General features: G+C 57.0%; 111 protein-coding genes, 1 tRNA gene and 6 pseudogenes (1 of these 118 only partly in view). 54 read left to right on the plus strand and 64 right to left on the minus strand.

The genetic code is table 11. The features are described from left to right. Window positions 1-218: 218 nt before the first annotated feature. The 4 genes from C8N45_RS17500 to C8N45_RS17515 all read right to left on the minus strand — a co-directional run bounded on the left by C8N45_RS17500 (window position 219) and on the right by C8N45_RS17515 (window position 3,870). Window positions 219-294 (minus strand) — tRNA-Thr (locus tag C8N45_RS17500). Window positions 295-336: 42 nt separating this feature from the next. Then, entirely contained in the window at window positions 337-1,782 is a 1,446-nt protein-coding gene (locus C8N45_RS17505; protein WP_108387562.1) for a heme biosynthesis protein HemY, read from the minus strand. Between the two features lie 11 nt (window positions 1,783-1,793). Then, window positions 1,794-2,981 carry a COG4223 family protein gene (locus tag C8N45_RS17510; RefSeq protein WP_245882726.1) on the minus strand — a complete coding sequence of 396 codons (1,188 nt, stop codon included), beginning with the start codon at window positions 2,979-2,981 and terminating at the stop codon, window positions 1,794-1,796. 154 nt (window positions 2,982-3,135) lie between these two features. Continuing rightward, on the minus strand, window positions 3,136-3,870 hold the full coding sequence (locus tag C8N45_RS17515; RefSeq protein ID WP_108387563.1) for a uroporphyrinogen-III synthase: 735 nt from the start codon (window positions 3,868-3,870) through the stop codon (window positions 3,136-3,138). Window positions 3,871-3,973: 103 nt separating this feature from the next. Between C8N45_RS17515 and C8N45_RS17520 the strand changes: the two genes are divergently transcribed. The 3 genes from C8N45_RS17520 to C8N45_RS17530 are packed head-to-tail and all read left to right on the plus strand — an operon-like array spanning window position 3,974 to window position 5,628. Beyond that, entirely contained in the window at window positions 3,974-4,936 is a 963-nt protein-coding gene (locus tag C8N45_RS17520; RefSeq protein ID WP_108387564.1) for an NAD(P)H-dependent glycerol-3-phosphate dehydrogenase, read from the plus strand. After that, a complete protein-coding gene (locus tag C8N45_RS17525) occupies window positions 4,937-5,209 on the plus strand; it encodes a YciI family protein (protein ID WP_108387565.1) in 273 nt (90 codons plus the stop codon). Then, a complete protein-coding gene (locus tag C8N45_RS17530; protein ID WP_108387566.1) occupies window positions 5,209-5,628 on the plus strand; it encodes an EVE domain-containing protein in 420 nt (139 codons plus the stop codon). The genes C8N45_RS17525 and C8N45_RS17530 overlap by 1 nt, the downstream gene beginning before the upstream one ends. A gap of 328 nt (window positions 5,629-5,956) precedes the next feature. On the opposite strand, the gene C8N45_RS17535 is transcribed toward C8N45_RS17530, so the two are convergent. From C8N45_RS17535 to ahcY, 3 genes are all read right to left on the minus strand, one after another. Further along, window positions 5,957-6,298 carry a DUF2853 family protein gene (locus C8N45_RS17535; protein ID WP_108387567.1) on the minus strand — a complete coding sequence of 114 codons (342 nt, stop codon included), beginning with the start codon at window positions 6,296-6,298 and terminating at the stop codon, window positions 5,957-5,959. Between the two features lie 130 nt (window positions 6,299-6,428). Then, window positions 6,429-7,205: an extensin-like domain-containing protein gene (locus tag C8N45_RS17540; protein WP_108387568.1), complete on the minus strand. Its 777-nt coding sequence runs from the start codon at window positions 7,203-7,205 to the stop codon at window positions 6,429-6,431. Between the two features lie 6 nt (window positions 7,206-7,211). Further along, on the minus strand, window positions 7,212-8,600 hold the full coding sequence (ahcY, locus tag C8N45_RS17545) for an adenosylhomocysteinase (protein WP_108387569.1): 1,389 nt from the start codon (window positions 8,598-8,600) through the stop codon (window positions 7,212-7,214). 110 nt (window positions 8,601-8,710) lie between these two features. Between ahcY and C8N45_RS17550 the strand changes: the two genes are divergently transcribed. Further along, complete coding sequence (locus C8N45_RS17550) at window positions 8,711-9,301, plus strand: HD domain-containing protein (protein ID WP_108387674.1); 591 nt, start codon at window positions 8,711-8,713, stop codon at window positions 9,299-9,301. After that, window positions 9,298-9,789 (plus strand): GNAT family N-acetyltransferase, encoded by a 492-nt coding sequence (locus tag C8N45_RS17555; protein WP_108387570.1) that lies wholly within the window; start codon window positions 9,298-9,300, stop codon window positions 9,787-9,789. The genes C8N45_RS17550 and C8N45_RS17555 overlap by 4 nt, the downstream gene beginning before the upstream one ends. A 12-nt stretch (window positions 9,790-9,801) precedes the next feature. Here the strand turns inward: C8N45_RS17555 and C8N45_RS17560 are convergent, their stop codons facing one another. Further along, the gene (locus C8N45_RS17560; protein ID WP_108387571.1) at window positions 9,802-10,500 is read right to left on the minus strand and encodes an anti-sigma factor; all 699 of its coding nucleotides are present in this window, start codon (window positions 10,498-10,500) and stop codon (window positions 9,802-9,804) included. After that, complete coding sequence (locus tag C8N45_RS17565) at window positions 10,497-11,036, minus strand: sigma-70 family RNA polymerase sigma factor (protein ID WP_108387572.1); 540 nt, start codon at window positions 11,034-11,036, stop codon at window positions 10,497-10,499. The genes C8N45_RS17560 and C8N45_RS17565 overlap by 4 nt, the downstream gene beginning before the upstream one ends. A 204-nt stretch (window positions 11,037-11,240) precedes the next feature. Between C8N45_RS17565 and C8N45_RS17570 the strand changes: the two genes are divergently transcribed. Further along, the gene (locus C8N45_RS17570) at window positions 11,241-11,654 is read left to right on the plus strand and encodes a DUF7282 domain-containing protein (RefSeq protein WP_108387573.1); all 414 of its coding nucleotides are present in this window, start codon (window positions 11,241-11,243) and stop codon (window positions 11,652-11,654) included. 358 nt (window positions 11,655-12,012) lie between these two features. After that, complete coding sequence (locus C8N45_RS17575) at window positions 12,013-12,933, plus strand: N-acetylmuramoyl-L-alanine amidase (protein WP_108387574.1); 921 nt, start codon at window positions 12,013-12,015, stop codon at window positions 12,931-12,933. Between the two features lie 910 nt (window positions 12,934-13,843). Here C8N45_RS17575 and C8N45_RS17585 read toward each other — a convergent pair. The 10 genes and pseudogenes from C8N45_RS17585 to C8N45_RS17630 form a co-directional block, all read right to left on the minus strand. After that, window positions 13,844-14,020, minus strand: a pseudogene (locus C8N45_RS17585) (IS110 family transposase); the annotation flags it as partial. Window positions 14,021-14,275: 255 nt separating this feature from the next. Then, the gene (locus C8N45_RS17590) at window positions 14,276-14,710 is read right to left on the minus strand and encodes a flagellar basal body-associated FliL family protein (protein ID WP_309499154.1); all 435 of its coding nucleotides are present in this window, start codon (window positions 14,708-14,710) and stop codon (window positions 14,276-14,278) included. Window positions 14,711-14,800: 90 nt separating this feature from the next. Then, window positions 14,801-15,523, minus strand: coding sequence for a flagellar basal body L-ring protein FlgH (gene flgH, locus C8N45_RS17595; RefSeq protein ID WP_108387576.1), 723 nt, complete (start codon window positions 15,521-15,523; stop codon window positions 14,801-14,803). 8 nt (window positions 15,524-15,531) lie between these two features. Beyond that, window positions 15,532-15,948 carry a flagellar basal body P-ring formation chaperone FlgA gene (gene flgA / locus C8N45_RS17600; RefSeq protein ID WP_108387577.1) on the minus strand — a complete coding sequence of 139 codons (417 nt, stop codon included), beginning with the start codon at window positions 15,946-15,948 and terminating at the stop codon, window positions 15,532-15,534. Further along, the gene (flgG, locus tag C8N45_RS17605) at window positions 15,945-16,730 is read right to left on the minus strand and encodes a flagellar basal-body rod protein FlgG (protein WP_108387578.1); all 786 of its coding nucleotides are present in this window, start codon (window positions 16,728-16,730) and stop codon (window positions 15,945-15,947) included. Before flgG ends, flgA begins: the two co-directional genes overlap by 4 nt. 12 nt (window positions 16,731-16,742) lie before the next feature. After that, window positions 16,743-17,459: a flagellar hook-basal body complex protein gene (locus tag C8N45_RS17610; RefSeq protein ID WP_108387579.1), complete on the minus strand. Its 717-nt coding sequence runs from the start codon at window positions 17,457-17,459 to the stop codon at window positions 16,743-16,745. Window position 17,460: 1 nt separating this feature from the next. After that, on the minus strand, window positions 17,461-17,727 hold the full coding sequence (locus C8N45_RS17615) for a flagellar biosynthetic protein FliQ (protein ID WP_108387580.1): 267 nt from the start codon (window positions 17,725-17,727) through the stop codon (window positions 17,461-17,463). Then, window positions 17,727-18,008 carry a flagellar hook-basal body complex protein FliE gene (gene fliE, locus C8N45_RS17620; RefSeq protein WP_108387581.1) on the minus strand — a complete coding sequence of 94 codons (282 nt, stop codon included), beginning with the start codon at window positions 18,006-18,008 and terminating at the stop codon, window positions 17,727-17,729. Before fliE ends, C8N45_RS17615 begins: the two co-directional genes overlap by 1 nt. 12 nt (window positions 18,009-18,020) lie before the next feature. After that, window positions 18,021-18,413, minus strand: coding sequence for a flagellar basal body rod protein FlgC (gene flgC / locus C8N45_RS17625; RefSeq protein ID WP_108387582.1), 393 nt, complete (start codon window positions 18,411-18,413; stop codon window positions 18,021-18,023). Window positions 18,414-18,422: 9 nt separating this feature from the next. Further along, a complete protein-coding gene (locus C8N45_RS17630; RefSeq protein ID WP_108387583.1) occupies window positions 18,423-18,809 on the minus strand; it encodes a FlgB family protein in 387 nt (128 codons plus the stop codon). An 85-nt stretch (window positions 18,810-18,894) separates the two neighbouring features. On the opposite strand from C8N45_RS17630, the gene C8N45_RS17635 reads away from it, so the two are divergent. After that, entirely contained in the window at window positions 18,895-20,241 is a 1,347-nt protein-coding gene (locus C8N45_RS17635) for a FliI/YscN family ATPase (RefSeq protein ID WP_108387584.1), read from the plus strand. 22 nt (window positions 20,242-20,263) lie between these two features. Here the strand turns inward: C8N45_RS17635 and C8N45_RS17640 are convergent, their stop codons facing one another. From C8N45_RS17640 to C8N45_RS17665, 6 genes are all read right to left on the minus strand, one after another. Next, on the minus strand, window positions 20,264-21,064 hold the full coding sequence (locus C8N45_RS17640) for a DUF1217 domain-containing protein (protein WP_108387585.1): 801 nt from the start codon (window positions 21,062-21,064) through the stop codon (window positions 20,264-20,266). Further along, on the minus strand, window positions 21,061-21,465 hold the full coding sequence (flbT, locus tag C8N45_RS17645; protein WP_108387586.1) for a flagellar biosynthesis repressor FlbT: 405 nt from the start codon (window positions 21,463-21,465) through the stop codon (window positions 21,061-21,063). The genes C8N45_RS17640 and flbT overlap by 4 nt, the downstream gene beginning before the upstream one ends. After that, window positions 21,465-21,839 carry a flagellar biosynthesis regulator FlaF gene (gene flaF, locus C8N45_RS17650; protein WP_245882727.1) on the minus strand — a complete coding sequence of 125 codons (375 nt, stop codon included), beginning with the start codon at window positions 21,837-21,839 and terminating at the stop codon, window positions 21,465-21,467. Before flaF ends, flbT begins: the two co-directional genes overlap by 1 nt. Before the next feature lie 91 nt (window positions 21,840-21,930). Beyond that, entirely contained in the window at window positions 21,931-22,773 is an 843-nt protein-coding gene (locus tag C8N45_RS17655) for a flagellin N-terminal helical domain-containing protein (protein WP_108387588.1), read from the minus strand. Between the two features lie 202 nt (window positions 22,774-22,975). Then, complete coding sequence (locus C8N45_RS17660; RefSeq protein WP_108387589.1) at window positions 22,976-23,317, minus strand: hypothetical protein; 342 nt, start codon at window positions 23,315-23,317, stop codon at window positions 22,976-22,978. Then, complete coding sequence (locus C8N45_RS17665; protein ID WP_108387590.1) at window positions 23,310-23,603, minus strand: rod-binding protein; 294 nt, start codon at window positions 23,601-23,603, stop codon at window positions 23,310-23,312. Before C8N45_RS17665 ends, C8N45_RS17660 begins: the two co-directional genes overlap by 8 nt. Before the next feature lie 323 nt (window positions 23,604-23,926). On the opposite strand from C8N45_RS17665, the gene fliK reads away from it, so the two are divergent. Further along, entirely contained in the window at window positions 23,927-25,114 is a 1,188-nt protein-coding gene (fliK, locus tag C8N45_RS17670; protein ID WP_168769514.1) for a flagellar hook-length control protein FliK, read from the plus strand. 9 nt (window positions 25,115-25,123) lie between these two features. Continuing rightward, on the plus strand, window positions 25,124-25,795 hold the full coding sequence (locus tag C8N45_RS17675; protein ID WP_108387592.1) for a flagellar hook capping FlgD N-terminal domain-containing protein: 672 nt from the start codon (window positions 25,124-25,126) through the stop codon (window positions 25,793-25,795). A 15-nt stretch (window positions 25,796-25,810) separates the two neighbouring features. Here the strand turns inward: C8N45_RS17675 and ubiB are convergent, their stop codons facing one another. After that, window positions 25,811-27,340 (minus strand): 2-polyprenylphenol 6-hydroxylase, encoded by a 1,530-nt coding sequence (ubiB, locus tag C8N45_RS17680; protein WP_108387593.1) that lies wholly within the window; start codon window positions 27,338-27,340, stop codon window positions 25,811-25,813. 1 nt (window position 27,341) lies between these two features. After that, entirely contained in the window at window positions 27,342-28,094 is a 753-nt protein-coding gene (ubiE, locus tag C8N45_RS17685; protein ID WP_108387594.1) for a bifunctional demethylmenaquinone methyltransferase/2-methoxy-6-polyprenyl-1,4-benzoquinol methylase UbiE, read from the minus strand. Window positions 28,095-28,241: 147 nt separating this feature from the next. Between ubiE and mutM the strand changes: the two genes are divergently transcribed. The 9 genes from mutM (at window position 28,242) to gyrB (ending at window position 38,579) form a co-directional block, all read left to right on the plus strand. After that, window positions 28,242-29,093, plus strand: coding sequence for a bifunctional DNA-formamidopyrimidine glycosylase/DNA-(apurinic or apyrimidinic site) lyase (mutM, locus tag C8N45_RS17690; RefSeq protein ID WP_108387675.1), 852 nt, complete (start codon window positions 28,242-28,244; stop codon window positions 29,091-29,093). A gap of 62 nt (window positions 29,094-29,155) precedes the next feature. Beyond that, entirely contained in the window at window positions 29,156-29,932 is a 777-nt protein-coding gene (locus tag C8N45_RS17695; protein WP_108387595.1) for an enoyl-CoA hydratase-related protein, read from the plus strand. A 252-nt stretch (window positions 29,933-30,184) separates the two neighbouring features. Next, window positions 30,185-30,448 carry a 30S ribosomal protein S20 gene (gene rpsT / locus C8N45_RS17700; RefSeq protein ID WP_108387596.1) on the plus strand — a complete coding sequence of 88 codons (264 nt, stop codon included), beginning with the start codon at window positions 30,185-30,187 and terminating at the stop codon, window positions 30,446-30,448. 644 nt (window positions 30,449-31,092) lie between these two features. Then, the gene (gene dnaA / locus C8N45_RS17705; RefSeq protein ID WP_108387597.1) at window positions 31,093-32,421 is read left to right on the plus strand and encodes a chromosomal replication initiator protein DnaA; all 1,329 of its coding nucleotides are present in this window, start codon (window positions 31,093-31,095) and stop codon (window positions 32,419-32,421) included. A gap of 123 nt (window positions 32,422-32,544) precedes the next feature. After that, window positions 32,545-33,663: a DNA polymerase III subunit beta gene (gene dnaN, locus C8N45_RS17710; RefSeq protein ID WP_108387598.1), complete on the plus strand. Its 1,119-nt coding sequence runs from the start codon at window positions 32,545-32,547 to the stop codon at window positions 33,661-33,663. Window positions 33,664-33,730: 67 nt separating this feature from the next. Continuing rightward, window positions 33,731-34,831 (plus strand): DNA replication/repair protein RecF, encoded by a 1,101-nt coding sequence (gene recF / locus C8N45_RS17715; protein ID WP_108387599.1) that lies wholly within the window; start codon window positions 33,731-33,733, stop codon window positions 34,829-34,831. Beyond that, window positions 34,828-35,268: a VOC family protein gene (locus C8N45_RS17720; protein ID WP_108387600.1), complete on the plus strand. Its 441-nt coding sequence runs from the start codon at window positions 34,828-34,830 to the stop codon at window positions 35,266-35,268. The genes recF and C8N45_RS17720 overlap by 4 nt, the downstream gene beginning before the upstream one ends. Before the next feature lie 23 nt (window positions 35,269-35,291). Beyond that, complete coding sequence (locus C8N45_RS17725) at window positions 35,292-35,912, plus strand: LysE family translocator (RefSeq protein ID WP_108387601.1); 621 nt, start codon at window positions 35,292-35,294, stop codon at window positions 35,910-35,912. Window positions 35,913-36,164: 252 nt separating this feature from the next. After that, window positions 36,165-38,579 (plus strand): DNA topoisomerase (ATP-hydrolyzing) subunit B, encoded by a 2,415-nt coding sequence (gene gyrB, locus C8N45_RS17735; protein ID WP_108387603.1) that lies wholly within the window; start codon window positions 36,165-36,167, stop codon window positions 38,577-38,579. A 6-nt stretch (window positions 38,580-38,585) separates the two neighbouring features. On the opposite strand, the gene C8N45_RS17740 is transcribed toward gyrB, so the two are convergent. The 5 genes from C8N45_RS17740 to cuyA form a co-directional block, all read right to left on the minus strand. Further along, a complete protein-coding gene (locus C8N45_RS17740; RefSeq protein ID WP_108387604.1) occupies window positions 38,586-39,308 on the minus strand; it encodes an alpha/beta fold hydrolase in 723 nt (240 codons plus the stop codon). Then, on the minus strand, window positions 39,305-40,846 hold the full coding sequence (locus C8N45_RS17745) for an ABC transporter permease (protein ID WP_108387605.1): 1,542 nt from the start codon (window positions 40,844-40,846) through the stop codon (window positions 39,305-39,307). The genes C8N45_RS17740 and C8N45_RS17745 overlap by 4 nt, the downstream gene beginning before the upstream one ends. Further along, entirely contained in the window at window positions 40,843-41,889 is a 1,047-nt protein-coding gene (locus C8N45_RS17750; protein ID WP_108387606.1) for a quaternary amine ABC transporter ATP-binding protein, read from the minus strand. Before C8N45_RS17750 ends, C8N45_RS17745 begins: the two co-directional genes overlap by 4 nt. A 95-nt stretch (window positions 41,890-41,984) precedes the next feature. Further along, a complete protein-coding gene (locus C8N45_RS17755) occupies window positions 41,985-42,950 on the minus strand; it encodes an ABC transporter substrate-binding protein (RefSeq protein WP_108387607.1) in 966 nt (321 codons plus the stop codon). A 34-nt stretch (window positions 42,951-42,984) separates the two neighbouring features. Beyond that, window positions 42,985-43,998, minus strand: a complete 1,014-nt coding sequence (gene cuyA / locus C8N45_RS17760) for a D-cysteate sulfo-lyase (RefSeq protein WP_511260237.1) — start codon at window positions 43,996-43,998, stop codon at window positions 42,985-42,987. Window positions 43,999-44,195: 197 nt separating this feature from the next. Here cuyA and C8N45_RS17765 point away from each other — a divergent pair, with 197 nt between their 5' ends. Next, a complete protein-coding gene (locus tag C8N45_RS17765; protein ID WP_108387677.1) occupies window positions 44,196-45,140 on the plus strand; it encodes a LysR family transcriptional regulator in 945 nt (314 codons plus the stop codon). 43 nt (window positions 45,141-45,183) lie between these two features. Here C8N45_RS17765 and C8N45_RS17770 read toward each other — a convergent pair whose 3' ends face one another. The 5 genes from C8N45_RS17770 to C8N45_RS17790 all read right to left on the minus strand — a co-directional run bounded on the left by C8N45_RS17770 (window position 45,184) and on the right by C8N45_RS17790 (window position 49,761). Continuing rightward, entirely contained in the window at window positions 45,184-45,783 is a 600-nt protein-coding gene (locus C8N45_RS17770) for a hypothetical protein (protein WP_245882728.1), read from the minus strand. A 96-nt stretch (window positions 45,784-45,879) separates the two neighbouring features. Then, window positions 45,880-47,181 carry a (Fe-S)-binding protein gene (locus C8N45_RS17775; protein ID WP_108387608.1) on the minus strand — a complete coding sequence of 434 codons (1,302 nt, stop codon included), beginning with the start codon at window positions 47,179-47,181 and terminating at the stop codon, window positions 45,880-45,882. 10 nt (window positions 47,182-47,191) lie between these two features. Beyond that, window positions 47,192-47,842 carry a hypothetical protein gene (locus C8N45_RS17780; protein WP_108387609.1) on the minus strand — a complete coding sequence of 217 codons (651 nt, stop codon included), beginning with the start codon at window positions 47,840-47,842 and terminating at the stop codon, window positions 47,192-47,194. After that, complete coding sequence (locus tag C8N45_RS17785) at window positions 47,839-48,882, minus strand: formate dehydrogenase subunit gamma (RefSeq protein ID WP_168769515.1); 1,044 nt, start codon at window positions 48,880-48,882, stop codon at window positions 47,839-47,841. The genes C8N45_RS17780 and C8N45_RS17785 overlap by 4 nt, the downstream gene beginning before the upstream one ends. A gap of 117 nt (window positions 48,883-48,999) precedes the next feature. Next, window positions 49,000-49,761 carry a fumarylacetoacetate hydrolase family protein gene (locus C8N45_RS17790; protein WP_108387611.1) on the minus strand — a complete coding sequence of 254 codons (762 nt, stop codon included), beginning with the start codon at window positions 49,759-49,761 and terminating at the stop codon, window positions 49,000-49,002. A 154-nt stretch (window positions 49,762-49,915) separates the two neighbouring features. On the opposite strand from C8N45_RS17790, the gene C8N45_RS17795 reads away from it, so the two are divergent. Continuing rightward, the gene (locus C8N45_RS17795) at window positions 49,916-51,313 is read left to right on the plus strand and encodes a pyridoxal phosphate-dependent decarboxylase family protein (protein WP_108387612.1); all 1,398 of its coding nucleotides are present in this window, start codon (window positions 49,916-49,918) and stop codon (window positions 51,311-51,313) included. A 117-nt stretch (window positions 51,314-51,430) separates the two neighbouring features. Here the strand turns inward: C8N45_RS17795 and C8N45_RS17800 are convergent, their stop codons facing one another. Both C8N45_RS17800 and C8N45_RS17805 read right to left on the minus strand, forming a co-directional pair. Beyond that, window positions 51,431-53,731, minus strand: coding sequence for a TRAP transporter permease (locus C8N45_RS17800; RefSeq protein ID WP_108387613.1), 2,301 nt, complete (start codon window positions 53,729-53,731; stop codon window positions 51,431-51,433). Between the two features lie 59 nt (window positions 53,732-53,790). Then, complete coding sequence (locus tag C8N45_RS17805) at window positions 53,791-54,843, minus strand: TAXI family TRAP transporter solute-binding subunit (RefSeq protein ID WP_108387614.1); 1,053 nt, start codon at window positions 54,841-54,843, stop codon at window positions 53,791-53,793. Between the two features lie 181 nt (window positions 54,844-55,024). Here C8N45_RS17805 and C8N45_RS17810 point away from each other — a divergent pair, with 181 nt between their 5' ends. The 7 genes from C8N45_RS17810 to C8N45_RS17840 all read left to right on the plus strand — a co-directional run bounded on the left by C8N45_RS17810 (window position 55,025) and on the right by C8N45_RS17840 (window position 63,437). Beyond that, a complete protein-coding gene (locus C8N45_RS17810) occupies window positions 55,025-55,534 on the plus strand; it encodes a MarR family winged helix-turn-helix transcriptional regulator (protein ID WP_133176006.1) in 510 nt (169 codons plus the stop codon). Then, a complete protein-coding gene (locus C8N45_RS17815; protein ID WP_108387616.1) occupies window positions 55,531-57,177 on the plus strand; it encodes a sulfatase-like hydrolase/transferase in 1,647 nt (548 codons plus the stop codon). The genes C8N45_RS17810 and C8N45_RS17815 overlap by 4 nt, the downstream gene beginning before the upstream one ends. A 295-nt stretch (window positions 57,178-57,472) precedes the next feature. Further along, entirely contained in the window at window positions 57,473-58,771 is a 1,299-nt protein-coding gene (locus C8N45_RS17820; protein ID WP_108387679.1) for a multicopper oxidase family protein, read from the plus strand. Between the two features lie 92 nt (window positions 58,772-58,863). Further along, window positions 58,864-59,931, plus strand: a complete 1,068-nt coding sequence (locus C8N45_RS17825) for a LacI family DNA-binding transcriptional regulator (RefSeq protein WP_108387617.1) — start codon at window positions 58,864-58,866, stop codon at window positions 59,929-59,931. Next, entirely contained in the window at window positions 59,924-61,219 is a 1,296-nt protein-coding gene (gene xylA, locus C8N45_RS17830) for a xylose isomerase (protein WP_108387618.1), read from the plus strand. Before C8N45_RS17825 ends, xylA begins: the two co-directional genes overlap by 8 nt. A gap of 18 nt (window positions 61,220-61,237) precedes the next feature. Further along, window positions 61,238-62,290: a sugar phosphate isomerase/epimerase family protein gene (locus C8N45_RS17835; protein WP_108387619.1), complete on the plus strand. Its 1,053-nt coding sequence runs from the start codon at window positions 61,238-61,240 to the stop codon at window positions 62,288-62,290. A gap of 4 nt (window positions 62,291-62,294) precedes the next feature. Then, on the plus strand, window positions 62,295-63,437 hold the full coding sequence (locus tag C8N45_RS17840; RefSeq protein ID WP_108387620.1) for a Gfo/Idh/MocA family protein: 1,143 nt from the start codon (window positions 62,295-62,297) through the stop codon (window positions 63,435-63,437). A gap of 60 nt (window positions 63,438-63,497) precedes the next feature. Here C8N45_RS17840 and C8N45_RS17845 read toward each other — a convergent pair whose 3' ends face one another. Beyond that, the gene (locus C8N45_RS17845; RefSeq protein WP_133176007.1) at window positions 63,498-64,172 is read right to left on the minus strand and encodes a hypothetical protein; all 675 of its coding nucleotides are present in this window, start codon (window positions 64,170-64,172) and stop codon (window positions 63,498-63,500) included. A gap of 262 nt (window positions 64,173-64,434) precedes the next feature. Between C8N45_RS17845 and C8N45_RS17850 the strand changes: the two genes are divergently transcribed. From C8N45_RS17850 to C8N45_RS17880, 7 genes and pseudogenes are all read left to right on the plus strand, one after another. Further along, window positions 64,435-65,523, plus strand: a complete 1,089-nt coding sequence (locus C8N45_RS17850) for an OmpA family protein (RefSeq protein WP_245882729.1) — start codon at window positions 64,435-64,437, stop codon at window positions 65,521-65,523. Between the two features lie 312 nt (window positions 65,524-65,835). Continuing rightward, window positions 65,836-66,336 carry a tRNA (adenosine(37)-N6)-threonylcarbamoyltransferase complex ATPase subunit type 1 TsaE gene (tsaE, locus tag C8N45_RS17855; RefSeq protein WP_168769516.1) on the plus strand — a complete coding sequence of 167 codons (501 nt, stop codon included), beginning with the start codon at window positions 65,836-65,838 and terminating at the stop codon, window positions 66,334-66,336. After that, entirely contained in the window at window positions 66,336-66,980 is a 645-nt protein-coding gene (locus C8N45_RS17860; RefSeq protein WP_108387624.1) for a hypothetical protein, read from the plus strand. The genes tsaE and C8N45_RS17860 overlap by 1 nt, the downstream gene beginning before the upstream one ends. Before the next feature lie 25 nt (window positions 66,981-67,005). Next, the gene (locus C8N45_RS17865) at window positions 67,006-67,620 is read left to right on the plus strand and encodes an L-threonylcarbamoyladenylate synthase (RefSeq protein WP_211095483.1); all 615 of its coding nucleotides are present in this window, start codon (window positions 67,006-67,008) and stop codon (window positions 67,618-67,620) included. Continuing rightward, the gene (gene tsaD / locus C8N45_RS17870; protein WP_108387625.1) at window positions 67,613-68,605 is read left to right on the plus strand and encodes a tRNA (adenosine(37)-N6)-threonylcarbamoyltransferase complex transferase subunit TsaD; all 993 of its coding nucleotides are present in this window, start codon (window positions 67,613-67,615) and stop codon (window positions 68,603-68,605) included. Before C8N45_RS17865 ends, tsaD begins: the two co-directional genes overlap by 8 nt. Before the next feature lie 92 nt (window positions 68,606-68,697). Then, complete coding sequence (locus C8N45_RS17875; protein WP_108387626.1) at window positions 68,698-71,013, plus strand: Tex family protein; 2,316 nt, start codon at window positions 68,698-68,700, stop codon at window positions 71,011-71,013. 137 nt (window positions 71,014-71,150) lie between these two features. Beyond that, window positions 71,151-71,926, plus strand: a pseudogene (locus C8N45_RS17880) (IS5 family transposase). A 103-nt stretch (window positions 71,927-72,029) separates the two neighbouring features. On the opposite strand, the gene C8N45_RS17885 reads toward C8N45_RS17880, so the two are convergent. The 7 genes from C8N45_RS17885 to C8N45_RS17915 form a co-directional block, all read right to left on the minus strand. Beyond that, complete coding sequence (locus C8N45_RS17885; RefSeq protein WP_108387627.1) at window positions 72,030-72,992, minus strand: ABC transporter ATP-binding protein; 963 nt, start codon at window positions 72,990-72,992, stop codon at window positions 72,030-72,032. Further along, window positions 72,992-73,966 (minus strand): ABC transporter ATP-binding protein, encoded by a 975-nt coding sequence (locus C8N45_RS17890; protein ID WP_108387628.1) that lies wholly within the window; start codon window positions 73,964-73,966, stop codon window positions 72,992-72,994. The genes C8N45_RS17885 and C8N45_RS17890 overlap by 1 nt, the downstream gene beginning before the upstream one ends. Next, on the minus strand, window positions 73,966-74,910 hold the full coding sequence (locus C8N45_RS17895) for an ABC transporter permease (RefSeq protein ID WP_108387629.1): 945 nt from the start codon (window positions 74,908-74,910) through the stop codon (window positions 73,966-73,968). Before C8N45_RS17895 ends, C8N45_RS17890 begins: the two co-directional genes overlap by 1 nt. Beyond that, entirely contained in the window at window positions 74,910-75,890 is a 981-nt protein-coding gene (locus C8N45_RS17900) for an ABC transporter permease (protein WP_108387630.1), read from the minus strand. Before C8N45_RS17900 ends, C8N45_RS17895 begins: the two co-directional genes overlap by 1 nt. Window positions 75,891-75,941: 51 nt before the next feature. Then, complete coding sequence (locus C8N45_RS17905) at window positions 75,942-77,507, minus strand: ABC transporter substrate-binding protein (protein WP_108387631.1); 1,566 nt, start codon at window positions 77,505-77,507, stop codon at window positions 75,942-75,944. Window positions 77,508-77,586: 79 nt separating this feature from the next. Continuing rightward, window positions 77,587-79,167 (minus strand): ABC transporter substrate-binding protein, encoded by a 1,581-nt coding sequence (locus tag C8N45_RS17910; RefSeq protein ID WP_108387632.1) that lies wholly within the window; start codon window positions 79,165-79,167, stop codon window positions 77,587-77,589. 128 nt (window positions 79,168-79,295) lie between these two features. Continuing rightward, complete coding sequence (locus C8N45_RS17915) at window positions 79,296-79,676, minus strand: carboxymuconolactone decarboxylase family protein (RefSeq protein ID WP_108387633.1); 381 nt, start codon at window positions 79,674-79,676, stop codon at window positions 79,296-79,298. Between the two features lie 145 nt (window positions 79,677-79,821). On the opposite strand from C8N45_RS17915, the gene C8N45_RS17920 reads away from it, so the two are divergent. From C8N45_RS17920 to C8N45_RS17930, 3 genes are read left to right on the plus strand one after another with little or no spacing between them, the layout of a single operon-like run. Beyond that, window positions 79,822-80,856: a pyridoxal-phosphate dependent enzyme gene (locus C8N45_RS17920; protein WP_108387634.1), complete on the plus strand. Its 1,035-nt coding sequence runs from the start codon at window positions 79,822-79,824 to the stop codon at window positions 80,854-80,856. Continuing rightward, window positions 80,853-82,019: a M24 family metallopeptidase gene (locus C8N45_RS17925; RefSeq protein WP_258793320.1), complete on the plus strand. Its 1,167-nt coding sequence runs from the start codon at window positions 80,853-80,855 to the stop codon at window positions 82,017-82,019. The genes C8N45_RS17920 and C8N45_RS17925 overlap by 4 nt, the downstream gene beginning before the upstream one ends. After that, the gene (locus C8N45_RS17930) at window positions 82,016-82,747 is read left to right on the plus strand and encodes a maleate cis-trans isomerase family protein (protein WP_108387636.1); all 732 of its coding nucleotides are present in this window, start codon (window positions 82,016-82,018) and stop codon (window positions 82,745-82,747) included. Before C8N45_RS17925 ends, C8N45_RS17930 begins: the two co-directional genes overlap by 4 nt. Before the next feature lie 141 nt (window positions 82,748-82,888). Here C8N45_RS17930 and dapA read toward each other — a convergent pair whose 3' ends face one another. Further along, complete coding sequence (dapA, locus tag C8N45_RS17935; RefSeq protein ID WP_108387637.1) at window positions 82,889-83,761, minus strand: 4-hydroxy-tetrahydrodipicolinate synthase; 873 nt, start codon at window positions 83,759-83,761, stop codon at window positions 82,889-82,891. Window positions 83,762-83,902: 141 nt separating this feature from the next. Here dapA and C8N45_RS17940 point away from each other — a divergent pair, with 141 nt between their 5' ends. Both C8N45_RS17940 and C8N45_RS23745 read left to right on the plus strand, forming a co-directional pair. After that, on the plus strand, window positions 83,903-85,921 hold the full coding sequence (locus C8N45_RS17940) for a lytic transglycosylase domain-containing protein (RefSeq protein WP_245882730.1): 2,019 nt from the start codon (window positions 83,903-83,905) through the stop codon (window positions 85,919-85,921). A 104-nt stretch (window positions 85,922-86,025) separates the two neighbouring features. Next, window positions 86,026-86,172, plus strand: coding sequence for a hypothetical protein (locus C8N45_RS23745; RefSeq protein ID WP_220270426.1), 147 nt, complete (start codon window positions 86,026-86,028; stop codon window positions 86,170-86,172). Here C8N45_RS23745 and C8N45_RS17945 read toward each other — a convergent pair. From C8N45_RS17945 to C8N45_RS17970, 7 genes and pseudogenes are all read right to left on the minus strand, one after another. Further along, window positions 86,164-86,406 (minus strand): hypothetical protein, encoded by a 243-nt coding sequence (locus tag C8N45_RS17945; RefSeq protein ID WP_245882731.1) that lies wholly within the window; start codon window positions 86,404-86,406, stop codon window positions 86,164-86,166. The two genes, C8N45_RS23745 and C8N45_RS17945, sit on opposite strands and share 9 nt — an antisense overlap. A 59-nt stretch (window positions 86,407-86,465) precedes the next feature. After that, a pseudogene (locus C8N45_RS23750) lies at window positions 86,466-86,741 on the minus strand (hemerythrin domain-containing protein); the annotation flags it as partial. A gap of 12 nt (window positions 86,742-86,753) precedes the next feature. Further along, window positions 86,754-87,032 carry a hypothetical protein gene (locus C8N45_RS23755; RefSeq protein WP_245882732.1) on the minus strand — a complete coding sequence of 93 codons (279 nt, stop codon included), beginning with the start codon at window positions 87,030-87,032 and terminating at the stop codon, window positions 86,754-86,756. Window positions 87,033-87,109: 77 nt separating this feature from the next. Continuing rightward, complete coding sequence (locus C8N45_RS17955; protein ID WP_108387638.1) at window positions 87,110-88,639, minus strand: glutamate synthase-related protein; 1,530 nt, start codon at window positions 88,637-88,639, stop codon at window positions 87,110-87,112. 1 nt (window position 88,640) lies between these two features. After that, a complete protein-coding gene (locus tag C8N45_RS17960; protein ID WP_108387639.1) occupies window positions 88,641-89,291 on the minus strand; it encodes a glutathione S-transferase family protein in 651 nt (216 codons plus the stop codon). A gap of 22 nt (window positions 89,292-89,313) precedes the next feature. After that, entirely contained in the window at window positions 89,314-90,357 is a 1,044-nt protein-coding gene (locus tag C8N45_RS17965) for a hypothetical protein (protein WP_108387640.1), read from the minus strand. Continuing rightward, a complete protein-coding gene (locus C8N45_RS17970) occupies window positions 90,357-91,580 on the minus strand; it encodes a hypothetical protein (RefSeq protein WP_133176008.1) in 1,224 nt (407 codons plus the stop codon). The genes C8N45_RS17965 and C8N45_RS17970 overlap by 1 nt, the downstream gene beginning before the upstream one ends. Before the next feature lie 106 nt (window positions 91,581-91,686). On the opposite strand from C8N45_RS17970, the gene C8N45_RS17975 reads away from it, so the two are divergent. The 3 genes from C8N45_RS17975 to C8N45_RS17985 all read left to right on the plus strand — a co-directional run bounded on the left by C8N45_RS17975 (window position 91,687) and on the right by C8N45_RS17985 (window position 94,758). Then, window positions 91,687-92,577 (plus strand): LysR family transcriptional regulator, encoded by an 891-nt coding sequence (locus C8N45_RS17975; RefSeq protein WP_108387642.1) that lies wholly within the window; start codon window positions 91,687-91,689, stop codon window positions 92,575-92,577. Window positions 92,578-92,717: 140 nt separating this feature from the next. Next, window positions 92,718-93,389 carry a tyrosine-type recombinase/integrase gene (locus C8N45_RS17980; RefSeq protein WP_108387681.1) on the plus strand — a complete coding sequence of 224 codons (672 nt, stop codon included), beginning with the start codon at window positions 92,718-92,720 and terminating at the stop codon, window positions 93,387-93,389. A 223-nt stretch (window positions 93,390-93,612) separates the two neighbouring features. Further along, window positions 93,613-94,758, plus strand: a complete 1,146-nt coding sequence (locus C8N45_RS17985) for a transferrin-binding protein-like solute binding protein (RefSeq protein ID WP_133176009.1) — start codon at window positions 93,613-93,615, stop codon at window positions 94,756-94,758. A 236-nt stretch (window positions 94,759-94,994) separates the two neighbouring features. On the opposite strand, the pseudogene C8N45_RS17990 reads toward C8N45_RS17985, so the two are convergent. Continuing rightward, window positions 94,995-95,737 (minus strand): annotated as a pseudogene (locus C8N45_RS17990) (IS6 family transposase). Window positions 95,738-95,958: 221 nt separating this feature from the next. Between C8N45_RS17990 and C8N45_RS17995 the strand changes: the two are divergent. Both C8N45_RS17995 and C8N45_RS18000 read left to right on the plus strand, forming a co-directional pair. Next, window positions 95,959-97,029: a fatty acid desaturase family protein gene (locus C8N45_RS17995; RefSeq protein WP_108387644.1), complete on the plus strand. Its 1,071-nt coding sequence runs from the start codon at window positions 95,959-95,961 to the stop codon at window positions 97,027-97,029. A 285-nt stretch (window positions 97,030-97,314) separates the two neighbouring features. After that, window positions 97,315-98,232 (plus strand): ketopantoate reductase family protein, encoded by a 918-nt coding sequence (locus C8N45_RS18000; protein WP_108387645.1) that lies wholly within the window; start codon window positions 97,315-97,317, stop codon window positions 98,230-98,232. A 267-nt stretch (window positions 98,233-98,499) separates the two neighbouring features. Here C8N45_RS18000 and C8N45_RS18005 read toward each other — a convergent pair whose 3' ends face one another. The 4 genes from C8N45_RS18005 to C8N45_RS18020 all read right to left on the minus strand — a co-directional run bounded on the left by C8N45_RS18005 (window position 98,500) and on the right by C8N45_RS18020 (window position 101,075). Beyond that, a complete protein-coding gene (locus C8N45_RS18005) occupies window positions 98,500-99,105 on the minus strand; it encodes a protein-methionine-sulfoxide reductase heme-binding subunit MsrQ (protein ID WP_108387646.1) in 606 nt (201 codons plus the stop codon). A 77-nt stretch (window positions 99,106-99,182) separates the two neighbouring features. Next, on the minus strand, window positions 99,183-99,683 hold the full coding sequence (locus tag C8N45_RS18010; RefSeq protein WP_108387647.1) for a cytochrome b: 501 nt from the start codon (window positions 99,681-99,683) through the stop codon (window positions 99,183-99,185). A 9-nt stretch (window positions 99,684-99,692) separates the two neighbouring features. Next, on the minus strand, window positions 99,693-100,580 hold the full coding sequence (locus C8N45_RS18015) for a VOC family protein (protein WP_108387648.1): 888 nt from the start codon (window positions 100,578-100,580) through the stop codon (window positions 99,693-99,695). Between the two features lie 66 nt (window positions 100,581-100,646). After that, window positions 100,647-101,075, minus strand: a complete 429-nt coding sequence (locus C8N45_RS18020) for a DoxX family protein (protein ID WP_108387649.1) — start codon at window positions 101,073-101,075, stop codon at window positions 100,647-100,649. A 114-nt stretch (window positions 101,076-101,189) separates the two neighbouring features. Between C8N45_RS18020 and C8N45_RS18025 the strand changes: the two genes are divergently transcribed. Beyond that, complete coding sequence (locus C8N45_RS18025) at window positions 101,190-102,089, plus strand: LysR family transcriptional regulator (protein WP_220270425.1); 900 nt, start codon at window positions 101,190-101,192, stop codon at window positions 102,087-102,089. Between the two features lie 554 nt (window positions 102,090-102,643). Here C8N45_RS18025 and C8N45_RS18030 read toward each other — a convergent pair. Further along, a complete protein-coding gene (locus tag C8N45_RS18030) occupies window positions 102,644-103,321 on the minus strand; it encodes an IclR family transcriptional regulator (protein WP_108387650.1) in 678 nt (225 codons plus the stop codon). A 93-nt stretch (window positions 103,322-103,414) separates the two neighbouring features. On the opposite strand from C8N45_RS18030, the gene C8N45_RS18035 reads away from it, so the two are divergent. The 5 genes from C8N45_RS18035 (at window position 103,415) to C8N45_RS18055 (ending at window position 108,541) form a co-directional block, all read left to right on the plus strand. Then, the gene (locus tag C8N45_RS18035) at window positions 103,415-104,605 is read left to right on the plus strand and encodes a CaiB/BaiF CoA transferase family protein (RefSeq protein WP_108387651.1); all 1,191 of its coding nucleotides are present in this window, start codon (window positions 103,415-103,417) and stop codon (window positions 104,603-104,605) included. Further along, window positions 104,602-105,435, plus strand: a complete 834-nt coding sequence (locus C8N45_RS18040; protein ID WP_108387652.1) for a citryl-CoA lyase — start codon at window positions 104,602-104,604, stop codon at window positions 105,433-105,435. Before C8N45_RS18035 ends, C8N45_RS18040 begins: the two co-directional genes overlap by 4 nt. Before the next feature lie 100 nt (window positions 105,436-105,535). Then, the gene (locus C8N45_RS18045) at window positions 105,536-106,474 is read left to right on the plus strand and encodes a Bug family tripartite tricarboxylate transporter substrate binding protein (RefSeq protein ID WP_181868958.1); all 939 of its coding nucleotides are present in this window, start codon (window positions 105,536-105,538) and stop codon (window positions 106,472-106,474) included. Window positions 106,475-106,554: 80 nt separating this feature from the next. After that, window positions 106,555-107,049, plus strand: a complete 495-nt coding sequence (locus C8N45_RS18050; protein ID WP_108387654.1) for a tripartite tricarboxylate transporter TctB family protein — start codon at window positions 106,555-106,557, stop codon at window positions 107,047-107,049. Between the two features lies 1 nt (window position 107,050). Further along, window positions 107,051-108,541 carry a tripartite tricarboxylate transporter permease gene (locus tag C8N45_RS18055; RefSeq protein ID WP_108387655.1) on the plus strand — a complete coding sequence of 497 codons (1,491 nt, stop codon included), beginning with the start codon at window positions 107,051-107,053 and terminating at the stop codon, window positions 108,539-108,541. Window positions 108,542-109,307: 766 nt separating this feature from the next. On the opposite strand, the gene C8N45_RS18060 is transcribed toward C8N45_RS18055, so the two are convergent. Both C8N45_RS18060 and C8N45_RS18065 read right to left on the minus strand, forming a co-directional pair. Continuing rightward, window positions 109,308-110,525 carry a methionine adenosyltransferase gene (locus C8N45_RS18060; protein ID WP_108387656.1) on the minus strand — a complete coding sequence of 406 codons (1,218 nt, stop codon included), beginning with the start codon at window positions 110,523-110,525 and terminating at the stop codon, window positions 109,308-109,310. Window positions 110,526-110,805: 280 nt separating this feature from the next. Then, window positions 110,806-111,513: pseudogene (locus tag C8N45_RS18065) on the minus strand (IS6 family transposase). A gap of 106 nt (window positions 111,514-111,619) precedes the next feature. On the opposite strand from C8N45_RS18065, the gene C8N45_RS23760 reads away from it, so the two are divergent. Genes C8N45_RS23760 through C8N45_RS24045 form a run of 3 tightly spaced genes read left to right on the plus strand, consistent with a single transcriptional unit; the run spans window position 111,620 to window position 113,063 of the window. Then, window positions 111,620-112,066: a GFA family protein gene (locus tag C8N45_RS23760; RefSeq protein ID WP_258793323.1), complete on the plus strand. Its 447-nt coding sequence runs from the start codon at window positions 111,620-111,622 to the stop codon at window positions 112,064-112,066. 6 nt (window positions 112,067-112,072) lie between these two features. Beyond that, window positions 112,073-112,591: a GNAT family N-acetyltransferase gene (locus C8N45_RS18075; RefSeq protein WP_108387658.1), complete on the plus strand. Its 519-nt coding sequence runs from the start codon at window positions 112,073-112,075 to the stop codon at window positions 112,589-112,591. A gap of 16 nt (window positions 112,592-112,607) precedes the next feature. Beyond that, the gene (locus C8N45_RS24045) at window positions 112,608-113,063 is read left to right on the plus strand and encodes an alpha/beta family hydrolase (protein WP_309499168.1); all 456 of its coding nucleotides are present in this window, start codon (window positions 112,608-112,610) and stop codon (window positions 113,061-113,063) included. On the opposite strand, the pseudogene C8N45_RS18085 reads toward C8N45_RS24045, so the two are convergent. Beyond that, a pseudogene (locus C8N45_RS18085) lies at window positions 112,995-113,088 on the minus strand (IS6 family transposase) (it continues 613 nt past the right edge of the window). The gene C8N45_RS24045 and the pseudogene C8N45_RS18085 overlap by 69 nt on opposite strands.

Below are 113,088 nucleotides of genomic sequence, written 5' to 3' on the forward strand. Positions count from 1 at the left end.
CACCGCCAGCACGCCGCATAATCAAACCAAACAGATGAGCCAAACTCTCTCTTAGGTTCGGACGCTCTTGGTCCCAAAAACCCTGACGACGGACACTTGATTGCATCAGGCAGTGGTTTTACTGCGATGGGCAGAGCACAGAGAGGGGATAATTGGGGGGATACGATAACTCATTATTATGATTTATCGTTACAAATCAATACATTATATGAATTTGATGGTGCCGCTGATAGGACTCGAACCTACGACCCCATCATTACGAATGACGTGCTCTACCAGCTGAGCTACAGCGGCAACCTTCGGTGTGTTAACACCGCAAACGAGTGGCGAAAAGGCCTATTTTGTGGCCTCTTCAACAATCTCGGCGTCGACCGGTTCCGTGGTTGCCGGCAGGTCCTCTGATGGCTTTTCACCCACAATCAACGGCAGCATTTCAGTTCCGGCGGGCATGGATACTTCGGTTGCGGGGGGTGTTTTCCATGACAGCGTGTCGAAGGACTTGCAGTTGGTGCAGGTCGGGACCCAGTTCGCATGGATATGCTGGCAGTTTTCGCAAATCCATTGCGGACCGCGCGGCGCTGTCAATGCGCGCGTCAGCCAGCCGCGCACCACGGAATCCTCTGCTCCCTGACCGCGTTCAATCGCGGCCATCAGCGTCAGCAGCCGTGCTGTTGGCTCTTTTTCCACCAGATCGCCCAATGCGCGCTTGGCCGCCGGGAAATCCTCGGCCGAAATATTCAGTTCGGCCAGAAGCATTTTGGTTTCCGGATGGTCTGGGTTGGTGCGGGTCAGGGTCAGGAACCGCTTGATCCGGGCCTCCGGGCTTTCGTCGGGGACAATATCGGCAAAGGCTGCGGCCAGATCAGGATGCGGCTGCACGCCCCAAGCTTTGGTCAAGACCCGTGCCGCGTAGCGCCCGTTGCCCTGCGCGATATAGCCCCGCGCAGCCATGACCGCTGCCGGGATCAGGTCGGGTGACAGGCGGTTTGCTTCAATGGCGGCTTCGCGGGCCTCGATCGAGCTGTCGTCGCTGGTGATTTCGCGCGCTTCGGACAAGGCCAGCACTGCGTCGCGCCGTTTGTAGACATCGCGGGGCAGGCTGCCGCTCTTGAGTTTGGCGCCAAGGGTTTCGCGGGCCCCCTTCCAGTCAGACTTTTCGGCCTGTAATTGCAGCAACACGTCTTGTGTTTCCGAATGTTTTGGCTTGAGCGCAAATGCCTTTTTGGCCAGTACCAGCGCCACGTCGGTTTCACCATCTGCCAGTTTTTGCTTCATGATGCCGCGCACCCCGACAAAGCGGGTCTTTTCATCGGTCAGAAGCTGCTTGTAGGTGGCTTCGGCCTTGCGCCGGTCACCCGTGAGTTCAGCCGCCTGCGCCGTCAGCAGGTTGGTTAACTGCGGCTGGGCCAGATATTTTTCGGCCCGTGCGGCCTTGGTCATGGCCAGATGCCCTTCACCGGAGGCGAGCGCCATCATGCCTTCGGACAGGGCTTCGTACCCTTTGCGTTCCCGGTGCCGGTCGAAATAGCGCGAAATCGCGGTTTCATCGCCATTGAGGAACTTGAAGGTCGCGACCAACAGCGACAGCAGTTTGAGCCCAAGCCAAATGGCAACGACCAGCGCAACAAATGCAAACACGATTTCGATCGGCTCAAGCGTAAAGGATATTCCGGCAACAGCGATTGTCGCCCCGCCTTCCACCTCCATCAGCCACGTACCGCCGTAGGTCAGGGCGATGATTGCTGCAACGAAAGCCAGAATTTTTGTCAATGACCAGAGCATGAGATACGCCTTTAGCTATCGTTAAGTGAGGAAATGAGAACATCTACCGCAGCAACTGCCGCTGCCCGCGTTTCAGCGCGGTCAAGCCAGTCTGTCATTGCGGCGCGCGCATCTTCGGGGAGTGCAGAGATTTCAGCCAGTGCATCTGCCAGACGCCCGGCTTTCACGGACGCTTCTGCGCGCGACAAAATTGCGTCAACGCTGGACCCTTCTTGCGGCGTGGTCGAGCGTACATCAAGCTGGTTGCGCAAGAACGCACCCAAGCCGGATGTTTCTTCACCCGCAACATTTGCCGAGCGGGCCGCGGCAAGCGCTTCATTGGCGACGTCGTCAAACCCATCTTGCAGGGATACAAGTGTTGGCACCCCGTCTTGGGCTGCCAAGAGCGCGTCAGGTGCCGTTTCGCCAATGGCGGCTTCCAGATCGTTCAGGGCGGCCCCGAGCGGTTCACCATTGTCCAACGCCAGCCGCACCCGTGCGAGCGCGGCACGCCCGGCAGCTGCGCGGGCTGCAGCGGCTGCGTTCTCTTCGATTGACGCGGCTTCCTGTCGTGCCGCATCCAGCTGCGTTTGGGCTGCGCCAGTCAGCTCTTCCATTTCTGCGCGCAGGTTTTCCAGCTCTGCTTCAAAAGCCGCGGCGGCGCGGTCTGCAACCGAGCCCTCGCCCGCGGGCAGGGTTTCCAGCTCTGCGATGCGCGCATCAAGCGCGGCAAGGCCACTGTCAAGTTCGTCCCTTATGTCTGCCAATTCGTCCCTTATGTTTGCCAAATTGTCAGACAGTGTTTCCTGCGTCGATGCAATTTTGGCTTCGACTTCTGAGAGATCGACTGTTGGTAGTTCGGCAATTTGCTCACGGATCGCGCTGATGCTTGCGCCCTGTTCGGCGATGCTGTCAGCGAGCGTCGTGTCAGGTTGCATCGGCACATAGGTGGCCACCGCATACCCAATGCCGCCAGCGACCAAGCCTCCCAGAAGGAGTGGAAAGAACCCACCTTTGCGTTCCGGTGCCGGAGCAGGTGCGGGAGTTGCCGGTGCCGCTTTCGGCTTGGGAGCAGGTTTCGCCGAAGCTGTTGATTTTGGTGTATCCTGTGCCTCTTTTTCGGGCACTGACTTGGCGGCAGAGGGCTGCGCAGGTGCTTCCGCGGCCCCTTTTGCTGCCTCAGGGACGTGATGAACCTCGGGTGGGATTGGATCGACCACAGAGTGCGTCTTGACCGATTCGGTTTCTGAAGAGGCTTTTGTAGCCTTATTCACTGGTTTTGACGGGGTCTTTCGACCTTTCGCTGGCTGTTTTGCCACGTTTTTCACCCTTTCAGCGCCCCCACCCACAAAATGTGCAGGTGATCACCGTAACTTAGCCCGCTTGCGCCGGACCCTCAAGGTTTGCGGTACATTGGCCTGATTGATTGGAAATCGAGGTCAGACAACTAAGGGTTGCGCGCAGCATGGCGGGCCCAGACGGTGCGGCCGCAACATGTTGCGATAAGCAGGCCAGATTGGGCATCGCAGAGGGGCTGATGGCAACCAGATGAACTGGTGCTGTGAACGGTGCCTCTTTCGCAAACAGGGCGGCGGTTCGGGGCGAAAACAGGGTGACAACGACTGGATGAGTACCAGATAAAGCCCTGTGCGCCTGCTGGTTCAGCGGCAAAGGCTTCTGGTCATAGGCGACAACGTCCGTGCAGGCGATCCCTTTGTCTGAAAGGGTTTTGGCTACGTCACCGCGTGCGTGAGCGCCTCTGATATGGGCCAGGGGCCCTTTGGCGGTAACTTGCAGTATGGTATCGATCAACCCTGCGGCAGTGCCGGGCCCGACGTTTGGCGTAAACCCTGCCTCCTTTGCTGCGTCAGCGGTGCTTTGCCCCACACAATAGGCGGGCCGCGCGACATCAAGGCCAAGACGTCCTGCTTGGGCCACGCCATTGGTTGAAGTAAAGATATACCCGGCAACTTTGGGTACAACTGCGTCAATTGGCGTAATCCCGATGAGGGGGGACAGGATGATTTCACCGTCCCATACAGCATTGACCTGTTGGCAAAACAGGATGGCTTGGGGTTCAGGTCGGGTGATCAGGAGAATGGGTTTCATAACCGCGCCATTGAACTGGATTGATCCACAGTGTTACCTGCGCCGACGAAACAGGCAACCGGAACGGCATTGATTTCATGCCCGAACAGGAAGGCGCTGAAGGATGAAAATAGGAGTCGCAGGCGGCGGTGCCTTTGGAACAGCGCTTGGCGTGGCGCTGGCGCTGGATGGCAATGACATCACGCTTTGGGCGCGCAACCCTGCGTCTGTGCAAGTGATGCGCGATGACCGGATCAACCCCAAACTGCCCGGTGTTACGCTGCCGCAGAATATGGTTTGTACCGCCGACACTGACGTCTTGTTCGCTGCTGATATCATCCTGCTGGCCATCCCTGCCCAAACCCTGCATGCATTCCTGCAAGGGCATATCGCCCAACTTGCGGGCAAGCACCTTGTCGCCTGCTGCAAGGGCATTGATCTGACGCGCATGACTGGTCCTGCGACGACCATCGCGGCACTCGCCCCCGACGCGACGGCGGCTGTGCTGACCGGACCCAGCTTTGCCGCAGACATCTCGCGGGGCCTGCCCACCGCCCTCACGCTGGCCTGCGCCGATGATGCAATGGGCGAGATGCTTCAGGTCGCGTTGTCGACCTCTGCTTTGCGGCTTTATCGATCAACCGATACAGTCGGCGCGGAACTGGGCGGAGCGCTCAAGAATGTGATGGCAATTGCTGCGGGCGTCACCATCGGGGCGGGGCTGGGCGACAGCGCGCGGGCGGCCCTGATGACGCGGGGCTTTCCCGAAATGCAGCGTTTGGCCATGGCTCTGGGGGCCGTGCCGGAAACATTGCTGGGTCTGTCGGGGTTTGGCGATCTGGTCCTGACCTGCACCTCTGACCAGTCGCGCAATTACCGCTATGGGCTTGCCTTGGGGCGCGGCCAGTCGTTTGATGGCGCGACGACGGTCGAAGGGGCCGCCACAGCGCAAGCCGTCAGGAAATTGGCGCGCGATATGGACATTGACCTGCCGATCTGCACAGTCGTTGCTGATCTTGTCGACGGAAAAACAGACGTGGCGGCGGCGTTGAACGCGTTGCTGTCGCGCCCACTCAAGGAAGAATAAATGCAGTTTGTATTGATGGCGAAAGACAAACCCGGTGCCTTGCAGACCCGGCTGGACAACCGTGAGGCGCATCTGGCCTATGTGGCCGAGACAGGTATCGTCGCCTTTGGCGGGCCGATGCTTGACGAAGACGGGCAGATGTGTGGGTCAATGCTGGTGCTTGACCTGCCCGACCTTGCCGCCGCGCAGGACTGGGCCGATGCCGACCCCTATGCCAAGGCGGGCCTTTTTGCCGATGTGACGATCCACCAGTGGAAGCGGGTCATCAACTGATGGCTTTCTGGCTGTTCAAATCCGAACCTGACGTCTGGGGCTGGGATGATCAGGTCGCCAAGGGGGACGCAGGCGAAGAATGGGACGGCGTGCGCAACTATCAGGCCCGCAACAATATGCGCGCAATGAAAAAAGGCGATCTGGGCTTCTTTTACCATTCACGCACCGGGCTTGAGATTGTCGGCATCGTCGAGGTCTGCGCCGAAGCGCACCCCGACAGCACAACTGATGATGATCGCTGGGATTGTGTAGACATCCGTGCGGTACGGCCCTTTGTCAAACCCGTGACAATGGCAGACATCAAAGCGAACCCGGAACTGGCAGAGATGGCACTGGTCAAGAACTCGCGCCTGTCGGTGCAGCCAGTGACAGAAACCGAATGGCAAATTGTGTGTGCCATGGGTGACACAAAACCTTAAAGCATGTCGGGAAACGCCGTGCCCTATGCCCCGGGTCAAAGCCGAAACGGGATAGCTGGCTGCGCCGTCATTGGTACCGTGATGACACTTTTTGCAAAAAGAGGGTTTGAACCATAGTCCAAACCCTCTTTCACCCCGCGTGCTCCTGTGTCCACCACACGCTATAGAAATATCAGGTCTGGACCGTACTGGTCCTGATCATGCTTAACTGGTGAATGGGGAGTTGCGCAAACATATTACATCGAGAATTGTAATCAAAATTTCGACGTCTGTTGGCGACGCAGACGGACAAAGGACCGCGTCACCGATAGCTTCAAGTCGACAGGGGCTAGCCGTAGATGGACTCTTTTTTGAAATGCTTGGTCAACATATAGTAAACAACCGCGCGATATTTGTTGCGCTCTGACTTGCCGTAGGTTTCCAGAGCAGATTCGATTGCTGTGTCCAGTTCGGGGCTATCCTTGAGGGCCAACTTCTTGATCAGAAAGTTGTTCTTGACGGTTTCAAGTTCTGCGGGCTGGCTAGAGGCCACAGTTGACGCATCCGCGTTGTAGATCGCTGGACCGCAACCAATTGTCACTTTTGTCAGCAGGTCCATGTCAGGTTCCATGCCACATTTGTTCTTTAGGTCGTCAGCATACTTTGCGATCAAATCGTCTCTTTTACCCATTGGATATGTCCCCGGTCGGTGTTTACTTTTGCTTTGTTTTTGCAGCTGATTTTACACAGCATCGCGTGAACGATAGTTGGTCGGTCAACAACTCGTAAAGCGAAAATAGGCAGGCCAGCGGTCTTTTGCCTTATCGGCACGATCCCCAGCCCGTTGATTGCAGATGGAAATGGTCTGCGTGCAGCTGATTGTAGTCCGGTGAAAGTGTCAGTTTGAACCAGTCGCATGCGCCATCGCGGGCGGCGCGCAAGAAGGCGGCTTTGCCGCCTTGACCGCCCCAATCGCGGATCAGTTGAATTGACTGCCCATCAGCAAAGCGGAACCCGGCAATGTCGATGGCATCCGCCGTTGCGTGGGTGCTCATCCGTGATGACGCGCCCGATAACGTGCGCATTGCCCGGCAACTGTAGCTGCCAAAATGGTTGATCCCCGTCAATTCGGTGCCCAGAAATTCCCGTGCGGCGGGCTGCAGGCTGTGATGTTCCCACATTGCCAGCCGCAAGGCGATCGCGCAGCGGGTTTCGATGTTGTCCAACCCGGCGACGCCAATTGCAGCCAGTGCGACCCTGTCGCGGATATGGCATTGATCGGAGGTTTCCAAATCGTTCAGGTTATCAAGCGTCGCCACCCCATCCAGCGCAGCAAGGCACGCGGGGCCGTCATTGGCCGTGCGATCCAGCTTCCATTGGGTCAGCAGTGTGACGGGATCACTGATTGCCAGTGGTTTGATTGGATTCCATTGCGGCGGTAGGGGGGTGTCGGGATGATGCACCAAGTGGAAACCGCCAAGGCCCAACAGCCCCAAAAAAGCGAAAACGGCCAGCCCACGCAAAATGGGGTGGCCGTTTTTCTTGCTTTTTTTCTGTGCGGCCTCCTGCGCCATCGCTTGGCGTCTGGCATGCCGCATCGTCGCTTAGTACCGGTAATGCTCGGGCTTGAAGGGCCCTTCGACAGTGACCCCGATATAATCGGCTTGTTCTTTCTTGAGTTGGGTCAGCTTCACACCGATCCGCGCAAGGTGCAGACGGGCGACTTTCTCGTCCAGATGCTTGGGCAGGATAAAGACGCCCGGGCCGTATTCCTCGGCCTTGTTCCAGATTTCCATTTGGGCCAGCACCTGATTGGTGAAGGATGCGGACATCACGAATGACGGGTGGCCAGTGGCGTTACCGAGATTCAGCAAGCGCCCTTCGGACAGCAGGATCAACCGGTTGCCCGACGGCATTTCGATCATGTCGACCTGTTCTTTGATGTTGGTCCACTTGTGGTTTTTCAGGGCGGCGACCTGAATTTCATTGTCGAAGTGGCCGATGTTGCCAACGATGGCCATGTCCTTCATCTCGCGCATATGCTCGATCCGGATCACGTCCTTGTTGCCGGTGGTTGTGATGAACACATCAGCGCTGTCCAGCACGTCTTCGAGCACCACAACCTCGAACCCGTCCATGGCAGCCTGTAGCGCGCAGATCGGGTCAACTTCGGTGACCTTTACCCGTGCACCGGCGCCTGCCAGTGAAGCGGCTGAGCCTTTGCCGACGTCGCCATAGCCACAGACAACGGCAACCTTGCCGGCCATCATCGTGTCAGTGGCGCGGCGGATGCCGTCAACCAGCGATTCCTTGCAGCCGTATTTATTGTCGAACTTCGACTTGGTCACACTGTCGTTCACGTTGATTGCAGGGAATGGCAGGTGGCCTTTCTTGTGCAGGTCATAAAGGCGGTGAACACCGGTTGTCGTCTCTTCGGACACACCCTTGATCTGGTCGCGGACTTTGGTGAACCAACCGGGGCTTTGCGCCATGCGCTTCTTGATCTGCGCCTTGATGACCTCTTCTTCCTCTGACGTGGGCACGGCAATCACATCTTCACCGGCTTCGGCGCGGGCACCCAGCAGGATGTAAAGGGTCGCATCGCCGCCATCGTCCAAAATCATGTTGGGGCCGTCGGCAAACTGGAAGGATTTGTCGAGGTAGTCCCAATGTTCTTCCAGCGTCTGGCCCTTGATCGCAAACACAGGCGTGCCGCCAGCTGCAATAGCAGCCGCTGCGTGGTCCTGGGTGGAAAAGATGTTGCAGGACGCCCAGCGTACGTCAGCGCCAAGTTCATTCAGCGTCTCGATCAGAACAGCGGTCTGGATTGTCATATGAAGCGAACCAACAATGCGCGCGCCTTTCAACGGTTTGCTGTCGCCATATTCTTCGCGCAGGGCCATCAGACCGGGCATTTCGGTTTCTGCGATGTCCAGTTCCTTGCGGCCAAATGCGGCCAGATTGATATCCTTGACGATGTAATCTTCTGACATTGTGGATTCTCCTGAATGCGTTGGCGAGCCCATAACACTGCGCTTGGCTTGCCACAATCCGACGCCTCGTATTAATTGGAATGCTCTAGATAAAATTAATGTGGGGCAAAATGAAACAGACACGCGCTTGGCAGCGGATGTTATCGGGGCGCAGGCTTGACCTGCTGGACCCGACCCCCGTCGATATCGAGATTGCCGACATCGCCCACGGTCTTGCGTTCGTCGCGCGGTGGAACGGGCAAACGCGCGGCGATTTCGCCTATTCGGTGGCAGAACATTCGCTGCTGGTGACCGAGATTTTCACGCAGCAAAACCCGTCTGCACCGGTGAAATGGCAGCTGGCGGCCCTGCTGCATGACGCACCTGAATATGTGATCGGCGATATGATCAGCCCGGTCAAAGCTGCCGTTGGCCCTGACTATGGCGCGCTGGACGACAGGCTCATGGCCGCGATCCATCTGCGTTTTGGCCTGCCTGCGCAAATCCCTGTTTCGGTCAAAAAGCAGATCAAACGCGCCGACAAGCTGTCTGCGTGGCTGGAGGCGGTGCAGATCGCGGGCTTTACGGTGGCCGAGGCGGATAAGTTCTTTGGCAAGCAGGACCCGGAATTGGCGAAGAAGCTGACAATCCGCCTGCGTCCCCCGATGCAGGTGCGCGACGAATTCACCGCGCGCCACGCCGAATTGATGGCAGCACTATGATTGTGCGCCCCGCAACCGCCGCCGATGCGCAAGCCATGGTCGATGTGATCAACCCAATCATCGCGCAAGGCGGGACGACCGCCTATCAAACGCCTTATGACGCGGCGGGGATGTTGGCCAAACATATCGCACCGGCAGCAGGCGTCAGTTGCATGGTGGCCGAGCATGCAGGCAAGGTCATCGGTTTCCAGTCTTTGTTCTGGCCCACGGACCCAAGCGATACTTTCCCCGATGGCTGGGCCATCATCGCCAGCTTTGTCGCGGTTGAGGCCGCAGGCAAAGGGGCCGGACAGCATCTGTTTGCGGCCACCAAGGTAGCGGCCCAAAAAGCAGGGGTCAAAGTGATCGACGCGACAATCCGCGCCGACAACACTCCCGGCTTGCGCTACTACAGCGGCGTGGGGTTTGAGGACTATGACCGGCTGATCGGCGTGCCGTTGCAGGATGGCACGCGCGTTGACCGGGTACGAAAGCGGTTGAACGTCTGAACCTGTATGGGTCTATAGCGTACTCGAAACGCCCGGAATATCGACCGTTCCAAAGACCCGGCCAGAGGGGGACCCTGTCGGCGAGCCACCGACCGGTTCTTCGCTGACACCCAATGTCAGGATACCTTCGACAGCGGCGATTGTCGGCGGCATGGACAGGCGGACGCTGTCACCCTCGGGCCACAAGCCGACCGAGATCGCAGGCGCACCCTCACCATGTGCCCAGACCTGAAGGATACGGCCCGCAGATGCGGCACCGCGTGTCTTGGTCAAGATCACCTCGTTCGTCGACTTATCCACGACGGCCACGACGCGGAAATCGCCTTCCGGGGCGGTAATTTCGGCTGTGTAAAGCGGGCCACGCGCCTCTTTTGGACCGTTGAGGCCAATGAAACCGACCACAGCAAGCAACAACAAACTCAGGACACTTAGCATCTGCCAGATACGCGCACCTTGCCAGAACGGCGCGCGCGCTGGTTCAGGAAACAGGCGTGCCATCAATGCGGACTTGGCCCGAGGGCTGGGCTGTTCGGGCGCGATGTCGTCTGTGAGCGCGGCCAGCCGGCCATCCCACATCATCACGGAACGGGCAAAATCGGGATCGTTGGCAAGACGAGATTGCGCTTCTTGTAGTTCGACACCCTCCAGCAGCCGCAGGGCATATTCTGCGGCCAGCATATCGTCATCGTCGCGGATCGTGTCATCACTCATCGGGACATGCACTCCCTCAATGCAGCCAATCCGCGCCGCAGCCATGTGCGCATCGAATTCAGAGGAACATCGAACCGCGCCGCAAGATCCTTGTAGCTTTCGCCATCAAGATAAGCACCCTTGATCGCGCTTCGGCGATCTGTTTCCAACTCGTCAAGGCAAATCAGAATGCGCTGGGCCTCTGAGGCCGCGACCGCAGATTGTTCCGGTGTCGGTCCGGCGGCCTGCAATTGATTGCCGTAGTCATCAATATTATCTGAGTATTTCTGTGCGCGCAGACGATCAATCGCCGTATTTCGGGCAATGGTAATGAGCCATGTCATCGGCGATTGCCCTGTCACCTGATAGCGACCGGCATGCTTCCAGATTTTCACATATGCTTCCTGCATGGCGTCCTCTGCGGTCGCGCGTTGTTTAAGGACACGCAGGCAGACCGCAAAAAGTTTCCCCGATGTTTTGTCATAAAGACGCGAAAACGCCGCGTGATCTCCCAATGAGATTTGCGCGATCAATTTTTCGATCTCCGACAATTCCATCGTGTGATGTCTTTCCTTGATTGGATACCGGCACTTTCGGCCGGGTATTCCGCAGTCAGTAAGAACAACTTCGCAAATACTTTGCAACTGAAACAGTTCGGACAAGAATAATTTGCAGCGTCTGAAACTTCTTTCGCCCCTGCCACGTAGCTTCTGCAATCCGGCGATCATGGTGGTCGTCGGTGTGAAAAACTGGAGAGTTCTATGAAAACGTTTTTTTCTGCACTTGCACTCACGCTGGCCGGATCCGCAGCCTTTGCCGCCGGACACGCGGCGGCACCCTCGGTGACCGCTGCTGATCAGCCCGTGGATAGCGGTGTCGTCAGTGCCGAGATGGTCGTTGCGTCAGAAAACGGCTGGATAGTTGTGCACCGGACCGATGCGACGATGAAACCGGGGCCCGTCGTGGGTTATGCACCGTTGCGCATGGGCAAAAACGTCGATGTGGCTGCTCTCCTGACCGAGGAAGTGCAGCCCGGCGATATGCTGATGCTGATGGTCCACGCAGAAGTTGGTGGAACCAAGACAGGCGGTTTTGAATACACGCTTGGCGCGGTCGAAGATGGCCCCATTTCTGTTGATGGCCAACTGGTCATGGCGACGATCACGGCGCAATAACAGCCCCGGGTTTACCCCGTCTTGCAGTGAGACAGGGTAGAAATAAAGAAGAGTTGTCTGTAACCGACTAATCAGCCCGCCAGCCCAATGGGTCAGGCAGGTTGTTTCAGGCAACGCACGCGACCGCGACGAAGGCCGGTGTCAAAGGGATAGTCGCGAAAATAAGTGCCCGCAAAACGCCAAGTGTGCTGCACGACAGTGGGCTGCGGTTCAAGTAGCGGTCAATCCGGCCTTTGGTCCTGATCCTGGCCGATTGCCTTAGTTGCACGCAGATCGGATCAGAATTCTTTTTCTGGGCCACCCCAAATGATATGAAAGACTCATTCGAGAACTGATTTTCATATGAAGGGGGTACACGATGTCATTCGCAAATGGAAAATATGACCAGGCTACAGAAGAAAACTTAGTGCATTCCGGGAGCCAATTTGTTCCAAAGGGCATTGCGATGCACTATACGGTTACCGACACGCTAAGGAATGCCATTAACGCGCTGAATGGCCGCAGGCTTAGTTACACTTTCCTCATAGATCGAGACGGTACGGTGGTTCAAACCCGAAAGCCTGATATCCACGCCGCACATGCAGGGCGCAGCCACTGGAAAGCGCAAAGTGGCCTTCAAAACACTTCGAGCTTAAACCGCCAGTCTATAGCAATCTCTTTTGTTTCACGTGGCTACTTTGGACATCTGGTCAACGGCTTCGCTTATGACACGGATGCCCACGGCAACATTGTCAACGACGAATACCCAGCCAGTGAAGTGAAACGCGCGCCTTCACTCTATGATCCCGGATGGCAACCAATCTGGCACAGGTATACCGACGCGCAAATCACTGCCGCTGAGCGGCTCGTCAATTCCTTGGCGCGGGAATATCCGTCCATTGAGGAAATCTACGGGCATGACGACATCTCCATCTCCGGAAAATCCGATACCGGCCCGCTATTCCCGATGCAGCGTTTCCGTGAGCAGTTCAACCTTGAGGGTGGGCTCGGCTTCAGGACGACAATCCAGTCTCCAGACGGTATAGCGGAACTACGTCGAGGACCATCTTCCCGGCACACCTCTTTGGGTCAGCTTCACAACGGCGACACCGTGTTTGTACGGGCGTTTGCTTATACCTACAGGAACAGTAGCGCGCTTGCGGTGGATCGTCCGAAGCGGCGCTACTTGACCGGTTGGGCGTCAGTGGACACTGACGGTGGTAACACCCATGCTGGGTTTGTCTATGCCGGACTGTTTGCCAATACGCCTCTAATTAACCAACTTGCTAACCGGCTCTAAGGTCAGGCCCCATTCATCCTGTTCCGTCAGCAGTGATTTCACGAAATATCAGTGGGTAAAGGGCGTCTTCGAAACGATCCAGAGGATCGTTTCAGCCGTGAACGTGCGGAGCCCCGGCTTGCGCTGCGACGGGCATAGTTGTTCTACGCACAAGCGGCGCACGCCGCTGAGATGATGTAAAATCAACGCCCTGCGGGTTTGCCTGCAGCGTTTCGGGAAACGCTTTAGGGCTCCGCCCGTTCGCGCGTGAAATTGTCCCCCGGACATTTTGTTGTTCGGGAGCAGTCACCCGCTGATCCGCTGCCCGGCAGGGTTTTGCGCAGCAATGCCCGAGAGGGGGTTACATCTGCTTGAAGTAGAACGACCATTTCTGCGCAGATGTGCCTTGTCAGAGAAGGAATCTGACAAACTGACGATGCAGGATGAATGGGTCCCGACCCTAAACTGCTTCTGCCGACCGCGCTTCCTGTTCGGTGGAGGTAACCAGATCATCTCTGGATCAAATCAAACCGAAAGCGATCCAGGTCGCTTCAGCGCGTCATTGCAGGTCGACCAGTTCGTGGACTTGTACGTCGTAGGGGCCCATTTGCTCGTGGCCTCCGGCTATCACCCTCGACTCAAACAGTGAATCGTTCACACGATTTGTGCGCCATGTACGACGCCCCTTGCGCAAGAGTAATCTTCAGAGCTGATTTTGGCGCGTCACCGAGTGCTGACATGTATCCGGCCTCTTTTGCGGCCACGATCATGCCGCGGGCCCGTATGGTGTTCGAAGATCGGGTCCAGATCAAAGCTACGTGCTCGATGGCACTTTGTTGCACACTGGCTCTCCCGATCCCGTCTCACGACTATTGCGCCAGACTTCTCCTTGCTCTCTTGTGCTCCGACGTCCTCGCGACTGGTGGTGGGCTTATGCCGCCACGGTCGGAGACTGGTGGACACTGCCGCGGGCCATCAAGGCCCAGACGATCCGCGCCATTTTGTTTGCAAGCGCCACGCGCACCAGCATCAGTGGCTAACGCGTCAGCAGGTTCCCCAGCCAAGTGCCGGGTTGTGCCTCGTGATGAGTATGGCGTTTGATGATGACGAAGCCATAGTTGCTGGCCATGTAAAAGGGCGCATCGATGAATTGGTTTCGATGTGATCTGACACCGTCCCCAATTTCTTGAATTGGATTGCGGGCGGTGGTTCGCTAGAAGGAACGTGATTGTCTGTTTTAATGGTGGTGCCAACCAAACCATTGAAACGAGGAAAGCCGCGATATTGAACTCAACTGACAAGATCATCAAACATACGACCGGCCCGCTGAACCTTGTCGAGGAACTGGGAAACTGATTTTCCGCTAAGTATCCTGGCGCACGATATCGGTAATCAATACGTCAATGACTGCGCCCGATACGACATCGCGGGCCACACGCAGCAACTCTGAACGCAATGATCGCATTTTTGTGCCACTCGTAAAGTTCCCCGAGAAGCCACCGATATTTGCATGGTTGAACATGGCCTGTAGAAATGCGTCTCTTAACTTCGGCTCAACCGCAAAGACTGCGCTGCGTGCGCCCAGCTCAATTTCGAGGCTGATCGACATCACGACCATTGCCGAAACCAGTCCGTCAGTCACAATGGGGATGACAAACTGGTTGTTCAGTTTTGCAAACTCGGTCTCTTCGACAGCCTCGGGCGCATCGCTGTCGGCCTCCGCCGTCTGCTGTTGGGCCGGATCACCGCACGGATAACCCTCTGCAAGCGGATCTTCTGCCGGGTGGGGTTTGAGCATAATACCTGCTCCCACGCCCCCTCCAACACCGAGTATGGCGAGTATCAATGGCAAAAGAAGCTTTTTCAAAAGATCATCCTCATGTCAGGGTCAAAAGGGCAGGATTGCGTCAAGCGCCTGCTGCCCGTAACGCGGCTGTTGGACGTCGGTGATCTGCCCGCGTCCACCATATGAAATGCGCGCCGAAGCGATCTTGTCATATGTGATCTCATTTTGCCGGGTGATATCCTCTGGTCGGACGTACCCTGTCACGAGGAGTTCACGCAGCTCAAAATTGACGCGGACCTCTTGCTGTCCAACAATTGATAGGACACCGTTTGGCAAGACGTCGGTGATTGTCACGGCAACTCTCAGCTCCAATTTTTCATTGCGCCGAACAGATCCGTCGCCGGAGGAACTGCTTTGCGAATTCAGGTCAACGAGGGCAGCCGACGAGGCACCTTCGGGCAAGCGGGGGTCAAGACGCTGCGGAATTCCCAAGAGCTGAGGTACACCGGCCTGTTGTGACGCAGACCGCGATCTATCACTGGAATTCGAGATTTCCGCTTTGTCATCGATCTCGATCACGACTGTCAGAATATCCCCGCGTTGAATTGCCCGCCGGTCACCCAACAATGACCCCCGCGCACCCGTCCATAGCGACGCACTGCTTGATGGTATCAGGGCCGTTGTCTCGATCGCGTTGGGGCTTCCCGGATTCAGCATTGCATTTCTTTCGACTGCCCTTTCGGGCGGTGAAAATTCAGGGGCCTGACCAATTGGGGATGAATTACAGGCTGCCAATGCGAAGAGCATGAGGAATGATTTACGCATGATCGGTCCTACTTTGCCACATAGCCAGCACCATCTGTTCCGATGCGGGCGCTGACCGTACTGCGGGAACTGAGATTCATCACGCGAATGATGTCGCCGGGGCCCGCACGGCCAAGCGCCCTGCCGTCAGTCGAAATCATCAAGCCATTTCTTTGATAATGAAGTGTGATCAGTTGATTTCGTTCGACGACAGCCGGCGGCCCGACATCGCCTGGCCGAATTGGCCGACCGGCGTAAAGAGCAACACGCGCTTCCAGACCAATCGCCGCTTCAGGATCGGAAATTGCACCCGCGACATTGAGATCACGGACGAATAGATGTTCCGGACCAATCAACGTCTGGGCGGGGATGGTGCGGGCGGCGACCACAACGTCGGCCACGGCAGGACAAGCCAAGAAACAAATTGCAGTGCAAAGCCACTTCATCTTAGTTGTACCATCGCACTCAGCATTTGATCTGCTGCGGTGATGACCTTTGAATTCAACTCGTAGCCCCGCTGCGCTTCGATCAGGTCTGTCACTTCACGGACAGGGTCAACAGAGCTATCCTCCAGATATCCTTGGCGAACCACGCCGAGACCGTCCTCTCCCGGTGTCGTGACGACCGAAGGGCCGGACGCTGGCGTTTCCAGGAACAGGTTGGAACCAATCGCCTCTAACCCTTTTGAGTTGGTAAAACCGGCCAATGTAAATTGTCCCAGCAGTTGCGGCTGCACCTGATCATTGAAGTATCCGTAGACCTCACCGTCAGCATTGATCGAAATTGACCGCGTATCGCGCGGGACAGTGATATCAGGCACAACCGGATACCCATCCGAAGTCACGACTTGCCCATCGCCGGTCAGTTTCAAGCCGCCATCGCGTGTATAGGCGGAAATGCCGGACGGCAAAGTGACCTCAAGGTAGCCGTCACCTTCAATAGCAAGGTCGAGGTCACCTCCGGTTTGCGATAATGCTCCCTGACTGAGCATGACAGAGACTGCACTGGCGCGCACGCCCAGACCCAATTGGACACCAGTTGGCAAGACCGTTCCGTCTGATGCGTTGATCGTCCCCGGTCGGGTCATTTGCTGATAATGCAGGTCGGCAAACTCGGCGCGGCGCGGATTATATCCGGTGGTGTTCATATTGGCGAGGTTGTTGGAAATCACCTCGACCCGCATTTGTTGGGCGGTCATACCTGCCGCTGCAATTTTGAGAGCTCTCATTATTTGCCTCCTTTATCGCCGAATTGCGTCTATGACGCTGCGAATTCGGTCATCTTCTTTTTCCAGAAACTTTTGCCCCAACTCATAGGCGCGCTGCACTTCGATCATGCGGCTGACTTGCAGGATTGGATTCACATTCGAGTCTTCAAGGAACCCCTGCAACATCCGGGCGTCGCCCGCGGGGTCAAAGCCACCACGCGCATCGAACAGGACGCCTCCTTCGCGGGTCATCTGGTTGGGGTCTGTTGGCACGACAAGTCCGATCTGGCCAATTGGTTGACCACCTGCACTCATCGTTCCGTCAGCTCCGATACCAATCGCACCAAGACCCTGCGGCACAAACACCGGCGCCCCCCCGGCATCAAGCACCTGATAGCCGTCTGGATTGACCAAATCACCGTTTTCGTTAGGCCCAAACGCGCCTGCACGGGTCAATCGTTGCCCCTGCGGGGTCTGAATGAGGAAGAAACCCTCGCCCTCGATCGCAAGGTCAAAAGTGCCGCCTGTCTTGGAAAGACTTCCTTGTGTCATAACCGTATCCCGCACGGCTGCGGTGGCCATCGACAGGGACTCCGATTCAGGATCAAGCGATTTCACATGTTCTGAAAACATGATTCCTTCGGCACGAAAGCCGGTGGTTGACGCATTGGCGATATTATTGGCCAACGCGCGCATTTCCTGCATCAGTCCTGATTGTCGGGTTAGCGCGGCGTAGGATGCATTGTCCATCTTATCCTCCAGCGATAATCGGAATGAGCGTTGATTTAAAAAGACTGACAAGGCTTTCGGTCATGAAGGCCATCGTGATCCAAAATGTGCCCACGATCGCGGCAAGTTTTGGAACAAAAGTCAGTGTCATTTCCTGGATAGAAGTCAGCGCCTGAAACAGCCCGACGATCAGACCCGCGGCCAGGGCCACCGTCAGAATGGGGAGTGAAATTGCGAACGCAATCCAAAGCCCCTGTCGCAGGGTGTCGTAGAACAGCGCTTCATCCATCAGACAGGCATCCGCAGGATTTCCTGATATGCTTCAACAACCTTGTCTCGGACAGTCACCGCAGTCTGAACGGCAAGCTCAGTCTGGGCCAAAGCCTGGACGAGCGCATGCGGGTCCGCCCCGGTGGACATCGACTGCATTGCGGTATCTTCGCTTGCGCGCAGTGTCGACATGAAATCCTGTGCTGCACCAACAAGTGCATTCCCACCAGACTCAGCACCGGGTGCTGTCGCAGCTTTGCCTGCTGCATAATTCTGTGCGACGAGAGCATTAATGTTCATAATCGGGTTCCCTTATTTCTGGAGCAGGTTCATCAAGGCTGATGACATCTGGCGGACCTGATCGAACATCTTCAGGTTTGCTTCGTAACTGCGCTGTGCCTCGCGGGCATCGGCGATTTCGATCAGCAGATTCACGTTTGATCCGCGATGATTCCCGTTTGCATCAGCAAGCGGGTTCGACGGATCGTAGATTTGCGTCAGTTCAGTCTGGTCAAGCCGCAACTGTCCTGTCTCGACCCTGCCGGTGGCCCGGCCGTTTGTCACAACCTCTTCGAATGGGACCGTCTTGCGCCGATATCCCGGTGTATCCGTATTCGCAATATTTTCCGAAACGTGCCGCAGGCGGCTTGCCTGTGCTTTCATTCCGCTCGTTGCAACGGACATTGCGTCACTGAAATCTGTCATGTTTTATCCTCACGAACGTCCAAGGGAATTACGCAATATGGTCATGCCATGCTTGTAGATTGCCAAAGCGCGGTTGTGTTCACGGCTGACGGCAACTGAATTCAACAGTTCTTCTTCCAACGATACCGTGTTGCCGTTGGGGGATGCTTCGGAATTGGTGGTTGTCAGCACAGCCCCAGTGGCAGCCTGCGCACCACCCCGAACATGACCAGCGCGGGTTGCGCGCATCTGGTTGGGTTCACCGTCTTTATAGACGTCCTGAAATGCGGGAATGTGTTGCGCGGCGTAGCCAGGCGTATCGGCATGCGCGATATTGCGGGCGACGACGGCCTGTCTTGAACCGGCATGGCGCGCCATCGCAGCAGCAGTCTGGAAAAGGTCCAGAGAGTTATACATCGGGGATTCTCCCTCGGTTGGTTTCAACGAAGCATTAAGCCTGATTCCTTAAGAAGAGGTGTGTGGTTAACAGGCAGGAACGAATATGACCGAGAATTTATTCACCCAGATGGACGCGGCGATCGCAGATTTGCAGCCGACGCGGGATGTCGGACGCGTCCTTGGTGCCGCATCCGGCACTGTCCAGATTGGAGGTATGTCTCAGCGCACCCGCGTCGGAGATCGTGCGCAAATCCACGCAGGGCAAAGCCGCATCAAGGGCGAAGTGGTGCGTCTGGATGCGCAGGTCGTGCATCTTCTGGTCGAAGGATCCGCTGACGGCATTTCGCTTGGGGACCGCGTTGTATTTGATTTGCAGAGGAAATTCGCGCCGGATGCCAGTTGGGTCGGGCGTGTCATGGACCCGGACGGGCAGCCCCTTGATGGGCGACCGCTCTTGCCGGGGCTGGTGCCCCGAAACGTGCGTGCGACACCGCCTGCGGCGCACGAACGGCGGGCGATGGGTCCCCGGCTGGAAACCGGGCTGGCTGTTTTCAACACCCTGCTTCCCCTTGTTCAGGGACAGCGGATCGGACTTTTTGCGGGCTCAGGTGTTGGTAAATCAACCCTGCTCGCTGATCTTGCCCGTGGCGTGACTGCCGACGTCATTGTAATTGCGCTCGTCGGCGAACGCGGGCGCGAAGTCAGGCACTTTGTGCAGGATGTTCTGGGACCATCGGGCATGGAGCGTGCGATTGTCGTTGCAGCAACCTCTGATCGGGCGCCGCAGGTTCGGCGCAGTTGTGCATGGGCGGCGATGGCCGTGGCAGAACACTTCCGGGACGAAGGTAAGCAGGTATTGCTCTTGATTGATTCGATTACACGGTTTTGCGAGGCGCATCGCGAAGTTGCCGTAGCAGCAGGAGAAAATGCGAATCTGCGTGGGTATCCTGCCTCAACCGGGCCCGCGATTGCTGCGCTTTGCGAACGTGCGGGGCCGGGGGTTGAGGGCGCAGGCGACATTACAGCGATATTTTCGGTCCTTGTTGCCGGATCTGATATGGAGGAACCTATCGCCGATATGCTGCGCGGTGTTCTTGATGGGCACGTCGTGCTGGATCGGGGAATTGCAGAGCGCGGACGCTTCCCCGCAATTGACATTTTGCGGTCTGTATCGCGGTCGCTGCCCGACGCGGCAACGCCTCAGGAAAACAAATTCATCAGTCAGGCACGCACATTGTTGGGTGCCTACGACCGCGCAGAGCTGATGATACAAGCCGGGCTATATGCGTCAGGTTCTGACCCCAATATTGATGCTGCGATTGCCTGTGCACCTACTTTGGATGAATTCCTGACGATCAAGGACAGCCGTGGATCCCTGGCCCATTTCGCGAAGCTGCGGCAGGCCATGGCCACGTCAGGCGGGCTGATGAAGACCGAAGAGCGTGGATAGAACTAAGTTGCCTCCCGGTGGATCAGAACAAGCTTGGAACAGACTGCAAGAGCGTCAAGGCCGTTGAGCCGCCAGTGAAAGTCTGGCTTTGGGCTTCGGAGCGGATCAGAAACAAGCGGATGAGCTTTTCTTGTTGTTCCGGATCGGTGAAGTCTGATAAATCGTCAGTCCCGAAGATGGATTGCGACCGTTCCTGAAAAATCTCGCGCTGCTTGTCGACATCGATTGTGGCAATGCTCTGCGGCAGTCCAAGTGCGGTTTGAAAAACACTGCGCAACGGTGGATTGCCCATGATCGAAAACCAGAAGGCATTATTTGAACCGCCGTTGTCAAGAATATCGGCAAGCCCATTTTCGAGATTGAGCGCAAGGCGCAAATCGTTGTTTTGTTCTCCAACCGCCTTTTCGAATTGCCTATCTTCGTAGCGGCTGATGATTTCTTCTGAAAATATCTCCAGAATAGTGTTCGGAATTGCGTTTTCGCCAAAACCAAATGCCGCAGTCAGGTCGCGATAGCGGGGGTCAGTCAAGCGGTTCGCCAAAGCCTCGTCATCAACCGTACCTTCCTCAAGGATCGTCTTGATGAAGAATTTGTTGTTTATGTCATCATCCAGACCAAAGGCACCTAGCGCCACCTCCAGCAGTCTGCGGTCATCGACCAGTTCTTCTGCCGTGCTGATACCAGCAATCTTTTCGCGAAAATAGTCAGTTGCACGTACGACGGGCTGGCTTTCATCGAACGCCTTCTGCTGGTTTTCAATTGTGCGGTCCAGAAAGCGCCACCCGACATAGCCGGTCAAGGGAACGACGGGTTGAAAACTCATGATTGATGCCCCGCCAGTAGTCGGGCCTCTCTTGGGAGGAGATTGCGCAGCGATTTCAATGCGCGATAGAAGTCATGACGTGTGACGGCATCGGTTGCTGCGTCCAGATGGATGCGGCTGTCATCGTCGCGCAACGCTTGGCTGAGTTGCTCTACCCCGCGAAGGATTTGATGGCGTGCATCCTCTTCCGTCACATCACCGGCAAGCACAAGTTGGGCAATGTAGCACACCCGGCGCACCGGCGTGTTCACTTCTTCGGGGTGGATTGCATCACGCAGCCGCAGGATGTTTGCGTTGGGTGTGAGGATCGACAAACGACTGCGCCGATCACCATTTTCAATCACGGCACCATTCACAAGAACGCGCTCTTTGGGGTTCAACTTCAGCACCAATCCAGACATTATGCTGCACCATGTCCGTTCAATCCGCGTAAAACGGCCGTGTTTATATCGATCAACGCCTCAAGGCCTGCCCTGCGTTCCAGCACTTTGCGACTATGTTGTTCGGTGAATTCAGCCAGATAAAATAACTGCGCACGTAATGCTTGTGGCAGTCCATTGTCATCGTCGGCGACATCAATGGCAAGTGCTCTCCACATGCGGCGATTATCGTCCAATGCCGAAACAAGAGCAGGGAAATTTTCGGGGTATGCCTTTGCAGCCTGTGTCATCCTTGCCGTTATCTGGCTGATGAGTTGCGCTTCAATAGACCGATTTGTGCGGATTCCGCGTTGTGTTGGCGCGTATGCTTGACGAGCTTGTTCTATAACGTTCACGAAATGTCCTTCCGACATGGATTTGAACGAGGCACGGTTTTACCGCGACAGGGGGGATGATGGCGCCATCCACTGGCGCCACCAATTCAGCTTACCGGAACAGCGACAAGATCGTCTGTGGTGCCTGGTTGGCAATCGAGAGTGACTGCACACCCAGTTGTTGCTGCACCTGCAATGCCTGCAAACGTGCCGATGCTTCTTCCATGTCGGCGTCAACAAGCGCACCGATACCGGATTTCATGGCATCACTCAGTTTGCCGATGAACATGTTCTGGTCGCTCAGGCGTTTTGCTGATGCGCCCAGCGCGGCCGCACCATCAATGGCTGTCGTCAAGTAACCTTCGATTTCGCCAAGCGCGGTTGCCGCATCAGCAGCAGACGCAATTGCTGTCAGGTTGCCTTCGATATCTACGGCCTCAAGATCAACCGTGGCGATAGCGACAGTCGACGCCGTTGGTGCGGCGGTACCGACCCGGTCAAGCGAGGTCAGAACCGTCAGGCTAGTTGCACCATTTCCATCGACATCCGTTGCCAGCAGGTTTGCACCATTGAACTGAGAAGCTCCGATGATCGAGGTGATCTGCGCTGTTTTCTCGGCCATGTCGGACTGAATCTGAGTAAAGTTCACGTTTTCAGACTGGGCCGAAACCGCAAGTTGCTTCATCTCTTTCAGCGTTTCAACAATCTGCTCTGCACCTGCGGAAGCAACGGCAACTGTGGATTCACCAAGCGACAGGCTGTCGGAAATCGCCTTAAAGCCGGTGACGTCAGACTCCATAACCTTGGAAATCGCCCAGATCGCGGAGTTGTCTTGGGCACTCGCAACTTCTTTACCAGTTGAAATCATCGACTGGGTCTTACCTAGGTTGGAATTAATGCTTTTGAGGGTCTGCAATGCTACCATTGCGCTGTTGTTTGTCAGAATACTGGACATGTTTCATGGTCCTTTCATTAGGCGCTTTGCGCCGTTTAGTTCGGGAATTTGCGCATTCACGCAGTCGAAACGTCATTCTGACGAGGTTCGCTTACTCTTTTTCTAAGTCAGCCAGCCTTTCTAGCGATATGGGCAAATTGCCATTACGAAGCTGAACAAATTCTTAATTCTTCAAGTCCTAATTCAGCCAATTTGACCCAACTTACGCCTTTCGCTCGACCGCCCGACGCGGCGTTTTGACGTTAGCCATCTGGCCCGCCTGATCGTAGAAGGACAGATTCTCGCGCACGTTCTGCAATTCAGCCAGTCGTTCGCGCGCTGCAGCCACACCGCGCACGGCTGCCGAAAGGAACATCTGGTTTTCCAGCAATTTTTTTCGGATTTGTGCCAGATCAGTGTCGGTCAGCTCCCGCATTAAGGGCGATTCAAAGAAACGATTCTTTTGGTCGGCCAACCCATCCAGAACCTCAAATTGCCCAGCCCGCAAAGCAAGGCGTTCCTGTTCCAGCAAGTCGATCACCTGTTCAGCCAAATTTTCAGCCATCCATCCGCACTTTCATGGCCTCGAAAAGTGCTTGTGCCAGCCCGATTCCCCCCGCCTTGACCATTTCTGCAGCCTGCGCTTCCCGTAAGAACGAGGCGAACTGATCTTCACCCGCGCCTCCTCCAAAGGATTGGCGCGGCGCCCCAACGCCCGCTGATTTCAGCATCTCGGCAAGAAAGGTTGCTTCCATTTTTTGCGCAGCGTCGCGCAATTTTGCGTCGCCCTGAACAAATTCGGGCAAGATCGCTTGCCCGCGCGGCGGTGGTAATGCCGGGATCGTCGTCATTCGGATTCTCCGTGTTGATCTTTTTCCCTTTTCGCAGGCAGCCGTAAAGAATCAGTAAGTTTTTTGAGCGAAACAGAGAGCGAACAGATTCTATCGGAGAACCGATGATACCCTTAATCGCACCACAGGGGCCGACAATCGCACCACAAGGGCCGCCCCCCCCCTCGAAAGTCGTCACAGGCGATAACGAGTCAGAAACGACTGAAGGCGAAGTATTTGCAGCGGTCTTTGCCGATGGCGAAGATGTTGCGGAAGACAACGCACTCTCTGGCGAACCGAAGTCCGGGGATGGGCAGACACTGCCTGATCACAAGGCAGAAGAAGTGACCTTAGCGAGCGATCCGGAGGCTTCTGTTGCGCCTGATACGGTGGCCTTGGGTGCCAAGGATCAGAAAGAGAGTGGTGCAGCAAAATTTCATACCGAAGCCCCAGTTGCACACAATAAAGCACAAAAGTTGAGCGAGAGTTCGGCCCCTCTGATTTTCGATACAGAGCAAGCGAAGACACAGGTCGACGCAAAATTTAGCGTTGAAACCAAAACTGATACCAAAACCGGGAAAGCCTTTTTCCCTCTTTTGGCTGGGGCAGAGACAGAGCATAAAGTTGGGAAAGAGATAGCGTACAAGAGTGTAAGCCAAAATATTGTCGAAGGCCGACTGTCCGAGATTGACCAGAAACAGAATCTGGCTGCCGCCAAAGAGAACACGGGCGGCAAACCAGAAATCACCAACAAGTCAGTCAAACAGCCACAAATTGAAACGCCGCTGCCACAAAGAGTTGGGGCGGAAACGAAAACGCTGCCGATAGCTGCGTCGCATGTGGCAGCAGTGAAGCCGCAAATCCCGGCAGAGCCAGAGATGCGACCGCACAAGACGGGGGTTGAAAAGGACGGCCAGACCCTTCTTGGTCCCCTCAACAGCGCCACGAATAGTGCGACACCCGTCGCAAATCCATGGAATATGACGCAGATCCAGCAGATGCTTGTCCCGCAGAATGCGTCGGTCCTGGTAACAACTGAAAAGGCAGAGGCCGCAAACGACGCACTGCCGCTACTTTCATCAAGTGACAAGCCGCACGTGACGCCGCACACTGCAACCGTAGCGCCCACTACGGCTGGCCCAGAGACAGCACGCCATGTGGCCAGCCAAATTGCTGTCGCGATCAGGGCAGAACCGGGCAGGGCGACCGAGATTGTGCTGAACCCACCTGAACTTGGTCGGGTCAAGCTTAGCCTGAAGGCTGTTGACGGGGTGATTACCCTGAATGTTGCAGCCGAACGGCAGGAAACCATTGACCTGATGCGCCGTCACATCGATACGCTTACGCAAGAGTTCAAGTCATTAGGATACAATGATATTTCGTTTTCCTTCTCCGAAAGAGAAGAGGCTGAGGCCGAAGACGCACCGAGCAATGACGGCGATCAACTGAAAACTGACGACCTACAGCCGAAAGAGGGAAAACAGACGTTGCGACCAGCGATCGCGACGACTGGCCTCGACCTCAGACTTTAAGGGAAGAACATGGAAGTTTCACAAACCAATCGTCTTGCGTCGCCGCCACCTGTGCCTGCAGCACAAGCTGCAGATGCAAAGGGCGAGATCAGCTCAGATTTTGAGACATTTCTTAGAATGTTGACGGTTCAAATGCAAAATCAAGACCCACTCAACCCGGTCGAATCCTCAGACTTTGCAGTTCAGCTCGCCACCTTCTCTGGTGTCGAACAAGCTGTGTTGACCAATGACTTGCTGAAGCAGATGACAGCGCAGGTAAACGGCAGCAGTCTGGCGGATATGGCAAATTGGGTCGGGAAAGAAGCACGCGCCCCTGCGGCCGCGAACTTCATCGGTGATCCGATCACCATAACACCGAATCCCCAATCAAACGCTGATCGGGCGGAGATAATCGTGCGCAATGCATCCGGCGTCGAAGTCGAACGTTTTCCGGTGCCGGTTGCCGCGGGTCCGGTCACTTGGGACGGGCTTGCCGACTCCGGGTTCCCGCACCCACTTGGCCTTTATACATTTGAAGTGGCAAGCATGTCTGGGGAAGAGCTTCTCGACCAGTCGCAGGTCGAGATTTACAGCACAGTGACTGAAGTCAGGAGTCAAGGCGGGCAGACTGTGCTAATCCTTGAAGGTGGGTCAGAGATCGGGACTGATCAGGTCACCGCACTTCGCGCGCCAACTGCCTAAAGAACGAGCCTACTATCACAGTAGCGTTCCTATCCAGACCGCCGCGCCCACAATTGCGCCCCCCAAAAACATCCAGGCCAGCGGCGTCAAAGGGCGCTGCGGTTTGGGCGGCGGGGGTGGATTGTTGAAACGGATCAACGTTTCTTCGGCATATTGCGGCAACTGCGGGCCGAAACGCGAAAGAATACGCGCTGTCTTTACCAAATCCCGCATGAGTGCCTTGGGGCCGATACTCTCTTTGATATAGTCCTCGACCACAGGCTTGGCGACTTGCCAGATATTCATATGTGGGTCCAATGACCGCGCAACCCCTTCGACGACGACCATCGTGCGTTGCAACAGGATCAATTCGGTGCGTGTTTCCATGCCGAAGCGTTCCGTCACTTCGAACAGATAATTCAGGAGGCGTGCCATCGAAATGCGACTTGCATCCATGCCAAAAATTGGTTCGCCAACGGCGCGCAAAGCGCGGGCGAATTCATCGACATCACGGTTGGCGGGCACATAACCAGCCTCAAAATGGACCTCTGCGACCCGCTGATAATCCTTGCGGATGAAGCCAAACAAAATTTCCGCATAGACACGGCGGGTGTATTCATCAATCCGCCCCATGATCCCGAAATCATAGGCAATGATGTCACCGTTTGCGGCGACCTTCAGGTTACCCTGATGCATGTCGCCGTGAAAATATCCATCTCGCAACGCGTGGTTCAAGAATAGTTGCAGCACACGTGTTGCAAGGACCCGTCTGTCGTGACCCGCGGCATCAAGAGCCAGATTTACCCCGATGTTAGTTCCTTCTGCCCAGTCAAGGGTCATCACCCGGCGACTGGATAAGTGCCACCGGATCGAAGGCACCTGAAACCCGGTATCACCGTCCGTATTTTTGGCGAACTCCGCGGCAGCAGAACTTTCCAGCCGCAGGTCAAGCTCTCCCATGACCACCCCTTCGAAATGGGTGATGACTTCCATGGGGCGCAAACGGCGGGATGATGGAGACAGCACTTCGATCGCACGGGCTGCAAAGAAAAATGCATCGATGTCGGTGCGAAAGGCCCTTTCAATGCCGGGTCGCAAAATCTTGACCGCAACGGCCTCACCTGTGTCGGAAAGGTGCGCCTTGTGGACCTGTGCGAGCGATGCAGCGGCGACAGGTTCGGAGAATGACGAAAACAGCGCGTCGAATGGCTGGCCCAACTCGCGTTGAATTTCGGCCTTTGCTTCGCGCATAGAAAACGGCGGCAGTTTGTCCTGCAGGACGCGCAGTTGTACAGCCAGATCATCGCCGACCACATCGGGGCGGGTGGACAGGATCTGACCAAATTTGATGTAGGCCGGTCCGAGCGCAGTAAGCGCGCGCGGGGCAGGAGGCATTGACAGGTCCCCCCGATAGCCCAGCCATCGAAATGGCCAGGCAAGCGTGCGAAATGTGATCCGCAACAAGGGCCCCGCATCAAAGGCATCGAGCACGACTTTCATCGCGCCCGTTCTTTCCAGTGTCGCTCCGGTACGGATCAGCCGTATTATATTGTGAGGACCGCGCAAATTACAGTTTCCAACCCGAATGCAGTGCCGCAACACCCATCGTCAGATTGCGGTATTTCGCGTTCCCGAAACCAGCATCACGCACCATGCCGAGAAAAGTTTCCTGATCGGGAAACTTGCGGATCGATTCCACCAGATATTGATAGCTGTCCCTGTCCCCTGCGATCATCTGCCCCATCCGGGGGATCACGTTAAAAGAATAGGCATCATAAGCCGCCTGCATCATCGGGTTGGGAATTTGCGAGAATTCCAGCACCATCAAACGCCCGCCCGGTTTCAGGACGCGGTATGCTTCTGCCAGCGCATCCTGCGGGCGGGTCACATTTCTGATTCCAAAGCTGATCGTGTAGGTGTCAAAAGTATTTGCATCAAAGGGTAGCGCCATCGCATCACCCACCACCCAGTCAAGACTATCTGACAGCCGTTCGGCCTCGGCCCTTTTGCGCCCTTCGATCAGCATCGGCTCAGTCAGATCCAGCACCGTGGCATGGCCGTGCCCCGCACGTTTCAAAAACCTGAATGACACATCACCCGTCCCGCCAGCCACATCCAGCAAGCGCTGTCCGGGGCGCGGCGCAAGCCAGTCCATCATGGCGTCTTTCCAAATCCGGTGCACACCGCCCGACATGACATCGTTCATAATGTCGTACTTGCTTGCCACCGACGAGAATACACCCTGCACCCGGCCAGCCTTTTCGTCTTCACGCACCGTCTCGTACCCGAAATGGGTCGTCGTATCTGGCTTTTCGCTCATCTTGGCATCCTGCTCGCAACTGTCAGAGATGGGTTATACCCAAGTCGCGCCAGAGACAAACTGTCAATCTGCCACGGTCACAGTTGATCTGCTATGGGCCTTTGCCGGAATAGCACTTATCTGTGTCAGACAGGAATGAGGACCCCCATGCCAGAGCTTCCCGAAGTTGAAACTGTCAAAGCAGGCCTTGCCCCCGTGATGGAGGGACAGGTGATCGCACAGGCCGACGTGAACAGGCCTGATCTGCGGTGGCCTTTTCCCGACCGGATGGCTGAAAGGCTGACGGGCAAGCGTATTTTGCGCCTGCGCCGACGATCAAAATATGTGCTGGCTGATCTGGACAGCGCCGAGACTTTGCTAATTCACCTTGGGATGTCGGGGCGTATGCTGATTTCTGGCCATACTGTGGGTGACTTTCACCACCCGCATCCGGCACCTGCGAAACATGACCATGTCGTTTTGCATATGCGGTCGGGCACCCGGATCACTTTCAACGATGCCCGTCGTTTCGGCGCTATGGACCTGATGCAGACGGCACAGCAGGATGATCACTGGTTGATCCGCGATCTGGGGCCAGAACCGTTGGGCAATCATTTTGACGAAACCTATCTGGTTGCGCAGTTGAAAAACCGGAATACGCCGATCAAATCCGCGCTGCTTGATCAGCGCATTCTGTCGGGTCTTGGCAATATATATGTCTGCGAAGTGCTGTACCGTGCTGGCATTCACCCCAAGCGCAAAGCGGGCCAGATCAGTGCGAAACGCGTGGCTGCAATGGTTCCGATTATTCGCGATGTTCTGACCGAAGCGATCGCTGCTGGTGGCTCTTCGTTGCGCGATTACAGACAGGCGGATGGAGAATTGGGATATTTCCAACATGGCTTTCAGGTCTACGATCGCGCGGGTGAAAACTGCCTAACGCCGGAATGTAAAAAGAAAATCACCCGAATCGTGCAGTCCGGACGCTCATCTTTCTTTTGTTCGCAATGCCAAAGATAACTTGATCAACGCCCCCGCTTTGGTAAGCACTGGGTCCTGACCAGCGACAAAAGGACAGTGGCATGGCCTACGAAAACATTATCGTCGAAATAAGTGACAGCATTGCGACAATCACGCTTAACCGGCCTGACGTAAAAAATGCAATCAACGCGGCATTGCTCACAGAACTTTGCGCGGCGCTGGAAGAAGCGGATAGCAACGACAAGGTGCGCTGCATCGTGCTGACTGGCTCTGACAAGGCATTTGCTGCGGGCGCGGATATCCGGGAAATGGCAGACAAGACGTTTGTGGAAGTCTACACCACCCGGTTCTTCGACGCCGAGACGACGCGGATCAACAACACGCGCAAGCCGATTATTGCAGCCGTTGCGGGCTATGCGCTGGGCGGGGGCTGCGAACTTGCGATGATGTGTGACTTCATTATCGCTGCGGATTCTGCGAAATTCGGCCAGCCCGAAATCAATCTTGGCGTCATTGCGGGCCTGGGCGGCACGCAACGGTTGACCCGATTCGTGGGCAAGTCAAAATCAATGGACATGCATCTGACAGGACGTTTCATGGACGCCAAAGAGGCCGAAAGCTGCGGCTTGGTCAGCCGTGTGGTGCCCGCCAAGAACCTGCTGGCAGAGGCACGCGGTGCTGCCGAAAAGATTGCAGAGAAATCGCAAATCGCGGCGACTGCTGCCAAGGATGCTGTCAACCGCTCTTACGAGACGACCATGGCTGAGGGCTTGCGCTATGAGCGCGCGCTGTTCAATTCGCTGTTTGCGACCGAAGACCAGTCTGAGGGTATGGCTGCCTTTGTCGAAAAACGCGAAGCCCAGTTCCGCGATCGCTAAAGCCGTCGGCCTGCTGCCCACGGCGGATCAAGGTTGCACGGCATTTCCCGAAAAGCTGTGATTGCGGTTTTTTCGCAGGTCGGCGCGATCAAAAGTTGCAAAGGGCGCGCGACTCGGATAGGGGCCGCGTCAGACATGCGTGTGAGGCCCGCTTTGGCCAGATCAACCGGTTCCTAAAACCCGGTCGGGGCTTTCTTGCGCTATACAGATGGATTTTGACCCGACAACGGGCTTTAATAAAGGAAAGATCACATGGCAAACTCCCCACAGGCAAAAAAACGCGCCCGTCAGAATGCAGCGCGCTTTGCCGTCAACAAGATGCGCCGTTCGCGCATTCGCACCTACCTGCGCGCGGTCGAAGAAGCAATCGCATCCGGCGATGCGAAAGCCGCAGCAGATGCACTGAAAGCAGCACAGCCGGAATTGATGCGCGGTGTGACCAAGGGTGTGATGCACAAGAATACAGCGTCGCGGAAAATGTCGCGCCTCGCGGCACGCGTCAAAGCTGTCGGATAACCTATCCTGCCGGATTTGATGTTGGCGAATCTTGGCCGATGATATGAAAAGCACAAAATGCAAAGCGCATCCTCATTGGGTGCGCTTTTGTCGTTGTGTTGCACGCTTGCGCGGATTTTTGACGATTTTGAGGGAGGGGTAGATTCTTTTCCCTCAATCTCTGAGTCAAGCGCGATGTTATGTTGAAGCGTCTCCAAAGCCCTTGCTAACTTGTTCAAGCGATTCACATCGTTCCGGGGGGACGTAAAGAAGATCGGCATTGAAATGGTGGGATTTCGGCCTGGGATAGGCGGACGGACCGACCGTAATTTTATGTCGGACTTTATGCGAGGGTAGCGCGCATCGGCAGGCATCTGTCGGATTGTTAGCTGCCTTGGTGTCTGCGCAATTGTTGGAGGCTGCTCTTTGACAATAGCTGCTGTTTATGGCCCCAAGTCTGCCGCAAGGCGTTACATGCGCGCATCTGCTTGATCCGCGACGTAGCGCCAAGGCCTATAGATTTGCTGAAAGGCACAGCCGCTCAGGCCCGCATTGGCTTGGACGGTCGTATGTCTTTTTTTCTGGTGCAGTTGATCGGTTGCTAAGGGGCGCAGACCTCGTCTGTTTTGGGGTGGAACGATGTGTAAGTGGAACGAAGGGACAAAATGAACAACGATATCTGGGCAAAAGTGCTTGCTGCTTTGAAAGGCACTTTGGGGGCGAATAATTTCTCGAACTGGATCGAACCTTTGGAATTCCTACACCTGAACGGGGGTGTCGCAACTTTCAACGTGCCGACAAATTTCATCGGCAACTATGTGAACCAGAATTTCAGTGACCAGATCATATATCAATTGAACAAGCAGGGTCAGGACGTACAGCGCGTCAAATTCACCGTGCCGTCGCAGGCTGCCGCAAAGCCGGTCGTGCGCAAGGTCGCCGCGGCTGATGACATCGCCGGCTCTCCGATTGATGCCCGTTTCACTTTTGACAATTTCATCGTGGGCAAACCCAACGAACTAGCTCATGCTGCGGCCCGCCGTGTCGCCGAAGGTGGTCCGGTCACGTTCAACCCGCTGTTTCTGTATGGCGGCGTCGGGCTGGGCAAAACACACCTTATGCACGCCATCGCCCATGAATTGCAGCGTCGGTCGCCGGACCTGAACGTGCTGTATCTGTCGGCCGAGCAGTTCATGTACCGCTTCATCACTGCCCTGCGCGAACGCAAGATGATGGATTTCAAACAGCTCTTTAGGTCTGTCGACGTGCTGATGGTCGACGATGTCCAGTTCATGGCGGGCAAGGACAGCACGCAGGAAGAGTTCTTTCACACCTTTAACGCGCTGATTGACGGCCAAAAGCAAATCATCATCTCAGCCGACCGTGCGCCCGGCGAGATCAAGGACCTTGAAGAACGGATCAAGTCCCGTCTGCAATGTGGCCTTGTGGTTGACCTGCATCCGACGGATTATGAACTACGGCTTGGTATTCTTCAGTCAAAGGTGGACTATTACGCGACCCAATATACGGAACTGCAAATCGCGCCGGGTGTGCTGGAGTTCCTTGCCCACCGCATTTCAACGAATGTGCGGGTGCTGGAAGGGGCGCTGACCCGTCTTTTCGCCTTTGCATCCCTTGTGGGCCGCGAAATTACGCTGGAGTTGACACAGGATTGCCTGTCTGACGTGCTCAAGGCATCAGATCGCAAGGTGACGGTCGAAGAAATCCAGCGTAAAGTTTCTGAGCATTACAACATTCGTCTCTCGGACATGATCGGCCCAAAGCGACTGCGGACCTACGCGCGCCCCCGCCAGATCGCAATGTATCTGGCAAAACGTATGACGAACCGGTCTTTGCCGGAAATCGGTCGCAGATTTGGGGGGCGGGACCATACCACGGTCATGCATGGCGTGCGGCGGATTGAAGAGTTGAAAGTGCTCGACAGCCAGATTGCGGACGATCTTGAACTGCTGCGGCGGGCGCTGGAAGAATAAGCGCTTCTTGACGCTGCCCCGCGTATCGTCAAGAGTTCAACTAAACGCTTGAGCCTTCGGTAAAATGCAGTACATTTTGCGTCCCGGCGGCATCAGCCACCAAGATATGTGGGAGCATGGGGAATGAAATTCAGCATTGAACGCGCGGTTCTTCTCAAGGCCGTTGCGCAAGCCCAGTCGGTTGTCGAACGGCGCAACACGATTCCGATCCTTGCAAACGTGCTGATCGAGGCAGAGGGCGACGACGTACATTTCCGTGCTACCGACCTTGACATCGAAGTTGTCGACAAGGCGCCAGCAAAGGTCGAGCGCGCAGGGGCCACAACAGTGTCGGCTGTGACGCTGAATGAAATTGTGCGCAAGCTGCCTGACGGTGCATTGGTAACGCTCAGCGAAGATGGCGCATCCGGACGCCTGACAATTGAAGCAGGCCGTTCCAACTTTTCGCTGGCGACATTGCCAAAGGAAGATTTTCCGGTGATGGCATCGTCGGAATATGCGGCGAATTTCTCGGCCCCGGCGCCGGTATTGCGGCGTTTGTTCGACAAGTCGAAGTTTGCCATTTCAACGGAAGAGACACGCTATTACCTGAATGGCGTCTATATGCATGTCGCTGAGAGTGATGGTGGCAAGGTGCTGCGGTGCGTGGCCACTGACGGCCACCGTTTGGCCCGTATTGATGCTGAACTACCCGAAGGTGCGGCAGACATGGCTGGCGTTATCGTGCCACGCAAAACAGTGGGGGAGCTGCGCAAACTTCTCGATGATGATGAAATGAAGATCGCCGTGTCTGTTTCAGAGACGAAAATTCGTTTTGCGACGCCGGATATTGTACTCACATCCAAAGTGATCGACGGCACTTTCCCCGATTACACCCGCGTGATTCCGCAAGGCAACACCCGCAAGCTGGAACTGGATGCTAGCGAATTCGCAAAGGCCGTGGACCGGGTGGCGACGGTATCATCCGAGAGGTCACGTGCAGTGAAGTTGTCCCTGGACGAAGATCGTCTGATCTTGTCCGTGAACGCCCCTGACAGTGGTGCCGCCGAAGAAGAACTTGCAGTCGCTTATGGTGATGAACGTCTCGAGATTGGATTCAACGCGAAGTACCTGCTCGAGATCGCAAGTCAAGTGGACCGGGAAAACGCTGTGTTCTTGTTCAATTCGTCCGGTGATCCAACCCTGATGCGTGAAGGCAATGATACAAGCGCGATATATGTTGTCATGCCGATGCGCGTGTGATCGCGCGGAAAATTCTTCTAGAAGAATTTTGGGGTAAGAATTTTCTCGAAAATTCTTGGTCGGTCATATGACGCAGCTTGCGGTTCTAAAATTGGGGCTATCCCATTTTCGGTCTCATAAGCAGGCCTCCCTTGATCTGGATGCCCGGCCATTGGCAATCTTTGGCCCCAATGGTTCAGGCAAGACCAATCTCATGGAGGCTGTATCGTTACTGTCGCCCGGCCGCGGTTTGCGCCGGGCAGGCATAGATGATCTGACGCGCAGGCCAGAAGCACTGGGATGGAAAATTACCGGCGTATTGCGATCATTGCAGCAAACGCACGAGGTTGAAACATGGGCTGAGGCTGGCAGCCCGCGCCAGCTCCGGATTGACGAGAAATCGGCGCCGCAAATCGCATTGGGTCGGATCGCCCGTATTTTGTGGCTGGTGCCGTCGATGGATCGGCTCTGGATCGAAGCGGCAGAGGGCCGCCGCAGGTTTCTTGACCGGACAACATTGAGCTTTGAACCCAAGCATGCAGAAGCCGTCCTGTCCTATGAAAAGGCGATGCGCGAACGTAATCGCCTGCTCAAAGATATGGTCCGCGATCCGCATTGGTACGCTGCGCTTGAGGCGCAGATGGCTGAAGCAGGTCAGTTGATCCAAGCCAACCGACAGCGCGCGATTGCTGAACTGACCGCCGCACAGGCCGCCGCAACCAGCAGCTTTCCAAAGGCCACACTTGAATTGACCGCGCCTGACCCAATTCCTGACGATCTGCAAACCGCTTTGGCGGACAATCGGCAGCGCGACATGGCCGCAGGACGCACCCTGATTGGACCGCATCGTGCGGACCTGTCTGCAATCTACGCCGACAAAGCTGTTGCTGCCAAAGACTGTTCGACCGGCGAACAAAAGGCGCTGTTGATCAGTCTGATCCTTGCAAACGCGCGCGCGCTCATTGCGGACTTTGGCGCACCGCCAATCCTGCTGCTTGACGAGGTGGCCGCCCATCTTGACGCGCAGCGCCGAGCTGCCCTTTATGATGAGATTTGCAGTCTTGGCGCACAGGCCTTCATGACGGGGACGGGCCCTGAACTTTTTGCTGAACTCGGCGCGCGGGCGCAGTATGCAGAAGTCATTGACAATGCTGGCCTTTCCCGGATCACAAAAAAGGAAAAGATATGACCCCGCAGCGCGTGACCCTGATTACCCTTGGCGTTGCTGATCTGGATCGCGCCAACGCGTTCTATGGTGCGATGGGCTGGCAAGTGACCCGTGAAGTCCCCGGGCAAGTCGCTTTCTATCAGATCAACGGGATGGCACTTGGATTGTTCGGGTTAGGCGCATTGGCCAAGGATCAAGGGCGGCCCGGTGCCGCGCTGGGTACGGGGGCGATGACGTTGGCACAGAATTTCGGGACCGCCGCAGAGGTTGATGCGGCCTTTGCCAAAGCACTTGCCGCCGGGGCGACCGCGCACAAAGCACCGGAGAAAGTATTCTGGGGCGGTTATTCTGGCTATTATGCGGTCCCTGACGGACATGTCTGGGAGGTCGCGCACAATCCTTTTTGGCCATTAAATGATGACGGCAGTCTGACTTTGCCGCTCGCTGACGCGGGTTGAGAACGTAGGGTGTCCGCATTGTCATGACGATCACTGCTTACGAACTGTTGCTTTATGCCGGGGCGCTGGCTGTCCTGTTCATGACCCCCGGTCCGGTCTGGGTGGCGCTGACGGCGCGCGCCCTATCGGGCGGTTTTCATGCGGCGTGGCCGGTTGCACTGGGTGTTGTGGTTGGCGATGTGATCTGGCCTTTTCTGGCAATCCTCGGGGTCACATGGATTGTGTCCGTCTACGCGGGGTTCATGACGCTGCTGAAATGGGTGGCGAGTGGAACCTTTCTTGTCATGGGCACGCTGATTATCCGCCATGCAGATAAAACCATCGCCGCAGATAGCCGACTGACACGACCGGGAATGTGGGCTGGTTTTGTGGCTGGGTTGGCCGTCATTCTGGGGAACCCCAAGGCAATCTTGTTCTACATGGGCATGCTGCCGGGGTTCTTTGACCTGACCCGGTTGAACTGGGCGGATATAGCAGCCATTTGCTTTTTGTCGTTTCTGGTGCCGCTGATGGGCAATCTGGTTATGGCGGCCTTTATCGGGCGGATGCGCGGCATGTTGACATCACCCGCCGCCATCAAGCGGACCAATTTGATTGCGGGCGGGTTGCTGGTGCTGGTCGGCGCCGTCATTCCTTTTACGTGATGGCGATCCATGCGGTCAGATTGTCGGTTTTGTCGGGATCAAACCGACGCGATTCACCTGTTTTTCAGGTGCGCGCCATGCCCGGAATGACAAGGTGACGTCATGGACAAATACCGTTGATGACTTTGGCGCACGGGCTGCGAAAGCGGTCGCAAGACAACATGCGCCAAAACCACAAAATCTTGTGTCATTCGCGTGACAATCCCCGCCCAAACGCATATATTTTGGGCATAGGAACACAGGACACCCTCAATGGCCGATATCGACCAAAACAACGAAGACTACGGCGCAGATTCTATCAAGGTTCTCAAGGGCCTGGAGGCTGTCAGAAAGCGCCCCGGTATGTATATCGGGGACACGGATGACGGCTCTGGTCTGCACCATATGGTCTACGAGGTCGTGGACAACGGCATCGATGAGGCGCTGGCAGGTCACGCTGACCATGTTTACGTCAATATCAACGCGGACGGGTCGGTCACTGTGGGTGATAACGGCCGGGGAATTCCGGTTGGCATCCACGAAGAAGAAGGCGTGTCAGCAGCCGAGGTCATCATGACCCAACTGCACGCTGGCGGTAAATTCGACAGCAACTCTTATAAGGTGTCCGGCGGTCTGCACGGCGTTGGGGTATCGGTTGTCAATGCATTGTCCGACTATCTTGAATTGCGTATCTGGCGTGATGGCAAGGAACATTACGCCCGGTTTGAAGGCGGGTTCACGACCGAACATCTGCGCGTTGTTGGTGATGCGGGTGGCCGTAAGGGGACGGAAGTAACCTTCCTTGCCTCAACCGATACATTCAGCAACCGCGATTATGACTTCCACACGTTGGAAAAGCGTCTGCGCGAACTGGCTTTCCTGAATTCCGGCGTGCGGATCATTCTGCAAGACCTGCGTCCGGTCGAGCCGCTGAAAGCCGACCTGTTCTATGAGGGCGGCGTCAAGGAGTTCGTTAAATACCTTGACCGGTCCAAGTCCCCCCTGATGGATGACCCGATCTATGTGGCGGGAGAGCGCGATGACATTGGCGTCGAAGTCGCGATGTGGTGGAATGACAGCTACAATGAAATGGTGCTGCCATTTACCAACAATATTCCGCAACGTGACGGCGGCACCCATTTAGCGGGCTTCCGAGGCGCGCTGACCCGCGCGATTGCGAAATATGCGGCCGAAACGGGCATTTCGAAAAAAGAAAAAGTTTCGCTGACCGGCGACGATGCCCGTGAGGGGCTGACTTGCGTGCTATCCGTCAAAGTGCCTGACCCGAAGTTTTCCAGCCAGACCAAGGACAAGCTGGTAAGTTCAGAGGTCCGTCCGGCCGTTGAAAACCTGATGGGTGAAAAGCTGAATGAATGGTTCGAAGAGAACCCGAATGAAGCCAAGATGATTATCAGCAAGATCGTCGAAGCCGCCGCCGCCCGCGAGGCCGCCCGCAAGGCCCGCGAAATCCGCCGCAAGTCGGCGATGGATGTGAACTTCAACGCCTCCAAGCTGAAAGACTGCTCTGAAAAAGACCCGTCCAAGACCGAAGTGTTTCTGGTCGAGGGTGACTCTGCCGGTGGTTCTGCGCAAACCGGCCGTGACCGGAGCACGCAGGCGATCCTGCCGCTCAAGGGTAAAATCCTGAACGTCGAACGCGCTCGGTTTGACCGGATGCTGAACAGTCAGGAAATTGGCACGCTTGTCATGGCGCTGGGCACGGGCATTGGCCGCGACGAGTTTAACATCGACAAACTGCGCTATCACAAGGTCATCATCATGACTGATGCGGACGTTGATGGCGCGCACATCCGCACCCTGCTGTTGACCTTCTTCTTCCGGCAGATGCCGGAACTGATCGAAGGCGGTTATCTTTATATCGCACAGCCCCCGCTCTACAAAGTGTCGCGCGGCAAATCCGAGGTGTACCTCAAGGATCAGGCCGCGATGGACGAGTATCTGATCGAACAGGGCATTGATGGCGCAATGCTGCGTCAGGGCAATGGCGAAGAAATCGCAGGCGCCGACCTGCGCCGCGTCGTTGACGAGGCCCGCCAGCTCAAGCGCGTTCTGGAAGCTTTCCCGACGCATTACCCCCGCCACATTCTGGAACAGGCGGCCATTGCCGGCGCATTTGTACCCGGCGCCGTGGATAGCGACCTGCAAGGGATTGCCGACAAGGTGGCACAGCGCCTTGACCTGATCGCGCTGGAGTGGGAACGCGGCTGGCAAGGTCGCATCACCCAAGACCAGGGCATCCGGCTGGCCCGTATTCTGCGTGGCGTGGAAGAGGTACGCACGCTTGACGGCACGATCCTGCGGTCAGGCGAGGCGCGGCGCACAGGGACATTCACCCAAAGCCTGCAAGAGGTTTACAACCTGCCTGCGACACTGATCCGCAAGGACCGCAGCCAGTTGATCCACGGCCCGTTGGATTTGCTCGAAGCGATCCTGCAAGAGGGCGAAAAGGGTCTGTCATTGCAACGCTACAAAGGTCTGGGGGAGATGAACCCCGATCAGCTGTGGGAAACCACGCTGGACCCTGACGCCCGGACGCTGTTGCAGGTCAAGGTCGAAGATGTGGCCGAGGCCGACGATCTGTTTACAAAGCTCATGGGCGATGTGGTCGAACCACGTCGCGAATTCATCCAGAACAACGCATTGAGTGTGGAAAATCTGGATTTCTAAGTCAGCCTACCCTTCAAGCCAGTCAATCAGCAGACTGTTAAAGATCGCAGGTTTTTCAAGATGAACCGCATGGGCGCATCCCGGCACTACGGCAAGGTTTGTGTGAGGGATGCCCCGCCAAAGCAGTTCTGTCTGTGACCAGGGATAGGTGCGGTCCTTATCGCCCCAGATGACCAGTGACTGCTGTTTGATGTCGCCAAGATGGTCAGTGCCTGACCAGCCTTCCATAGCATCCAGACCGGCGGCGATGGCTTCGGTGGTCGCACGCTCTGCAATGGCTGCGCAGCCCGCGTAATCTTCGCCCTGTTCCCGATCTAGAAACCACGTCGCCGCAATCCGCCGCGCTGTTGCTTTGGCACCGTCCAGTTTTGCGCGGGCCTTGCTTTGGGCGATGGTTTCAAATCTGCCGGGCAGCACCCCCACAGGGCCTGTGCTGTACAACACCAGCCTGTTAATCTGGTCCGGATCGTGCCGGACCATTTCCTGCACAATCATGCCACCCATTGAATGGCCCAAAAGGTCATATTTTCCGAATCCTTTTGACCGCAGTTCGCCTATCACCCACTTAGCATAGCCTTCGATCGAAGCGTTGGCGGGCATATGGTTGTTCTTGCCGAATCCGGGCAAATCAATTGCGATTACCTCGCGGTGCGCGCCCAAATCAGCAAGTTGCAAGTCCCACTGTGCGCTTCCCCCCATGAAACCATGGACCAGAACCAGCGGCGTCACTTCCGTTTGCCCTGCACGATCCGGTCAAGGATCATGGCGCAGAACAGGATGGCAAAACCGGCCAGAATCCCCTGTCCGACATTGGCATATTGCAGGGCTTCCAGCACGTCCTCGCCCAGCCCTTTGGCGCCGATCAGGGACGCCACCACAACCATCGCCAGCGACAGCATGATCGTCTGATTGATCCCCGCCCGGATGGATGGGCTGGCCAAAGGCAGGTCAACGCGGGTCAGCAAATACCATTTGGTTGCGCCAAATGCGATTGCCGCCTCGCGGACGCTGTCGGGCACACCGCGCAACCCCAACACGGTCAGGCGGACCACGGGCGTGCCGCCAAAAATCATCGTGGTCACAACGGCCGCCGGTTTGCCTGTACCGAAAAACGCAATGACAGGGATCATGAAAACAAAGGCCGGCATGGTTTGCATGAAGTCCATAATCGGTTGGATAACGGCATAAAAACGGGGCCTGCGTGCGCAAAACATCCCCAGCGGAATCCCGATCAGGATCGACAGGCAGGCTGCGGTTCCCAACAGTGCCAGCGTCGTCATGGCCTTATCCCAGAACCCCAACAGCCCCATGTAGGACAGGAATGCCGCAGACCAGACGGCGGTCCGCACTCCTGCCGTCAACCATGTCAGCAGCACGATCAGGCTGGCCACAACGATCCATGGGGTGCTGACAAAAACCAGTTCCAGCGCGTCAAGGATCAGTCGGATGCCGTAAGTGATGAAATCGAACAGCGCCTCGCCATTGGCGACGGCATAGGCAAAGAATGCCTCGACCCCTGCGATACTGTCCAAGCGGTAGTCGGGATTCGTCGGGAATGCGCTAAGCAGCGCAAAGCGGTCGGGCAAGCTGTAATGCAGCATGGCGGCGACAGCGATGATGGCCATAAAGACCGCGCTGAATATGATTTGTGACACAGGCAGACCTGACCGCACCGACGGGTCTGAAAGCCACTCTGAAAAGCGCGCTTCAAGCGCCCAGTTAGCGACGGTGGCCTGTGCTGCCTTGGCGACCAGCAGGATCACAACACCGGTCAGCGCGATTGTGGTTCCCTGTTCTGAGAGGGCGATGGCTTCCGCGCGGATACCGCCTATCGCATCTTCGAGAGACGTGACCGTGCGCTGGTATACGTCGATCTTGTCTGATCCGTTTTCGATGGCTGCGGCAAGCTGTTGGCGGCGCAGTTCCAGCGTGCCTTCGATGGATTCAATCCGTGCAAAGGCATCTGCGGCAAGGTCGCCAAACAGGCCACGCGCGATCTGCACAAGCGCAAGCGTTTCAATAATCAGAAATGGCAGGGCCCATGACCATAGCCCACGCGCACCAAACCAGACCGGGCCAAACAGGCCTGCCATAAGGTTGAAGGTCGCGGTGAACATCGCACTTGCGCCAATCTTGTCGAATTGCGCGATGTAGTAATCAGGGTTCGTGCGCACAAACTGGCGAATATTGTCGCGACGCTCTGCGGCATAGGCGCGGGCGGCGTCTGTATCGGTTGCTTCCAGCGGGTTTTGCGTGGCGTCCTTCATGACATTTCTGTCCCTTCAACAACTGTACGCAGAATATCGGTACGGGTGATGACACCGACATCGCGGTCATTTTCGGCCACAAGAATGGCGCTGTCGTTGTCAATTGCGAGATTGATAAGCGTGCTCAGCGTTTCCTGCGCACCTACGCGCGGCGCATCCGCACTGATCTGGCCGATGTGCGCGTCGAGCGGTTGCATGATCGCGTGTGCATGCACCACCTTCAGCCGCGAAATACCGGCAACGAAATCAGCGACATAATCATCAGCAGGGTTCATCACGATGTCTTCGGCTGTCCCGGTCTGCACCAGCCGCCCATCCCGCATGATTGCGATGCGATCACCGATGCGCACGGCCTCATCGAGGTCGTGGGTGATAAAGATCGTCGTCTTTTTGAGTATTTTGGACAGCCGGATGAATTCATCCTGAAGCTGCCTGCGGATCAGCGGATCAAGCGCGCTGAATGGTTCATCCATCAGCAGGACATCAGGGTTTGCGGCAAGCGCACGGGCCAGCCCGACGCGCTGCTGCATACCGCCAGACAATTCGTGAGCAAACTTGGCGCCCCATGAGCCCAGATCGACGATATCCAAAATGGCGGCGGCTTGCCGCATCCGGTCATTCTTGCTGACTTTGCGTATTTCCAAAGGCAAGGCGACATTATCCAGAACCGACCGATGCGGCATCAATGCAAAGTTCTGAAAGACCATGCCGATCTTGCGGTTGCGGAAATGTTGCAGCTCTGCGGGGCCCAGCCCCATCACGTCGGTCCCTTCAACAAGGATCTGCCCTGCCGTTGGTTCCAAAAGTCGGTTGAAATGCCGGACCAGTGTCGATTTTCCGCTGCCGGACAAGCCCATGATGCAAAAGATTTCACCACGGTTCACTGACAGGCTGACATCGGCGACGCCGACAACGGCGTTATGCTGCGCAAGGACCTGCGCCTTGTCCAAACCTTCTTCCCGGATGGCCCGAAGCGCGGCTTCGGGGCGCGCGCCAAAGATTTTCCAGACATTGGATATTTCGATGAGGGGGGTGTCGCTCATGGCAGATAATATTCCCTGGCTTTGGGGGCGTGCCGAGGACGGCAAAAGGCTGGCCCCGGCTTGCTTTCGGGGCCAGCAGGTTTCATTGGGCGTGATCAGCCGCCAAGGCCCAGCCACGCATCAACGCGGTCCGGGTTGGCTTCGACCCATTCGCGCGCAACCTCGGCAGGGTCGCGGCCCTGGCCGCTGATCTCATAGGCAAAGCTACTGACATCGTCGGCAGTCAATGAGAAACGCTCAAAGAACTCCGCGATTGCGGGGGATCTTTCGGGCAGCGAATTGGACCATGCGATTTGCACTTCTTTCAGGTCATCCTTGGTTGCCACCATGGATTTGTCGTACCAATCGGGGTCATCGGACGGCTGCACCATGATGTACTTTTCAGGGTCAAATGTTGGCTCTGTCAGCATGACCACGTCAAACATGTACCAAACGGCATGTGGTTCGTAGCAGTAGAAAGCATAACCCTCGCCTTTGGCGATGGAGTCCTTGATCCGCGCGGTCTTGACCGCCTCTTCGGCGCGGATGGGTTCGATGAAATCAAGCAGGCCGTAGTCGCGGACTTTGACTTCGTTTACGTTGGCCGAGGCCCAGCCCGGTGCGCCGATCCACATCTCGCCTTTGCCATTGCCGTCGCTGTCCATCAGGGCGGCGACATCGGGGCGGCCCAGATCAGCGATGTCAGTGATGTTGTTGGCTGCGGCAAAGTCCTTAGAGACGCAAAAACCCTGATTACCCGCATAGGCATTCTCTGACAGCGTTACGGTTCCAGCTTCATCGACATATTGGTTGGTAAAGCTTTCCTGATTGGGCAGCCAGACGTCAGGGTGCACATCAATGTCGCCCTCGCCTTGGTCCATCGCCTGGAAAATGGTGGCGTTGTTGCCGGGAACATACTCAACCGTGCCGCCGATGCGCATCTCGACGACAGCGCCCAGAACATGCGCGATTGCCTGCGCACCTGTCCAGGTTGGCACACCGATCTTGACCTCTTCGGCGAAGGCGGGGGCGCTGATGGCCGTTAGAAAAGTTGCCGCCAGTAGTGTATTCTTGCGTGGCATTAGTTTGGTCTCCTTGTTGTCGGTTTATTTGTTTTCATTCGGAATAGCCGTGCAGGCCAAAGGTTCCGGAATAGCCGAACAGGGCGGCGCTTCCTCCGGTGTGCAGAAAGACGACATTTTCCATGCCGTCGAAGTAGCCCTTGCGGATTTGGTCAATCAGGCCGTCCAGCCCCTTGCCGGAATAGACGGGGTCAAACAAAAGCCCCTCGGTCCGGGCAAGCAGTTTGACTGCCGCGATCATCCCGTCGGTGGGCAGGCCATAGCCGGGCCCGACATAGTTGCAGTTGGCGCGCACATCGCTGCGTGCGATCGTCAGGCCTGTTCCCAGATGTTCCGCCGTCCGTTGGGCCAGATCAAAGACCATCTGTTCCTGTTTTTCCTGCGGCGCACGCACGCCAATACCCAGCAAATGAATGTCGCTTTGGATCGCTGCCAGTCCGGTGACAAGTCCGGCTTGGGTACCGGCACTGCCGGTTGCATGGACCAGCGCATCAATCTTCAGCCCGGTGCTGGCAGCCTGTTCCGACAGTTCGCGCGCGCAGTTGACATAGCCCAGCGCGCCGATGGGGTTCGATCCGCCGCCGGGGATAATATAGGGTTTGCATCCATCCTGTCGCAGTTGGTCTGCAAGGGTTTCCATTTCCGCATTCATGTCCGCCCCGCCACCGCGCTTTGACACTGACGCCCCATGCAGCCTGTCAAGCAACACGTTGCCGTTCAGGGTATAGTTGGGATCAGTCGAACCGGTCCGATCTTCCAGCAGAATGTGGCAATCCATATCCAGCTTTGCCGCAGCCGCAGCCGTCTGCCGCGCGTGGTTTGACTGCGTGGCCCCCTGCGTGATGATCGTATCCGCGCCTTTTTGCTGCGCATCCGCCATCAGGAATTCCAGCTTGCGGGTCTTGTTGCCGCCAGACGAAAGCCCTGTGCAATCGTCGCGCTTGACCCAAAGCCGGGGCCCGCCCAGATGCTCGCTCAGCCGGTCCATCGGCTCTAGCGGGGTCGGCAGATGGCCAAGACGGACCTTGGGGAACTTGGCCAGCGCAATGGACAATTCCTTGCACAGGCTTGCAGTCATTTCGGGTGAGTGGTGAGTGTCGCGTTCAGATATCAGATCAGTGTCGGTCACGCTCTGGTTTCCTTTACATCAAGGTTATGCAAAGCATCGCCATTAGCGGCGCAGAAAAATAATGCTTTTTTGTACGGCTGCCCATACTATTGCTTTGTGCAGGCAAGGATCAGCAGATGGATTTACAGTGGCTGGACGATGTTCTTTTCCTTTTGGAAGAACGCAATCTGACCCGTGCCGCCGCCCGGCGGCATATCACCCAGCCCGCCTTTTCAAGGCGCATCCGCAGTTTTGAGGACTGGCTGGGCGTGGATGTGCTTGAGCGTGGAACGAACCGGGTCGAGATCAGCCGCGCCCTTATCTCGAACGAGGCCGAAATACGCGCGCTTGTTGCCCGTATCCGTGATTTGCGCGGCAAGATCACGCATTTCGATCCGATCAGTTCAACCGTGTCGATTGCCGCGCAGCACGCGCCTGTCTTTTCCACCTTTCCCGATATGGCACTGCGCGCCAAGCAACATTTTCCGGGGCTCAGGTTTCGCTTGCGGGCTGCGAACCTGCCCGATTGCGTCACGATGTTTCTGCGGGGCGACACCAGTATGATGCTCTGCTACGAATCGGAAAAAACCGGCCCGTTGTCGTTTGGGCCAAATATCCGGCGTGCGTTGTGGGGTATCGATTACCTGATTCCCGTTGTTGGTGGGCAACTGCGCTATACCGTCAAGGACAATGGTGAAACGCCTGACGATGTGCCTGCAATTGTCTATCCCGAAAACAGCTATTTCGGTGAAGTTCTCAGTTCTGCCAACCGGCGCTTTGGCACGCCCGCAAAGACTACAAATACCGTCTGCGAAACGGCCCTTTCCAGCGGGATCAAGGAGCTGGTACTAAAGGGCATCGGCATCGGCTGGTTGCCTTACAGTATGGCCTACCGCGAAATCGAAAGCGGTGATCTTGTTTCACTCAGCAATAATCTGGGCAGGGAAGCGTTGGAAGTGGCGGTCTACGCCGACATCAAGGACGATTTGGCAGTGGCCTTGGCCGATATCTGGAAATCGGGTGCGACAAACGGCAAGTCTCACAGAACCGCCACATCGCGACACTTCAATACCGCGCAGTAGCACCGCAAGAGCAGGTTTTTCACCCTTTGGTGCAACGCCGCGTCTACTGCATCATCATTTCATGTACTGCCTGCATCCCCCGGTCGGCCATATCGGTGACTTCGGCAGCATGTTCTTGCAGCGCGGCGACAAGTTCAGGATCATCGGACGTCTGAACAACTTCAATGCCGTCGTCGGTCATGTCGATTTGTGTTTCGATCCTGTCGCCCCGTTCAAAAAAGATATCAAGTGTGGGGCTTTGAATAAATATCCCGGGGTCGTCGCGCGCCTCGACCCGTCCGATCATGCCCACAACGTGACTGACCATCTGGTCCATCACATCAGGGTCAGAGGACCGTGTCACCGTGCGGATTCCGTTGGGCAGGTTTGTGACCTCGCGCGTGATCGTTTCAAAATTGCGAAACATGGCTGCCAGTTCCGCGCTTTCCTGTGCTGTTGCGTTTTCGCCGCGCAGGCCGGGCATGTTGACTTCATCATGCCCGGTGCCATCCGCGCCATGCATGTGACCACCGCCAGACATATGGTGGGACAACATGTAGATGCCATTGCCCTGATAGAGGAAAGCAGCGCCGCCTATCATCACGACAAGCGCCAGCAAGACGATGGCACGCAGGCCTCTGGCGGATTTCCTGGGTTGTGTCATTGTCATCTTGTCCTTGAAAGCATGGCGGTTTCGTAACCCATAGGCCCCAATCGCCAATCGGTCCATTATGGATGCAGGGTTTCTATAAAGATAACCTCAATCGATGCGCAGATTGGCAGCGACCAGTTCAAGCAGGCTTTCCACCTCTTTGTCCCAGTTGGTCGCTTGGCGGCTGCGATCGAATTGCAGGCGGCATTGCCCGCAACTGGTGACAAAATGCGTGGCCCCTGTGGCTTCGACTTCCTTTCGCTTGATGTCAAACGCTTGCGCACGCAGTGGGGCGGCCCGGGTATTGGCCAGAACACCACCACCGCCGCCGCAACAAAAGGACGTCTCTTGCGTGTTCTCAAGTTCGCGCAGTTCCATCCCGAGCGCATCCAGAATAACGCGCGGTGCCCACCCCAGCCCGCCGCGACGCACTTGTTGGCAAGGGTCGTGAAAGGTGGCGCTTTCCCCGACCGGGTGCAGGCGGATATCACCCGTCTGTATCCTCTCGGCCAAAAGCTCCAACGTGTGCAGGATGCGGATGTCATTGATCGGCGTCCCATACCAGCGGGCCGCTTCCCAGCGCAGGGCACCCCATGCGTGCCCACATTCCGGCAGCAAGATCGTTGTGGCCCCGATTTCGCGGGCCTTGTCGATCAGGCGGCAGGTTAGTGAGCCCTGAAGTTCTGTATCACCCGACAGATACCCGAAATTGGTGGCTTCGAATGCAAGTGATGACAGGGTCCAGTCGATGTTCAGGCTATCAAGAATACGCGCCAGACCAACGACCGAATTGCGATGTTCTTCAAGATCCCCCGGCGCCAATGTCAGCAGCAAATCGGCCTTGGGTTTGTCCAGCGGCAGGGTGATCGCGAACTCGGTTTCAATTGCCCGGAGGGCTTTGACAAAATCTTCCGGCGTGCCGAACGGGCTGTGGTTTGTTCTGGCGTGACCTACGATTTGCGCCAATCTGTCCGGCAGCAGCCCGGCCCGGTACATCCCGTGCCGTGCTTCTTTCACCAGCTCGGCGATGTCGATCCCCATCGGGCAGGCAAGGGTGCAACGCCCGCAAAGCGTGCAGGAATCGAAAATCAATTCTTCCCAGTCCTGTAAATCCTCAATGCTGACCGTGGGTGCAATCCCGACAGCCCGCTTGATCCAGCTGAACGGGCCCTGCATCTGGTTGTAGGCGGCCTCGAACGGCTTGATCTTGTGGATGGGCGTGTATTTGGCGGCACCTGTGGCCAGATGGAAATGGCAGGCTTCTGCGCACAGGCCACAGCGCACACAGGCGTTCATGTAACTGGCGGCGCGGGGCCCGAATTCGGACAGGAACCCTTCCATTGCATTCGCGACACGCACCGTGTCGGGGGTGTCGCCCTGCTGGTCGAAAGGTTTAGTGTCGGCTGTCATAGGGCCACTCCTACATACGCGTTCCGCGGCGCCCGGCCAAAGCGCCGGTAAACCCACGCGACAGCGGCCACGTGAATGTGTGCATCAGGCTGCTGAACGGGAAATAGATCAACCATGCTTCGACCGTGCCCAGATGAATACCCCGCAGGACTGCGCTCTGCTCGCCCAGCGCTGTGCAGCCTGAGAGCATGACAAGGAAGGTCAACCCCGTCGCGATATGGTCATCGGGACGTGTAATCAGCCGCACCACCGGATCGACAAACCGCCGGACCCACAGCGCCAGCAATCCGGCAAAGGCAAATTGCGCAGCCACGATAAAGCCCCACCGGGGCAGGACCGGCCAGTCAAAGCCCAGAATATGGTCGCGCAGAAAGGCCACATGCGGGGCCGCAAAGAACAACAGCGCAAACAGTCCAAGGTGAAACGCATAGCCCGCGATCGTCACGAACCAGACCCGCCCTTGCCCGAAGAAAGCCCGCCTTGGCACGAAATGCCCGACAATAGCCCGCGCCGCACCCAGACCAACGGACCCGACAGGCCGCGCCTGAACGGGCGTGCGCCCGGTGGTCAGGATCACAAAGAGCCGCCACAGGCCAAACACCACGAAAATCCCAAGCGAGATCTGCCAAAGCGGCCCTTCCAGAAGCTCAATCGCGCTCATCCGTCGGCCCCTTTTTCTCTGGACTTCATGTCAGCCAGCCAAAGGTCGTGATGGGTGCGCGCCCAGTTTTCATCGACGCAGCCATTAACCATGCCTTCGATCGTGCCTTCGGTTCCGATTGTGCCCAGATAGATGTGGCCAATCCCGAAGCCGATAAAGACAAAGGCGGCAATCGCATGAGACAGTTCTGCCCAATGCAGCAGATCGTGGGTGCCCAATGCATCTGGAAAGCTCAGCAGAATCCCGGAGGCGGACAGCGTGATACCAGCCAGTGTCGCCGTCCAGAACCACGCCTTTTCACCTGCATTATAGCGACCTGCGCTGGCGTGACCGCCAAACATGCCGCCCGCCCGCGTGATCCATTGAAGGTCACACAAAGACGGCAGGTTGCCACGCACAAAGCTGAAAAACAGTGCGATAAATGAGACGATGAAAATCGGCCCGAACAGATTGTGGGCCTGCATTGATGCGGTTGCAAACACGCTGTAGGCAGATTTTCCGATTATCGGGATAAGGAGCGGGCGCCCGAACAAAAGCAACAGACCCGTGACGCCCAAAAGCAAGAACAAACAGGCGATGATCCAATGCACTACACGCTGTACGAGCGAAAAGCGTGCAACCGTCTTGCCCGATCTGCCGCCGTCAATGCGCAAGCGCCCGCGGATTACAAAGAACAGGACGACAGCGGCAATAACCGCCGCAAGCCCCAGGCCGCCATACCAGATCAGCGGCCCCTCGGCGCGGCGCAACTCGGACCAGCCCACGCCGTTGGCATTGATCAGAACACCGTCCACGACCTCACTGCTGCTGGGAAGGCCGTCCGCGCCCTGTCGGATCATGCGCCAAATATCGCTGTCGCTTTGGTTGCCCAGCGTGTTCTCGGGGCCTGCGTCGAACGGATAGGGCGGGGCTGTGCCTTGGGCCTGTAGTTGATGCGTGATGCCCATGACGAAAAGCATGGCAAGCAAGCAAATCACATGCATGGTCAGGCGTGACCATGTTGCGCAGCCCTGCAAAGCCTGCGTTCGTGAAGCTGCCAAGAATGTTCTCCTGCGCATTGATACGGGGTTCCGTCAAAAAAACGGCTAGGCTGGATACCTAATCAACGCGCGGATGCGGGTCATTGATTCAGATCAATTTTCGGGTGGGGCACACCGCTACTCTGTCATGGTCACGCTGACCCCGCCAATCCCTTCGATTGAAACTTCGACCTCCATGCCTGCCTTGATCGGGCGGGCACCAAGCGATGTGCCGCAGGCAATCAGATCACCGGGGTTCAACGTCATGTCCTGCGACAACAGGCTGACAATCCGGGCCGGGGGCAGGATCATGTCCGCAGTCTCGTAGGACTGTCGTTCGCGCCCGTTCACGCGCGTTTTGACGGTCAATGCCTGCCAGTCGATATCCGTTTCGATGGTCGGTCCGACGACCCCGAACCCGTCAAAGCTTTTGGCGCGGGTCCACTGCGGAAAGGACGGATCGGCGTTCAGGATATCAAGCGAGGTAATATCATTGACACAGGTATAGCCGAAGATGGCGCTTTCTGCTTCGTCGGGGGTAACATTCTTGCAGGTTTTGCCGATGACGATCCCCAACTCCCCTTCGAATACCACGCGACCTGCCGCGGCTGGCAGCGCGACCTGTGCGCCGGGGCCTGACAGGGAACTGTCTGCCTTGAAAAAATAGAGCGGATGGGTCGGGTGCGCGAACCCGCCTTTTTCAGCGGCGGCCTTGTAGTTGTTCCACAGGCCGATGAATTTGCCCGGCACAACCGGCGTCAGCAATGTGATCTTTGACAGGGGTATCGGGGCACCGGCCGGGATTTCAGACCCCAAGCGCGCGCGCGGGTGGAAGGTTTCATCCACGATGACACCTGTGATCGTTAATCCGTCCTCTGTCTTGCCACGTCCCCATTTCATGTTGTCGTCTCCTTGGTTGCGGGTGACGCGATTCTTAAGCCGAAACAAGATGCAGCTGCAACAGGTTACAATCAACCGGGGCGTTGCACCAATGGGGGCGGTCCACTACTGATCGGCCATAATTGATTTCCGCTGCATCAAGGGAGGGGACAAAATGGATTGGGACGGGTTCGCCCATTGGAGCAAGCATATCTCTGACTGGGGGGCTAACTATCACAAGTCCCTGCGGGACCGTCCGGTGCGCGCGCAAACGGCACATGGTGCGATTGCTGCACAATTGCCCGTGTCCCCGCCTGAAGGCGCAGAGACGATGGATGCCATCATGGCTGACTTTGAAACGATCGTTATGCCCGGCATGACCCATTGGCAGCACCCGCGTTTCTTTGCCTATTTTCCTGCCAACGCCGCACCCCCGTCCATGCTGGCCGAGATGCTGGTCACGACAGTCGCGGCCCAATGCATGTTGTGGCAGACATCACCTGCCGCGACCGAAGTCGAAGGGGTCATGGTCGATTGGCTACGGCAGGCGCTGGGGCTGGCTGACGGGTTCACCGGCGTCATTCAGGATAGCGCGTCGTCAGCCACGCTGTCGGCGGTGCTGACCATGCGTGAACGTGCAACAGGTTACACCGGCAATCGCGACGGGTTGTCGGACAAGGGGCAATTGCGCATCTATTGTTCCGATCAGGTCCATTCATCCATCGACCGGGCTTGCTGGGTGGCTGGCATTGGTCAGGCGAACCTTGTCAAAATCCCCACGAACGGCCCCCGATATGCAATGGATGTGGCGGCGTTGCAGGCAGCCATCACGGCAGATCGCGCAGCCGGTCACACGCCTGCCGGGATCATCGCGATCACGGGCGGCACCGGCATTGGCGCTTGCGATGTACTTGGTCCGATCCTTGAAATTGCCAGACAAGAGGATCTGTACACCCATCTTGATGCGGCATGGGCCGGGGCGGCGATGATTTGCCCTGAATTCCGTGCTGATTTCTGGGCTGATGTCGATGGCTTCGACAGCATCGTCTTCAACCCGCACAAATGGCTGGGCGCACAGTTCGACTGCTCTGTACAGTTTCTCAAAGACCCCGCGCCACAGTTGAATACGCTCAAGATCGAACCGGAATACCTGCGCACAACGGGCGAGAGCGTGACGAATTACTCGGAGTGGACGATCCCGCTTGGCCGCCGGTTTCGCGCGCTTAAGATCTGGTTCCTGATCCGGTCATACGGGCTTGAAGGACTGCGGACGCGCATCCGCAATCATGTCGCATGGGCGGGCGAACTGTGCGAGGTGATCCGCGCCAAAGAAGGTTTCGAAATCGTGACAGAGCCGATCCTGAGCCTGTTTTCGTTCCGCTGCCCCGGCGATGATGCGACACAACAGCGACTGGTGGACGCGCTGAATGATGACGGGCGCATCTATGTGACCCAAGGCGCATTTCAGGGCCGCAAGATCATCCGCTTTCAGGTCGGGCAATTCGACACAACACGTGACGATGTGGTGATGGCCGGTGCGGTCATTGGCGAGGTGTGGTCAAAGATGAAATAGCCCTCTGGTCCACCCTGCAATTGCTGTTATCAATCTGGCGCGGTGCAAGAGCGGACGACCAATCTGGACGCGTCGGAAACGAAATATGATCTGGCAAGAGAAAATACGCTTGCACTATCAGGGAGCGACCTGTTTCGCTTGCCGTTCCAGCAGCAAATAATGCGCAGCGATCAACAAGAGCGCCAGTCCAATCCCGACCCACATCACCATGGCTGTTTTCCACAGCACAAGCACCGCCGCCAAGAGCCGCAACAGCATTTCCCATGGCGGCATCCGCCCCTTGTCAAAACGTGCCAACGCCGATGCCATCAGATATAGCGCCAGCACAAGGCGCATCCCAAGTAGTGTCAGGGCCCCCCAGTCCGCCTGCCCGCTGTATCCTTCGATCAGTGCGCGACGGCCGTTTTCGTCGGTGATGGTCACGGCCTCTTCGATCAAAAGCAGTTCCGGATACCATGCAAAGACAAAGGGGATCGTGAACAGGACGATCCCGACCCTGACAGCTGCGACCCCTGTGCGCATCGGTTCGGTCCGGGTGATAGATGCGGCGGCAAAGGCTGCGATTGCCACCGGCGGCGTGATCGCCGAGGCGACCGCGAAGTAAAAGATGAACATATTCGCCGTGAAGAAGCTGACACCCAGATTGGCCAGCAGTGGCCCCAACAACAGCGCGACATTCACATAGGCGGGCACCGTGGGCATCCCCATGCCCAGAATGATTGCGCAGATCATCGCGCAGGTCAGCGCCAGCATCAGATAGACGCCGCCGACGATATGGATATCAAACCCGAACAGGGTCACGACTTGCGCTTTCTCCAGCCATGATGTCACGGCGCGGGTCAATTCGCCTGTCAGCCCGCTTTCATTCAAAAAGGCCGAGATGATCGAAACCGCAAAAAGAAGCAGAAATAACCGCGAAATCAGAATGCCGCCTTCGGCGAGAGAGGCAAGGACCTTTGATGGTTTTGCCCGTGTGTCCGGGTCAAGAAACAAAAGCGGCAACAGCACGGCAACGGCCCACCAGCCTGCCGACACAGCGTCGCCGGTGGCATTCACCATGGTCTGAACTACGCCAGCGGGCAGCACCTGCCCGACAAGACTGCCAGCGAATGCATCTTTGCTACCCAGAAGCAGCACCAAAATGGTCAGGATCGGCACGATGATAATCACAAGGTTCAGCCAGTCCTGACGCGACATGATCAGATCGTCGGGGATATCTTTCATGGCCGCGACGCGTTCGCGGCGGGCCTGAAACATCACTGCCAGAAAGATCGAAAAGAAAAAGGCCAGAGCAGGGAGCAATGCGGCGGTGATCACCTTGGTGTAGGGCACGCCAGTCAGCGCGACCAGAACAAAGGCGGCAACACCCATGACCGGTGGCATGATCTGCCCCCCCGAGGACGCTGCGGCCTCGACCCCGCCTGCGAACTGCGGCGAAAAGCCATTGCGCTGCATCATGGGGATGGTCAACCGCCCGGTGGACAGCACATTTGTCACCGGACCGCCGGTGATCGTGCCGAACATCGCTGATGAGACGATCGCCGCATGTGCGGGACCACCGCGCAAACGGCGTGTCAGCCGCACCGCCAGTTTGATGAGTGATGTGCCCCCCGCAGAGGTGCCAAAGAGCGCCCCCAGAATGACGTACGGAAAGACCTGATTGACGACGATATCCATGAAACGGCCCATAAAGCCATCCGGCGTGATAAAGACATTCGTCGCCTTCTGGATCGCGGCCCCCATCACGTCGCCGCCGTCAGCACCCAGCTTGGTCAGCAGGAAATTATTGTCCGACAGATCAAACATCCAGATCAGCGCGGTACCGACCGTATAGGCCACGACGATGCTGGCGACGATAACGAGCGGCAATCCCCAGACCCGCACATTATAGAGGAAAAACAGGGTGATGATCGTGAAAAGCAACGGGATCGTCCAGACCCCGAACCGGGCCTGACAGGCGGGCACTTCCGCATCGAAGGACATCCCCGGTATCACCCCGGCAGAGCGTTCGGCGGCATCCTGTATCAACCGCGCGCGCTCGCCGGTGATCTGGTCAATCAGACAAACCGAGTCGATCTCGACCAGATAGCCGAACGCACCCAGAAATGCCGCAAGGATCAGGCCCGCATCCAGCAGCAGGCCCAGCCATGCCAAATGCGGCTTTTCGGCCTTCCATGCGCGGTAAACACTGGCATCCAGCGCAACGATCACCATCATGACAAGGAAGACAGGCGGATAGAAAAATTCGGGCGGAAAGCCGGAGATGCGAAAAAACGGCTGGCCCGTGGCCGCGCGCACCCAATCCTGAAGCCCCGCGATTTCGGGCATCGTGTTGACAAGCCCGACCACGACGAGAAAAAAGGCCAGCACAAGCGCAATACGTTGACCCAAAGGGCGGCGTACAACAGGATTTGTCATTGGTATGGCTCCAAAAGGGGTCGGCATCAGCCGAACCCCGCAGATGGATGGTCAGTGCCTTAGGGGCGCAAACAGTCAGCGACCGTGTGGCCCGCATCTTCAAAGGCGCGGATCGCACCGGGGTGCATCTTGACCTGCACCGCACCGCAAGCGCCCTGACTAGGACCGTCGATGTCCCCAAAGCTCATATTCAGGAAAGGACCGCGCGGCGAACTGGTCACGAAACGCTCTTCACCCTCAAGAAAGGCTTTGGTGATATTATACACCAACTCTTCGTCCAGATCGGCGTTGACGATTTGTCCAAAGGCTGTGGCAAAGCTGTCAAATGTATCATCGTCAGTCACGACGGTAATATCGTTGCCTGCGTAGGCTTTACGGAATTCGTCAACGGGCACTGAATAGGGTGCATGGCCAGGAGCAGCGAGGATCTGCTGCCCCAATTCGCTGTTCAGCAGGTCCGAGGGCACGTCAAAAAGCGTCGTCCCACCTGCCGCCGCGATGGCGATCTGGCGCCCCGATGGCAGGCCTTCGGGAATTGTCCACGCGTCCACGCCACCACCGGTAATGGACGAAACAGTATCAGGCCACGGGTTTTGTACGCCCTCATATCCCTCACCATCCTTGAGCCCCGAAAACAACTGGACCAGTGCGCGCCCGGAGGTCAGCGCAGCCCCGCGCGGGGGCCCGTTCCAGATGCGGAGCCCGTCCAGTTTCGTGATATCTTCAACAGGATTGCTATTGTAGTAGCCAAAGATCTGCGCAGACCCTGCGTTGAAAAAGATCACGCGAATATTGTCTGCCAGCTTTGCGCCTTCTTCGGCACCGATGCCACTATAGGGGCCAATCCCCCGCGACAGCAGAAACGGCAGGATCAGCGGGGCTGGCGCCATATCAAGCTGGCCTTCGGCCACGGCCTGCACTGAATTGGTCAGGGTGGCACCCTCGGTTATCTGAAGACTGGCAACGCCCGCACTTTCCAGAATCGCTGCAAGCGTGGTGTCAATGTAATGCGGTGTCGAGCCGGGGGTCGTTGTTTCGGCTGTCAACGTGGCTTGCGCCACAGCAGACAAGGGCAACAGCGCAAGCGTCGCTCCAAAAAGCAGTGTTCTCATAATTGGTATCCTCCCTGATAATCACGCCTTCCTCCAAAGCCGTGTGCGGCAATTTTCAGGCCGCACCCTCAAGCTTGCAGAAAATATATGACTTGTCACGTATAATTTTTTGGGGCTTTATCGGGGTGGCAAAGCGGCAGGCTGTCATTCATGGACTGCAGCATCGCAGGAGGAGATTTTCATGTCGGAAGACGCACCAATTGATGCCAAGCGGCTGCAAAAACGCAGGGCGCAGGAAGACTCCAACATCTTCGTGCGGCTTCCCGCGGCCTATGCGGCATCGCGCGTTCAGGGGCGGCGGTTCCTTCAGCATGGCGGTGACCTTTCGATTGTCGAATGGCGGACCTTGTGGGACCTGCACGAGGCAGGTCCAATGACAATACGCGATTTGGCAAACATCCAGCGCACCGATCATTCGCTGCTCAGTCGCGCACTGCCCCAGATGCGCGACAAAGGATATGTCACCATGACGCGCGGCCTCGAGGACGCACGGCAGATAATTGTCACTTTGACCGAAAAAGGCGCTGATGCTTATGCAAAGGCTGCACCGATCATGGCACGCAGGCGCGCCGCCCTGCGCGAAGAATTCACCGACGCTGAAATCGCCGTTTTTATCGGATTCCTTGATCGCCTTGATGATTTCCTGCGCCGACCCGTCGAAGACCTTTTGCAGATGGAGACAGTGAAATGAGTGACAACCCCAATGTCCTGTGGATCATGGCTGATCAACTGCGGTTCGACTACCTCAGCTGTTACGGGCACCCGCATCTGCACACACCCCATATCGATGCACTGGCGGCACGCGGTGTGCGCTTCACCAACGCCTATGTGCAATCGCCGGTTTGTGGCCCGTCGCGGATGTCAGCCTATACTGGACGATACGTGCGCAGCCATGGTTCAACCTGGAATGGCATGCCCTTGCGGGTAGGAGAGCCGACGTTGGGCGACCATCTGCGCGAAGCAGGCGCGCGCGCGGTTCTGGTCGGCAAAACCCACATGACCGCAGATGCGGAAGGGATGGCATGGCTGGGGATCGATCCGGGCAGTGACATCGGCGTGCGCGTGTCCGAATGCGGGTTTGAACCGTTCGAGCGTGACGATGGATTGCACCCCGACAGCCCGCGACAGCGCTGGTCTGCCTACGATGACTACCTTGTTGCGCATGGCTACACATCCGACAACCCATGGGAAGATTTCGCAAATTCCGGGCTGGATACGGATGGCAACCTGTTGTCGGCATGGCTTTTGAAAAATTCGCGTCTGGCCGCAAACATTCCCGAAGAACATTCCGAAACCGCCTATATGACCAACCGGGCGATGGATTTCATGCAATCCGCGATGCAGGGTGATGCGCCGTGGGTGTGCCACCTGTCCTATATCAAACCACACTGGCCCTACATCGTGCCCGCCCCATATCATGACATGTACGACCAGAGCCATATCATCCCCCCGGTGCGTTCCGATGCAGAGCGTGACACCGATCACCCGCTGATGCGGGCCTATCTGGACGCGCGCGTCTGCAAAAGCTTTTCGCGGGATCACGTCCGTGAACATGTGATTCCGGCTTACATGGGTCTGATCAAACAGCTTGATGACAATCTGGGGCGCCTGTTTGCATGGATGGATGCAAAGGGGCTGACCGAAAATACGATTATCGCCGTAACATCCGATCATGGCGATTACATGGGCGATCACTGGATGGGCGACAAGGATTTTTATCACCAGATGGCGGTCAAAGTGCCGCTGGTCATCGCCGACCCGCGCCCGCAAGCGGACGGCACTCGTGGGACCGCATCCGACGCACTGGTTGAAATGATTGATCTGGCGCCGACATTCATGCACGCGCTGGGCTGCCGCGCCAAGCCACATGTGATCGAAGGGCGCGATCTGACCCCCCTGTTGCATGGGCAAGACGGCTTCTCGCGCAATTATGTGATCAGCGAACATGACTACCACTGGTCCGAAATGGCGCGTTCGCTGAATGTACCCCAAGAGGACGCGCGCACCGTGATGATCTTCGACGGGCGCTGGAAATACGTGCGCTGTGAAGGGTTCCGCCCGGTTCTGTTCGATCTTGCGACCGACCCGTCCGAACTGACCGACCTCGGGGCATCAACAGACCCCGCACATGACGCGGTCAGAATCCGGATGGACGCTGCATTGCTCAGCTGGTCAACGCGCCACCATAGCAGAATAACGGCTACGCCTGCCGTACTTGCGGGGCAAAAGACAGCAGCGGAATCAGGCATCCTGATCGGCTTCTGGGACGAAGGCGAATACAAAGACGCGACAGGAAAAGCCTTCGACAGCCTGCAGCCACACGGCCGCCCCTGAACAGCGACGGCCGGCCGCAACCGGCCCACTTCTGGCTATTTCTTATGGCCAAAAGTATCCTGGGGGTCCGGGGGCAAAGCCCCCGGCCTGTCGGCTTGCAAAGCAAGGCGAAACAAAGGTGGCCACACAGATCAAAGCGAGGTCAGCACAGGTCTTGGCCATCCTGATGATGGAGCGAACCGGACCCTGCGGCAGGGCATCTTGCCACATCCATTTTCGTGCAGTGGTGTCTTGTGGTATCGAACGTGACCGCCGTACTATCGTCAACACTGACATGGCCAAATTGGGGATTATCATGAACAGACGCCATTTCCTCGGGTCCGCTGCCGCAGCTGCAATTGTCCCGTGCGGGGTTCTGGCAGCCCCGGCCCGCTATCAGCTCAGGGCCGAGCCCGTCATCAAACAAATCCTGCCCCCGGGTGACGGAGCGACCAGAATGCTTGGCTTTAACGGCTCCATGCCGGGGCCCGAATTGCGGGTTCGGCGGGGCCAGCCACTGACGGTCGCGGTCGAAAATGGTCTGGAGGACGGCACCGCGATACATTGGCATGGTATCCGACTGGACAACCGGATGGACGGCGTGCCCATGCTGACCCAAAAGACCATTCCGCCTAAGGCCACGCACACCTATAGCTTTGTGCCGCCGGATGCGGGCACATTCTGGTATCATTCGCATTACCTGTCGCACGAGCAGGTTGCGCTGGGCATGATGGGGCCACTCATTATAGAAGAAGACACGCCGCCGGATGTTGACCGCGATATCACAGTGCTGATCTCTGACTGGATGATGCAGGAAGACGGGACGCTGGTCGGTGATTTCGCCAACCGCCATTCTGTCGCCCATGGCGGTTACATGGGCAATTATGCCAAAGCGTTCCTGTCCGGGCAGGACGTGCAGATCGGGGACCGCGTCAGGTTCCGGCTGATCAACGCGGCAACAAATCGTATTTTCCCTGTCACTGTTGGCGGCGTGAGCGGACAGATCGTGGCACTGGATGGCATGGCGCTTGCGACACCGCGCCCGTTGTCTGACCTGATATTGGCGCCTGCCCAACGGGTTGATCTGATCGTTGATGTCACCGGTCGCGTGACGTTCGACATGATCACACGGCAAGACCCGTATCTGTTAGCTGAACTTGTTCCTGTTGGAACAAATGCAAACCGGACGCAAGCGCCTGTTCCGCCGCTGCCGCCGCATGGTTTGCCACAACCTGCGGAGCCTGCACAGCATTTGACCCTGACCATGATGGGCGGTGCCATGGGGGGCCGCCATGGTGGTGACAACATCTGGGCCTTCAACAATGTTTCCGACCTGCCTGCCGACCCGTTTGGGACTTTCACACAGGGCGAAACAGCACGGATCACCTTGGTCAACGACACCAGTTTTGCGCATGGCATCCATCTGCATGGGCATCATTTCTTTGAGGTCGGCCCAGATGGTGCACTTGGGGATTTGCGTGACACAACGCTTGTCAGTGCCGGGGAAAGCCGGGACATCCTGTGCGTTTTTGACAACCCCGGAAAGTGGCTTTTGCATTGTCACATGCTCAGCCATCAGGTCGGCGGCATGAAGACCTGGGTGTCGGTGGCCTGACCGCCCGAAATAGCAATTGACAGGCGTCTTTCAAAAAATGATTGACGTCTATCATTTTTGCTCCCAAGCTGCACGCATCAGGGAGGAAAGCAATGGCATTCGCGACATTGCACGATGTGGCAGAGGCCGCGGGCGTCAGCTATGCGACGGTGGACCGTGTGGTGAATGCGCGCGGCGGGGTGTCGCAAAAATCTGTGCTGCGAGTGCAAGCGGCGATCAAGCAATTGGGTTACGCGCGCGACGTGAGCGCCGCAAATCTGGCGCGCAAGCGGGTCTACAGGTTTCTTTTCCTGCTACCCGAGGATCACAACGATTTCTTTCACAGTCTCTACAGCGCCCTGCAATCACATGCACAACGGCCAAATCTGTTGCGCATCGCGGTCACCACAACACGATTGCCTGCCTTTTCGGAAAAGGCCCTGATTGAAGCGCTGGCGCGCATCGACCCGGCGACCGTTGATTGCGCCTGCGTTGTGGCGCTGGATACACCCGCCGTTAACGCGGCGGTGCAGCGTGTCCGCGCGCAGGGTGTCAAATTGGTCACGCTGGTGTCGGATATCGACGCGGCGTCCCGTGACGCATATGTCGGCATCGACAACTATGTGGCGGGCAAAACCGCTGGCCGCATGATGGGGCTGTGCCACGGCCGCCAGCCCGGGCTTGTGCTGCCCATTATCGGCACAAGCCGCGCCCATGACCACATCCAGCGGTTAAGCGGCTTTCTCGAAATCATGCAGGCGCACTTTCCCCAGATCACCCTTCTGGAGCCGGTGACAAGCCGTGACGAGGCGGCGACGATCCACCGCGAGCTTGACGACATATGGCGTGCACATCCCAACCTGACGGGTGTCTATAACATGGGCGCAGGCAACGACGGACTGGTCGCCTGGATCAGAGGGATCACAGGCCGTGACCGCCCTTTTATGGTCATCCATGAACTCTTGCCCAATGCACGGACAGCACTTGAGGCAGGGCTCGTCGATGCCGTCATTGACCAAAAGCCAAAAGAGATCATCACCCGGACAATGGACGCCATGCGGCTGCTGGTCGATGGCGAGGCGCTGCCGACCCCCGCACCAGTCATCACGCCTGCAATATACCTGTGTGAAAACTTGCCCGATACACCCAAAGAAACAGACTGGATGCCTTCAAATGACTAGCTACTTTCAAGATATCGCCCCTGTAACCTATGATCCGCAAGCCAAAGGTCTGGCCTTTCGCCACTATGATCCGCAGGAAATGCTCGGTGGTAAATCCATGCAGGACCACCTGCGTTTCGCGGTGTGCTATTGGCATAATTTCGTCTGGGAAGGTAATGACCCCTTTGGCGGGCAAACCTTTGACCGGCCATGGTTTCCTGCCGATACGATGGATTTGGCGAAACGCAAGGCAGATGCTGCCTTTGACATGTTCAAAATTCTGGGCGTGCCGTTTTGGTGCTTTCATGACCACGATATTCGCCCCGAAGGGGCTAGCCTAAAGGAAAGCCATGACCGGCTGAACGAAATGGCCGACTACGTTCAGGAAAAGATGGAAAATGGCGGACCAAAGCTGCTCTGGGGCACCGCAAACATGTTTTCCAACCGGCGGTTCATGTCCGGGGCCAGCACAAACCCCGACCCGGATGTGTTTGCCTATTGCGCCAGCACTGTAAAATCCTGCATGGATGTGACCCACCGGCTGGGCGGAGAAAATTACGTTCTGTGGGGTGGGCGCGAAGGCTACGAGACGCTGCTTAACACCGATCTGGACCGTGAGTTGCAGCAGATGGGCCGCTTCTTGCAGATGGTTGTCGACTATAAGCACAAGATCGGCTTCAAAGGGGCGATCCTGATCGAGCCCAAGCCGCAGGAACCCACCAAACACCAGTATGACTATGATGTCGCGACCGTCTATGGTTTCCTCAAACGGTTCGGGCTTGAGGAAGAAGTGCAGGTGAATGTTGAACAAGGACACGCCATTCTGGCTGGACATTCGTTCGAGCATGAATTGGCGATGGCACGAACCTTGGGCATTTTCGGCAGCATCGACATGAACCGCAACGATTACCAGTCCGGCTGGGATACGGACCAGTTTCCCAACAACGCTCCCGAGGCCGCACTTGCCTATTACGAGGTACTCAAGGCAGGTGGTTTTACCACAGGTGGCACCAACTTTGATGCCAAGCTGCGCCGCCAGTCCCTTGATCCTGTTGATTTGATTGCGGCGCATGTCGGCGGCATGGACATCTGCGCACGCGGGCTCAAGGCGGCCTATGCTATGCTGGCCGATGATGCGCTGGAAGCGCCGCGCCGCGAAAGATATGCAGGTTGGGAAACCAGCGATCATCTGGTCGAAGGCAAGACGCTTGAACAGATTGCGGACTACGCCGAGAGTCGCGGCCTTGACCCGCAGCCTGTGTCTGGCCGTCAGGAAATTCTGGAAAACATTGTAAACCGATACGTTTAAGCATTTGGGAGAGTATGTATGAAAACCATTAAAGGCCCCGCCCTGTTCCTTGCGCAGTTCGCAGGGGACGAAGCCCCTTTCAACAGCTGGGACGGCATTACGAAATGGGCGGCTGATTGCGGCTATAAAGGGGTCCAGATCCCAAGCTGGGACGGGCGGCTGTTCGACCTGCAAAAAGCAGCTGACAGCAAGGATTACTGCGATGAAATCGCAGGGCAGGCGCGGGCAAACGGTATCGAGATCACAGAATTGTCCACCCATCTGCAAGGGCAGCTCGTGGCCGTGCATCCGGCCTATGATACAGCGTTTGACGGTTTTGCAGCGCCCGCCGTGCAGGGTGATCCCAAGGCCCGTCAGGCGTGGGCGGTCGAGCAGGTCAAACTGGCCCTCACGGCGTCACGCAATCTGGGGATAGGGTCGCAGGCGACCTTTTCGGGTGCTCTGGCGTGGCCCTACATCTATCCGTGGCCGCAACGCCCCGCCGGTTTGGTCGAGGCCGCCTTTGACGAGCTTGCCGCGCGCTGGCGTCCGATCCTGGACCATGCTGATGAAATGGGCGTGGACCTTTGCTATGAAATCCACCCCGGCGAAGACCTGCACGACGGTATCACATTCGAGATGTTCCTTGAACGGCTCGACAATCACGGGCGCTGCAACATGCTGTACGATCCGTCGCATTATGTGCTGCAATGTCTGGATTATCTGGACAACATCGACATCTACAAGGACCGGATCAAGATGTTCCACGTCAAGGATGCGGAGTTTAACCCAACCGGCAAACAGGGCGTCTATGGCGGCTATCAGTCGTGGGTTGACCGCGCAGGCCGCTTCCGGTCACTTGGCGATGGACAGGTGGATTTCGCGGCGATTTTTTCCAAGATGGCCGCAAATGACTTCGACGGCTGGGCCGTGGTTGAGTGGGAATGTGCGATCAAACACCCCGAGGACGGTGCCCGCGAAGGTGCGCAATTCGTCAAGGATCACATTATTCGCGTGACCGAGCGCGCATTTGACGATTTTGCCGGTGCAGGTACAGACGACGCGGCCAACCGCAAGATGCTGGGGATTTGATCAGATGGCACAATTGAAACTTGGCATGGTTGGCGGCGGAAACGATGCGTTCATCGGCGGGGTCCACCGGATTGCCAGCCGCATTGATGACCGCTGGCGACTGGTCGCGGGGGCGCTGTCATCCACGCCCGAGAAATCAAAGGCTTCAGGGGCCGCGCTGGGCTTGGATGCTGACCGCTGCTATGCCGATTTCGCGGAAATGGCCGCAGCAGAGGCAGCCCGCCCCGACGGGATTGATGCGGTCGCGATTGTCACCCCGAACCACATGCATTTTCCCCCCGCCAAGGCGTTTCTTGACCGCGGCATTCACGTGATCTGTGACAAACCGCTGACTGCGACCATGGAAGATGCGCAGGCGATGGCCGCTGCGGTGGAAGCGTCAGAGGCGCTGTTTTTCCTGACCCACAATTACACCGGCTACCCGATGGTCCGGCAGGCGCAGGCGATGATTGCGGCGGGCGAGATAGGCAAGTTGCGTGTTGTGCAAGTTGAATATCCGCAGGATTGGTTGACGATCGCGCAGGAAGATACCGGGCTGAAGCAGGCCGAATGGCGGACTGATCCCGCGCGGTCGGGTGCAGGCGGATCAATTGGGGATATCGGCACGCACGCCTATAATCTGGCTTGTTTCGTGACGGGTCTGCAGGCCACTGAACTGGCCGCTGATCTGCACTCCTTTGTGCCGGGGCGTCTGCTTGACGACAACGCGCATATCATGTTGCGATTCGACGGCGGCGCGCGGGGCATGTTGTGGTCAAGTCAGGTGGCGCCCGGGCATGAAAACGGCCTGAAATTGCGCGTTTTTGGCGAAACCGGCGGGCTGGAGTGGTGCCAAGAAGACCCCAATTACCTATGGCATACGCCCTTTGGCGAACCCAAACGCCTGCTGACCCGCAACGGGGCAGGGTCAGGCCCGCAGGCGGCTGCCATGTCGCGCATCCCCGGCGGCCATCCCGAAGGCTATCTGGAAGGGTTTGCTAACATCTACAGCGGTGCTGCCGACGCCATCGCGGCGTTGCGCGATGGCAAGCCTTTGCCAGAAGAAACTGCACTTTTACCCGGCATACAGGCTGGACTGGACGGGATGGCTTTTATCGCGGCGTGTGTGCAGTCCTCGGCGGAAAACGCAGGCTGGGAGCGACTGTGACGCACGGGGAATCCCCGTTGCGGTCAACATACCCAAGCGGGGCAACCTGCCCGTGATCCGCTATTCGCATCCACCGTCAGCCCAGACACGCAAGTTTTGTTTGAACGTGCCGCCGTAGGGGTGCTGTTTTGTCAGATTGGCCGATCCGGCCTCGGACAGATAGGTGTTCGCCTGCGTGCACAGGTTAGCTTGCTCCCACTGATGGCAGGCCGAACACTCTTCGTTCTTCCAGTAACTTTCGGGAAGCCCTTCGACAGGCGGGAAAAGCGGGCTGCCTTTGATCAACTCTTCCAGTGACTTTCCAACAATCGCAGCATCGCCTTGGGTCAACGGCGCTGAAAATGACACGGCCACAGGCTCTGCGGTTGGCGTGCTCTCGGCCCTAACTCCAGCTTCGTCCTGGGCCTGCGGTTCTTGCGTTGCTGGCATGGTTTCCGCGACATCGGGTTCGGCGTTTTGTGAGCCGCGTTCTGCAGCCAGAGCGTCAACAAAGAGATCTCTGGCTTGTGACGCGAATTCACTTTGTGGGTATTTATTCAGGAACATCAGGATATCTGTCGACGTGGCACCATTTTCGATCTGCTGCCAGGCGGCCAGTTCATCGGCTTGGTTGATCAGAATGGGTTTCAGCGTTTTGATCGACGTGTCGCTGACCACTGTTGGCCGTTCCCCCGCCTCAGCAATGCTGATTGACAGTAGTAGTGCACCACACAGAGCAGTGTTTAGCTTTACCATTCGTACCTCCAAAAACCGCGTCACACGGTTTATCATCTGTCAGCATTCAAAACTATAAGGTAATGCTAGCTGGAACATTGCAATATGTTCAACGGCATTGTCAGATTATGAACATATTGTCGCCAAATTTATTCGATTTTACAGTATTGAAGCGAATCCAGCAACATTGTTGGCCCGAGGTATCCTCCTCCTGGGTGGATTTTGCGCAGGACGCAGCATGCAATCGTCAACGATAGGCTGACGCCTCATTTGGAGAGACAGAGTGTTACAAGGGAAATTTCCGAAAATTACCGACTGGCGGTCCGCGCTCGTAGCAGGGCTTTTGCTGACGGTGCCTCAATCCATCATGGCGCAAGATAATATTTTCGCGCCGGGATGGATCATGGACAATGAAACATCGGCGCTGCGGTTCCAGTCTGTGAAAAACGTTACAAAGGTCGAATCCAGCACATTCGGGACCTATATCGGCACGATTGATGACTCTGGCTTTGCCACTGTGCGTGTTTTGCTGGACTCGGTTGATACAAAGGTTGATTTGCGCAATGTGCGCATGCGCTTCTTGTTGTTTGAAACATTCCAGTTTCCCGAGGCCGTGATCACGATGCAGATTGACCCAGCACAGCTGGCCGATCTGGAAGAGGTGCGGCGCAAGGTCTTTACGACATCGTATACGATTGAATTGCATGGTGTGTCATCCACCCGCGAAGCCGAAATTGCGGTGACATTGCTGGGTGACGACAAGGTTTCGGTAACGTCAGCCACGCCGATTTCGCTGCCGACCGCAGACTTCAACCTGGATGCGGGTGTCGCCAAACTGGAGGACGCGGCCAAGGTCGTTATTATTCCATCTGCAACTGTGACGTTCGACTTTACCTTCGATCGCGCAGCTTCGGCAGAGGAATATGCAGCAACCACAGCGGCCATCGCGCAGGAAACCGGATTTGACACGGTGGCGATGGAAGAAGAAGGCGACTTTTCCGTGGAAGCCTGCAAGGGCCGTTTCGAGATCATGTCGCGGACCGACAACATCAATTTTGCGCGCGGCAGTGCGGCTTTGGACGATACCAGTGGTTCATTGCTTGACAGTATTGCCGGGATCATCGCGCGCTGCCCGGATCTGGTTATTCAGATCGGTGGGCATACGGATTCTGACGGGAGTGCTGCGCTGAACCAGTCGCTGTCAGAGGCGCGGGCGCAGTCAGTGCGGGCCTATCTGCTGGACGTTGGTACCGATGCAGAACGCATCACCTCTGTTGGTTTCGGTGAGGCATCGCCGCTTGTGCCAAACGATTCAGCCGAGAACAAACGGCGCAACCGCCGGATCGAATTTACGGTTGTCGAAAGCGAATAAGCCCAACCAAGCTGGCGCCCCCTTGATCCGGTGCGCCAGCCAAAGACTGCCCGGCATTTGCGGCGCGTGATACCGCTGGAACGCGATGACCTTTGTTTCGGCTTGCGCTGCAAGCCGACCGACCGGGGGCGTTGCCCCCGGACCCCCAGGATACTTTTGGCCACAAGAAACTGATATGTGCGCCGCCGTCTGGCAGGTTGAAACGCAATGGCCATCTGATTGCCGCAACCGAGCCGGCTTTTCCTTGCTTTTCAAGCCCGGCAACAATCCCTAAAAGGGCGCTCATTCGCCCAGCTATCTGGATTATGCCCCGTGGATGCAAAATCGCCGCCCCCGTCTGATGTGCTTTCGCTGTCGATTGACAGCGAGGAGGCGACCGTGCGCCTTGCACAGGCGCTTGCCCCGCATCTGGGGCCGTCCGATATTGTGCTGCTGGATGGCGCACTGGCGGCTGGCAAGACATTCTTTGTCAGGGCCTTGGTAGATTGTCTGAAGACTGACGATCATGTTTCAAGCCCGACATATACAATCGCCAACATTTACCAGACCGCCATCTGCGATGTGCTGCATGTGGATGCCTACCGGCTTTCAGATGCGCAGGAGTTTTACAATCTGGGCCTTGATACACAGATTGACGAGTCAATCTGCCTGATCGAATGGGGGTCCCGGATCGCGCCCGCATTTGATGAATATCTTCAAATTTCGATTGCATTCGCTGATGATGCTGATGATGCGCGCATCTTCGAGATATCCCATGTTGGCAGGCGGTGGCCGGATGTGATCGGCGCTTTGAAAACGGAATCCGCGGACTGATGGCCCAACTAACACTTCTTTTGCAGAATTCGTCTGGCCAGCTTGGCGTGGGTATCGCCGAAGGCGAGCGTTTGCTCTTTGACAGCAGTGTGGACAGTTCCCTGACCGCATCACGCAATGTGCTCGAGCATCTTGAGTCCGCCAGATCGCAACTTGGCCAATCGCTTGACGATATGGGCGAAATCTTTGTTGATGTTGGTCCGGGCGGGTTAGGGGCGACCCGCACGACTGCCGCATTTGCCAATGCCTTGGCCTATGCCAAGGGCATAGCCGTCACAGGGGTCAATGCCTTTTCACTGATCGGCTCGCATGTGGCCCGCAGCACCGACAGGCCTGTCATTTGCATCCGGCATGCCGCCCGCCCGCATTTCTATGTCGGGCGCTTTGAAGATGGCCGGTTGCATGATTTCGCCTTTCTGGAAAAGCAGGCGGTTCTGGATCTTGTGACGCGGACGCGCGATAGCGCCGTTTTTGCGGGCAAGTTCAAGTTTGGTCCCGATGATGTGGGGATCGCACCGCCCTCGGTCGCGAATGCGGCTTCGATGCTGTCATTTTTATTGTTCGCCCGTAGTGTGGATCACCCCTCGCGCGGGGCGGCGCGGGTTTTCCCCATTACGGAAAGTCTTGAGGCGCACTATCTGTGATCCTATTGCTATGGAAATGAACCCGATGACTGATGATATGACCGATGTTGAAAAAGCAATTGCCAGCCTGCGCAATGGCGGCGTTGTCTTGCTGCCAACGGATACGGTTTACGGCCTTGCCGTTCTGCCAAGCGACGGTGACGCGGTTGACAAGCTTTACCGACTCAAGCAGCGGCCCCGGGCGCGGTCCCTGCCTGTCATGGTTGCCGATCAGGGGCAGATTGTGCAGTTGGGGATGAAACTGAACGACCGGATCACGCGCCTTCTTGCCAGCGATTTGGTGCCCGGTGCGCTGACCATCGTCGGCGAACTGGACAAGAGCGTTGCCCCCGCCTGGCTGTCTGATCGTGATGAAGTCGCGGTGCGTATTCCCGACAATGCGGTGTTGCTGACTTTGCTGACAAGAGTGGGGCCATTGCTTGTCACCAGTGCCAACCTGCATGGTGCGCCGACCGCCACAAATGCGGCGGACGTGTTGGCACAGCTGAATGGCGCGCCTGATTTTGTGGTTGAAGGGGCAGTGTCGTCAGATGTGCCATCCACGCTGGTGAACTGTCGCCACGATCCGGTGACTATCGAACGGCAAGGCGCCATCCCGCGGGCGAACATCACGCAACTGGTTGACGTACAGCATGACTGACTTTGTCCTTGGAATTGAAACCTCCTGCGACGATACGGCGATTGCGCTGGTGGACCGCGACGGCAATGTCGCAGGCGCGAAAACTGTCGCCCAGTTTGACATTCACGCCGAATTTGGTGGCGTCTATCCGGAGCTTGCAAGCCGCGCCCACCTGGAGGCGATCCTGCCCACGGTAGACAGTGTGCTTGGCGCAACAGGCGTGTTGCTGGCGGACATCAAGGCCATTGGCGTGACCCGCGGGCCGGGGCTGATCGGGTCCTTGCTGGTGGGGCTGTCGACCGTGCAGGCACTTAGCTTTGCCTGGGGCAAGCCTGCCATCGGGATCAATCACCTGCGCGGCCATCTGCGCAGCGTCGATCTGGAGGAAAAGCGTTTGACCTATCCCGCGTTGGTTCTGCTGGTGTCGGGGGGCCATACGCTGTTGGCCTATTCAAAAGACAAATGGTCGTTTGAATTGCTGGGCACGACACGCGACGACTCTGTTGGTGAATCCTATGACAAGGTGGCCCGGATGCTGGGCTTGGGCATGCCCGGCGGACCGGCGGTGGACATTTGCGCAAAGCAGGGCAACCCTGCGATCCGCTTCCCGAAGCCGATGATCAAGGAAGGCTATGAGTTTTCATTCTCGGGACTGAAATCCAGCGTTGCCCGCCATTTGGAAAACAATCCTGATTTTGACGTCAACGACGTGTCTGCTTCATTTGTGGCGTCATGCCTTGCGGTCCTGTCCACCAAAGTGACGCGGGCCATCAAAGAATACAAACCGGCCAGTTTCGCTGTCGTGGGGGGCGTGGCAGCGAGCCCGCAAGTCCGGCAGGCGATGCAGGACATCGCGACAAAAGAAGGGGTTTGCCTGTGTCTGCCGCCGCTCAAATGGGCCACTGACAATGCCGCCATGATTGCGTTGGCGACGTGGGACTATCTCGATCAGGATATCCAGACAGGGCTGGAACCGAAGCCAAACCTGCGTTTGGGGGATGCCTAAGGCATTTCACGAAAAACATGCCATAACAGGGCTTGGCCTGACGCCAGCGGGACGCTATCACAATCATCCCCAATGACCTCAGAAAGCCAGCCATGTCCGCAGTCGCAGATCGCATTGCCCGCAATATCGCAGCCGACATTGATGCACGTCCCGAACAGGTCAACGCCACGATTGCCCTGCTGGACGGTGGCGATACCGTCCCATTTGTGGCCCGCTACCGCAAAGAGGCGACAGGCGGTCTGGACGACACACAGTTGCGCAGGCTGGCCGAACGGCTGGATTATCTGCGCGAACTGGAAAAGCGCCGGGCGGCCATTGTGGCCGAGATCACCAATCAGGGAAAACTGACAGACGCCTTGGCCAAGTCGATAGCCAGCGCAGAAACCAAGGCGGTGCTGGAGGATCTGTACCTGCCTTTCAAGCCAAAGCGACGCACCAAGGCAATGATTGCCCGCGAAAACGGGCTGGAGCCGTTGCTGCGCGCGATCATGACAGACCGTGCCGCCGACCCGGCCGCGCTGGCCGAAGGCTACACATCTAACACCGTCGCCACCGCAAAGGATGCCCTGACAGGTGCGCGCGATATTCTTGTCGAAGAGCTTGGCGAAAATGCAGCACTTGTGGGCCGTCTGCGCGAAGTTATGCAGCAAGAAGCCCTCATCTCTGCCCGCGTCGTCCCCGGCAAGGAAGAGGAGGGGGCGAAATTCGCGGACTATTTCGACCATAGCGAAAAATGGGCAACCATCCCGTCGCACCGTGCGCTTGCTATCCTGCGGGCGACGAAAGAAGAAATCGTCACGCTGGATATCGGGCCTGAGCCGGAAACCGGGCTGGACCGGGTTATCGGTATCATCACCGCGGAAATCGGCGTGCAAGGTACGGCCCCGGGCGATGTCTGGTTGCGGGATGCGGCTAGTTGGGCATGGCGGGTCAAGCTGAGCCTGTCGATGTTCATGGACCTGATGGCCGATTTGCGCCGCCGTGCCCATGCGGCGGCCATTGATGTCTTTGCCCGCAACCTGCGTGATTTGCTGCTGGCCGCCCCTGCGGGAGCGCGCGCGACGCTGGGCCTTGATCCGGGGATTCGCACGGGCTGCAAGATTGCCGTTGTTGATGAAACCGGCAAGCTGCTGGACACCGCAACGATCTATCCCTTCCAGCCGCGCAATGATCTGGGCGGCGCCGAAGAAACGCTGACCCAGATGATCCGCAAACATGGCATCGCGCTGATTGCGGTTGGGAATGGCACTGCCAGCCGCGAATCCGAACGGCTGGTGGCTGATGTGATCAAACGCCTGCCCGCTGATCTGACCCGCCCCACGTCTGTGATCGTGTCAGAGGCAGGGGCGTCGGTTTATTCCGCTTCGGAACTGGCCTCGAAAGAATTCCCCGATATTGACGTGTCGTTGCGCGGGGCCGTGTCGATAGCGCGCCGTTTGCAAGACCCGCTGGCTGAACTGGTCAAGATCGAACCGCAGGCCATCGGTGTGGGCCAGTATCAGCATGACGTGGACCAGCGGCAGTTGGCGCAATCGCTCGCCGCCGTGGTAGAGGATGCGGTCAACGCGGTCGGTGTTGACCTGAACATGGCATCGGCGCCGCTTCTGTCGCATATCGCGGGCCTTGGCCCGTCACTGGCACAGGCCATTGTCGCGCACCGCGATGCGCATGGGCCCTTTGCATCTCGCGAGGCTTTGTTGAAAGTCGCAGGCATGGGCCCCAAGGCGTTTGAACAATGCGCAGGGTTTTTGCGCATCAACGAGGGCGCAGAGCCACTGGATGCCTCCAGCGTCCACCCAGAAGCCTACGGCGTGGCGCGCAAGATCGTGCAGGCCTGCGGGCGCGATATCCGCGCTATCATGGGCGACAGTGGGGCACTCAAGGGTCTGCGTGCAGAACAGTTCGTCGATGACAGCTTTGGGCTGCCCACTGTGCGCGATATCCTGTCCGAGCTTGAAAAGCCCGGTCGTGATCCGCGCCCGACCTTCAAGACGGCGACCTTTGCAGACGGTGTTGACAGTATCACCGACCTCAAACCCGGCATGTCGCTGGAAGGGACTGTGACCAATGTCGCAGCTTTTGGTGCGTTTGTGGATATCGGCGTGCATCAGGATGGGTTGGTACACGTCAGCCAGTTGGCCGACCGTTTTGTCAAGGACCCGCATGAGGTCGTCAAAGCTGGCGACGTCGTCCGCGTGCGTGTGACCGAAGTTGACGTGCAACGTAAGCGGATCGGATTGACCATGCGCAAGGACAATAGCGCGGACACACCGCAGCGTGGACGCGGCGATCGCAAGCAAAAGCCACAGCGCAATGTCAAACAGGCGACCGCCAAACCTGCCAAGACCGAAAGCCAAGGCGCGTTTGGGTCGGCACTTGCAGATGCGCTTAAACGGACAGGAAAATAGCGCGGGCCTGCCTTACTCTGGCTTTGTCAGGTTGATTTTTCAGGGTGGCGTTCTGATGCCTTAGGGTCAGGCCCCATGAAACGGCTTGATGCTGAGTTGTTGCAATGATTCACAGATCCCAATGATTTGGGAGACTGATGAGTAATCTTTATTGGCTGACAGAAGCGCAGATGGTGCGTCTTCGGCCGTTTTTCCCGAAGAGCCGTGGGCGGCCACGTGTCGATGACAGACGTGTATTGAGTGGTATTATCTTCATCAATCGCAATGGGTTACGCTGGTGCGGCGCACCCGCTGCTTATGGCCCGCCAAAGACATTGTATAATCGTTGGAAGCGTCGGAGTGATTTAAGTGTATTTGCCCGAATAATGAACGGATTAGCCGCAGAAGACCCCGACAATAAGACCATATCGATTGACGCGACCTATCTGAAAGCACACCGCACAGCCGCAAGTCCGGGGCTAAGAAAGGGGACGTTGACGTCTGATTGGGCAGACCAACGGTAGCATGAACACAAAACTACACGCTGTCACTGACACCAGCGGCCGCCCAATCCGTTTCTTTATCACCGCCGGTCAAGTCAGCGATTACACCGGTGCAATGGCTTTACTAAGCAGCCTAACTGATGCCGAATGGCTATTGGCTGATCGGGGCTATGATACAGATGGTTCCGGGAAGCCTTGGCAGACAGGGGAACGCGTCCCTGCATCCCACCCGCAACAAGGTCGTCAGATACGACAAGCGGCGCTACAGAAGCCGGAACCGCATCGAGCGCTTGTGCGGCAGACTCAAAGACTGGAGACGTGTCTCAACCCGCTATGATCGCTGCCCTATAGTGTTCCTGTCAGCAATCGCTCTCGCCGCAACCGTCATTTTCTGGTTATGCCGCCTGACCCCAGGGCAGCATAGGAAATGACTGAAAACGGAAACCGAAAGCCTTTGAGGCAGCGGGCAGAACAGGTTAACTTCATCACAGCGGGCTAAGTTCATGCCAAACTGACGTCAACCTGACAATGCCCTTACTCTGCCAGATGGCAGGCGACACGGATGTCGCCCAATTTGCGCATCTCGGGGCGTTCCCGCCTGCAAATATCTGTCGCAACCGGGCAGCGCGGGTGGAACGCACAGCCAGACGGTGGGTTGATCGGGTCGGGGATTTCGCCTTCGGGCAGTTCCGCTTCACGGCCAAAACCGTCCATTCGCGGGGCGGCCTCCAACAGCATCTTGGTGTAGGGGTGCTTGGTGTTGGCAAACAAATCCTCGGGGCACGCCTCTTCGACCAAGCGCCCCAGATAAAGCACGCCAATCCGGTCGGCCATGTGCTGCACAACGGTCAGGTCATGACTGATCAGCACATAGGTCAGGCCAAAATCATCCTTGAGATCGCTCATCAGGTTCAGCACCTGCGCCTGCACCGACACATCCAGCGCCGAAGTGGGTTCGTCGCAGACGATCAGTTTGGGTTCGGACGACAGGGCGCGTGCAATACAAATGCGCTGCCGCTGGCCGCCTGAAAATTCATGCGGGAACTTGCCTGCATCCAGCGCCGACAAGCCCACCTGTTCCAGCAGTTTTTCGGCCAGTCCGGTGGCATCGCCGCCACGGGCCACGACGGGTTCGACGATAATATCACGCACCCGCCAGCGCGGGTTGAGCGAGGCAAAAGGGTCCTGAAAGATCATCTGGATGTCAGAGCGGATCTTGTCCACCGTTGCCGCATCACTTTCGGTCGCAAGGTTCACGCCGTTGATTTCAACGGTGCCCTCTGTGGGGCGGAGCAGGCCCACCAACATCCGCCCGATTGTCGATTTGCCGGACCCGCTTTCGCCGACCAGCGCGTAGGTGCTACGCTCTTGCACGTCAAAGCTTACATCGGACACGGCTGTGAGATAAGCCTTGGCCCGCCGCTCGATCACCCGGTTCAACCATGGTTTGGACACATCAAAGACGCGGGTGAGGTTTTTGACAGAAATGAGCGCCATCAGGATACCTTTTCCGCGATCAGGGGGAACCAGCAGGCTGCGTGCCCGCCGGTGATTTCCGGCGCGGGCGCCGCCCGACATTTATCTTGGGCATAACTGCAGCGCGGATGAAAGGGGCAGCCTTGCGGGATATTGGTCAGCCGGGGCATGGCCCCTTCGATCTGGTGCAGGCGTGCCTTGCCCTGCGACGCCAGCGGGGTCGAGGCCATCAGGCCGTCGGTATAGGGATGCTGCGGGCGGGTCAGTACATCGCGTACATCACCCAGTTCGGCAAGCCGTCCTGCATACATGACTGCCACGCGATCGGCCGCCTCAGCAATGACGCCCATATCGTGGGTGATCAGCATGACAGCGGTGCCCCTGTCACGGCACAGACGTTTCAGCAGCGCAATGATTTGCGCCTGCACAGACACATCCAGTGCGGTTGTGGGCTCGTCGGCAATAATCAGGGACGGTTCGGCGCATAGGGCCAAGGCAATGACCACACGTTGGCGCATCCCGCCGCTGAACTCATGCGGGTAACTACCGATACGTTCGGCAGCGCCGGGAATGCCGACTTCTTCCAAAGCGGCGACTGCGCGCTTTTCGGCCTCGGCCCGACTTATCGGCAGATGGGTCAGCATGGTTTCGGTCAGTTGATCCCCGATGCTTAGCAGCGGGTTCAATGATGTCAGCGGGTCTTGGAACACCATCCCGATCTGTTTGCCACGCAGGCGGCGCATCGCATCGCCTTTGAGTTGGTCGATGCGGTTTCCGTTCAGCCAAATCTCTCCCGCAGCAATTCTTGCGGGTGGGGTCAGCAGGCCGATGACCGCGTTACCGGCCATTGACTTGCCTGCGCCGCTTTCGCCGACAATGCCCAGAATTTCGCCAGCCCGTATGTCGTAGCTGACGCCATCCACCGGCCTGACGACGCCTGCGCGGGTCGGGATTTCCACGGACAGTCCGCGGATTGACAGCACAACATCAGACATCAACGCAACCTCGGGTTCAGGGCATCGCGGAGCCAGTCACCCAGCAAATTGACACTCAGCGCCAGCGCCAGAAGGGTGACGGCGGGAAACAGCAAAATCCACCATTCGCCGGAAAACAGGAAGCCCTGCCCGATACGGATGAGCGTGCCCAGCGATGGTTGCGTGGGCGGCGCGCCAACGCCGAGAAAGCTAAGCGTTGCTTCGGCGATGATCGCCAAAGCCAGAGAAATTGTCGCGATGACAAGCACGGGCGACAGCACGTTGGGCAGGATATGCCGCAGCATGATGGCAAACGGGGTGCGCCCGATCAGCCGCGCGGCTTCGACATATTCCTTGCGCTTTTCAACCAAGGTTGCGCCGCGCACGACGCGGGCGAACTGCACCCAATCGCTCAGCCCAATTGCCACGATCAGTACCCAGATCGCCATCTGGTCGCGATATTCTACAGGGGTAAACCCTTTGGCGACCCCGAAAATCAGCATCGCAACAAGGATCGACGGGAAGGTCAGCTGCACGTCTGCGGTCCGCATGATGATCGTTTCGGTCCATCCCCCCACATAGCCCGAAATCAGCCCCAGCGTGATTCCCAGAACCATGGCAAACAGCACAGCGGCCACGCCCACAAACAGCGACACGCGCATCCCGTAAAGGATGGTGGAAAAGACGTCGCGCCCCTGATCGTCAGTGCCCAGCAGGAAGGTTTCGCCGGTAAAGGCGTTGGGTGCCATCGGGCCGGTGAAGCCGTTCATCAGGTTCAGCGATGCAGGGTCAAACGGATTTGTCGGCGCAATCAGCGGTGCAAAAAGTGCCGACAGGATCAGTATGCTGACCACGATCGTAGAGGCGACTGCGACAGGCGACCGTTTGAATGCATAGAAAATGTCGCTATCCAGAAACAGGCGCACACGTGACTTTTGCGGAATTTTTTGGGTCATGTCGGACATCAGTGGCCTCCGGACCGGTCCACGCGCAAGCGCGGATCAATAAAGAAATAGAGCATGTCCACAATCAGGTTGATGCCCACAAACATGACCGAGATCAGCATCAGATAGGCGGCCATCACCGGGATATCGACGAACTGGACCGCATTAATGAACAACAGCCCAACGCCGGGCCACTGAAAGACGGTTTCAGTGATGATTGCAAAGGCAATGATCGCACCAAGTTGCAGGCCGATGACCGTAATGACAGGCACCATCGTGTTTTTCAGGGCGTGGCGGAAATTGACGGTACGGTCCCGCAATCCGCGCGCGCGGGCAAAGCGGATATAGTCCTGCCGCAGGACCTCAAGCATCTCAGAACGCACCAGCCGCATGATCAGGGTCATCTGGTAAAGACCCAGCGTGATCGAGGGTAAGACAAGCGCCTTGAGACCCGTAGCCGTCAGAAACCCTGTAGACCAACTGCCGATCTGGACCGTCTCGCCCCGCCCGAAACTGGGCAGCCAGCCAAGCTCGACCGAGAAAACATAGATCAGCAAAATCCCGATCAGGAAGGTGGGCAGCGACACCCCGATCAGGGATGCGGACATGATGAAATTGGCGACGAAACCATCGCGGCGGATCGCCGTGAATACCCCGAATGCAATGCCCAGCAAGATCGCCAGCACCCCCGACACGGCTGCCAGTTCCAGCGTGGCTGGTGCCCGCTCCATCAGGATGTCGGCAACAGGTCGCCCCTGCCTGTAGCTGACGCCAAAATTACCCTGCACGGCCCCTTCGAGAAATTTGAAATATTGCACCGGGAAGGATTGATCCAACCCCAGCTGTTCGCGCAGCCGTTCGATATCAGCTGCTGTGCGTTCCTGCCCCAGCATATTGTCAATGGGATCGCCCACAAAGCGAAACATCGAAAATGCCGCCAGCCCTACGATCAGCAAGACAAGTGCAGACTGCGCAACGCGGCGGATAATGTAGGCCAGCATGATGGTGAATTTCCCAGTGGTTGAGGGGCCTGCCCGACCCCTCAGTCGCGCTTAGTTAACAGTGACCCAACGCAAGATAAAGAAGTTGTCCGGGCGTTGCACCAGTTCGATATTGGCACGGGTGCCCCAGATCAGTGGCTGAACGTAAAGCGGGACATAGGCCATTTCATCCTGCAAGGTTTGTGCGACCTCATCCAGCATCGCCTGACGCTTTGACTCGTCAATTTCGGACTGAATCAGCGGCAGCAATTCATCGACACGGGCGTTGGAGTAGCCGCCAAAGTTCCAGCTGCCCAGACGCTTTTCTTCGTTCGGGGTCGCGGCCAGAAAGCGGACGGGATGTTCGGCATCAAACGTCCCCGGCGACCAGCCCAGCAGATACATGTCATAATTGTCGGCACGCAGTTCGGGCCAGTAGTTTTGCACGGGCATTGCATCCAGCGTGGCGCGCATGCCGACCTGTGCCAACATGCCGGTGATCGCCTGACAGACCGCCTCGTCATTCAGATAACGGTCGTTGGGGCATTTCAGGCCAAAGGAAAACCCGTCTGGGTATCCTGCTTCGGCCAAAAGCGTGCGGGCCGCATCAGGGTCATACGCAGCATCCTTGCTCAAGCCGTCCGCATAACCGCGCATGGCGGGGCTGACCAACTGGTTTACCGCCTCTGCATTGCCGCGCATCGTTGTCTGCAGGATGGCTGGCACGTTGATCGCATGGGCCACGGCGCGGCGCACAAGCGGATCTGCGAAAGGATTGGCATCGGTGGTTTCAGCAGAATATTTCAGCGCATCCGCCTCGTGCGGGAAACCCAGCATGATGACGCGGGCCTCGATGCCCTGAATCACATTGACGTTCGGGTCATTTTGCAGGCGCGCCACGTCCTGCACCGGCACCGGATTGATGAAATCAACGTCACCGGAAAGCAGTGCAGCAAGGGCCGTCGCTGGATTCTGGATCGGTGTCAGTTCTGCGCGGGTAATGTTATGTGTGGCTTCACCCCACCAGCCTGTATGCGGCTCTAGCACAGTGCGCAGACCCGGCTCGCGGTTGGTGATGGCAAAGGCACCTGTACCGTTGGTGTTAAGCGTGGCGTAGTTGCCGCTTTCCTTGTCTGGACGGGCGGCGTCATTCGCAGTGGCCCAGTCGCTATCCATGATCATCCAGTTGGCGATGCTGTCAGGAAAAATCGGATTAGGGGATGTGGTCATGATATCAACAGTGAAATCATCAACGACGATGACGTCTGACACCGGCGCGAACCAACTGCTTGTGTCGGCTTCTTCGCTAGATGCGCGTTCGTAAGAAAACAGAACGTCTTGGGCCGTGAATGCCGCGCCGTCCTGAAAGATGACACCCTCGCGCAGATTGAAGCGCCAGCCTTCGCCTTCGCCAATCGGCTCCCAGCTTGTGGCGAGCGCAGGTTCAATGGCCATATCCTGACCGCGGCGCACAAGGCCTTCGTAGACGTTATTGAGGAAACCCAGAACCGGTGCGGAATTGACCGCGTGCGGGTCCATCGTTTGCGGGTCGGTGGTGACGGCCCATGTGAATTCTTCTGCGTAGGCAGAACTGGCCAATCCGGCGAAAAGTGCGACATAGCTGAGTTTGCGTAACATTATGCGTCCTAACGGGGTTCAAAGTGTGGGTTTCGCCGGATTGCGGCGCGCCAAAGTACATGGCGCGCCTTTTGATCGCTTAGTTCATGGTGAAATACTTCACCTTTGGCTGATCCTCGGGGTCAACTTCGATCCCGACTTTTTCAGACATGCCCCAGTTCAGCACCTGATGGTGGATCGGGATGTAAAGCTGTTCGTCCTGCACGACCCGCCAGATGTCCGCGATATCGGCATTGCGTGCGTCCAGATCGGTATTTGACGCCAGCGATTTGATCTTTGCATCAAGGTCCGCATTGCTGAAACCGGTGCCGTTCCATGTGCCAATGTCGCTTTCACGACTATGGACGAGGAAGTTGAAGACATACTCGGAATCGTAGGTCGGCACACCCCAGCCCAGCATGTAGAAATCCGTCTGACCATCTGTGATCAGCGGGAAATGCTGTGCCTTGGGCTTGGCGTCCAGATTAACGGTGACGCCGATCTGGCCCAACATGCCGACAGCCGCCTGACAGATCGCTTCGTCATTCACATAGCGGTCATTGGGGCAATCAAGGCGGATCGAAAATCCGTCAGCGTAGCCCGCATCAGCCAGCAACGCCTTGGCCGCATCAATATCGGTTGAAGATTCCGCGTCCATCTCGGCGGTCCAGCCATTGACGAAGGGCGGCGCAATCATGCCCGCAGGTTCGCTTTGCCCCCGCATCACGACCTGACGGATCGCGTCACGGTTGATCGCCATCGACATGGCCTTGCGCACACGCACATCAGCCAGCGGGTTCGCGCCATCAATATTGTCGGCTTCGATATCGTCCGCGCCCTGGTTCATCCCAAAGAAAATCACACGGTTCTGCGGGGCTTGTTTGACAACCAGACCGTCAACCGCATCCACCCGTTCCAGATCCTGCACGGGCATATCTTGCAGGAAATCAACCTCGCCCGACAGCATCGCCGCCACACGGGTCGCGGCATTTTGGATCGGGGTATAGACGATTTCGCTCACTTCCATCGGGAACTGATCAATGCCCCAGTAGCCATCGTTGCGGGTCATGACCGTCTTGACGTCAGGTTCGCGGCTGGTCAGCACATAGGGGCCAGTGCCGTTGGCATTGGTGGTTGCATATGTGATTTCGCCACCTTCAAAATCCTGCACGTCGACAGTGTTGTTCGCTTCGGTCCAGTCCTTGTCCATGATGAACAGGTTGGTCAGGTTGGATGGCAGGATAGGGTTCGGCCCATCTGTTTCGATCTCGACTGTATAGTCGTCAACCGCCCGGACTTCGGTGATCGAGCCGATCAGCTCTTTCATGTCCGAATTCGGCTGCTTGGCGCGCTCAAAGCTGAAAACCACATCTTCGGCGGTGAATGCAGCGCCATCGTGAAAGGTAACACCTTCGCGCAGGTTAAAGACCCAGACATTCGGGTTGTCGGCCTTGGGGGCCCAATCGGTTGCCAGCGCCGCCTCGAATGCGCCAGAGACATCGCGGATAATCAGTGGTTCGTACATCTGGTGGCGGATCGTGTGCGTCGGCCCTTCGTTCTGGGCGTGCGGGTCAAGCGTAAGCGCATCACCAGAGCGTGCCCATCGCAGCGTTTCCGCGCTGAGTGGTGCTGCGCTGGCAAGCAATGTTGCGGTCAATGTCAGTGCGATTGTCGATCTCATTGAAGTTCCCTGTCTGTCGTTTTTGTTTTAGATGTGCGGTGCACTTTAGACTTTGTCGGGGGCTTGGCAAGAACCTGCGGAAAGCTGCCCCTTTGTGCGCCAGCGGCACCTTGTCGCAAAGGCGGGGTTCAGTCCCCGTCAAATACTTTTCTGGCCGCGCGAAAACACTCCAGCCCTTGCGGCACACCGCAATAGATCGCAATGACATGGATGATCGCGCGGACCTCTTCCTTGGTCACCCCGTTGTTGACAGCCCCCCGGCAATGCAATTCCCATTCCGACATCTTGCCCAATGCGCCGATCATCGCAAGGTTCATCATGCTGCGCGTTTTGGCGTCAATCACGTCGTCACCCCAGCCAAACCCCCAGCACCATGCGGTCATCGCCTCCTGAAATGGCTGCGAAAAATCGTCGGCGGCAGCAAGGTTCTTTTCAACGTACTCTGCCCCCAAGGTGGCCTTGCGCTGTTCCAATCCTTTGAGGAATAGGTCTTCGTCAAATACGCTCATCTGTATGCTCCTTTTTTGATCAATCAGGTGTCGGGGCTTTGGGGCAGCATTGCAAGGGGCAGTCGGGTATTTGCCACAGCGCCGCCAACATAACTGGCCACAAGAATTCGCTTGGCTACCAGCGGCAAACTGCTAGCAATGTTGCATGGAATATCTTCACAAACAGACCGCACAGACAACCGCCCTCTTCAATGATCTCGCTGATGTCCCTTGGCCCAGCGACGATGCGAACCGTCCTATGGGCTTGCTGACACGTTGTCCCGCCGCCGGACAGACACCATTGGTGGATGCGCCGCGGCTGGCTGCTATGGCCGGCGTCGCGCAGGTGCTCGTCAAGGATGAACGCGCGCGCATGGGCCTTGGCAGCTTCAAGGCGCTGGGCGCGGCTTACGTGATTGCCTGTGATGCAGAACAGGGGCACGCCGCTGGCCAGACCTATGTCACCGCCAGCGCGGGCAACCATGGTCTGTCTGTCGCGGCTGGCGCGCAGGCCTTCGGCGCGAAGGCGGTGATTTTTCTGGCAGAGACCGTACCCGAAAGTTTCGCAGCCCGCCTGCGCGGATTCGGGGCCGAGGTCCGCCGCCATGGCGCGATTTACGAGGACAGCATGGCCGGTGCCGCCGCTGCGGCTGACCAAAACGGCTGGGTGCTGTTGTCTGATAGCTCCTGGCCCGGCTACTTTGACCGCCCGCATCGGTTGATGGAGGGATATCTTGTCCTGATGCAGGAAGCTGTGGCGCAGATGCCTGCACCGCCGACACATATCTTTCTACAGGCAGGCGTTGGCGGGCTGGCTGCTGCCTGTGCCGTCTATGCGCGCAAGGCGTGGGGCGATGCACCGCGCATCATCGTGGTCGAACCCGACGCCGCCCCCGCACTCTATGCATCGATCAAGGCGGGCGCCCCCCAAGTCACGACCGGTCCTGCATCGGACATGGGCCGGCTGGACTGCAAGGAACCATCATTGATTGCGCTCAAAGGGCTTGCCCGCGATGCGGATGATTTCATCCTGATCACCGAAGAGGAAGGGGCCGCAGGGGCCGCCGCCTGTGCCGCAGCAAATCTGGCGTCGACCCCTTCCGGGGCTGCGGGTGTTGCAGGTTTGCTAACCGCGCAGGCTGCATGCGGCCTGACCGATGCATCCCGCGTGCTGGTGATCCTGAGCGAGGAAACCGCTTGAACGGGGACATCTCATCCGGGTTCCCCGACGGCGAATTCGCCGCGCGCACATCTGCGGCGCAGGCACTGATGGCACAGGCAGGCCTGTCCGCCCTGTTGCTGACCACCGAACCGGAAGTGCGTTATTACACAGGGTTTTTGACGCGGTTCTGGGAAAGCCCGACCCGGCCATGGTTTGTCATCGTACCGGCGCAGGGCAAGCCCATTGCGGTCATTCCGTCGATTGGTGCGCATTTGATGCGGCAGACATGGATCACCGATATCCGCACATGGCAGGCCCCTGATTATGACGACGACGGCGTGGGTTTGCTTGCCGATACACTGCGCGCGGTGACCCCACAGGATGGCAAAATCGGACTGGCTGACCAGATGGAAAGCCATGCCCGTATGCCGCTTGGCAGCCTGCGGCAGTTGAAGGGCGCACTTGCCCAGCGCCGTTTGGTCAGCGACGCCACAATCACCCGGCGCCTGCGCATGGTCAAATCAGAGGCCGAGATTGCCAAAATCCGCTTTGCCTGCGGGATTGCAGACCGGGCGTTTGCGCGTGTAGGTGAAATTGCCCATGAGGGCACGTCACTGGCGCAGGTCTTTCGCAAGTTCCAGATGCTTTGTCTTGATGAGGGCGCCGATTGGGTACCCTACCTTGCAGGGGCCGCAGATCAGGGCGGTTATGGCGATGTGATATCACCTGCGACAGACCGGCCTTTGACCAAAGGTGATGTGCTGATGTTGGATACGGGCCTCGTCTGGTCAGGGTATTTCTGCGACTTTGACCGCAATTACAGCGTTGGCGCCCCGTCTGATACGCTACAACATGCGCACGACTGTTTGATCGCGGCCACACAAGCGGCCTTTGACATGGCCCGACCCGGCGCTGTGCTCTCGGATATGTTTCAGGCCATGTCGGCAGTCATCAATCCGGATGGTGAAGCGATGGACGCCGGACGTTTGGGCCACGGGCTGGGGATGCAACTGACCGAATGGCCGTCAATCATCGCAGATGATCATACGCCACTGGTGCCGGGGATGGTGCTGACGCTTGAGCCGTCGATCAACATTGGCGGCGGCAAAATCATCGTCCATGAAGAAAATATCGTGATACAATCCGACGGTGCGGCCTATCTTTCGACGCCCCAAACTCATGCGATGAGGGTTCTGGAATGACACTACCATACGCACTTGCGACAGACCGTCCCACCCAGATCGGCCTGATTGTCTTGCAGACCGATGAAACGATCGAACGGGATATGCGTCTGCTGATGCCGGATGATGTTGAAATTCTGGTCAGCCGGGTACCCTCTGCGCAAACCGTCACAAGCGAAACATTGCAGGCGATGGAGCAGGAATTGACGCGCGCGGCCAGCTTGCTGCCCGGTGGGGCCAGTTTGGCGGCGGTGGGCTATGGCTGTACGTCCGGCACCGCTCAGATCGGGCCAGACAATGTGACAGCAAAGGTGCAGGCCGGGATTGCGACACCGGTTGTGACGCAACCGCTGTCCGCCTTGATCGCGGCTTGTCAGCATCTGGGTGTGACGCGGATCGGTATGATCAGTCCTTACGTTGCCGCTGTGTCGGAACGGTTGCGAATGGCGCTTGCCGATGCGGGGGTCAATGTGGCGGATTTTGCCAGCTTTGATGAACCTCAAGAAGAAAAGGTCGTGCGTATTGCAGCGGACTCAGTCAGTGACGCGGCGATTGCCATGGGCCAGAACCCGCAGTGCGAGGCGGTCTTTCTATCCTGCACGAATTTGCGCACATTGGATGTGATTTCCCGGATCGAGAGCCAGATCGCCAAGCCGGTTTTGTCGAGCAATCAGGTACTGGCGTGGCATTTGTGCCAGCTTGCGCAACTGCGCACGCAGGGTGCGCCGGTTGGAGCGCTGTTTGCGTGAGAACGGCATTGGATTTGAAGCAGAAACGATTGACCGAAGCCAGCATTTGAGTCGGCAGGTCAGATACGAACTTCTGCACGGCTGTCAGACCGGGCAACCCCCGACCCATCACGGGAGGGGCTGCCCCTGTAATGGCGCGCGCTAGTTCAGCAGCCCCGCATGCACCATCGCGGCGCGCAGTTTCTCCTTGGTGCTATCCATCAAACCGGTCAATGGAGAGCGTACCTCGTCGCTACAAAGTCCCAGCAGTGACATGCCGTATTTCGCGCCGACAACGCCGGGTTCGGTAAAGACGGCCTCGTGCAGCGGCATCAGCCGGTCAAGCTGGGCGCGGGCGCTGGCATAGTCTCCTGCGAGCGTGGTTTCCTGAAACTCTGCAATCAGTTTCGGCGCAATGTTGGCCGTGACGGAAATACAGCCCATGCCGCCATGGGCGTTGTAACCCAATGCCGTCGCATCCTCGCCCGAGAGTTGGATGAAATCGGAACCGCAACGAAGGCGCTGGGCCGGGACGCGCGACAGGTCAGCGGTCGCGTCCTTGACGCCGATAATCATCTCGTGCTTGGCAAGTTCGCCCATCGTATCGGGTGTCATGTCAATGACTGACCGAGGCGGGATGTTGTAGATAATGATCGGCAGACCACAGTCGGCGGCAGCCAGAAAATGGGCCATCAGCCCGCGTTGGGTGGGCTTGTTATAGTAGGGGGTCACGACAAGGGCGGCATCGGCTCCCGCCTTTTTCGCGGCCTGCACAAGACGCACGGTTTCGGCAGTACTGTTCGACCCGGCACCGGCAATGACAGGGATACGGCCCGCCGCCTCTGCCACCACGATTTCAACAACCATGTCATGCTCTTCATGGGTCAGTGTCGGGCTTTCGCCTGTTGTGCCCACAGGCACCAGCCCATGGCTGCCCTGCTCAATATGCCAGTTCACCAGTTTCTTGAGCGTGGCCACATCGACTTGGCCGTTCGTAAACGGCGTGACGAGGGCGGGGAGTGATCCCTTGAACATGGCACGCTTCCTTCTTGGTATTGGGCGTGAGTCGCCCGGATAAAATCGCGCGGACACTAGACGCCTTTCTGCCAATTGCCAAGTTTGTGAGTTGTACTCTTTTGGCCGTAGTCTAGGTTCTGTGACAAAGAGGTGCTCATCGTGTCAATCGTCCGGAAAATAAGCCTTGGCCTGGCCATTGGTTTTGCCGCTTTGCCTGCATCTGCACGGGATGTGGACCCAAAAGCGGTGGCCGCGATTCAGGCTGCGGAAACCAGCTGGGACGCGGCCGCAGAACTGGCCGTATCGACCGATCCGGTGACGCGGGATGTTCTGGAATGGCTGCGATTGCGCGCGGGCGAAGGGACGCTTGCAGACTATCAGGCGTTCCTGGCGAAACGTCCCGACTGGCCCGGACTGGACAGATTGCGCCGCGCAGGCGAGGCGACAGTGGCAGAGTCCACGGCCGATGCCGCGGTTCTGACCTATTTTGAGGATGCGACACCCCAAACCGGCGAAGGGGTCGTCAGATATGTGCAGGCCTTGCGGAAGGCTGGTAAAACAGAGGAGGCCAAATCGGCCCTGCGGGATGCATGGCTGGGCCTCAGCCTGTCGGACGATGGCCACGAGGGTTTGATAGAGGCGTTTGGCGCAGACCTCGCCCCGTTTCATCTGGCCCGGGTGGACGCAATGTTGTGGCGCTGGCGCACCACAGATGCGACGCGCATGTTGCCTTTGCTTGACGCGGACCAGCGTGCGCTGGCTGCGGCGCGTATTGGCTATATAACGAAAGTAAGCAATACCGACGCCCTTGTCGCCGACGTGCCCGCGAAACTGCGCCAGGACGCGGGACTTGCCTATGACCGCTATAACTGGCTGGCTGACCGGGGTGAACGCACAGAGGCCGTGAAGGTGCTACTGGACCGCTCCACCAGTGCCGCGGCGCTGGGCGAGCCGTTTCGCTGGTCGGGCTGGCGCAGGTCGCTTGCACGCTGGGAAATGCGTGAAGGGCGGGCTGATCAGGCTTACCAGTTGGCGTCACGTCATTACCTGACTGATGGTGCCGCCTTTGCTGATCTTGAGTGGCTGTCGGGCTATATCGCGCTGACCTATCTGGGCAATCCGGCACAGGCCCTGGTGCATTTCGACAAGGCGGCCGCTGCGGTCGATAGCCCGATTTCCACGGGCCGGATGTTCTATTGGATTGGACGCACGCAGGAAGTGTTGCGCGCCCCAGACAAGGCCGCGCAGGCTTTTGGCATCGCCGCCCGGCACCAGACCAGTTTCTACGGGTTACTGGCCGCTGAGCGACTGGGCCGCCCGCTAGACCCGATCTGGGCGCAAACGCCCATTGTCCCGACCTCGGACATCTTTGAACAGGACATCGTGCGCGCGGCGTTTCTGCTCTTGGCTGCGGGGGAACGCGGCCATGCGGTGACATTTTTTGCCGAACTCGGGGCTACGCTGGAACCGGGAGCCCTGGCGCAGGTGGGGGCCGCGCTCGATCAGATTGATGAGCAGTATTACACGCTGCTGCTGGGCAAACGCGCGGTGCGGCGTGGCGTGATGGTGCCGCAAAACTATTTCCCGCTGCATGATCTGGCCAACATGGACCTGCCCGTCGAACCGGCGCTTGCCCTGTCCATTGCCCGCCGCGAAAGCGAATTCAATATCGGTGTCGGCAGCCCCGTCGGCGCGTTGGGCCTGATGCAATTGATGCCTGCGACCGCTGAAGAGGTCGCAGGCTTTCTTGATCTGCCCTATTCCCGGTTTCGTCTGACGTCTGACTGGAAATATAACGCGACACTTGGCGGCAAATACCTGTCGATCCTGCAAGATGAGTTTGGCCCGACCCCTGTGATGATTGCCGCAGGCTATAACGCAGGCCCCAGCCGGCCCAAACAATGGATGGACCTGCGCGGTGATCCCCGCTTGGGCGAAATGGATGTGGTGGACTGGATCGAACATATCCCGTTCCGCGAGACCCGCAATTACGTGCAGCGTGTCACAGAAAGCATACCCGTTTATCAGGCGCGCCTGACAGGGCAGGCCGGTCCGATCCGGTTTACTGAATTGTTGCGGGGTGAAAAGCCATTGCTGCGCCCCCGCGCACGGCCTTTGCCGCAAGCCCTAAACGACAGCCCCGATGTGCGCCCCGTTCTGCGCCCTGAGCGGGGTTAGCGGCCAGTCGGCAAAAGAGGTTTATGCTTCCTGCAGGGATAACTATCGGCCTTATGTGTCAAATGCAAAAAGCGGGTGTGAGGGGCGATCAAGGCTCTTGCTCTATGTCCACGCCTGGCGATGATCGGTTTCATAGCCTGACCGTCAAGAAAGTACCTCTCGTGCGTGTTTTCAGCTTTCCTGACACGATGACGCTGACGCGCTGGTATTCGAAAGCGAAGCCAAACCCGGCGATGCGCCGGTCAGCGTAGAAATCCGTTCCGGCGCAAACTCACAGAGGTTCGGCCCCTCTGGGTCATCATCTCCGGTGCGTTTGGAAAGGCCACGTCCATGGTGATGGCGTCCTGAAGCCCAAGCACATTGCGCGCCAGTGCCACGCGGTGGCACCACGGACAATTGAGCGCGGCAAACAGGTGATAGCGGCCCGGCTCTGCAGGAAAGTCCGGATCGCCAATCGCATGGCGAAAGCCGCTGACGCCGCGCACGAATTCACCCCGTGCGCGGCGCTGTTTGATCCTTTTCAGTTGATCGGTCTGTTATGGTCTTACCCTCTCAGCCTGTGATGCAGGATGATTGGTACGGCCAGCTCTTCCTCATCGGTCAGGTGGCGCTTGAGAAATGCCTCGATTATTACGGAGTTGGCGTGAACCTTTGCCGCTTCCTCATGGGCTTGCGCTTCATCCAGCGCAGATAGTTTGATCAGCCGGTTGGCCGTGCGGGTGAAGTCATCCAGCACTTTGTCCAAATCCGCGTGATCCTGTTCGAGCAGATCAAGTCCCGCGTCGAACCGCGGGTCCGCCGCCGACAGTTCGGGAAAGTAACTGTGGTCTTCTCAGCCGTGATGACCATGCAGGTTGCCCACGAGGTTGCCGCCATAATAGGACAGCCGTCCCGCATAATCGTCCAACGCGATGTCGCGATCCAGAAGCGTTTCGGTGTCCATCCGGACACGTTTTGCCAAACGGCGGAACATCTGATGCGCGCTAAGCCAGTGCTTGGTCTTTTCCTTGAAACCAGGATGGGCGTCCCAACTGTCACGGGGGTATTGGGCCAAGAGAAGCCGCATCTCTTTCGGCATCTCATCCTGACGAACGGTATATGTATCGAGCATTGGTTTCTCCTTTCGGACAATAGGTGGTGCGGCCTTAATCGCCCCACCAGTGCCGCAATACGCACAGCGGCTATGCGTTAGCGAACCCCGGCAAAGCGGATGCCGCTCAGATCCGCGACCTCGCGCTTCCACGTTGTGATATCGCGTTGCGTAAAGTCGGACAGGCTGTCATGGCCGCAGGCTCGCGCCAGGACTTGCATCAATTCCACACTGGCCCCGAAATAGCGGGCGAGCTTTTCTGCCCCGATTTGCACATCCAGCCTTTTGCGCAGTTCCGGCTTTTGCGTGGCAACGCCAACGGGGCAATTGTTGGAGTTGCACATTCGCGCCGCGATACAGCCGACGGCCTGCATTGCCGAGTTACTGACAGCGACGGCGTCTGCGCCTAATGCCATCGCCTTGGCGAAATCCTCAGCCACGCGCAGGCCTCCGGTGATCACTAACGTTACCTCGCGGCCAGTCTTGGCATCCAGATGTGCGCGGGCGCGGGCCAAGGCCGGGATCGTTGGCACCGAGATATGATCGCGGAAGATCAGCGGGGCTGCCCCCGTGCCGCCGCCGCGCCCGTCAAGGATGATGTAGTCAGCGCTGGCTTCCAACGCGAAGTCGATGTCGTCTTCAATATGGTTCGCGGATAGTTTGAAGCCAATGGGGATGCCGCCAGAGCGTTCACGCACCTGATCGGCGATGCGTTTGAAATCAGCCGGCGTGTGTAGTTCAGGGAAAGTCGCGGGCGAGATCGCGGATTGCCCCGGTTCCAGCCCGCGCACTTCTGCAATTTTGCCTTGCACCTTGTCGCCGGGCAGATGGCCACCGGTGCCGGTCTTGGCCCCTTGGCCACCTTTGAAGTGGAACGCCTGAACCTTGGTGACATGATCCAGGTCCCAGCCAAACTGCGCCGAGGCAAGCTCATAGAAATAGCGGGCATTCTCGGCCTGCTCCTCAGGTAGCATCCCGCCTTCGCCCGAACAAATCCCGGTTCCAGCCATCTGCGCGCCGCGCGATAGGGCGGTCTTCGCCTCTTCGGACAATGCGCCATAGCTCATGTCAGAGACAAAGAGCGGGATGTCGAGTTGCAATGGTTTGGCAGCCCGCGGACCAATCGTTGCAGATGTTGCAACCTCTGCATCATCCAGCAGGGGTTTGCGGGCCATCTGGGCGGGCAGGATTTGAATGTCGTCCCAATGGGGCAGGTCTTTGCGGGGAACCCCCATCGCGCCCATCTCGCCGTGATGACCTAGCTTGCTCAGCCCGTCCTTGGCGAGCGCATGGATGCGTGCAACGGTGGGCTCTTCGGGCGTTGGCGTCGCCTGCGGGACATCTGACTTGGGTGCGGGGGACGCGTCGCCTACTGCAATATCTGCCAAGCGCGTGTGCGAGCCGTCACAGAACGGGCCATTTGCGGTGGACTTGCATTGGCAGAGCACGGCATCACCGTTTTTCTCGGCGGTGAATTTCAACGGCTCAATACCAGTCCCAGCATGAGACCCGTCGCAAAATGGCTGCGACTTCGAACGCCCGCATTGGCACCAGAAGTAGTCCTTGCCCTCTTCTAGTGTGACTTTCGCGGGTGACTTGGCGGCGATGATGGGAACGGCTTTGGTCAATTTAAATCTCCTGGCTGAGGTTTGTGCGGTCATGCGGGGCAGCGTAATCGATTGTCGGCCCATTAGGCACCACTCGTGTCGGGTTCACGGTGTCATAGATGCGCGCGTTCAGTGCGTCTATCTCGGTCCGTTCTGTTTCTTGGTAGTAGTCGCCGGGTGTCGCTCCGATCCCATCAAAGGCTGAGTTGAACATGCGGATGATGTCAGCGGATTCATTTGAAACGATGGTCCCCTGCTGGTTATCCCAAAGCACCGGTACCGTGACCCGGCCTGAGAAATCCGGTTTGGCAGCGGTATAAACCTGATGCAGGAAATCCGCGGTGTTGATCACATCCGGCGTTGATCTATCACCTTCCGAGAAGGTCCAGCCATCGGCCCCCATGAACCAATGCACGCTGGAGATCGGGATCATCTTTTCCAACCCTTTCAGCGTGCGAAAGACCAGCGTGCGATGCGCCCATGGGCAGGCGAGCGAGACGTAGAGGTGATAACGACCTGGCTTGGCCTTGAACCCGCTGGTGCTGGACGGACCTGCAACGCCGTCCGCCGTAACCCAGTAGCGAAAGGCCGAAGGCTTGCGCACATAGCGCCCGCCCGAGGTTTTGGTGTCGTACCATTGATCGACCCATCTCCCGTCTTGTAGCAGTCCCATTTTTGTACTCCGTTCTGCTCCGTCAGGGCGCGATGTCTATTGTCAGTATGATCAGGTTTTGGACCGTGCTTATGGTGCCTGCGCTCGCATCAAAGGGGGCGCCCGGCGTGTTGCCCGAAAGGTCTTCGAGTTCCGGTGCGACGATCAGCCGGTAGGTGCCAGCGGCCCAAGGCGTTGTTGGTGCAATTGACCAGCTACCGCCGTCGGTGTTGATCTCACCATGCACGCGCGAACCGTCGGGAGCCTCAAGCCTTAGCAACCGCATCACCGTGCCAGTATCCATGATGCGATCAAATCCGATTGATAAAAGGGCAAGGGACGCTGCACGGGGGGCGAGGATGTCCCAATCTGCTGGATCAATCGGTCGCCGCTCTGCCGGCCCGACCCGAAAGGCCAGCGTGACGGGTGCGTCCAGTGGAACGCTTGCGGCGCTGCGCATTTGGTCCGGCACGATCAGGCGATAGTTTTCGCCTGCTTGCAGCGGCGCACCGCCCGCCGTATTCGGTCCGACGCCCTGTTTGATGCGCCCCGGATCAAGTAGCAACGTCGCGCGGCGTTGGTCTGTATCCCAGAGTTCGGCCTCGAGATTCAGGAAAGGGCTCACGACCTGCGATCCATCGCTTGCGATCAGGCGGATGTGATCAAGCAATTGCCCGCGCGCCATCGGTTCCGTGAAGGTGATGTAGAGGCGCAGCGTGTTCGCGGGAATGACTGCCTGTGACGGGCTGAATCCCGCAACCCGTGGCGCTTGCGCCTGTTCTGCGGGCACGGCAATGTCCAAAAGCGCATCCCCAACAGCCAGCCTGTAGACGGTCCCCGCGCGCAGAGCGAAGCGCGGCGTCACGATCAGGCCCGTGGTGCCTTCAGACACCGTGAACGGCGTGCTCTGTTTCGAGGTTTGTCCCGCCACAGTCAAACGCAGCGTGTCGTCAGAGGCGACATCGCTCACCAATATCGCGCCCGTTGACGGGTCATACTGTGCCGAAACTTCTGCCAAGGCGGGCAGTGGCAAGGTGGCGAGTGCGGTAAGCAGAGCCTGCCGCGCCGGATGTCGTCCAAAACGCATCAGTTGTACTCAAGCGGCGGGGCCGCCTTGTAGCCAAACGGATCGGGGCTATCCTCGAAGTTCATCTCGACGATATGGTCGGCCCGATCAAAGAAGAACGGCAAAGGCAGCGTGTGTAGCTGTATGTTGCGCGTGTCCTCGGGCGAGCGGCGGATTACCACGGCATAGTTCTCATCCAGCGTGTCCAGATGCATCGTGCCGCTCATCGGCAGCGGGAACTGGTAGACACCAGCAGTCGAGAACACGGGCTGCACGCCCTCGCCATGGGGCATTGCCTCGGCGCTCGCGACAGCGTCAAGCGGTAGAGCGGCAGCAGAACGATTGCTGTTCGTGACCACCACGTTGCTGCTGCCATCCCATGCGTTCACGTAAGGGACGATATCCAACGGCGTGTTGCCAAAGCCCATCTCGCCAATCATCGTGCCGCGCACTTCTGCACCATCGGTCAGGTCTGCCAACGGAATTCGGACAATCGGCGTACAGGCGTAGATCGCAATCAGCGTCGGCTCGCCATTCAATTCGGTCACGGTCTGGCTGATGATCGGCGCACGGGTTTCATATTGCGCATGAACGGCGTGCCAGATCTCGATTGAGGACGTGCTGACCTCGTTCGTGAAAGGATACGGCATCCGGCGCAATTTTGAACTGAATTCTTCATTCGACAGACCTGCGACCAGCAATTCGCCGTTGTAGTAATCGATATCTGTGATCGCGAGCGTGCTGAGCGACTGCCCGAATTCAAGGGTCTCGGTCGTAGGAACCGCCCCGACGCTCATCGAGGAATGCTCGGCTGTGGTCAAATCAACCAGTTCCAGCAGGCCATTGTTCACCGCGATGATGACGGCCTCCGCGTCAGGGCCTTCGCCGCGATGCACCGACAGGAACACCTGCTTGCTGGGCTTATGCACGACCATGTCATTGATGACGACGTCATGCGGCTCGACCCCCAAGAGCCCCGCGATTTCAACGTCCAGATTATTGAAGATCGTGCGCCCCTCAAAGGTCTGTGCGCGGCCAAGTTGATAGCCAGCCTGATCCACCACCTGATCGCCGAGGTCAAAGGCGTGGACAAGGCCCGCTTTGCCATCGCCAACAAACAGCGTGTTGCCGTTGTCAAAGGCCAGCGCGCCGGCAGAGCTGAGCATCGCCTTCTGGGCGAAAGCCGCTGAGGCGGACGTGATGGCGACGATGCTTGCGGCCGTCAGTGTTTTGGAAAAAGGCATCATGGTCTCCTGTTGTTTCTCGTATGCGTTACAATCTATCCGTTGCAATTTGCGTGAATAGGCAGAAAAATGTGCCCGTATGGGTCACAAAAAGAGAACACCTGTTATGGGCCAAATAGAAGACTTGAGGCTATTCGTGACAATCGTTGATCAGGGCAGCATTGGTCGGGCTGCCGACGCTTTGGGGATCGCCAAATCTGCGGTCAGCCGGCGTCTTGCCCAACTTGAAAACCGCTATGATATGCGGCTCATTGATCGCCAGCCGCGCACCTGGGAGGTCACGACCGCAGGTCAAGAACTGTATCAACGGGCCGCCGACATGGTTGCGGATGCGGATGATTTGGATGGGGACTTCAAACAGACTGTGCATAGCCTGAGTGGACCGCTTAAGATTTCCATTGCACGGGAGTTCGGATTGTCCTTCCTGCAACCCACGCTTTTCGCATTTATGCAGACCCATCCGCAGATTAATCTGACAGTCGATTTTGATGACCGTACCGTCGATTTGGAAAACGAAAATTATGATTTAGGTGTGCGGATCGCAGCAGGTGAAACTATGGGCCTGACCTGCCTTCCCCTTGGCAAAACCCGTCACGGCCTGTTTGCCAGCCCGGACTATATTGAGCAAAACGGCATGCCCTCTGCTTTGAACGAGCTGCCCAAACATGCGCTATTGCACTACGGATCGGCCCGTCGTGCGCGTTGGGAATTTGTCTGTAGCGGAAAAAGGCAAGATGTAACTTTCCAACCAGCGCTCAATTCCAACAACGGCCCCTTCCTGCTATCGGCCGCCTTCGCCAACATGGGCATTATCAGGCTGCCTGACTTTATGGTCCGCGATGCAGTGGCGGCTGGCCGGCTGGTACCTGTCTTGCCCGAGGTCGAGATCGAGGCATTCACCATTCAAGTCGTACACCGCGCCAACAGACGACTGAACAAACGCATGAGAGCCTTCGTCGCAGCAGTGCAGGAGAGTTGCGCTTTGTTCGGCAGATAGAAACCTATTCCAACCGAATGCGGACATTCATTCATACCGCAGCACTCAGCACTGACAGCGGCCATTTAATTCGATGCTAAACTCTCGGTGTCAACGCGGTGTTGATGTCTGGGCTTCGAAGGTGGATTGGAGGGCTTATTATACCAAGAGTCCAACTTCCCGTCGTCAACCCAAAACGCAATGCCTCGAACAAGGGGCGGATCATCAGCCAGAAACGACCGCTGCTTCCCAAACAGGTGTGGCCCATCCGCGCGCTGCTCGAACTTGCGGGCTATCTACGCGATCTCGCGCTGTTCAATGTTGCGATTGATAGCAAACTGCGCGGCTGCGATCTGGTCAAGCTCGCAGTGGTCGATTTAGTCAAAGACGATCACATCCGCGAGCGAGTTTCGGTGACCCAATGCAAGACCAAAAAGCCAGTTCAGTTTGAACTGACTGAAAACACCCGAGAAACCGTCATTGCATTGGTCAGATCGCCTGAATTGCTCTGTTGCCGCTTCATGTTTTCCAGCCGGTTCCATGACCGTCCGCATATCTCAACGCGTCAGTATGATCGGCTTGTTCGTGACTGGGTCACATCGATAGGATTGGAACCGACCGGCTACGGCACCCATTCAATCCGCCGGACTAAAGCTGCAGAGATCTACCGGCCAGCCTGGATGCATGGCACCTTTATCAACGCGGCTTGTGGCATGCTCACAAGTATACTCAGGAAGACACAGAAGATGCGCATCGGTTCTTTTTTGATGCCAAAGCCCAAGACCCAAGCTTTGCGCCGCCACATGCTGGCATTGCCTATGTATCTTATTTGAGAGTTGCTCTTGGATACACCGATGATGCCGGATGCATTTTTGGTGGAGAAGTTTGAATCTGGCGAACATGCAGTCGCTCTTGATGACCGGGATGCCTTTGCCCATTTCGGTCTTGCTCGCGTCGCGACATTGCTTGGAAAACATGATCTGGCAATCGCCGAGCTTGAAAAGGCAGTTTGGCTCAATCCCCAGGATCTCAAGAAATGGATGAAAACAGAATTTCTTGACTCAGACAAAAAACTACAAAAAAGTCAGGGTACTGCAACTAATTTGGGAGTTAAAGAGGATGTCTGTTCACGAGAAATTGTTGTGCTCAACTGTCGCACTGTTTGCGCTGGCTGCTTGCGGTGGCAGCAGCGGAGGAAATGGCGGCGATGTAGGCGATGTAGACGATGTTGGCAGTAGCGATGTTGGCGATGTCGGCTTCGTCATTAGCAGCGAAGAACAAGTCTTGCGCGTTTTCGCGGAAGGCGTGGGCGACGTCTCTGACGTGCTAGCGAGTGACGGATCATTAAGCGCGCGCTCGGTCTCGTTGGCGACAACCCTTGAGACCTACACTGGTTTTGATGTTGGGACAAACGAGCTTGTTGAAGGTTCATTAAGATTTGAGGGTGACGGTGACGATCTGTTGGTTACTTTCTCAACAACTGGTGATCCTACACCGACCACCGTAAGGATCGTGGGTGCGGCGTCCCTGGACGACGACCAAGTCGTCATTGACAATCCCGACATGTACTTTGACTTGTTCGTCGGCAATGGACAGACCTTTGCCGACTTATTCGATAGTACTACCGGAAGTGGTTATGCGGTGCGTGTTGGTCTGTACTTTCAGGACGGCGACGATAATTTCGGCCTGAGTGGACGTGGCGTGATTGGCACCGAGACGACCGACATGATAATGGAGCAACTGGCGATTGACGGGGGATCCGCAAGTTATTCCGGCTATGGCAGTGTTGAATTGCGCCAGACCGATGCCACGTTCAATGGTTTTAATGGCTTCGTCGATGGCAACGTCGCGTTGGTTGCCGACTTTGGTGCCGGGGAGATCAGCGGGGAGATGACTAACCTCTTTTACCAATTCCGGACAGGGCCGGTAGTGGACGAGACCGGTAACCCGGACGGGTCCATTCTTTTCAACAATGCGTCGCTTGGAGACGTGAATGGATTCCAGGGAACAATGTCTGCGTCCCCCGCACTCCGGGCCGCCAACGATCAGATCGCCGATATCGCTGACGGGCTTACCTATTCCGGGGCCTTTTATGGCCCGGCAGCTGAAGAGGTTGGGGGCGCTATTGAAGGCGGACCAACGACTATCGGAGAAGACAGTTTCGTTAGTAACGGGTTCTTTACAGCGATCGACCGCGACTAGATCTTTTCTTCCCTTGTGGCGCTATAAGGCGCGCATCACGTCGGCCCTCAGGAGGCCGGCGTTTTCATGTGATCTGACAAAACTGCGAACGAATTGTCAGACCCACCCAAAATCGACAGCGGCGTCCCGCTTAGCAGACCTTGGTGCAAAGCACAGCGAAAGTCCGGTTCCCGCCCTTCTTCCGTATGTGCAGTTTGCAGCATCAATCTATTTGGGCTCTCACCTTCCGTCAGTTGTTACTTGATCAAAGATGCGCGCTTGATCGCTTCAGACTCCGCCGACGGTGCTGTCAGACCAATTCGAAACAGTCTCAGTTTGCTGCAGATTGCGTGAACTTGCCCCGAACAGAGTTGGCGCCACTCGGTTAGAGCGGCGTTTCGGTTGCGCTTAAAACTATCTCGGCTGTAAAGAGTGTTTTCCTGAAGCGAAGCATTGCCCGTTCTCGTCGTCATAACGGGAGATGTGAATTCTCTGCCCGATTGTTGAGCCAGCGGCCTGTTTCCTGGCGACCGGCATTGCCAATGACCTTCATCGCAGCACCATATGACCGCAGTTTGTCGGTCACAACAATCTGTGGTTGACCGTAACGCTTCATGGATTTCCTGAGGAATTTCAACGCTGCTTTGCGATCCCGGCGCTTTGTGACATAGCTTTCCAGCACTTCTCCTTCGTGATCCACGGCACGCCACAGGTAATGCGTCTCGCCGTTGATTTTCACGAAAACCTCATCCAGGTGCCACTGCCAGTTTGAATAGGATCGCATCCGGCTTAGCCGACTTCTACGGATCTCAGACGCAAACATCGGCCCAAATCTGTTCCACCAAAACCGCACCGTTTCGTGACTGACTTCGATCCCGCGTTCGTGAAGGAGATCTTCGACATTCCGCAGCGAAAGCGGAAAGCGAACGTATAGCATCACCGCCAGGTGGATGATTTCTGGTGACGTTTTGAGGTAGCGGAATGGAGAGCGTTTTGTCATCCAAAGAGGCTAGGGCGGTGTCCTGCCCGCATCGAGCGGGTTTTGTCTGACAGTGCCGTTCTGGTGAAGGTGCGTTGTAGCGCTTGACTGCATCGGCAATGTCGCCCTTGGGCCGTGAACGACGTCGATACCGGTGGCGTTGGCGTTAGATGCTGCGCTGCATCCGAGGTCAGCTTCGAGCCCAATATTGACGACAACAGATCGTGTGGCTACGCTTTTTTATGAATAATGATTATCACCTTTCTAGCGATGCCGACCGTGTGGCAATCGAGAACGGAACCGCCAATCCAAAGTGGTTCCGCCCTGATGTTGATCCGCAAGATATTCGCAATCTGATGCAAAAATCTGATGCGATTGCGATGCGCGACACAGCAATATGGCTCGGTATGATGATTTTAACTGCTGGATGTACGATCGCACTTTGGCCGTCGTTTTGGTCTGTGCCTTTCTGGTTGGTTTATGGTGTTCTTTATGGGTCTGCGGCGGACTCGCGTTGGCATGAATGTGGACATAGAACCGCGTTCAAAACCGCTTGGATGAACAATGCGGTCTATCAAATCGCCAGCTTCATGATGATGCGTAACCCTGTAATCTGGCGGGCCAGCCACGTGCGTCATCACACAGATACAATCATAGTAGGGCGTGATCCCGAAATTGTTGCTATGCGTCCACCGGATTTGGCGCGCATTGCCTTGGCATTTATCGGGTTGCTTGATGTCTACACCGCATTCAAACGTATGATCCTGCACGCCAGCGGTCGAATTGATCCTGAAGAAAACATGTATGTCGCGCCAAAGGATCACGCAAAGGTATTCAGGGTCGCTCGTATTTGGCTTTTTATCTATGCCTGCACAATTGCAGCGTCGGTTTTGATGACCTCCATTCTGCCGCTTATGTTGATTGGTCTGCCGCGCCTTTACGGTGCATGGCACCATGTCTTAACGGGTTTATTGCAGCATGTCGGTCTTGCCGAAAATGTTTCAGATCATCGCCTGAATACGCGTACCGTGTTGATGAACCCTGTCAGCCGCTTCATCTACTTGAACATGAATTATCATTTGGAACACCACATGTTCACAATGGTCCCCTATTATAATCTGCCCAAGCTACATGAGTTGATCAAACATGATGTCCCACGACCAGAACCATCGATCTATGCAGCGTTCAAGCGATTGCTTCCGGTGCTGGTCAAGCAATTGAATTATAAAGACGTGGTCATTGTGCCGGATCTACCTGCTGGAGCTACCCCATACCGGACAGAGGTCGAAAAGCTACGACCGCATGCAGTCTGACGTGTAAGTATCCCAACGACAGTTTTTTCCCGCTCTACCGACCTTGAGCAATACTTCGACCTCGCGGGCGCAGCCAACGTCCGGAATGCGGACTGCGACCGCAGCATCGCGAAGGTCCCGCCAACGTCCGCAATGGGCCGTCCCTGCAAGCGAGCGGCCACTTGCAAAGACTTTTCAAGCCGTAATGTGCCGTGTGGTCGCATAGAGCCTTAACCCGAGCCCCTTTTTGGCAAGAAGCATCAGTGATGCTATCCTCATCGCGGAACAAAAACATGGGTGGGAACAATGAAGATTGCAACTGTAGCAACGGGTGGAATCGGTGGCTTTCTGGCCGTCAAACTGGGCTTGCGCGGGCATCAAATCGCGACGATCGCGCGCGGGGCCCACCTAGATGCCATATCCAAGAACGGTCTTAGTCTTGCCGCGCCAAGCGGCAAATTCACCATTCAACCGTGGATCGCGACGGATGATACCTCTCAGGTCGGAGAGGTCGATGCGATCATTTTCGGCGTCAAGGGAGATGACCTCGAAGCCGCGGCCGAGGCTTGCAAACCCATGTTGGGGAGCGATACCGTCGTGGTGCCATTCCTGAACGGCGTAGAGGCCTCCGATCGACTCGCGGAGATTTTGCCGGAAGCCAATGTCGCCAATGGAATGGCTCAGGTTTCCACAACCATCTCGGCACCAGGACTGATTGCGCAAACTGGAGATTTTAACCTGTTCGTTTTCGCCGAACGCGACAGCCGACCATCGGACCGGATTGCGGCACTTCAGAAAGCATTGACGGACGCGGGCGTATCGGCACCGGAAACGGATGATATCGAGCGCGACCTCTGGTCCAAGTTCGTTCTTTTCTCCGCCGTATCAGGGGTTACCGCGGCAGCCCGCTGCACCATTGCCGACATCACAGGTATCCCGGAATTGGCCGCTGTTTTCAGGGAGGTCGTGCGTGAAACTGCTGCGTTGGGCCGTGCTTCTGGTGTCGCTCTACCGGATGACATCGAGACAAAGACTTGGGAGCGGGTGCAAACGCTTCCACCTAGCATGCGGGCCTCCACAGCAATCGATGTTGAACATGGTCGGCCGTTAGAGATCGAATGGATATCTGGTGCCGCAGCACGAATGTCCGAGAAAGCGGGACTGGACGCACCAATGAACAGAACTCTTTATGCTGTGTTGCTGCCACATAAGGCCGGCCTCTAACGTAGCTCGGCTTGCCGGCAAAGCGATGCCTGTGTCAGTTTCGTCCCGCTCAGCGGACCTAAGTGGTGAGCGCAGCTAACGGCAGGTTTGAGCCCAATTTGACCGAAGCTGCGGCACGTGCGAATGGCGGCGAGCCGCAGGAAGCGGACTTTGCTTTGTAATTAGTTACTTAAGTGATGACCACAAGAGCACCCACAGACACCGTCACTTGAGAATTAGTCCCCTTCGCTCTGCATGATGCATTGTTCCAAGACGTTGAGGCGGTCGCTATGCCATTACAGGTCGTGGCCGCAGATACCAGTACCAGACACGGTAGGCCTCAAGCGCGATCAGGGGGCCAAAGTGGACAAGGGCTGGTGCCGCGCCGTCCCAATCGTTCAAAGCGGCCCAGTGCACCAGTGTCAACACAGCTGCGGCATAGGTCCACCTTTGCAACCACTTCCACCATGTGCCCATTTTGCGAACGAAGTAATCCATTGATGTCAGGGCCAGCGGTACGAAGATGATAAACGCGATCCAGCCAGTCCAGATGTAAAGGCGCGGCAATTCATCAACGACTGTTGTCAGTGAGGCCTTATCCAGCAGGTAGAAAATCGTGTGCAGCAACGCATAACCAAAGGAGGCAACGCCCAGATAACGGCGGTTGCGTTTCAACCATTGCGGTCCTCGCCAACCCTTTAGCAGCATTGCAAGAGGCGTCGCCATCATTAGCACGATCAACAACCGTGCGGAGGTTTCACCGGAAGGGTGCACAAGCTGGTGGAAAACACGCGGATCATCGGATGTCAGTGCGGTGAAAGTCATCATGACCCCGAGGGAGGCAAGCACTGCCCATGTGAGATAAGGTGAGGTTGCTTCAAAGAAACGTTGCATATCGGGGCCCAAGCTAATGTGAATGTTTAGGTTATACGCCCGAGCCATGAGTTTCCGTCGCGGATCGGGCGATATTTTTACTTCTTAAGGGCGGGGATCATGCGTGCCAGCGTGCCGTCTTTGCGCACGAACTGGTTGAATATGGCCGCAGCAGCGTGGGCTGTAATCAGGGCAAACAGCACAAGGTTTAACAGCCAATGGACATAGCCCAGATCTGCGACACCGTTCCATGTCATACCGCCTGTGATCACCATGGCAATCAGTGTTCCATAAAGCGACCAGTGTACAACTGTGGCAATCTTGGCCTGCATCGGGGATGTGCCAGGGGCGTGACCGGGGGCACCAAAGCGAAAGCGCAGATAAAGCCGTGCAAGCACTGCCAGCAGGATTGTCGATCCAAATCCAACATGGACCAACGCCATCGTGGCGTCGTTGCCTTCCGCTGTTGCGCCAGTCCGCATGGCCTCAACCGTGCGTAAGATCGGCTCGTGGAACAGCCACTGCACCCAGATGGCCGCGAAAACGACCCAGTGCAAAATGATCTGTGCGGGGCGGTAGGATGTCGGGGTATTTGTCATGGGGCTCTCCTATTTGGCAGCGCGAAGGGTAACTGCGACGCCTGCGGGGTCGGTTCCGCGCAAGACATCGCCGTCTTGGTGTAGATGTGGTGAGGCGACGTCTTCACCATGTGTGAACAACTCGTAGTGCACCAACCCAGCCATATCTTGTGGCATAGGCGGGCGGTTTGGCCCGGCCCAAATATTCATGGCCAACCGGTGCGTGTTGGGGGCACCCGCGCCCATATCGGCAAAGCCCCAAGCATCCAGCGTCAGGTGACGCTCAAATCCAAGGGTTTCGAACCAGTCCAATGCAGGCTCCAGTGCTGGCACCTTGAAGTGCAGATGCGCGAGGTAGCTGTCGTCTGCCATCGGTACCATCGGATCTGCGCCCGCGGCATGGGCCAGTTCGGCCCTCACATCCAGCGGTCCGCGTCCAGAATGGGCGTTGCCGTCAACATCGAACAAAGTCAGGCCCTTTGACATATTTCCAAAATGACTAAACCGTTCTGGTGTCTCATAGGTGATCTCAATCTCCAGACCATCAGGATCATGGAAGTATAGCGATTTCGCCATCAAGTGATCCATCGGCCCGACCTGCACATTCAGTTGGATCAAACGGGCAAGCATGCGTGAAAACTCGACCTGACTGCGCACGCCGATAGCGACGTGATACATGCCCGTGAAGGGCGCTTTGACGGGGGTTTCCGCACCGGGATGAAGGACGATCAGGGTGCGATCCCTTGTTCCAAGTGCGATGCCGGGCGCTGAGTGATCGCGTTCGATCAAACCCAAGGCCGAGCTCCAGAACGCAACCGCGCGATCAAGTTCGGTCACCTGAAGTTCGACAACTCCCCAGGACAGGCGGTCAGTTTGCGGGGAAAGGTTTGTGTTGGCGACAAGCACAGAGTTGAGCATGGGAAGGCAACCTTTTGCAAAGGAAAGGGCGCCCCGGCAGGAGAAACCGGGGCGCGTTGGAATGGATTAAGCGCGTGGTGCGATCGGTGTCTTGTTCGTGCGGCCCCAGATCACAAAAGCGGCCAGTGCGAACAGGATCACGTTGACCGGCACCACTTCGAATTCGCCGCGTATGATGTGCAGGCCAGCGGCCAGAACCATGATCACGGCAAGACCGGCTGCAGCCCATTTCGTCAGGTGCGGCATGATGCGTGTGGCGGTGGGTAGGATCAGACCCAGACCGCCTGCGACTTCTGCAAGGCCAATGAATTTGATCAGCAAGAAGGGTGCGTTTTCGGCCCAGCCCATGCCCATCGCGACCAATTCGGCTGATCCGGACATCAGCTTCGTCGCGCCTGCCATCAGGAACATCGCAGCCAATATGGCTTGGGCGACCCAAAGGCCAATATTCCAGCCCTTGCTGGCTTGTACCGGGTTGGTTTCAATCGTTGTCATGTCGTTCTCTTTCTAAAAATCGCTTATCCAGCGTGTTGTGATGAAAACAGGAATAAACCTTTCAATTTGTGACATCATTAGGTTATTTATTGATTGAATGTTTACTGTGAGTTGATGATGGACACACTTCTAAGCCTGCGTGTTTTTGCCGAAGTCGCAGAGCACAAAAACTTCTCTTCCGTCGCAGAGCGCCTGAAAATCTCGCCTGCGATGACCAGCAAACACGTTAAACATGTGGAGGCTCGCGTCGGTGCGCGCCTGCTCAATCGCAACAGCCGTAATGTGAGCCTTACCGAGGCCGGTGCGCAGTATTTACAAACGATCCGCCCTTTGCTTGACGGGCTGACCGAAGCCGAAGCGCAATTGACGACAGACAGCCTTTCACCGCGCGGTACGCTCAAAATGTCGATGCCTGTTTGGATGTCTAACCCGGGTTTTGCAAAAATACTGACCGCCTATCATCAGCAAAACCCGCATGTAGCTTTTGACATCGACCTGAGTGGCCGCAAGATCAATATGGTTGAGGAAGGTGTCGATCTGGCGCTGCGTGTTGCGTTCAAATTGGACGATGGGCTGATCGCACGAAAACTGGCAGAGGTCACGTTTCAACTTGTGGCAGCACCAGCGTTTCTAGACAGCTTTGGCCGCCCTAAGACTTCGGCAGATCTGAACAACGCCCCGATGCTTGCATATTCTCAAGTTGCAGCGGACGGACGTCTCAAATTTGGTGGGGAAGAGGGGATGGATATTAAGCTCCGGCCAATTTTGACCAGCTCTAACGAGAGCATTCTTCATCAAGCGGCTGTTGCTGGCATGGGCTTTGCAATGCTTCCAAACTGGGCAGCCCAGAACGATATAAGGGAAGGCCGACTTGAAGCAGTGTTGCCCATGATTGCATGGCCGAAATTGCATGTTCAGGCTATTTACGCTGATCGGAGCTATCTACCTGCCAAGGTAAGAAGTTTTCTGGACTTCTTGGCTGGGCCGGCTGGGTTCTCTGACGTTTTGAAGTAACAGATCGATGACCAAATGTATGACCTAGGCAGCTAAGTCGTATGGTTTAATAAAATGGTGCCGCGCATCGCAGACCTCAGCGATGATCCTATTCTCGTCGTTAATGTTTTACGGTAGGTGAAAAGGCGCGAATAGCGGCCGTTCAAGCCAAAAGTGTTTACGGCAGGTTTGTCCCGCTTTGCAGTCATCCGACGGCTAGATGATTGTGCTGTTGCCGCGAATGGCCGCTCCGACGGGCCGCGCCGCAGCATTGGGCAGGCATGGTCAATGTCCGCAAAGGGCCGTCCTAGTCGGTCGGAATGGTCTGAGACAATAAGGATACGCTGCATTGCGGAAGGCAGCTCCGAGCCCATTTTGCATATTTTCTGTGTTGCTGCGAATGGCCGGTATCGGGAAACTAATAACTGGTCGCAGAGATGAACGCCCAAAGAAATTTTCCTTCGACGTCACTCAGCATGTCCCAAAGTTCGGTTATCGCTGCTATGGCATCCCCGCGTTCGTGAACAAAGATTGCGAATTGTACACCTGCTACCGCATCCCGATCCATCAACGGGTCAAGAAAGGCTCTGTCCTAATGATTGCGCGGTGGATACCACCGCCGCTTGTGCCCGAGCAAGCGCGTAGGTATCCAGTCGGTCTTGAGGCCCGGAGACCGAAACCGCTCCGTAAAACTGCCCTGTTGCATCGATTACGGGTGCTGCAACCGCTGCAATATGAGGATTGCGCTCGCCTTGAGAAATGCAACTTCCATCCTTTTCAAGGCGGGCTTTCGCCGCGCTATCACCAAGAACGAAGGCTGCCAAAACATGCCCTGCTGCACCCGATTGCATTGTCAAACGCGCCCCTTCTTCAAGATGATGACGCACGGGATCTGGCGAATTTTCGCGGTAAAGGCACAAACGCTCATCCTGATCAGGAACATAGAACGAAGCCGTCTCACCGGTGTCTCTGACAAGCTGGCGCAAAGCAGGACGAACAGATTCGCCAAGTTCAAAGGATCTGCGATACAGAGCACCAAGCCGCCACAATGCTGGTCCAAGTCGAAAACGCCGGTTCGGATCGCGTTTCAAGTATCCGTATCGCTCCAGTGATGCAGCCAGGCGACTGACGTTGCTCTTATAGAGCCCTGTTTCTGCAGCTATCTCTGTCAGTGTTAGCGATTTCTGCTCTTTCGAAAACGCCTCCAAAATTGATAGTGCCTTTTCGACCGACTCGACGCGATATTCTTTCATTAGTTCTACTCTGCGCAATTCATTTCCATTATAGTTGCGTTTAGTAGGACTGTTTGTCTACCAAAAAGGCCTTGATAGAATTCATGGGGCCCAATGAAACCACTTGCCAACATCCGCGTACTCGATCTGACTAATGTGCTAGCAGGTCCGTTTTGCTGCCATCAACTGGCGCATCTCGGTGCTGAGGTGATTAAGGTCGAGGCAGCAGGAAGAGGCGATCTTGCACGCCAGCTTGGCGCTGATCCCGACCTGAATGCCAAGGGCATGGGCGTTTCGTTTCTGGCGCAGAACGCAGGCAAGAAATCTTTCACCGTCAATCTTAAGCACCCCGAAGGCAAAGCGCTGTTTTTACGCCTTGTTGAAAGCGCTGATATCGTCGTCGAAAATTTCCGCCCCGGTGTGATGGAGCGGCTGGGCGTAGGATACGATACCTTAAAGGCGGTGAACCCCACATTGATCTACTGCGCCATTTCCGGTTTCGGACAGGATGGGCCTTGGGTGGACCGCCCAGCATACGACCAAATCATCCAAGGCGCATCGGGGGTGATGTCAATCACGGGCGATACCGATAGTGCGCCGCTTCGCGTGGGCTACCCGGTGGCTGATACGGTTGGCGGCATCACGGCGGCATTTGCCATCACGTCAGCACTCAATAGCAGTCCGCGCGGCGCTTTCATCGATGTGTCCATGCTGGAGTCCGTGCTGGCGACCATGGGCTGGGCGGTCTCGAACTATCTAATCGCGGGCGTTGAACCCACTGCTAATGGCAACGAAAACATGACTTCAGCTCCGTCTGGCACGTTCAATGCCATGGGCGGCCCCATCAATATTGCGGCCAACAAGGACGAGCAGTGGGTTTTGCTGACCAATCATTTGGGTTTGGCCAGTTTGCAGGACCGACCCGAATACGCCACCCGCGAAGATCGCAAGCGCAACCGGTTGGCATTAAGGGCAGAGCTTGAGGCGGTCCTGAAAACCCGTCCAGCACAAGATTGGGCGCAGGAATTGAACACCGTTGGCGTCCCGTGCGGTGTGGTTCTCAGCGTTCCAGAAGTCTTGCAAACGCCGCAGGTTGCGGATCGCGGTTTCCTGCACGCATTCAAAAATGTGCCGGGGGTCGGGCGCGACATTCAGGTGGTCACGACGGGGATCAAGATCGACGGCATCACGCCAACAGTAAAAACGCCGCCCCCTCTTTTGGGGCAACACAACGCGGCCATATGCGCCGAACTGGGCCTGTCTCAGGCAGAGCTTGATAGGTTAACAAAGGATGGTGCGATATGAGCAGTTCTGGCAACGATGTGTCTGATTGGTGGACAACCGACATCATCGACATGGCACCGGGGGAAATCCGGCTGCGCGGCTACCCAATAGAAGACCTCATCGGGCAGATCACCTTCCCCCAGATGATCTGGCTGATGACCCGCGGCGCCCTTCCGACGCCCGATCAGTCCCGATTGTTGGAATGTGCCTTGGTTGCCGCCGTGGATCACGGGCCGCAAGCCCCTTCAATCGCAGCTGCGCGGATGGCCGTGACATGTGGGCTGGGCCTGAATGGTGCAATGGCGTCGGCTGTGAACATGCTTGACGATATCCATGGCGGGGCCGGTGAACAGGCCGTCGCGCTTTTTACCTGGATCGATGATGCTGTTCAGGCTGGGCAGTCGTTGCAAGACGTCGTGCCAGCCATGATCGACCGTTGGCAGGCCGAGCAGGGAAAATTCATTCCGGGCTTCGGGCACCGCTTTCACAAACCCGAAGACCCACGTGCGCCCCGCCTTTTGCAAATGGTGGATGACGCGGCTGCAAACGGTACGGTGTCCGGGCGATTTGCGGCCATTGCGCGCGCGATGCAGCACACGCTGAACACGCGCAAAGGCAAGCCGGTTCCGATGAATATCGATGGCGCAACTGCCGTGATCTATGCAGAGCTTGGTTTTGCCGGACCACTGGCGCGCGGATTGTTTTGCCTTTCCCGGTCCGTGGGCATCATGTCTCACGCTTGGGAGCAGATGAACCAAGGTGGCAGGAACAAGGGACCAACCCCACCTGAATACCGTTGGACTTATGGGGGCCTCAATCCGATTGGGCACCCAAAGCGGGCGCTGGAATAGCCCCGAAAGACGATTACAGCATCAACATTTTGGAGGAGTAAACATGCTGAAATTCACAAACACACGCCGGGGGGTCTTCGGACTTTTGGCGGCATCAACAATGGCGATGGGCCTTGGCACACTTGCATTTGCAGATGGTCATCAGATTCTGGATGACATCCACTTTCTGATCCCCGGCGGGGCCGGTGGCGGCTGGGATGGCACTGCGCGTGGCGTTGGCGAAGCGTTGACAGAATCCGGCCTGATCGGATCCGCGTCTTTCGAAAACATGTCCGGCGGCGGTGGCGGCACAGCTATCGGCTACTTGCTCGAAAACGCAGACAGCCTAGAGGGCACGTTGATGGTGAACTCGACGCCCATCGTGATCCGTTCGCTTACAGGTGTGTTCCCCCATAACTTCCGTGACCTGACATTGGTTGCGGGCACCATCGGTGACTACGCAGCGATTGTTGTTCCAGCGGGCAGCGACATTTCCACGATGGATGATTTCCTTGCGGTTTATGACGCAGATCCTGCTGGCACGCCGATTGGTGGTGGATCGGTTCCTGGTGGCATGGACCACCTTGTGGCCGCGATGGTGATGGAGGCCTCTGGCCGCGATGCCCTTGGCGTCAACTACATCCCCTACGATGCCGGTGGTACAGCTATGGCGGCTTTGCTGTCTGGTGAAATCAAGGCGCTGTCGACTGGCTTCTCCGAAGCAGTTGATCTGGCCAACCAAGGCGAAGTCAAGATCATCGGGATCACCGCAGACGCCCGCGTTGATGCGGCCCCTGAGGCGATGACCATGATGGAACAGGGCATCGACACCACCTTCGTCAACTGGCGCGGCTTCTTCGGCGCACCTCGCATGTCGGACGAAAAGCTGGCCCAGTATCAGGCCGCGATTGCCGCGATGTATGACACCGAAGAATGGGAAGCCGTGCGGGCGCGCAACGGTTGGGTCAACATCCACAACCCCGGCGATGATTTCCGCGTCTTCCTTGAGGAGCAGGAAACCGTCATTGGCGATCTGATGACAAAGCTGGGCTTCCTCTAGGACCCTAGCGTCAATCCTAAACACAAGGCGGAGCGTTCAATCGCTCCGCCACTTTTTCAGACATATCGGGGGATGGGCTGATGGCCTTGGATCGTTGGATCGCACTTATTCTTTTGGGCATCTGTATCGTCTACGGATACACCGCGTGGTTCACGATGGATGCCGGCCTCGCGCCGTTCATGCGTCGAAACCCTGTCTGGCCAAGCAGTTTCCCTAAAGTACTGTCCGTTCTGGGCATCGCCGCCTCGTTCATCATTCTGATTGGACTTGAGAAGGGCGAAGAAAAGATCGGCGAGATCGACCACCGCCGTCTGGATGACTATTTCTACGGACAAGCGCTCTTGCTGTTGGCCCTCATGGTGGTCTACGCTCTATGCTTGCGCCCCGTTGGATTCCTAATTTCAACCGCCGGATTCCTAATAATCGGATCACTAATTCTGGGAGAGCGAAAGTGGCATATCATGCTGCCGGTCGCCATCTCAGCGACGTTCGCTGTTTGGTATCTCGTTCAAGAGGTCTTGAGCATCTACATGCGCCCACTACCGACGTTCATCACAAATTTGACTGGAGGCTGATATGCTTGAAGGTATTCTAATCGGCCTGCAAACGGCCCTGTCTCTTCAAAACCTGTTATTGGTCGTTGGCGGTTGCTTGATCGGCACGTTCATCGGCATGTTGCCGGGCTTAGGGCCAATGTCGATTATCGCTATCATGATCCCGATTGCCGTTTCCATGGGCGATCCGTCGGCTGCATTGATCCTGCTTGCCGGTGTGTATTACGGGGCGATCTTTGGCGGCTCGACATCGTCGATCCTGCTGAACGCGCCTGGCGTGGCCGGTACGGTGGCGTCGTCCTTTGATGGCTATCCGATGTCGCAACAAGGCATGGCCGGCAAGGCGCTGACCATCGCGGCCATCGCCAGTTTCGCGGGCGGCACGATCGGGGCAATCTTGCTAATGATCTTCGCGCCGATGCTGTCATCGGTCGCTCTGTTGTTCCATTCGGCAGAATATTTCGCGCTGATGATCGTTGGCCTGTCCGCAATTGCCGCGTTCTCAGGACCGGGGCAAGTGACCAAGGCGCTTTTGATGACTGTCCTTGGCCTGATGATGGCGACAGTGGGCGAAGGAGCCCTTTTCAACTTGCCCCGCTTCACCATGGGCATCATGGATCTCCAGTCGGGCTTTGGGTTTATCACGCTGGCCATGGCGATGTTCGCGTTGCCAGAGGCGGTATTTCTTGTGCTTAAGCCCAAGAACCTTGGCGATGATGGCGGCGAGATTAAGGATCTGCGCATCAGCCGCGCCGAAGCCCGTGCCATCGCACCGGTGATCGGCCGACAATCCATACAAGGGTTCTTTATCGGCGTGTTGCCCGGCGCGGGAGCAACAATCGCATCCTTCCTTGGCTATGCCGTCGAACGCAACATCGCCCCGAAGCACGAACAAGCGGAATTTGGCAAAGGTTCGATCAAGGGCCTTGCCGCGCCCGAGACGGCCAACAACGCCGCCTGCACGGGGTCCTTTGTGCCGCTTCTGACCCTCGGAATTCCGGGATCGGGCACAACGGCCATTTTGCTTGGCGCGCTGATCGCGCTCAACGTCACGCCCGGGCCCCGCCTGATGATTGACGAACCACAGATTTTCTGGGCAGTCATCATGTCGATGTTTATCGGCAACCTTGTGCTGTTGATCCTGAACCTACCGTTGATCCCTTACATTGCCAAATTGCTTGCCATTCCGCGTAATTACCTGATCCCGTTCATTCTGTTCTTTACCTTGATGGGGGCCTACATCGGCCAGAACAACGCGACGGAACTGCTAATGTTGGTCGGCTTCGGCATCTGCGGCATTGCGTTGAAATTCGCCAACTATCCGCTGCCACCTCTTTTGATCGGGTTCATCTTGGGCGGTATGATGGAAGACAATTTCTCCCGCTCGATGCAGCTCTATGGTGGAATGTCGTTCATCTGGGAACGACCGATGACATTAGGCCTGTTGGTTTTGGCGCTGGTGCTGGTGCTGCTTCCGATCCTGCAATCCACTCGGGCGCACAGGAACGCTTAGGGCACCAGGACACAACGTCAGAATTGTTTGACCGTTCTTCGCCGGCGCAGTACCTGTCTCAATCGCCGCAACGATGGGAGCGCCTCAGGTGCTGCAAATCGAGGCGCCGAGCACGTAGATGCAGCTCAGGTTAGTTCGGTAGCGGTGCTATTTCTTGGTGCGATCCGGGCAATGTCGGCTTGACGGGTTTCCTTCTTCAGACGGACTTATCTAGGGAAATAAAGAAGTGAATAAGTAAACCAGTGTGCCTGTCGTTTTCCTCAAATCTCTTGAACGCGGAAAGAAGACTGAAAGCAGGTTATAGCTGTCGATTGCACCGTCCCTAATGACCGCTTCTATCTGAACTACATTTGAGCCCCGCACTTGCGACGAGAGTCGGGTTCCCGCTCTTGGATTCGTTGCTTCGTATTCAGACAATCGAAAGCGGTCATTGGCGCAGATGCAGCGAAGGGCGGGAAAGTCCCGCTTAGCAGAACTCTATGCAATCTGCAGCGAAGGTCTCCTATGAGCTCAATGTGTCAATGCTGCAAGCTGCCCCAATGAGTGCAACGGGTGGGCGCCGGAGATTCACTGCGCTCCAGCCGAACGTCCGTTGTGCGTAGCTGGCTTTCATCTTCTGGAACTGATGGATCGGCTGGTTACGGCCCATGGACCACCATCGAATTTAGCCTGGCGAAAGACCACAGGTGGCCCAACTCGACAGTCTTCGCATCCCATTCCTAAGCAACGGCACAGATGGAAACGCCTGTAAAACGGATAATTCGCGCTACCTGAGCGGCCAACGATTGAACCTGATCGTATCACTTAACATTTTTTCACATATCCGGTCGATATGAGATATCTGGTCCGCTGCGATGTCCTGCGCGCGGTGTCGGACAACAGGTAGCTGGGCCCCATCGCGCAGGCGCAGCATGACATCCACAACCTGGGGGGTTTTGATGGGCCTGCCGATCTCGCTGACCAGATAACACCGTGCTTCGACGACATCCGGGATCTCTTCCACAAGTGCGTGTGCGATCAGCCCAGCGACGAGATTGTAAAGCTTTCCCACATGGGTGATCGGGTTCTTGCCCGCGATCGACTCCATCGTCATTGGGCGGTAGGGGGTTATCAGTCCATTGGCCCTGTTTCCGCGCCCCGCCTCGCCGTCATCGCCCGATTCCGCAGACGTTCCCGTCACGGTAAGAAAGACGCTCCCAGTGGCCACGTCGTCAGCAGCATTGACGGTGACCACGATTTCTTTTTCGGTGAAGCGCTCACCGATTTCGCGGGCCATTTCGGCAACAGCCACCTTTGCCGCGCAATACGCTTGAAGGCCTGCGACAAACTTATCGACGAACGCACAACTGATCGTCAGGTGGATGATGTCAGCTTTTCGGACGCCCATAATCTTGATGTCCTCACCGATCTCCGGATGGGCCACTTTGACGGGCGTTGAGTTCAGGTACTGCTCAACGCGCAAGACGATCGTCTCCAACGTGCTCAGCGGCGCATAACCGACGCCCACCGACGTATCATTTGCCAACGCAACCCCCTTTGGACCCTGGCGCCGGAACAGATCGACCAAATCGGGCGAACCGGACCTGGTCAATGTATGGAAGACCGCATGTATGGTTGGGTCGAGGGCGTGCATGTGTGTTTTCAGCCAGGTCGTCGCAGCGTCATGGAACAGGTCCTTGACAGGCACCTTTACGCCCCTGAACGCGTCCGTCGCGCGTCCGGCGACAAAGAACTCGAACGGCTGTCTGACTACGCCGCCACCGTAGGCCGGCCGTGCACTGCCACCCCACAAAAGCGCCTTGTCCACGTTGTGGTGAAGCACGAGTCCGAACCGATCCATATAGAAACGGCAAAGCGAGAGGCTGAACTGTTCGGAAATGGCATCGCAAATGCTGTCCGGGTGCCCAAGTCCCTTGCGCTCGACGATTTCCACATCAAGTTTTTCCACATCTGGCGTTTGGAGCATGCTGATCGTCGGTTTCATGTCTGTCGTTCTTTCCGATGACCGATCTGGTCTTTTGCACAGAGGGGCGAGGCCTGCGTTTCCTGGGCTTCGATGGCGTTTCCATTTCGACAGCTGGCTGGCGGTCTTGCAGGACCGTGAGGCCTGAACGGGGGAGTGTTACACCATCAGCTTCGGGAGTGACGACCTTTCCATTATTTCAGTATATCCCGGGAACCAGCCGATAGCGAACGCGTTGCGCATAGTCCGGTGGTGTCAGACCGATTCGAACCAGCCTCAGAATGTGGCTAAATTCCGGAACCTATGTCGAACAAAGCTGGCGCCACTCGGCGAGGGCAGCGGCTCGGTTAGCCTTGAAATTGTCTCTGCTGTAGAGCGCACGCTCCCAGTTAAAATGGTTGCAGACGGAGGAGTGAATGGCGACGAATTTCTGTAAACATCGCATACTGCGGAACCGTTGCATGGCGCGTTCTCGTCGTCGGAATGGCAGGTGCGAGTTCTCGGCCCGATTGTTCAGCCAACGGCCCGTTTCCTGCATGTCGGCATTGCCGATATCTTTCATCGCAGCGCCATAAGATCGAAGCTTGTCTGTCACCAAGATATGAGGACGTCCGTGGCGCTTCATTGATTTTTTGAGGAATTTCAATGCTGCCTTGCGATCCCGTCGCTTTGTGACGAAGCTTTCCAGCACTTCGCCCTCGTGATCAACCGCGCGCCACATGTAGTGCCGCTCGCCGCCGATCTTTACAAAAACCTCGTCAAGATGCCATTGCCAGTTCGAGTACGACCGCATCTGCTGCACGCGTTTTCTGCGGATTTCAGCGGCGAACATCGGGCCAAATCTATTCCACCAGAAGCGGACAGTTTAGTGACTGATGTTGATCCCGCGCTCGTGTAGGAGGTCCTCGACATTGCGAAGCGAAAGTGGAAATCGCACGTACATCATGACCGCCAGGCGGATGATCTCGGGGCTGCTGTGAAAGTACTTGAAGGGGTCGCGTTTTGTCATGGACGGACGCTACGAAACCGTCCTGCCAGCCTCAACCCAATTTGTTCTGACAAGGCCGTGTGTTGCAGTTATGGTCGACAATATTGCTTCAAAATCGAGACAACACATGCAGGAAACAACTCCGACCTACCATGCGCAATGCTATTGCGGCGCGGTAAAATGCGAAGCCAAAGGTGAACCCTTACTTCAGGGGTACTGCCACTGCACAACCTGTCGGCGACGGTCAGCGGCTCCCATGATCGGTTACACGATTTGGCCTGAGACTGCTGTATCTTTTACCGAAGGCGAGGACCTTATCAATCGGTCTCCACAGCCTGATAAACCTGAGGCAAGCAAGTGGATGTCTTGCAAGGTGTGTGGGTGCGCGATCGGAACGCACCTAACAGAACGAGGCGCGATAGACATCTTGGTCGGTGCGTTCAGAGATTTCCCGTTTCAGCCAAATGCCCACATGAACTATGGCGAGGCGATCGTTCGGATCAATGATGGCCTACCTAAATACCGCGATATGCCCGGACGGGCGGGCGGCAGTGACGAACTGGTGGCGGAGTGACAAGCCGTGGACAGTGACAACGTAAAAATCGAAGTCATCACCGACTTGGCAGCGGCACCAGGTTGGATCGACATGAAGCGAGAGTATCTTAACTATGCTGTCGCGAAGCATAAGGAAGTAACCGGTCAGACGGTTGATGCGGAAGATCAACTTCGCCAGACCGTCGAGCATATCGATGAATTCTTAGGGCCGAAGGGTCGCTTTATAGTCGCCCGAACGGCTGAGAACGAGCTTCTGGGCATGGTTTTGCTGTTTCGGCTGGCCAACGGCAAAGGAGAGATAAAGAGGCTCTACGTCCACCCCAAGGCCCGCCGCAAAGGACTCGCGAAAAGGCTTATGGAGAAACTTGAGCTCGAGGCGAAGCAGATGGGTTGCTCAGCACTTTACCTAGACACAAGTGCCGGACTCAAAGAAGCCATAGCGTTTTATCGTTCCTTGGGGTTTGACGACGCACCATTCGACCCCACAAGCGTGCAAAGCCCTGAAATTGCGAAGTATTTGGTAATTATGGAAAAAGCTCTTTAGATGCAGAAAGCGAATTATGCCGACCAACTTCCTGGAGCTCGGCCCCAAAGCGGCACCTGCAACCATCCTGCTGGCGCATGGCGCGGGTGCTACGATGGACTCTGCTGGAATGACCACAATCGCGGGAGCAGTTGCAGAAAGGGGTCTCAGAATTGTTCGGTTTGAGTCCTCCTACATGGCAAACCTCCGAGCAGAAGACACCCGGAAACCGTGTGAGGTGGAACTGGTTCGCGCCCAATGCGAAAAAGTACCAGAAGAGAAAGCGCGGGTTCAGCAGAGACATCTAAGGAACACCGTCGGAGACTGTTTACGAAGCATTGCTGCCTTGCCAAACCGTAAGGAGTTTCTCCGGTGGTGTCAGACCAATTCGAACCAGTCTCAGTTTGCCCCAGAATGCATGAACTTATGCGGAACAAAGCTGACGCCACTCAGAGAGTGCGGCGGTTCGGTTGAGTTTGAAATTGTCGCGTGAGTAGAGGTGGCGTTCCTGGTTAAAA

Source organism: Yoonia sediminilitoris (genome assembly GCF_003058085.1).
Taxonomy (GTDB): Bacteria; Pseudomonadota; Alphaproteobacteria; order Rhodobacterales; family Rhodobacteraceae; genus Yoonia; species Yoonia sediminilitoris.

Coding starts and splice junctions, on each gene's coding strand:
- C8N45_RS17905 (WP_108387631.1), bottom strand. CDS start 77,507: ATGTTACGCAAACTCAGCTATGTCGCACTTTTCGCCGGATTGGCCAGT.
- C8N45_RS17800 (WP_108387613.1), bottom strand. CDS start 53,731: ATGACAAATCCTGTTGTACGCCGCCCTTTGGGTCAACGTATTGCGCTT.
- C8N45_RS17770 (WP_245882728.1), bottom strand. CDS start 45,783: ATGACACAACCCAGGAAATCCGCCAGAGGCCTGCGTGCCATCGTCTTG.
- flbT (WP_108387586.1), bottom strand. CDS start 21,465: ATGTCTGGATTGGTGCTGAAGTTGAACCCCAAAGAGCGCGTTCTTGTG.
- fliE (WP_108387581.1), bottom strand. CDS start 18,008: ATGAACATTAATGCTCTCGTCGCACAGAATTATGCAGCAGGCAAAGCT.
- C8N45_RS17660 (WP_108387589.1), bottom strand. CDS start 23,317: ATGGCTGAAAATTTGGCTGAACAGGTGATCGACTTGCTGGAACAGGAA.
- C8N45_RS17790 (WP_108387611.1), bottom strand. CDS start 49,761: ATGAAATGGGGACGTGGCAAGACAGAGGACGGATTAACGATCACAGGT.
- C8N45_RS17640 (WP_108387585.1), bottom strand. CDS start 21,064: ATGAGTTTTCAACCCGTCGTTCCCTTGACCGGCTATGTCGGGTGGCGC.
- C8N45_RS17815 (WP_108387616.1), top strand. CDS start 55,531: ATGAGTGACAACCCCAATGTCCTGTGGATCATGGCTGATCAACTGCGG.
- C8N45_RS17525 (WP_108387565.1), top strand. CDS start 4,937: ATGCAGTTTGTATTGATGGCGAAAGACAAACCCGGTGCCTTGCAGACC.
- C8N45_RS17875 (WP_108387626.1), top strand. CDS start 68,698: ATGTCCGCAGTCGCAGATCGCATTGCCCGCAATATCGCAGCCGACATT.
- rpsT (WP_108387596.1), top strand. CDS start 30,185: ATGGCAAACTCCCCACAGGCAAAAAAACGCGCCCGTCAGAATGCAGCG.
- C8N45_RS17590 (WP_309499154.1), bottom strand. CDS start 14,710: ATGCTCAAACCCCACCCGGCAGAAGATCCGCTTGCAGAGGGTTATCCG.
- C8N45_RS17780 (WP_108387609.1), bottom strand. CDS start 47,842: ATGAGCGCGATTGAGCTTCTGGAAGGGCCGCTTTGGCAGATCTCGCTT.
- flgH (WP_108387576.1), bottom strand. CDS start 15,523: ATGCGTAAATCATTCCTCATGCTCTTCGCATTGGCAGCCTGTAATTCA.
- C8N45_RS17995 (WP_108387644.1), top strand. CDS start 95,959: ATGAATAATGATTATCACCTTTCTAGCGATGCCGACCGTGTGGCAATC.
- C8N45_RS17695 (WP_108387595.1), top strand. CDS start 29,156: ATGGCCTACGAAAACATTATCGTCGAAATAAGTGACAGCATTGCGACA.
- C8N45_RS17765 (WP_108387677.1), top strand. CDS start 44,196: ATGGATTTACAGTGGCTGGACGATGTTCTTTTCCTTTTGGAAGAACGC.
- C8N45_RS17555 (WP_108387570.1), top strand. CDS start 9,298: ATGATTGTGCGCCCCGCAACCGCCGCCGATGCGCAAGCCATGGTCGAT.
- C8N45_RS18000 (WP_108387645.1), top strand. CDS start 97,315: ATGAAGATTGCAACTGTAGCAACGGGTGGAATCGGTGGCTTTCTGGCC.
- C8N45_RS23745 (WP_220270426.1), top strand. CDS start 86,026: ATGTCCACGCCTGGCGATGATCGGTTTCATAGCCTGACCGTCAAGAAA.
- ahcY (WP_108387569.1), bottom strand. CDS start 8,600: ATGTCAGAAGATTACATCGTCAAGGATATCAATCTGGCCGCATTTGGC.
- C8N45_RS17560 (WP_108387571.1), bottom strand. CDS start 10,500: ATGAGTGATGACACGATCCGCGACGATGACGATATGCTGGCCGCAGAA.
- C8N45_RS18020 (WP_108387649.1), bottom strand. CDS start 101,075: ATGACAACGATTGAAACCAACCCGGTACAAGCCAGCAAGGGCTGGAAT.
- C8N45_RS17515 (WP_108387563.1), bottom strand. CDS start 3,870: ATGAAACCCATTCTCCTGATCACCCGACCTGAACCCCAAGCCATCCTG.
- C8N45_RS17575 (WP_108387574.1), top strand. CDS start 12,013: ATGTCATTCGCAAATGGAAAATATGACCAGGCTACAGAAGAAAACTTA.
- C8N45_RS17805 (WP_108387614.1), bottom strand. CDS start 54,843: ATGAGAACACTGCTTTTTGGAGCGACGCTTGCGCTGTTGCCCTTGTCT.
- C8N45_RS17750 (WP_108387606.1), bottom strand. CDS start 41,889: ATGAGCGACACCCCCCTCATCGAAATATCCAATGTCTGGAAAATCTTT.
- C8N45_RS17825 (WP_108387617.1), top strand. CDS start 58,864: ATGGCATTCGCGACATTGCACGATGTGGCAGAGGCCGCGGGCGTCAGC.
- C8N45_RS18060 (WP_108387656.1), bottom strand. CDS start 110,525: ATGAAACCGACGATCAGCATGCTCCAAACGCCAGATGTGGAAAAACTT.
- C8N45_RS23755 (WP_245882732.1), bottom strand. CDS start 87,032: ATGCTCGATACATATACCGTTCGTCAGGATGAGATGCCGAAAGAGATG.
- C8N45_RS17840 (WP_108387620.1), top strand. CDS start 62,295: ATGGCACAATTGAAACTTGGCATGGTTGGCGGCGGAAACGATGCGTTC.
- C8N45_RS17565 (WP_108387572.1), bottom strand. CDS start 11,036: ATGGAATTGTCGGAGATCGAAAAATTGATCGCGCAAATCTCATTGGGA.
- C8N45_RS17615 (WP_108387580.1), bottom strand. CDS start 17,727: ATGGATGAAGCGCTGTTCTACGACACCCTGCGACAGGGGCTTTGGATT.
- C8N45_RS17975 (WP_108387642.1), top strand. CDS start 91,687: ATGGGCCAAATAGAAGACTTGAGGCTATTCGTGACAATCGTTGATCAG.
- C8N45_RS23760 (WP_258793323.1), top strand. CDS start 111,620: ATGCAGGAAACAACTCCGACCTACCATGCGCAATGCTATTGCGGCGCG.
- C8N45_RS17635 (WP_108387584.1), top strand. CDS start 18,895: ATGACCGAGAATTTATTCACCCAGATGGACGCGGCGATCGCAGATTTG.
- C8N45_RS17860 (WP_108387624.1), top strand. CDS start 66,336: ATGGCCCAACTAACACTTCTTTTGCAGAATTCGTCTGGCCAGCTTGGC.
- C8N45_RS17920 (WP_108387634.1), top strand. CDS start 79,822: ATGGAATATCTTCACAAACAGACCGCACAGACAACCGCCCTCTTCAAT.
- C8N45_RS17570 (WP_108387573.1), top strand. CDS start 11,241: ATGAAAACGTTTTTTTCTGCACTTGCACTCACGCTGGCCGGATCCGCA.
- C8N45_RS17630 (WP_108387583.1), bottom strand. CDS start 18,809: ATGTATAACTCTCTGGACCTTTTCCAGACTGCTGCTGCGATGGCGCGC.
- flgC (WP_108387582.1), bottom strand. CDS start 18,413: ATGACAGATTTCAGTGACGCAATGTCCGTTGCAACGAGCGGAATGAAA.
- C8N45_RS18015 (WP_108387648.1), bottom strand. CDS start 100,580: ATGCTCAACTCTGTGCTTGTCGCCAACACAAACCTTTCCCCGCAAACT.
- C8N45_RS17550 (WP_108387674.1), top strand. CDS start 8,711: ATGAAACAGACACGCGCTTGGCAGCGGATGTTATCGGGGCGCAGGCTT.
- C8N45_RS17930 (WP_108387636.1), top strand. CDS start 82,016: ATGACACTACCATACGCACTTGCGACAGACCGTCCCACCCAGATCGGC.
- C8N45_RS17535 (WP_108387567.1), bottom strand. CDS start 6,298: ATGGGTAAAAGAGACGATTTGATCGCAAAGTATGCTGACGACCTAAAG.
- C8N45_RS17745 (WP_108387605.1), bottom strand. CDS start 40,846: ATGAAGGACGCCACGCAAAACCCGCTGGAAGCAACCGATACAGACGCC.
- C8N45_RS17775 (WP_108387608.1), bottom strand. CDS start 47,181: ATGACAGCCGACACTAAACCTTTCGACCAGCAGGGCGACACCCCCGAC.
- C8N45_RS17530 (WP_108387566.1), top strand. CDS start 5,209: ATGGCTTTCTGGCTGTTCAAATCCGAACCTGACGTCTGGGGCTGGGAT.
- C8N45_RS17845 (WP_133176007.1), bottom strand. CDS start 64,172: ATGGTAAAGCTAAACACTGCTCTGTGTGGTGCACTACTACTGTCAATC.
- C8N45_RS17895 (WP_108387629.1), bottom strand. CDS start 74,910: ATGTCCGACATGACCCAAAAAATTCCGCAAAAGTCACGTGTGCGCCTG.
- C8N45_RS17505 (WP_108387562.1), bottom strand. CDS start 1,782: ATGCTCTGGTCATTGACAAAAATTCTGGCTTTCGTTGCAGCAATCATC.
- tsaD (WP_108387625.1), top strand. CDS start 67,613: ATGACTGACTTTGTCCTTGGAATTGAAACCTCCTGCGACGATACGGCG.
- dnaN (WP_108387598.1), top strand. CDS start 32,545: ATGAAATTCAGCATTGAACGCGCGGTTCTTCTCAAGGCCGTTGCGCAA.
- flgA (WP_108387577.1), bottom strand. CDS start 15,948: ATGAAGTGGCTTTGCACTGCAATTTGTTTCTTGGCTTGTCCTGCCGTG.
- C8N45_RS17725 (WP_108387601.1), top strand. CDS start 35,292: ATGACGATCACTGCTTACGAACTGTTGCTTTATGCCGGGGCGCTGGCT.
- C8N45_RS17540 (WP_108387568.1), bottom strand. CDS start 7,205: ATGCGGCATGCCAGACGCCAAGCGATGGCGCAGGAGGCCGCACAGAAA.
- C8N45_RS17520 (WP_108387564.1), top strand. CDS start 3,974: ATGAAAATAGGAGTCGCAGGCGGCGGTGCCTTTGGAACAGCGCTTGGC.
- C8N45_RS17675 (WP_108387592.1), top strand. CDS start 25,124: ATGGAAGTTTCACAAACCAATCGTCTTGCGTCGCCGCCACCTGTGCCT.
- C8N45_RS18025 (WP_220270425.1), top strand. CDS start 101,190: ATGATGGACACACTTCTAAGCCTGCGTGTTTTTGCCGAAGTCGCAGAG.
- dapA (WP_108387637.1), bottom strand. CDS start 83,761: ATGTTCAAGGGATCACTCCCCGCCCTCGTCACGCCGTTTACGAACGGC.
- C8N45_RS17970 (WP_133176008.1), bottom strand. CDS start 91,580: ATGCCTTTTTCCAAAACACTGACGGCCGCAAGCATCGTCGCCATCACG.
- C8N45_RS17965 (WP_108387640.1), bottom strand. CDS start 90,357: ATGCGTTTTGGACGACATCCGGCGCGGCAGGCTCTGCTTACCGCACTC.
- C8N45_RS17820 (WP_108387679.1), top strand. CDS start 57,473: ATGAACAGACGCCATTTCCTCGGGTCCGCTGCCGCAGCTGCAATTGTC.
- C8N45_RS17655 (WP_108387588.1), bottom strand. CDS start 22,773: ATGTCCAGTATTCTGACAAACAACAGCGCAATGGTAGCATTGCAGACC.
- mutM (WP_108387675.1), top strand. CDS start 28,242: ATGCCAGAGCTTCCCGAAGTTGAAACTGTCAAAGCAGGCCTTGCCCCC.
- C8N45_RS17610 (WP_108387579.1), bottom strand. CDS start 17,459: ATGGACAATGCATCCTACGCCGCGCTAACCCGACAATCAGGACTGATG.
- C8N45_RS18040 (WP_108387652.1), top strand. CDS start 104,602: ATGAGCAGTTCTGGCAACGATGTGTCTGATTGGTGGACAACCGACATC.
- C8N45_RS17885 (WP_108387627.1), bottom strand. CDS start 72,992: ATGGCGCTCATTTCTGTCAAAAACCTCACCCGCGTCTTTGATGTGTCC.
- C8N45_RS18005 (WP_108387646.1), bottom strand. CDS start 99,105: ATGCAACGTTTCTTTGAAGCAACCTCACCTTATCTCACATGGGCAGTG.
- C8N45_RS17900 (WP_108387630.1), bottom strand. CDS start 75,890: ATGCTGGCCTACATTATCCGCCGCGTTGCGCAGTCTGCACTTGTCTTG.
- C8N45_RS24045 (WP_309499168.1), top strand. CDS start 112,608: ATGCCGACCAACTTCCTGGAGCTCGGCCCCAAAGCGGCACCTGCAACC.
- C8N45_RS17665 (WP_108387590.1), bottom strand. CDS start 23,603: ATGACGACGATCCCGGCATTACCACCGCCGCGCGGGCAAGCGATCTTG.
- ubiE (WP_108387594.1), bottom strand. CDS start 28,094: ATGAGCGAAAAGCCAGATACGACGACCCATTTCGGGTACGAGACGGTG.
- C8N45_RS18055 (WP_108387655.1), top strand. CDS start 107,051: ATGCTTGAAGGTATTCTAATCGGCCTGCAAACGGCCCTGTCTCTTCAA.
- C8N45_RS18030 (WP_108387650.1), bottom strand. CDS start 103,321: ATGAAAGAATATCGCGTCGAGTCGGTCGAAAAGGCACTATCAATTTTG.
- C8N45_RS17835 (WP_108387619.1), top strand. CDS start 61,238: ATGAAAACCATTAAAGGCCCCGCCCTGTTCCTTGCGCAGTTCGCAGGG.
- C8N45_RS18035 (WP_108387651.1), top strand. CDS start 103,415: ATGAAACCACTTGCCAACATCCGCGTACTCGATCTGACTAATGTGCTA.
- dnaA (WP_108387597.1), top strand. CDS start 31,093: ATGAACAACGATATCTGGGCAAAAGTGCTTGCTGCTTTGAAAGGCACT.
- xylA (WP_108387618.1), top strand. CDS start 59,924: ATGACTAGCTACTTTCAAGATATCGCCCCTGTAACCTATGATCCGCAA.
- flgG (WP_108387578.1), bottom strand. CDS start 16,730: ATGAGAGCTCTCAAAATTGCAGCGGCAGGTATGACCGCCCAACAAATG.
- recF (WP_108387599.1), top strand. CDS start 33,731: ATGACGCAGCTTGCGGTTCTAAAATTGGGGCTATCCCATTTTCGGTCT.
- C8N45_RS18010 (WP_108387647.1), bottom strand. CDS start 99,683: ATGACAAATACCCCGACATCCTACCGCCCCGCACAGATCATTTTGCAC.
- C8N45_RS17915 (WP_108387633.1), bottom strand. CDS start 79,676: ATGAGCGTATTTGACGAAGACCTATTCCTCAAAGGATTGGAACAGCGC.
- C8N45_RS17755 (WP_108387607.1), bottom strand. CDS start 42,950: ATGCCACGCAAGAATACACTACTGGCGGCAACTTTTCTAACGGCCATC.
- C8N45_RS17720 (WP_108387600.1), top strand. CDS start 34,828: ATGACCCCGCAGCGCGTGACCCTGATTACCCTTGGCGTTGCTGATCTG.
- C8N45_RS17795 (WP_108387612.1), top strand. CDS start 49,916: ATGGATTGGGACGGGTTCGCCCATTGGAGCAAGCATATCTCTGACTGG.
- C8N45_RS18050 (WP_108387654.1), top strand. CDS start 106,555: ATGGCCTTGGATCGTTGGATCGCACTTATTCTTTTGGGCATCTGTATC.
- gyrB (WP_108387603.1), top strand. CDS start 36,165: ATGGCCGATATCGACCAAAACAACGAAGACTACGGCGCAGATTCTATC.
- C8N45_RS17865 (WP_211095483.1), top strand. CDS start 67,006: ATGACTGATGATATGACCGATGTTGAAAAAGCAATTGCCAGCCTGCGC.
- C8N45_RS17960 (WP_108387639.1), bottom strand. CDS start 89,291: ATGGGACTGCTACAAGACGGGAGATGGGTCGATCAATGGTACGACACC.
- C8N45_RS17910 (WP_108387632.1), bottom strand. CDS start 79,167: ATGAGATCGACAATCGCACTGACATTGACCGCAACATTGCTTGCCAGC.
- C8N45_RS18045 (WP_181868958.1), top strand. CDS start 105,536: ATGGCGATGGGCCTTGGCACACTTGCATTTGCAGATGGTCATCAGATT.
- C8N45_RS17810 (WP_133176006.1), top strand. CDS start 55,025: ATGTCGGAAGACGCACCAATTGATGCCAAGCGGCTGCAAAAACGCAGG.
- C8N45_RS17890 (WP_108387628.1), bottom strand. CDS start 73,966: ATGTCTGATGTTGTGCTGTCAATCCGCGGACTGTCCGTGGAAATCCCG.